Raw genomic sequence first — 115,343 nt, 5'->3', positions numbered from 1 at the left:
GCGCAGCCGCCGCCCTGGCCGCCGATCGTCCCCGCCCCGGGGCGGTCGGCCGCCGTACTGATCGGCACCGCCACCCAGGTCGTGCCCAGCACCCTGCCGCAACTCCCGCAGGCAGCGGCCAGCGTCACCGCGCTGGCCACCGAACTGACCGGCCCGTACGGCCTGTTCGATCCCAGTGGTGTCCACCCGCGGGTCGATCCGCCCACCCCCGCCGATGTGCTGCGGCTGTTGCCCTCCCCCGGCGGGGACCAGCTCGACCTGGTGCTCTTCTACTTCGCCGGCCACGGCGTACGGGCCCAGGGCGACCGGCTGTGCCTGGCGCTGCCCGGCTCGGTGGACGACGAGGACCGCGCGGAGCACACCTCGCTGCCGGTCACCGCCCTCTTCCAGGCACTGGCGTCCGTCCCGGCCCGGCACAAGGTCGTGGTCCTCGACTGCTGCTTCGCGGGCCGGGCCCTGGACGCGCCACACGCGGCCGACGTCCATGTGCTGACCGCCGCGGGCCGCTCGAAGAAGGCACGCACTCCGCAGGGATACGCCCAGACCGGCTTCACCGCCGCCTTGCTGGAGCTGCTGGCCGAGGGGGTCCCGGACGGTTCCGAGCACCTCGATCTGACCACCCTCTACCGTCACCTTGAGGTCGGCCTCCCCGCGGCCCGTCTCCCCAGGCCCCTGCAACGGGCCTTCGGCGACAGCGGCGACCTGGCCCTGTTCCGCAACCGCGCCCACGGCACGGCGGCCACCCGCCCCGGCCTGCTCGCCCGCGCCCGCTTCGCGGAGCGGCTTACGGCAACGGCCTCCTGGGGCGGCAACCGCCGACTGCGGCACGCGGCGGCCCGCTTCGCGGCAATCGCCTCCGACGCCGCAACCCATCTCGGCCCCACGGACCCCGACACCTTCCGCTACCGCCACGCCCATGCCTCCGCGATCGGCGCTGCGGGCGATCCGCTGCGCGCGTCCGCGCTGCTGCGCGAGGTGGTCGCCGACTGGGAGCCGACGGCCCCGCCGGACGACCCGGGTCTGGCGGCGGCCCGCGCGAGCCTGGAGGTCTGGCGGGCCCGGGCGGACGCCGCGGCCCCCGCCCCCGCGGTCGGCGAGGCGGGGGCGTAGGCCGTCCCTCGTCGTCCCCTGCCGGACGAGTCCCCCGGGAGGGCGTCTCAGGCGGCCGGTCGGAAGGCGAGCACCGTGGCATGGCCACCGAAGCCCAGGGAGTTGCTGAGGGCGAGGCGGATGGTCTGGCGGCGGGGGCGGCCGGTGACGAGGTCGAGGGCCGGGGCGCCGGGGTCGGGCTGCCGGAAGTTGGCGGTGGGCGGGACGAGTTGGTGTTTGACGGTCAGCGCGGTCAGTGCGGCCTCGATCGCACCGGCGGCGCCCATGGTGTGGCCCAGCACGCCCTTGGTCGAGGTCACCGAGGGCCCCGCGGCCCCGAAGAGTCGGGCCAGCGTCGCGGCTTCCGCACGGTCGTTGAGGGGGGTGCTGGTGCCGTGGGCGTTGATGTGGTCGATGTCCTGTGGGGTGGCGTCGGCGGAGCGCAGCGCCTCGTGGACGGCCAGCCGCAGACCCCGGCCCTCCGGGTCGGGGGCCACCGGGTGGTGGGCGTCGGCGGAGATGCCGTGGCCGACGAGGCGGGCCTGCACCGGGGCGCGGCGGGCTGCGGCGTCCGCGGCGCGCTCCAGCACCAGTACGCCCGCGCCCTCGCCGAGCACGAACCCGTCCCGATCGGCGTCGAAGGGGCGGGACGCGCGGTCGGGGGCGTCGTGGCGGCGGGAGAGCGCACCCATGCGGGCGAAGGCGGCGGCGCACAGCGGCGTGACCATGGCGTCGGCGCCGCCGGCCACGGCGATGTCGCAGGCACCGGCGGACAGCAGCAGCGCGGCCAGCGCCACCGCGGAGGCGCCCGACGCGCAGGCCGTCGCGGTGTGCAGGACCGGGCCCCGGGCGCTGAGCGCGATGGCCAGCTGCCCGGCGGCCATGTTGGGCAGGAAGGCGGGGAGGGTGAGGGGCGAGACGGCCCGGGGGCCGGCGTCGCCGAGTTTGCGGAGTTGCTCCTCGTAGGTGCCCACGCCGCCGGCCGCGGAACCCAGGACGATCGCGACGCGGGCGGCGTTCCATGCGGCCGGGTCCAGCCCGGCCGCGGTGACCGCCTCGTGGGCGGCGGCCAGCGCGAACTGGGTGCAGCGGTCGTACTGCCAGGGCCGGGCGCCGGGCACCTGGGTGCGCGGGTCGAAGCCGGGGACGCGGCAGGAGAACCCGACCGGCAGACCGGCCAGTTGCGGGTCCGGCGCCGCGGTCCCGTGGCCGGCGCAGACCCCGTCCCAGGTCGCCGCGGTGCCGGAACCGGCCGGGGTGACCAGGCCGATTCCGGTGACCGCGAGACCCGCGTCGTTGGCGGGGGTGCTCACCGCGGGGCTCCTCCCCGGTCGGCGGGGGCACCGTCGGTGGACAGCTGGGTCGTCACGGCCTGTGCCACCTGTTCCAGGGTCTGTTCCGCGGCGGAGTCGTCCTCGTCCAGCGGGACGCCCCAGTGTTCCTGGAGGGTGACGTAGAGCTCGACGACGGCGAGCGAGTCGAGTTCCAGGGCGGCCAGGGTGATGTCGGGGCGGATCTCCTTGGCGTCCACCTCGAACTTGTCGGTGAGGATGGTCACGAGGTGGTCGTAGACAGGGTCCATGAGGGGTTCCTCCGGTGTGCGGGTCGGGTCGTGGCGCTGGTCGTGCGGGGTTCCGGGAGGCGGGCGAGGGGGTGGGCGGCGGGCCAGGTCAGGGCCGCGGAGGCCCAGGTGAGTCCGCCGCCGAAGGCGGTCAGGAGGGTGGGCGTGCCGGGGCGGATCCGGTGCTGGGCGGCGGTGTCGGCGAGGGCCAGCGGGATGGACGCGGCGGCGGTGTTGCCGATGTCGCGGAGGTTGCCGTAGCGGTGGCGGGACGGGATGCCGACCCGGTCGGCGACCGAGTCGAGGATCCGCTGGTTGGCCTGGTGGCCGATGAACGCCCCGACCGCGGAGGGCGGCCAGCCGGTCTTGGCCAGGACGGCGAGCGAGGACTCGGACATCCGGCGCACCGCCTGCCCGTACACCTCCCGGCCGCGCATCCGGAAGTAGTGGTCCTCGCGGCACAACCGTCGTGCCGGGTCGGGCAGTCGCGCGCCGCCGGCGGCGATCGCGATGAGGTCGCTGCCGGCGCCGTCGGAGCCCCAGTCGGTGGCGGCGACGGCGCCCGGCTCGGCGCGGTCCCCGGCGCGCAGCAGCACCGCGCCGGCGCCGTCGCCGAAGATGACCGCGGTGTCCCGGTCCAGTGGGTCGATGATGCGGGAGTAGGTCTCCGCGCCGATCACCAGGGGCCGGCTGCAGACACCGGTGCGGATCAGTGCGGTGGCGACGATGAGGCCGTAGAGGAAGCCGGAGCACACCGCGGCCAGGTCGAAGGCGGGCACCGTGCCCAGGCCCAGCCGCTGGGCGACCTCCGGTGCGGTCGCCGGGCAGCGTCGGTCCGGTGTGGTGGTGGCGACCAGTACCAGGTCGGCGCGGGCCTGCGCGGATTCCTGGGCGGCCCGGCCCGCGGCCACCGCGAGGTCGCCGGTGCTGGTGTCGTCCTCGGCCTCCCGGCGCCGGGCGATGCCGGTGCGGGAACGGATCCACTCGTCGCTGGTGTCCAGGACGCCGCGGCGCCGGACGTCCTCGTTGGTCAGCACCCGCGGTGGCAGGCAGCTGCCGATGCCGTCGAGCACGGCTGTGGGGCTCACCCTAGTCATGGCGGTAGTCCTCGATTCGCGGAGTCAGGAGGTGAAGGGGGAGGGCGGTTTGGAGATGCCGGCCAGCCCGCCGTCGGGCACCGAGACCCCGCCGTCGAGCACCAGCGCCTGCCCGGTGAGGTAGGACGCGGCGGGGGAGGCGAGGAACAGCGCGGCGCGGGCGATCTCGTCCGGCTCCGCCCAGCGGCCCAACGGGACGTGCGCCATCAGCCACTCCGACAGCGGCTCCAGGGAGTAGGCGAAGGACGTCATGTCGGTGCGGGTCCAGCCCGGGCACAGGGCGTTGACCCGGATGCCCTCGCGTGCCCAGCCGACCGCCAGGCTGCGGGCCAGCGCGATCTGCGCCGCCTTGGACGCGCCGTACGCCTCCATCCGGGGGGTGCCGGCGACCCCGGCCAGCGAGGACATCAGCACCAGGCTGGCCCGGGACGAGGCGGTCAGGTGCCGGTGGGCCCGCCGGCACAGCGCGGCGGTGGCGTTGAGGTTGACCGCCAGGACGTGGTCCCAGTCGACCTGCGCGGAGTCCTGGAGGGGGACCAGGGTGGGCGTGCCGTCGTCCTGGGCGGGCAGCACGCCCGCGTTGTGGATGACGACGTCGAGTCCGCCCAGTGCGTTCGCCGCGGCGTCCACCACGGCCTCCGCGGTGCCCGGTTCGGCGAGGTCGCCGGGGACCAGCACCGCGGTGCGCCCCTCGTCCTCCACCAGCGCGGCGGTCTCCTTGAGGGCGGCCTGGTTCCGTGCGGACAGCGCCAGATCGGCGCCGGCCCGGGCGAGCGTCACGGCGGTGGCCCTGCCGATGCCCCGGGAGGCGCCGGTGACCAGGGCGCGTGCGCCGTCGAGTCGGAACGGGTCGTGGGGCGTGGCGGTCATGAGGAACTCCTTTGCAGCGTGGATACGTTGGAGGGGGAAGAAGAGGGTGCGCAGGCGCGGGCGGTGCGGAGCGGCGCGATGCGGATGGCGGGCGCGCCGGTCCAGGTCAGCAGGGCGCTGCCCCAGGTCACGCCGGCGCCGAAGACGGCCAGCAGGATCCGGCCGCCGGGCGGCAGCAGCCCGCGGGCGGCGGCGCTGGCCAGGGCGTACGGGGCGCTGGCGGCGCCGATGTTGCCGACCTCGTCACCGACGATGACCAGGCGCTCGGGCGGGATGCCGATCCGGTCGCCGAGGTTGCGCAGCAGCAGCGGGTTGGGCTGGTGGGTGATGAACGCGTCGATGTCCTGGAGCCGCAGGTCGTTGCCGGCCAGGCTCTCGCGGACGAGCCGGGGGAAGATCTCGACGATGAAGTCCCGTACCGCCCGGCCGTCCATGTGGATGTGGTGCCGGTGTTCGCCGAGCGTGGTGGGGCTGGCGGGGAGGCGGCTGCCGCCGCCGGGGATCAGGACGTGGTGCGCGCCGGTGCCGTCGGAGCCGAGGCGGAAGTCACTGAATCCGGCACCGTGCGGTACGGGCCCCAGGACCGCGGCGGCCGCCCCGTCGGCGAAGAGCACCGCGGTGCCCCGGTCGGTGGGATCCAGGAACTTGGAGTACGCCTCGACGCCGACCACCGCCGCGTAGCGCGCGCCGCCGTTGCCGCGCAGCCAGTCGTGCGCCACTCGGGCCGCGAACAGCCAGCCGGCGCAGGCCGCGCTGACGTCGAGTGCCACGGCGTGCCGGGCGCCGGTCAGGGCCTGGATGCGGCAGGCGGTGGAGGGACCCAGCTCGTCGGGGGTGGAGGTGGCGGCGATCAACACGTCGAGCTGGTCGATGTCGATGCCGGCGGCGGCCACCGCGGCGCGCACCGCGGCCGCGGCCAGGTCGGAGGCGGCCTCGTCGGCGTCGGCGACGTGCCGGGTGTGCACTCCGGTGCGCTGGGCGATCCACTCCGGGGTGACGCCGGCCGCGGCGGCGATGTCGTGGTTGCTGCGGGTGCCGCGCGGGAGGTAGGTGCCCATGCCGAGGATGCCGATGGGCGGCGCGGGGGAGGAGTGCGGACTCATGACGGCCTTTCCGGTCACCGGTCGAGGAAGTCGTACAGGGCGGCGGCGTAGTCGTCGGCGCCCAAGGGGGCCGGGGCCGCGCCGGGCGGTGCGCCCATCGCCTCCCACAGCAGCGGGAGATGGGGCAGCAGGCGGTCGCACAGGCCGTCGATCACCGTGGGGAGCGCCCGGACGGTGCCGGGGGCGAGGGTGCCCGCGGCGAGCAGGCCGCCGGCCAGGCGGCGCGCCTCGACGGCCCCGTAGAGCGCTGCCAACGGGCTTAGCACCGCGCGGAGTTCGGGGTCGTGGACGGCTTCGACGGCGGCGGCCAGGGCGTCCGCGATCAGCCGGGAGCCGTATGCCTCGCCGAGTCGGTGCGCGGCGTCCAGCAGCGGGTTCCACAGTTCCAGTCCGGTCCGTCCGGCCCGGACGCCGTGTTGGAGGGCGCGGTGGAGCTCGTCCCGCAGCAGGCTCTCCTGGGCCCGGGCGACCGCCGGCCACCAGCCGGGATGGTCGGCGGGGACGTCGGCCCGCGGGAAGCTGCCGCCCGCCCCGGCACCGCGCTCCTGGACGAGGGACCGGCCGGCGTCCAGCAGGATCAGGTGGCTGTCGCCGCCCGCGGTGTCGAAGGCGTGCGCGAAGCCGTGGTAGCCGTCGAGCAGGTTGGGGCGCAGGAAGCCGGCGAGCCCGCAGCGGTGCTGGCACTCGGCGGCCACCCGTGCGGCGCCGCGCACCGTGACCGCCTTGAGCACCGCCAGCGGCCGATCGACGGCGGTCCACGGGGAGAAGGTCATCCCGTTCGCGCGGTGCACCGCCGCGTGGCGGACGGTGCGCGACCGGGCCCAGATCTCCCGCGCGGTCCGCCCGGCGCAGGTCAGGGCGAACGACTCGGCGAGCGCCCCGAGCAGCGCGTGCTGCTGGTTGCGGAGTTCCAGCACGCTCGCGCCGGGGGCCAGTCGGCCGTGGGCCCTGCGGTGCGCGGAGAACCGCAGCGCCGATACGGAACACTGGCGGGCCATGGTCGCGACCGCAGAGGGCAGGGTGGCCCACAGGATCCGGCCCACCGAAAGGGTCCGCTGGAGCCGCGCGTCCGGGCCGCCGAGCGGGTCGTGGAAGGCGCCGTCCGCGTCGATGTGCGCCCGGTCGCGCAGCCACTGGGCGTATGGGACCCGGACACCGTCGAAGCGCACCAGCGCGTAGTCCAGCGGCAGGGACGGCGCTTCGAGGCTGCGGGAGAGGGCCACGCCCGGCCGCGGGCCGTCGGCGTCGGTGAGGTCCACGACGAACGAGAACACCCCACGGTCGATGCCGTCGACCACGGTGCGGGCGCACACCACGGCGGTCTGCGGCACCCCAAAACCCCCGACGCCGGAGAACTTGGCCGCGCCGGCCACCGGCGTGTCGAGCACGAACTCCCGTGAGTCGGGGTCGAGTCGGGCGGTGGTCCGGGTGCCCAGATGGCTGCTGGCGTCCCCGATCTCGGTCACCAGGAAGACGCCTTTGGCGCGGCCGGTGGTCAGGTTCCGCCAGGGGCGGCCGAGCGCCGCCGGGTCGTCGGTGAGCGTGACGACGGAACCCAGGCAGAGCACGTAGTGGTTGACGACGGCCATGTACAGCGGCGGGTCCACGAGCGCCGCGCATTCGCTGAGCACCGCGAGTTGTTCGGGGTTGCGGAACAGCTCGCCGACCGGCGGCAGGTTGTCCGCGAGCAGCCGCAGTCGCCGGTGCACCTGGTGGGTGCGGTCCTCGGGAGCGTCGGCGGACTGCTCGCGGTCGGCCGCCAGGGCGGTCAGCAGACGGCTGCGCAGGGTGTAGGGGCGGGAACCGTGGACGATCTCGGCCAGTTCACCGAGCGGTTGCGTGCGTGTGGTCATCGTCGGTGCTCCAGAGGGCGGCGAGGGCGGTGTCCGGCCGGCGGTCGGCCGGGGCGCCGGGCCGCGGCCAGGGGAAGGCGGGATCGGCGAGCGGCGCGTGGGCGTAGGCGGCGTCGGGCGGCAGGGCCTGTTGGATGCTGCGGGTCAGTGCCTGGCCGGTGCCCGCCTCGAAGAACAGGGCGTGGCCGGCGGTGCTGATCCGGCGGAGCACCGGTGGCAGGCGGAAGGGACGGACCAGACAGTCGGCCAGGCCGCGGCGGAGATCGTCCTGGGGGCCGTAGGGGCCGCCGTGCACGGCGGAGTGCACGGGAATCCGGGCCGGGCGTGGGGCGAGGCGGCCGATCGCGGCGGCGAAGGCGTCCGCGGGACCGGTGAGGGACGGGTGGTGGGAGGAGAACGGCAGTCGGAGGCGGGCGGCCGGGACGCCCTGCCCGGCGGCCGTCTCCTCCAGCGCCCGCAGGTCCGGCAGCGGGCCGCTGACGATGGTCTCCTCGGGGCTGTTGACGCAGGCCAGGGCGAGGGCGGGGGAACCGGTCCGGCGCAGCAGGGCTTCCGTGCCGGCCTCTCCGGCGCCGACCAGCGTCATCCCGCCGGCGCAGCGGGCCAGTTGACGGGCCAGCAGACAGGCGATCCGGGCGCCCTCGGGAACCTCGAACACACCGGCCGCGGTGAGGGCGGCGATTTCCCCGAAACTCACTCCGAGCACCTGGTCGGGCACCAGGCCGGTGGCGCACAGCGCGCGGTGCACCGCCACCGAGGAGCAGAACAGCGCGAGTTGGGGGGTGCCGACACTTCCGGCGGCGAGTTCACGGCCGGTGGGCGGCGCATCGCTCAGCAATGCGTTGGCCAGTGGCCCGATATCGAATTCCTCGCCGACTTCCTCGGCTTCTTCGAATACCTCGCGCACCGCTTTTCGTACGGTTGTGTGAGTGCGTAGTGCTCGAACCAGCGGACTTACCGCGAAGTCGCCCTGCCCGGGAAAGACATGGACGACCCGGGGCAGTGTCGAGTGTTTTTTTCCATGGGTGGTCGCGGTGACGTCACGCATTTCCACATCCCGTTTCCGTTCGTTTCCGGTCGGTGTTATGTCATTCAACAACCCTCTCCGGACCCGTGGTCCACGTTTCGGGTCCGGGTCTGTTGAAAGGGGTGAACGCGCAGGCGGCGCGGCGTCTCAGGAGTGCTGAGAGGGTGACGTCACGGCGAACGCACGGTGCAACACCGCGGTCGCCACCGGGAGATTCCGGAAGGGCGTGAGCAGCTGACGCAGCCGGCCCGCGGCGAGATCCGCGGCCCCGGACCGCAGATGGACATAGTGGTCCAGGAACGAATTCCAGGACGCACAGGCCTCTTCCACATGACCGAGACCCATGAGTATTTCCGCGTGCTGGGCAAAACTCAGCGCCATGCCCCGGTGGTCCTGGTCGGACCGGCGGGCCAGCGAGTTGGCCAGGGCGGCGCGCGCGGCCGGCAGGTCGCCCGTGTACCGGAGGACCTCGGCGGTCTGGAATTCCAACGAGCCAGATGAATATGCCGTGAAGGGTTCCGCCGCGCCGGCACCCTCGCCCCGGGCCAGCGCGTTCTCGGCCCGGCCGAGCGACTCCCGCGCGGCCCGGTGCCGCCCGCAGGCCGCCTGCGCCACGGCGAGTTGGGACAGCAGGAACGCCCGGGCCGGACCGTCCGACGCCCGGGTGGCGGCCGCCGCCTCGGCCGTGGACAGGGCGATCCGCCGGTGCCCCAACGCGAGCCCCTGGGCGCTCAGCCCGCGCAGGACGACGGCGCGCGCCGTGGCGTCCCCGGACTCGTCGGCGAGCCGCAGAGCGGTGGAGAAGTGGCGCTGGGCGAGCCCGTGCACGGACGCGTCCTGATACATCCGGGCGAGCAGGAACGACAGCCGGGACGCCTCCACCAGCAGCCCGCGGCGCTGATCGTGGCCCTCCCGCTCGCGCAGCAGCGGAGCGATGTCGTCCGCGAGGTACGCGGCCAGCGCCGAGCGCGCCCGCCGCCCGCCGTGCGCGTCGAAGGAGGCGGAGTAGAAGCGCACCGCGAGCCGGACCACCCCGAGGTCGTCCCCGGCGTCCTGCTCCCCGCGCGGCACCGGGGGCTTCGGCGCCCGGCCCGCCGACCCGGCCGCGACCTTCGCCAACTCCGCTTCCCGGTACGGCAGCATCCGGGCCGAGGCCCGGCGGGCGGGGTCGTTCTCCATGCTGCACAGCTCGGTGAGGGCGGTGCTGATCGGGATGCTGGAAAGGGGGAGCCGCCCGCCCGCCGGTGCGGACGGCTCCCCGACGAGCCCCGCCGCGGCGGGGGAGACCGAGCGGCCCAGCCGACGGGTCAGTGCCTCGGCGATCAACTCCGGCACCGGTGGCGCCGGGCGGGTCCCGCTGAGCCAGTGCGCGACGGCCGTGCGGTCGTAATTCAGGTCGAGGTCTATTTCCGCGGCGAGGGCATTGACCGTGCGCGCCAGCGCCGCCTGCGTCCAGCGGGCCTCTGCCAGCAGGGCCCGCAAGTTCTGATTGCGGCGGCGTGACGGCGACACCTACGACTCCCGGCGCGGTGGTTCGGGTTCCGGACCGGTAGCCCCACCCGCATCATTCCGCGTCAATTCCACGGTTGCGCCGGGGTCGCGCGGACGAGGGCAACCGGAGAAACGGAAGGGACGAAAGAAGTTCATGGGGAGTGATGTCCGTACCTGGTCGTGCCGTTGTGCCTGATTGGATTCCTACCCACGGCGGGCGGGGCCCTCGGGGGTGTCCGCGTAATTCTTTCGGGGCAGTCTTCCCGTGGCCGGAAAGGCGCCTCGCGGACCATCGAGCCGTAGCCAACAACCGTCCACCAACGGAACCATGAATCGAGCCGGGGCGGAACGCCTGATCGCGGTGGGAAGCGTGAACGTGTTGAAAGGCCCGCGATCCCGGCCTACTCCCGAGCCGGAAAGCCCGACCAGTGAGCGAGGCACACAGATCATGACGCCCCCGCGCCGCCCCAACCGTATGCTCGCGGCACTGTTGGCCGAGGCCGACTGGACCGCCAGGGACCTCGCCCGCGCCGTCAACGCCCTCGGCAGCGCCCAAGGTCTCCGGCTGCGCTACGACCGCACGTCGGTGGCCCGTTGGCTGGGCGGGGCACGCCCCCGCCCCCCGGTCGGACACCTGATCGGCCAGGCGCTGAGCCGCCGCCTCGGCCGCCGACTGACGCCCCGGGACGCCGGATTCCCCGACCCCGACCTCACCGGTGGCGCGCTCAGTTCCGCGCTGCACGGCGGCGACCCCGTCCACCGGCTGGCCGCCCTCTGCCGCGCCGAGGCGGACCCCGCCCGCAGGGCCGAGCTGGCCCGCGCCGTCCTCTCCGCCCCGCCACCCGTCGTCGCCGGCTGGGGGCGCCGACCCGTGGCCCTGCCCCCGGCCGACCCGCGCGCGCCTCAGGCATCCGCCGCGGCCCCCGTACGGCTGGAGGTCGTGGCGGCCCGCAGCGTCCTGCTGGGGGAGCGGCACGGCGGCGCCCACGGCCGGTCCGCGCTGGCGGGGTATCTGGCCACGGAAGTGGTGCCGCTGCTCACCGCCCCGGCGCATCAGGCGGTCCGGCACGCCCTCCTCAGCGGCGCCGCCCACCTGACCCTCCTCCTGGCCGGCCGCACCTCGGAGACGGGCCACCCCGCCCTCGCCCAGCACTACTACGACATCGCCCTCGAACTCGCCCGCGCCGCCGGTGACCTGGGCTCCTACGCGATCGTGCTGCGCTGCCTGAGCGTGCAGGCGCATCAGTTCGGCGACCACCACCAGGCCCTCGCGCTCGGCGAGGCCGCCACCGAGATAGCCGGGTCGGCGGTACCCAGCGCCGTCCGTGCCTACCTCTACGCCGGGCGCGCCGTCGTCCGGGCCGGCGCCGGCGAGAGCCGTGCCGCGGCCGCCGACCTGCTCGCCGCGGAGCAGCACCTGGCGCGCGCCACCGGCCCCGAGGGCCCCTTCACCAGCTACCCGGAGACCGCGCTGCGCTACCAGCGCGCCGAGGTCCTCTCATGTCTCGGCGACCACAAGTCCGCCCTGACCGAACTGGAGAACTCCCTCGCCAGTCGGCCGGCCGACCACCACAAGGCCCGCACCCTGCTGCACGCCCAGCTCGCGCACACCCTGATCGCCCTGCACGACGTCGACGCGGCCGTGGACCACTCCTTCCAGGCCCTGCGCCACCACCGGCAGCTCGCCGCGGGGTCCGTGCACGGCACCCTGCCGCGGCTGGCCCACCGCCTCGCGCCCTACCAGCGCAACCCCCACGTCAAGGCATTCCGGGAACGTCTGCGCACGACGGCCCGATGAGGCCCGCACCGGCGTCCTCGCTCCCCGGGCCGCGCCGTCGCACGTCCGCCGAGCGGCGTTCCTCCCCTTCGGCCTCCGCAGGCACCGCGGATAAGCGGCCCAGCAACACCATCGCCATGTCCACAGGATCGGTCACAAGGCAATAAGGGGCAAGAGAGCCCGTATTTCGAATCCGGCGCGCCCACCCGGTCGCACTGTTCACCCGGAAGCACGCAACCCACCCGCCCCACCGGACCACGCCCCGGTCGCCGCCCCGGCCGTCCGGAACTCCGCCCCGGCGCAGGTAAATTAGACATTGCGGGCGTCCTCAGACAGCAGCCACGCCTGACCGAGGTCGGCGTAGAAGTCGGCGACCTCGAAAAGCCGTTGAACGCCCGTGATGTGGAAGACGTGCTCGCCGCCGACGCCCGTCGTGGGCCGGGCCCAGACATCACGCCCCAGTGCGGCGAAGGCATCGAGCACGTCCGCACGGCTCGGAGCGTCCAGGGCGAGGGTCGGGGCGTGCGGGATGCCCGCCACCGCGAACCGTCGGACGGCGCGCCGCTTGTCGGTGGCGGCCCGCCAGGCAGCGATGTCCGCCCCGCCGACGGTGGCGGTGTCGGTCGTGCGCAGCACGCTTGTTCCGCCCCGGTCGTCCGCGGTCGCGGTCGGCAGCGGCGCCGCGGGACGCGCGTCAGCGCTCCGCGGCGCCGAGGGTGGCGAACAGGCCGCGGGCCTCCGTGCCGTCGGCCGACTGCCAGACACCGGTGAGGGAACCCAGGCACTGCGGGACGGTGTCCGCACGGCCGGTGGCGCCCTCCTGGGCCAGCGGTTCCAGCACGCGCCCGATGTGCAGGGCGAGGGTGGCGGGAGCGTGCCCCGGCCGCCCGTCGGCCGCCGCCTCCGTGATGGTGTCCAGGGTGAGGTCGGTGCCGTCCGGCCCGCTGACGACGGTCGCCGCGCCCACCATCCGCAACGAACCGATCGCGGCTGCCTCGGCGCCCTCACCGAGGTGGTGGTGGACCGACTCGTCCCGGGCATCGGAGGCGTCCTGTGCCTGCGGTTCGGCGCGCCCCTGGAAGAGGGCGAGCAACTCGGTGGCGAGCACGGGGTCGTGGGCCCCGTCGTAGATCCAGCGACGGCCCAGTATGCCGTGCTCCAGGGTGCCGACGAGGCCCTGCTCGGCACCGTCGAGCGGTGCCCCGCGGTAGGTGAGCGGGACGAAGTACGAGACCGGCGCGTCACCGGACCGGTCGGTGACCACCAGGCACTCGATTCCCACCTCGCCCTGCGGATCGTCCAGCCGGAAGCCGCCCACTCGGGCCAGCTGCGGCTCCCGGCCGGTGCCGCGGTACCAGGGCCGGCTCGGGAGCCAGGTGGTGAGCAGCTCCAATTTGGTGGGTCTGAGGGTGGTGTTGTGTATGACAGCCATGCCCCCTTTTACCATCCTCCGTCAGCGGCCGTGCCGGGGGCCGATGCGGCGAGGCGGTGCTGGTCAGGCGGTCCCGCGGGCCTGTCCCAGGCTGTCGCGACAGCACCGCACGAAGTCCTGCACGACCGCGTTGGTGTCGTCCGCCGGCGCCCAGGCGACGGCCACCCGACTGGGACTGACACCGGTGACCGGGCGGTAGGTGACGCCGGGACGGGCGTAGAAACGGGACGCGGACTCCGGAGCGAGCGCGATGCCGTAGCCGTTGGCGATCGCGCTGAGCCAGTCGTCCGGCTGGTCGGTGACCGCGCCGACGCGGACCGGGCGGCCCTCGCGTTCGTCGGCGGCCAGCCAGTGGTTCCGCCAGTCGCCCGTCTCCGCCGGAGCGGCCACGAACGGCTCGTCCCAGAGTTCCCGGAACGGGATGACCTCGCGGGAGGCCAGGGGGTGCGCGTCGGCGAGCGCCACCCAGCGCGGCTCGGTGAGCAGCGGCACGAGGTGCACCGCGTCCTGGCCGGGGAACGGCAGCCGCACCAGGGCGACATCGACCTCCGCGTCGGCCAGCCCGGCGGACGGGTTGGACCAAGCGGCCTGCCGCATCTCCGCGCGCCAGCCCGGCCGGCGTCGCGCGAAGTCCGCGACGATGCGCGGCGTCGCCTCGTTGGCGCCACTGGCCACGAAACCGACCCGCAGCACGCGCTGCGCCCGGCTCGCCGCGGCCTTGGCCTCCCGCAGCGTCCGCTCCCAGTCGGCCAGCAGCGCGGGCACCCGCTCGGCCAGGGCGCGCCCCGCCGCCGTCAAGGCCATACCGGTCCGGGACCGGGTGAACAGGAGCACCCCGAGCTGCGTCTCCAACTGCTTGATCTGCTTGGTCAGCGCCGGCTGGGACACGAACAGGCGCTGTGCGGCATGGGTCAGGCTGCCGTCCTCCGCCACGGCGACGAAGTAACGCAACAGCCGGGTGTCGACATCCATGCCGTCAGGTTATAGCCGCAGGTATTGGACGTCGGGCGACGGCACGACGAGCCTGGTCACCGGGCCCGGCGGCGCCGCGTGGCCGTGACCGGCCGGCGGACCTGCCGCCTCGGGGGCTCGGAACGGTATCGGAAAGGGAGGCGTCGGCTCATGGACATGGCCTACGTGATCATCACCGTCATCACGATCGCGGCGAACGCGGGGATCGCGGTCGCGGACCTGGCGAGGGCCGAGTTCGTGCTCGCCAACTCCGCCGCGGTCGGGGTGCCGCGGTCCTGGCTCCCGTGGCTCGGCGCACTCAAGGGCGCCGGAGCGGTGGGCCTCCTGCTGGGGCTCCTGGGAGTGGGGCCGCTCGGCACGGCCGCCGCCGGGGGACTGGTCCTCTTCTTCGTCGGCGCGGTCGTCGCACACGTCCGGACACGGGCCTACGCGACCTTGGCCGGGCCCGCCGGGTACCTGGGACTGGCCGTCGCCACCCTCGTCCTGGCGGTCCTGCGTTAGGGCCTGTCCGATGGGGCATGGCCGGGGCCGCGGCTCCTGGCACGTCAGGAGGAGATCGGTGTCGGGCCTTATCAGTAAGGCGAGTTGGGCGGAGGCGGGCTGCTACTTCTCCAGGAGCGTCAGCAGCAGGGTGACCACGACGACGCCGATGCCGAGGGGGTACGAGGACGGGCTCGACGCGGTACTGGGGCGATCGGTGGTGAAGTGGTGAGAGGCGCCCGCCGCGAACCGGATGTCAACCGGGCCGTTCGGAGGCTGGTCGTGGTCGCCTCCGCGATGGTCCCCGTCCTGCTGCCCAGGAGGCGGGGCCCGTGGCGTGTCCGGGGGATCACGGGGGCACCGGCGCCGTATGCGCCGGCCGCAGTCGCCGGCTCCGGCATGCGTGTGCCACCACAGGGGTTGCTCGTCTAGAGCGGCGGTGCGACGGGTGGCGCGGCCAACATTGGGGGATTGGCCGCGCCGCCCGCGCCCGTCGCAGGCAGGCATCCACCCGGTCCCTCCATGAGCGGGTGCCGCCGCCGCTACCGGTCGGCCGGGGTCGGAACCAGTCCGTCGGCCACCAGCCCGGCGAGCACCGCCTCGCCCAGTGCCTGGACGGCCGACTGCGGCCGGACCATCACCGTGATCTCCTTGATCCGGCCGTCCTGGGTCGCGTCCTCGTCGTGGTGCAGCAGGTCGATGCCGTGGATCTGCTTGCCGTTGACGGTGGCACGGAAGAGCAGCACGGAGGAGGGCGCCGTCGTGCCGTCCACGCTGGTCTGGGAACTGCCGGCGAAGTCGCCGACGTAGCGGAAGTCCTCGAAGGTGCGCAGCAGCACGGCGAACAGGCCCATTACCGCCGGCTTGCCTTCGAAGGGCCGGAACTTCACCGGGCTGTAGAGGCGGATGCCGTCGGTGAACAGCGCCTCCAGGGCTGCGAGATCGCGGTTCTCGACGGCGGTGCGGAAGCGTGCGGCGACTGTGGTCACGGTTGGTCCCCATTCCTGCTCGTCCTTCCGGCGCGTCGCGTGCGCGGCCGGCCCGCGCCCTGCACCGGATCCCTGACTACTCATAAAATTGAGTAGTCAGAAGCATGAGTACCATGTGGGCGCACCCCTGGGTAGAGGGGGGCACCGCGAGGGAGGGGCGGGCCGGCGTGCCTCGTCGCGGAATCCATCAAGTGGCCGCGTCACCCCCGCCGTTGAGGTGTGATGTGGATCGCGTCCGTTATGCCGGATTACCGGGTCTCCCCGCCCCGCCATGATGCCTGGGAACCAAGCAACCCAGGAACGGAGTCGGCACGTGTACGACAGTCAGAGAGTCGGTTCGTGGCGGGAACTCGGCAGCCATTTCGGTACCGCGGCGGTGCTGGCCGGGGGCGTGCTGATCGGCGCCGTCAACATCTATCTCGCCGCGAGCCTGTTGCCGACGGCGGTCGCAGACATCGGCGGTGAACGCCTCTACGCATGGAACGCGACCGTCTTCCTGACCGCCCAGGTCGTCGCGACCATGCTCGTGAGCCGAACCCTCTCCCGCTACGGCAATATCGGCTCCTACCTGATCGGATTCGGCGTCTTCGCCGTCGGGTCGGCGGTGTGCGCGGCCAGTCCGGCGATGCCCGTGCTGCTGGTCGGCCGCGGTGCGCAAGGACTGGGGGCGGGCCTGTTGACCGGTCTGGGGTTCGCCTTGATCTACTCGGCGCTGCCGCGTCATCTGTGGGTGCGGGGCAGCGCGCTGATCTCCGCCATGTTCGGCCTGGGCAACTTCGTCGGTCCGGCTCTGGGCGGGCTCTTCGCCCAGTTCGGCTCCTGGCGACCGGCGTTCGTCGTGCTGGCCGTCGCCTCGGGGGCGATGGCGGTGTTCGTCCCTCGTGTGCTGCCGCGGAGCGGCCGGGACGGGGTGGACCCGGCTGAAGTGCCGCTGAGTGCCTTGGTGTTGGTCGTGGGGGCCGCGGGCGCCGTGAGCGTCGCCGGAATCCTCGCGAACAAGGTCCTGATGGTGGCGTTCATCGCGTTGGCACTGATGCTGGTGATGGCGTTCGTGGTGACGGAGCGGCGGAGTCGGGTCCGAGTCCTGCCGCGTCAGACCTACCGGGCCGGATCCGCGTTGCGGTGGGTCTACCTGACCGTCGTGTTCCTCGCGGCCGGCGTCGCGGTGGAGACCTTCCTGCCGCTGTTCGGCCAGCGCATGGGCGGACTGCCGCCGGTCGCTGCCGGGTTCTTCGGGGCGGCGTTGTCACTGGGCTGGTCGGCGAGCCAGGTCGTCAGCTCCTCGGCGCGCCGGCAACGGACGGTCCGGCGGCTGCGGGTGGCGGGGCCCGCTCTCCTCGCGGCCGGCCTCGCCGCGCTCGCTCTCCTCCAACAGCGCGACGCGCCACTGCTCCTGGTCCTCGCATGGCTGCCCGTGCTTCTCCTCGCCGGCACGGGGATCGGCCTGGCCATGCCCCACCTGTCCGTTGCCGCGATGAGCAGCACACCGGACAAGGCGGAGGGGGAGAAGGCCGCCGCGGCCATCGCGACCGTGCTGACGATGGCGACGGCGTTCGGCGCGGCGGTCGCCGGCCTCCTGGTCAACCTGGGCGGCCCGACGATGCTCACCTCCGCGCGCTGCCTGCTGCTCGGTTTCGCCGCCCTCTCCGCCCTCGGAGTGGTCACCGCGCTGCGCGCCGACCACCTTGCCCGACTGACGGAGCGGCGGCGTGAGTCGGGAGCCGAGGCGGGGGACCACGAGCGGCGCAGGTGACGGACAATGCCGGGATGACCCGACCCAGAATCCGTGTCGCCGCCTACGTGATCAGACATCGCGCCGGTCCCGAACTCCTGGTGTTCGACCACATCGGGAAGCCGGAGGCCGGCACCCAGGTCCCGGCGGGCGGAGTCGAACCAGGCGAAGGGCGAGAGGCGGCGGTGCTGCGAGAGGTTGCCGAGGAGACCGGTCTGCGATCGGCCACCGTGGTCCGGCAGATCGCCGTGGAGGACAAGCCCCACCCCGACACGGGCGCGCCACGACGAACCAGCTTCCTCCACCTCCGGGCGCCCGCAGACACTCCCGATGCGTGGGAGCACCGCGTCCACGGCGACGGCGACGACGTCGGCCTCGCCTTCGCCTGCCGGTTCCTCCCCCTTCCCCTGGAGCAACCGCTGGCCGACGCCCAGGACGCCTGGCTGGGCCGCATCGACCCGCGCTGGAGCACCGTCACCGGCGACGGCCGGTAGTCCGGTCGCCGAACACGGTCGCCGAACCTGGATGTCGAGTCCGCACGGCGAATGGAGCGGCCCGGCGGAGGGGGTTCGGGCCCGGGTGTCCGGGACGTACGCCGAGGTCGCGGTGGCCTCGGCGTACCGTCCGTCACGGCGAGGTCAGCGGTTCGCCCCGGTAGGCCCGGTGCAGCAGTTCGACGAAGGACGGCGCCGCGGGCAGCGGCACCGAGCCGATCCGGCGCACCGCCACTCCCGGCGTCCACGAGTTCATCACCACGGCCCCGGCCAACCCCGGCAGCTCATCGAGGGTGATCTCCCGGTCGCGCTGCGGGACCCCGAGGCGGTCCAGTTGGCGGCGGACGATGCCCATCGTCGTTCCGCCCAACACCGCGGCCTCGGGCCACACCACGGCTTCACCGTCCCAGAAGGCCAGGTTCCAGATCGTCCCCTCGCTGAGCCGTCCCCGCCGGTCCACGAAGACGGCGTCGTCGAAGCCCTCCGCGACGGCCCGGCGCAGGAAGTAGGTCTTGGCGACCTCGCCGACGTGCTTCACGGCCGGGAGGACCCGTTCGTGGGCGACGGGCGCCAGCGCGAGCGGACCCTCCGGTGCGGACGCCGGCGGTCGCGTCCGGACCAGCAGCTCGGGCGCCTCCTCGCCGCCGCCCCGGGTGAACTCGCCCGCCGGTGAGAAGACCGTGGCCGTTAGCGAGAGGTCGGCCGGCCCGGACTCCAGCGCGGAACGCAGCCAGGACCGCACCCGGTCGTCCGGCAACGCCCGGCCGAACAGCTCCATCGAGGCGGTGCGCAGTCGCTCCAGATGGAGATCCAGGCCCCGCACCCGGCCCCCGCGCACCTGCAGGGCGGTGAAGTGGGCATAGCCGGCGAACGCCAGCGGCGCCAGCTCCGCCGCGGTCGCCGTCCGGCCGTTGAGCTGAACGACGAAGCCCGTCACATCAGTTGACATCGCTAACCGCTCCCAGGTTCCGTTCCGACGTCGTGGTCACACCGACACCGTAGGATCTGACATCGATGTGAGATGCAAGTGCCGGTGACGGGGATCACGTGACGATGAAGATCGGGGATCTGGCGCGGGCCACCGGCGTCAGCCCACGCCTGCTGCGCTATTACGAGGAACAGGGGCTGCTCACCGCACACCGCGCGGGCAGCGGCGGCCACCGCCGGTACGCCGAGGACGCCCCGGCCGTGGTGGGGCACATCAGGTCCCTGCTCGCCGCCGGACTGACGACCCGCGTCATCCGCGAGCTGCTGCCCTGTGTCGTGGGGCCGGGCCCGGAGTTCGAACACTGCGCGGCCGGCACGCTGCGGGAGCAACTCCGCGGCCTGGAGGACAAGATCACCACCCTGCAGGACGCCCGGTCCGCGCTCAGCGGGATCCTCGCCACCACCGTGCCGTCGGAGGGCCACGAGGGATAGCGGGAACCCGCTCGGCACGGTCGGGTCGGCGCCTTCCCGCCCGGCCACCGGTGCTGGGCCGGGCGGGTGACCCGAGGGCGGCCTGCGGATGCGATCACCGGGGCGCCTGCTTAGCGTCGGGAGGGCCGCGCGTCTCACGTGTGGGGACATGGCCTGGGCGTACGGGCGCAAGAGGTGCGCCGGCACGCACGCGCGGGACGGACACCATCGTGATGAGGAGACGCGTCATGCCCGCTCGTACGCTCAAGGACAAGGTCGTCGTGGTCGGCGGGGCCTCCAGGAACCTCGGGGGCCTGATCAGCCGGCAGCTCGGTGAGCACGGCGCGAAGGTCGTGGTGCACTACAACAGCGACTCCTCCCGCTCCGACGCGGAGGAGACGGCCGCCGCGGTCAAGCGGGCGGGCGGGGACGCGGTGACGCACCAGGCGGACCTGACGCGGGTGGCCGGCGTCGAGGGGCTCTTCGACGCCGCGATCGACGCGTTCGGGCGGGTGGACGCCAGCGTGAACACCGCGGGCATGGTGATCAAGAAGCCGGTGACCGAGACCTCGGAGGCCGAGTACGACCGGATGTTCGCGGTGAACTCCAAGGCCGCGTACTTCATGATGCGCGAGGCCGCCAAGCGCATCGACCGCGACGGCTCGATCGTCACCGTGGTCACCTCGCTGCTGGCCGCCTACACCGGCCTGTACTCCGTCTACGCCGGCAGCAAGTCCCCGGTCGAGCACTTCACCCGCGCCCTGTCGAAGGAGCTCTTCGGCCGCAACATCAGCGTCAACAACATCGCCCCCGGGCCGATGGACACCTCGTTCTTCTACCCGGCGGAGACCGAAGAATCCGTCGCGTACCACAAGTCCTCGTCCATGAACGGCGAGTTGACCAGGATCGAGGACATCGCGCCCCATGTGATCTTCCTGCTCACCGAGGGCTGGTGGCTCAACGGGCAGACCCTCTTCGTCAACGGCGGGTACACCACCCGCTGACCTCGCCCCGCAGGCGGCCGAACCGGTGCCGCGGCGCCCGCCGGCCTGGTTGACTCCGTGCGTGACGACACGCGGGGAGGACCCGCGCGTGAGAGACCACGCGAGGAAGGCGAAGGCGCCGCATGCAACCCGATCCCCTGGCCCCGTTCCGCTGGTTGGAGGGCCACCGCGGCCCGCTGGGCGACATCTTCTGTGTGTCCTTCTGCCGCGGGCTCGACCCGGCCGAGCTGCTGCGCCGCTTCGGCGCTCCCGACACCCCGGCCCCGGAGTCGTGCGACCTCGACGAACTCCTCTCCCGGGTCGGGGAGTTCGTGGCCGAGACCCGCGGCGGGGACGGCGGCGGCCACGTCGGTGTCGTACGGGTCGGCGACTGGAGCATGGCGGTCGAGCCGTGGGGCTGGCGGGCGACGCTGAGCGACGTGGCGACCGCGCTGTCCGCCGGGGCGGAGTTCGTGGCCGTCAGCCGGCACGACTACGCCGAGGACGGCTTCGTCCACGCGGTGGACGGCGAGTTGGTCACCGCCTTCGCCCCGTACACGCCCGGCAGGCGGCACGGCAGCGCACCGGACCGGTGGACCGCCGCCATGGCGGAGGTCGGCCTGGATCCGCGACCGGACGGTCAGCGCCACGACCACCGGATCGCGGCCGCCTTCGCGCTGGCGGCAAAGGCCACCGGGGTGGCCTTCACCCCCGAGGTCCTGGCCGGGCCGCTGCTCGTCGGTGACCTGCGGGGGCCCGCCGCCTGACGGCGCCGCCCCCGACCGCGGTCGGGGGCGGCAGCCGCCCCCTCGTCGATCTCGTCCGGCCGTCACCGGTTCGAAGTGCATGCCATTGGCAGGTATTGCAAAGCGCAAAAAAACTACGTATAGCTCTCATCAAGCGTGCCGGGTGACTGGCCCGAGGGCTACGACGACGCCCCCCGGCCCCACACCCCGGCCTGGCGGGAGACGATCACCTCGGTGCCCGCCGCTGCGGTGGTCCGCGCGGCACGCGAGTTCGCGCACACGGCGGAGAAGACCCGCGGCCGCTGCATGATCGTCATGGGGGCCGGCACCAATCACTGATTCCACTCCGACACCATCTACCGGTCCTTCCTCACGCTGCTGCTGCTCACCGGCTGCCAGGGCGTGAACGGCGGTGGCTGGGCCCACTACGTGGGGCAGGGGAAGGTCCGCCCGTACTCCGGTTGGCAACAGGTCCAGTCCGCGGCCGACTGGGTGCGCCCGGCCCGCCAGATGGCCGGCACGCCCTACTGGTACCTGCACACCGACCAGTGGCGCTACGACGGCCAGGACGCCGGTGCGCTGGCCGCACCGACCGCCCGCGGGACGTTCGCCGGACAGCACACCGCCGATCTGGTGGCCCGCTCGATGCGACTGGGCTGGATGCCGTCCGCCCCCGCCTTCACCGCCAACCCGCTGAACCTCGGCCGGCGGGCGCACGGCTCGGGCCACAACCGGGCGAGTGGGCCGCCGCCGAACTCGCCGCGGGGCGCCTGGCGTTCGCCTGCGAGGACCCGGACGACCCGGCCAACTGGCCGCGGGTGCTCACCGTGTGGCGCGCCAACCTGATCGGTTCCTCCGCCAAGGGCAACGAGTTCTTCCTGCGGCACCTGCTGGGGGCGCACGACAACGCCCGTGCGGAACAGGCCCCGGACGGATGCCGGCCGCGGGACCTCGTCTGGCGAGACGATGTACCACACGGTCGCCCTCACCATGGGCCTCGCGGCCGTCTGCGGCCTGGCGATCCTGCTCTGGCGCCGGCTGCGGGTGCCGGCCGTCCGTCTGGCGACCAGCCGCAGCGACCGCCTGGTCCACCCGCTGCTGACGGTGGTCCTGCTGGCCGGACTCGCCGCCACCGCCTCGTCGGTGGCCAACCCCTACGACTACCGTCTCGGCGTCGCCGTCTGGTTCCGCAGTCTGTTCGCCCTCGACCCCGACGTCCCGGCGATGGTGCACGCCTTCACCGTTCCCGTCGGCTATCTGGTCCGGCCGTACATCGTCTACCGCTCGCAGGCCCGGGCCACGCCCTTCCGGCACCCCGCCGGCACCGTGTCCGACGGGAAGCGACCCGCTGCCGGGCAACGTCAGCGCGCACGGCAGCGGTGACGGGCGGGCGGCCCGACCGGATCCGCTCGCGTCATGCGAGCGGATCCTCGACGAGCGCGCCCGTCCGCATCGCAGGTGGACGGGTTCACCCCGAGTGTCGCCGCCAGCGCCGCCAGCTTGAGTGGCTGACAGCTCTCCAACACCATCAGCGCCCGCAGTTGCGCCTGCGTCATGGAGTCGTCGATCGACGCCAGGGCGCGCGTCGATACGGCGATCAACAGACGCGATGCCGCTATCACGGCGACCGTCAACTCCTCGGCCTCCGCATCGAGTCCAGCCGCATCGGCGGATGCGGAAGACGCGTGGGAAGGCACCGGAGAAGGCTCCGGCAACGCCGGTTCGTGTGAGGGCATGGGGACCGTTACACCGTCGGCACTCCCACCGTCACCCCCTCGGACCCCACCGGTACCACCTCGCCACGGCGGGGCACCTGCACCCCGTGCCGCCGCCGGCAGAAAGGGGCCGATCAGCCCTTGCCCGCGGCCCTGTCGAGGAGCGTGGCGAGGATCGGTCCCGGGTCGGTCCACAGCAGGGAGCCGCCCGCCCCCGGTACGACATGGCGGCGCGCTCCGGGGATCCGGGCGGCGAGACGGGCCCCGTGGTCGGGGGAGTGACTGGCGTCGTGTGCGCCGTACCAGAGGTCCACCGGGACGGTGATCCGATCGAGGGCGAACGGCCAGCGGCTCATGGCGAGTACGGCGTCGCGGGCGTATCCGGCGGCGGCTCCCTGGGCGAAGCCCTCGTCCAGGGCCCGGCGGTACGCGGCGTCGAACCCGGGGTCCTGGTACACGGCCAGGTCGCACGCCGGGCTGCTGCTCCGCACCAGGTGCGCCATCGCGTCCGCCGTGAAGCCGGCGAAGAACTCCTCGGCGCCCCTCGGGTCGGCGGCGGTGCGCTCGACGAGTTCCCGCACATGCGCCGGCACGGCCGCGGCGAACCCGGTCGCCGCGGGCTCGTCGGGCCGCCGGCCCACGTCGGCCGGTGCGCCCGATGCGGCCGCCGGGACGACGGCCGATGCGACATCGTCCGCCCCCGAGACGACGGCCACCGCGGCGACCACGTCCGCCTCCGCGCAGGCCAACGCGAACGGCGCGCCCTGCGAGTTGCCGACCACCGGTGGACGCCCCAGGCCGCGACGCGCGGCCAAGTGCCGGACGTCCGCGGCGAAATCGGCGAAGGTCCGCCCCGGGTGCGGGGTCGAGGCACCGAGTCCAGGGCGGTCCAGGGACACCATTCGCAGCCCCCGTGCGGCCACCACGTCCGGTCCGAAGCCGAGCCAACGGCTCGTCGCCGCTCCCGGACACAGCAGCACCGGAACACCGTCCTCGGGTCCCCACTCGGCCCAGCCCACCAACCGCCCATCGGGCAGCGGGGTTTCTCCGAGTCGGGCGGGAGCGGTCACATATCTGTTCATGATCGCCATCATGACGGCCGGCCGGTCGTCGCCGCACGCGAGTTCCGGCCGGCCCCCCGCGCCCCTCGGCCGGGGCGGTGGTCCGTCGGACCGTCAGTCGGTGCCGCGGTCGACGGAGTCCATGAAGTCCAGCATCCTGCGGTTGACCACCTGCGGATGGTCGATCTGCGGTCCGTGGCCGGTGCCGGAGACGATCTCCGCGCGCGCTCCCGCTATCAGCCGCGGGACGCGCTCCACCTGGCGCTTCGGGTGCACCAGGAGACTGCGCTTGCCGAGCACCAGATAGAGCGGGGTGCGGATGGTGGCCAGCTCGGCGTCGGAGAGGGGGAGCGGGGCCGGGCGACGGATGCGGAAGGCCCGGACGCCCTTCCTGATCATCGTGCGCAGCTCCGGCACGACGAGGACCGGCTGCTCCAACCAGGCCGCCAGGCGCGGACGCAGCGCCTTCGGGGCGGAGGTCGCGAAGAGGCTGACGAAGATCCAGGCGAAGAAGCGCAGCCCCACCTTCTCCAGGCCACCGGGGTCGAGCAACGTCACCGAGGCCAGCCGGCCGGCCCCGCGGTGTGCCTGGTTCAGGGCGAGCCAGCCGCCGTAGGAGGAGCCGACCAGGTGGACGCGGTCGAGGCCGAGCGCGGCGAGCGACTCGTCCAACCACTGTGCGGCGCGCTCGGGTTGGTGCATGGGCACGCGGTGCACGCTGCGTCCGGGGTCGCCCGGGGTGTCGAGCGCGTACACCGGGCGCTCGGCGCTGAGGCCGGGGGTGTTCGGGTACCACATGGCGGAGCAGGATCCCGAGCCGTGCACGAGGACGACGGGGGTGCGGGAGCGGGCGGCGGGGTCGGCCGGTTCGTACCGGTAGACGTGGGTGGTGCCGAAGGAGGTCTCGACCTCCTGCTCCGCGGTCGCGGGCACTCCCAGGGCGTAGAGCGCGTCGCACGCCGCGAAGTACTCCTCGCGCAGCGCGTCGCTGACATAGCGGCCGATGCCGGCCTGGGGACGGGCAGTGGTCTGGGACACGGCCACCTCCGGGGATCCGTTGTTCTCGGTCTTCGTGATACGAACGTACCACGAAGTTGGTACGGCTGTATCATCAAAATTGCCCGGCGTTGAGCGGGGCCCACACCGAAGCGACTGACGAGGGAAGACGCGACTGATGCCCAAGCGCGTGGACCATGACGAACGACGTACCGAGATCGCCGAGGCGCTCCTCCGGGTCGCGGGGCGACGCGGACTGCACGCCGTGGGGATGCGGGACGTGGCGGCCGAGGCGGGCGTGTCACTGCGGCTGGTGCAGTACTACTTCGAGACCAAGGAGAAGCTGCTGCTGCACGGACTGCGGCAGCTGACCGAGCGGTTCGGGGAACGCGTCGCGGCCCAGGTCAGGGCCGCGGGCGACCACCCGGGGCCGCGCACGGTGATCGAGGCGCTCCTGATGGCGTCCCTGCCCCTCGACGAGGAGAGCCGGGTCTTCCATCTCGTCTACACCTCGTACGCGGTGCTGTCCGTGACCGACCGGGCACTCGCCGAGCAGCCCTTCATCCGGGACCCCGAGGCCGCCGAGGAGCGGCTGACCGCACTCCTGGGGCTGGCCGAGGAAGCGGGCCTCACCCGCCCCGGGGTGGACGCCCGCATCGAGGCCGTCGGCCTGCTCGCGCTCTCCGCGGGGCTGGGCACCAGCATCCTGGTCGGCCAGCGCAGCGCGCGGACCGCCGCCGACGTCCTGGACCGCCATCTGGACCGGATCTTCCGGGACCGCGGGGGCAGTTCGCTGGCGGAGCGGATCGCGCAGTGACGCCGCCGGGGCGACGCTCGTTCCGGCCCGACCGGCCCGGCCCGACGTCCCCGCTCAACCTCCCTGCTCTTGCCCGGCGGTGGCGGAGGTGCTGCCTCCGTAGACGCACAGCCCGTAGATGGCCAGCACGTCCAGCGCGATGATCATCACCGACCACACCGGGTAGGCGGGGATGAAGAACATCTGGGCGAAGGCGTTCAGCCCCAGCACCGCCACACCGAACCAACGGGCGGCTTCCGAACGCTTGGTGAGCACGCCGACGGCCGCGGCCGCCTGCAGGATCGCCAGCGCGAGCATCAGCCAGCCAAATGCCTGCATGTCTCCCAGGACCAGTGAGACATTGCCCAGGAAGATATGGGAGTTGACGATCGCCGCGATGCCGTCGAGGCCGTTGAACAGGGCCAGCAACCCCAACATGACCCCGGCGAACATCACCAGGCCGTGGCGGTCCGCCGTCTGTGGTGCGGTCGTTCTCCCGCCGTAGCCCGGGTGCGGTGTTCCGGTGGGGTGACCTGCTGCTGATGCCATGGGAACCTCCGTGAGTGAAGGGCGGCGCGCCGCGTGATCCCGGGGCCGGCCGGCGGGCAACCACGGCATCGGCCGGGTCGCGTCGTCGAACTTCCGCGCCCCGCCGGGACTTCGGTCAAAAGCATCGCCGCACCACCGGCGACGGTGACCCGGCGTCCGATGTCGGTGACCCTCGGCGGATGCGGCTCGGCGGCCGGATGCGACCGCGGGCGGGCAGCCGTCCATTTCAGCGTGGCAGGGACGGTCCGGAGCCGCCAGGCGAGCCGCCCACGCGGCCCCGAGCGGACCGCGCGCCACGGCCCCTCACTGCTGCGGGTGCCGCCAGCGGGTGTCCAGCTCCGCCCACTCCTTCTCCCACTGGGCGTAGCGCCTGCGGTTCAGCAGACGGACACCGGCCTTCTCCGCGCCGTAGAGCAGCAGACCGGTGCCGGACGCGACGACGGTGCCCGCCACCACGCTCTCGGCCAGGGAGTCGGTCGGGGTGCCCGGGTCCCGCACCAGCTTCCCGCTCCGGTCCAGCCAGACCGTCGTGTGATCCCCGACGTGGACGCCGGTCGTCACGACCGTCTCGCCCGTCCGCACGCTGTGGTCCGGTGCCGTCCAGCGCACGGTCGTCTGCACCCGGCTGCCCGTGCCGGTACCGCTGTCGACGTTGACCCGGGCCGCGGGTTCCTTCGTCACCACCGCGGAGACCGGCTGCCAGTCGGCGCTCTGCCGATGGGCCGCCGCGTCCACCACACTGCCGGCCACCACCCCCGCGGTCGGGGCCGCCACGGCGATCAGCACGCCCGTGGCCAGGACCAGCCAGGATTGCGCTACGTCCGTACCCCGCCGGAGCGGGCCGTGCCGCCAGGGCGGACGGAGCTTCCCAAGAGGCATCACACACCCCCTTTGCCTGCACTTCGAGCGTCCCACACCTGGCCGCCCGACCCCACATCGCAGCGGTACCCACCCTGCGGAACCGGCCGGAAAAGCCGATCGTGGAAGGGGAGCGGAACCTGTCCGAGGAGCGCGGAACCGTAGGGAGCCGCCGTGATCACCGCAGTGTGCCTGCCCAGGCGCCATGCCACCCGCTCGGCGAAGCCGGGGCCGCCGCGCGAGCCGCCCAAGCCGTCGGCCCAGCCGAAGCCTCCGCTGTGGCGGCCGTGGTTGCTGCCGATCGTGCTGCTGGTGGTGTTCGTCCTCCTGCTCAGCCGGGCGCACAACCCCGCGGGCACCGCCCTCACCTACAGCGCGTTCCTCGGCAAGGTGGAAACCGGGCAGGTCAGGACCGTCGACATCGACGACAAGGGCAGCGTCAACGGCAAGCTCAAGGACGGCCGCGCATTCACCACCCGGATCCCCACCGCGCTCGGCAACACCGGGCTGGCCCAGCAGCTCCGCGCGAAGAACGTCGACGTCACCGCCTCCAGCAGCAGCGAAGGCGGCAGCTGGGTGGGGCTGCTGGCCGCGGTGCTCCTGCCGCTGCTCCTCCTCGGCGCGCTGTTCCTGTGGACCGGCCGCCAGGCCGCGCGCACCCTCACCGGCGGGCTCAGCGGCATCGGCCGCTCCCGGGCCAAGATCATCGAGGCCGAGCGCCCCACCACCCGCTTCGGCGACGTCGCCGGATACGAGGGCGTCAAGCAGGAGATCAGCGAGATCGTGGACTTCCTGCGCCACCCCGAGCGGTACGCGGTGGTCGGCGCCCAGGGGCCGCGCGGGGTGTTGATGGTCGGGCCGCCCGGCACCGGCAAGACGCTGATCGCCCGGGCCGTCGCCGGCGAGGCGGCGGTGCCGTTCCTGTCGGTGACCGGATCGGGGTTCGTGGAGATGTTCGTCGGCGTCGGCGCCTCCCGGGTCCGCGACCTCTTCGACGAGGCCCGCAAACGCGCGCCGTCGATCATCTTCATCGACGAGATCGACGCCGTCGGCAGCCGCCGCGGCGGCATCCGGCTGGGGGGCAACGACGAACGCGAGCAGACCCTCAACCAACTCCTGGCCGAGATGGACGGCTTCGACCAGAGCAGCGGCATCGTGGTACTCGCCGCCACCAACCGCCCCGAGGCCCTCGACCCGGCGCTGCTCCGGCCCGGCCGCTTCGACCGGCACGTCACCGTCCCGCTGCCCAACCAGGCCGAGCGGGCCGCGATCCTCGCCGTCCACGCCCGCGGCAAGAAACCGGGACCCGACGTCGACTGGGACGTCGTCGCCCGGGCCACCCCCGGCTTCTCCGGCGCCGACCTCGCCAACCTCCTCAACGAGGCCGCGATCCACGCCGTCCGCGCGGGCAACACCGTCATCTACGCCCAGGACCTCGACGACGCCCGGGACCGGGTCCTGCTCGGGCGCCGGGAGTCCTCCAACGCCCTGCTCCCCGAGGAGCGGCACGCCGTCGCCGTCCACGAGTCGGGCCACGCCCTCGTGGCCGCGCTGTGCGAACACGCCGACCCGGTCGCCAAGGTGACCATCCTGCCCTCCGGCCCCGTACTGGGCGCCACCGAACAACTCCCGGAAGCCGAGCGGCACCTCTACACCGAGGGCTACCTCAACGACCTGCTGGCCGTCCGCCTCGGCGGCCGGGCCGCCGAACTCGTGATCTTCGGCGAGGGCTCGACCGGCGCCGCCGACGACCTGGCCGGCGCCACCCAGATCGCCGGTCGCATGGTCCGCGACTTCGGACTCTCCCCGGCCCTCGGCCCGATCGGCTACGCCACCACCGGCACGCCGCACCGCTTCGGCGACGAAGCCCCCGGCGAGGCCCTGCACCGCCCCTACTCGGAGCAGACCCAGCGCCTGATCGACGAGGAGATCGCCCGCCTGGTCCGCGACGCGGAACAGCGCGCCACCACCCTGCTCCGCGACCACCGGGCGGCCCTGGAACGCCTCGCCGACCTGCTCACCACCCGCGAGACGGTCGACGGCGCGGTCGTCCACGACGTCCTGCGCCGACAGCCGGCGGCCTCCCCGGACCATCAGGAACCGGGGCCCGAAGCCGACCGGTTCTGACCCGGTCCCCCCTCCCGCCCCGGGGCGCCCTCCCGGCGTTCCCACCGTTCCGGCGTTCCCACCGTTCCGGCGTTCCCGCCGCTCCGGCCCCGCGGTCAGGGCGACGACGCGGGGGAGCACGCGTACCGCAGCAGCGCCCCGGCGCCGTCCCGCAGCCGCAGCCACCGCTCAGGCACCAGGACCAGTTCCGCGCCCGTCCCCACCAGAGCCCGGGCGAGGGCGGCGTCCGCACGCTCCCGGCGGACGGCGCGCACGCCGTACGACCGCAACTCGCCCTCCGTCAGCGCCAGATGCGCCGGCTCCGGCCCCACCCACAGCACCGGCGGCGCAGAGCGCCCGCGGTCGTTCAGGAAGAGCGTGCCGACCTGGCCGCGCTGCAGTGCCGCAACCGTGTCCGCCAGCCCCTCGGTGGCCGCCCCGCGGCGCGCCCGCTGAGCGAGGAGGGCCCCCACCAGTGCCTGGTCGTGCGCGGCCATCCGCCCCCGGAACAGCTGCTCCAACCACCCCTCCAGCAGGGCCCGGCCCGGCCGCGGCACGCCGCCCGCGTCGACCGTCGTGACACGGCCGCGCAGCCGTCCCGGCAGCCGGCGGGCCAGGATGCCGCGCGCCCAGGTGTCACCGGCGAGCACCAGCGTCTCGGCGCCGATCCGAAGCGCCTGCGCGGCCAGCAGGCGGCCGAGCCGTTCCGCTCCGCGCGGCCAGTCGGCGACCGGCACCCGTTCGTCGAGCCGTTCCCCGGGCGTGACCCTGGTCAGCGGCCACCGGCCCGCCTCGGCCTCGACGTGGACACGGCCCGCGGCCTCCAGCGTGTGGCGCCCCGTGTAGTGGACGTACAGGCTGACGATGCGGGCGACTATCACCCTGACCTGCGGATTCCGGGCTCGATTGGGGCTTGCGGGACGTCCAGGGATTTCTCAGGGACATTCGGTTGTGGATCTTGATCCGATGACGGCTCTTGATCGAACCACGAGTCCATCGCGGCAAGTCCCCGCTTGCCCGCACCGGGCATGAAGTGAGCGTAGTGCTTCAGTGTGGTCTGCGGCGACGCGTGCCCGAGCCACTCCGACACGCTCACGATCGACTCGCCCGCCTCAAGCTGGGTGCTTGCGTACGTGTGCCGAAGGACGTGGAACATGTCCGCGCGGGAGAGCTCGTAGATGGGGTCCCGACGGGTGCGGCCTCCGCACGTCCTGACCCTCTCGCCGATCTTCTTCAGGATTCCGGCCGCCGCGAGCGCGGGCCGCCAGCTCTGCTTGTTCCACCTCGCGTAGTTGATCCGATTGCCCTGAGAGGTGCTCAGGATCAGTCGGACGGTGATCGGTTTGCGCTGTCGTGCCTCCAGCTCGGTCGTCGGTGGCTCGGGATTGCGCCATGGGAGTGTGCAGGCGACCGAGGGGAAGTGACGCAGATGGTTCTGGACACGCTTGGCGAGGTTGGGGGAGACGGGAACGGTTCGCGTCTTGCCCCCCTTCGGCAGGCAGAAGTAGGGCCTCCCCTTGGAGTCCCACTGCAGCTGCCGGCGGATGTGCACGACGCCGGCATCGAAGTCGAAGTCCTCCTCGCCGAGACCGAAGGCTTCGCCTTGCCGCGGACCGAGACCCACTCCGAGGTCCACCGCGATGCGGTACCGCTCCTGAAGGCCTGCCCGGACGGCCTCCACGGTCGCCCTGGCCCACGCCTTGGCTTTCCTCTTCGCGGGTTTGGGTGCCTTGACCGTCCGGCGGGCCTTGCAGGGGTTCTTGACGAGGCGGCCGTCGTCGACGGCGGCTTCGAGGATGGTGGAGAGGTGGATCCAGATCACCTGGGCCGTGGACGCCTCGACACGCGTGAGCAGCTGGGCCTTCCAGGTACGCAGCGCCGCAGCGTCGATGTCCCGAAGCGCCGTCTCGCCCAGGAACGGGATGATGTGGTTCCAGATCTTGCTATGCATGGGGGCGGCGGTCGACGGTTCGTCTGACCGGCTCGGCCACCAGTGCTTCTCGACGTACTCGGTGAGGGGGATCGCCCCGTCGCGGGGATCGACGAACTCGCCACGCGTGGCGTCGGTCTGTGCATTCGCGAGCCACTGCTTGGCGTCCTCGCTCGTGTCGAACGAGCGATCCCGGACGCCCGGGATGCCCTTCACTCGATAGCGCTTGCCCTTGCCCCAGAGGGATGTCCGGTCCCGCTTACCGGTGTCTTTGTTGGGCTTCTTTTTGAGCCAGCGGTCTTCTATGTACCCTGCCAAGGGAATGTGCTCCTATGAACTCAACTGCATGTGCTCGTACGACATGGTGGAAGGGCGCACGCCAGGACTCCGAAAGGCTCCAGAAGATCGAGGCGTCGCCATCGGGCTTGTGGACGGCCTTCAAGGAGTACGTACTGTGCGCTTCATCGGGTTCTGGCTGAGGGGGTTGAGAGCAGCGTTGGAACGTGAATCCGCCTGCTCTTGCGACATGACCCACTCATCGAGCGCCGAAATCCGATACATGACGCGGCCTCCCATGCGGAAGCTCGGCGGGCCCTGCCGTCGGTGACGCCAGACGTATAGGGTGTTCGGTGAAATGCCAAGGTATTCGGCTGCCTTGGTCAGGTTCAAGAACGCTGCTTCACGGGTGCGCGCGATCTCCTCGTGCATCTCCGGTCTCCAGGGTGAGAAGGGTCGATGGACACCACTATCCGGAGAAGTCTCGGCTTGGTGAGACTGGGAAATTCTGGTAGCGCACGTACTGGGGGTCTTAAGGAGTGCTGATGTGTGATTGGTGCTCGCGGGCGTAGCAGTCCATGGCGCTCGATGGTCCTCTCATTGACCTGTGGTTTTGCCAGCACCCGTACGTTGACATGGTGTCCGAGCAGGTCTCCAGTCATGGGCGTCTGCCGTAGGCGAACTGCTGTGGGCCAGTACCCGGCGTAGAGGCCGACTCGTCCGCCCCCACCTGGGACTTCACCTCGGAACGGGCCTCTGGCCTGCATCGGAGGCTCTTTCCGACATTTCGCGCGCTTACCGCTTTGGGCAGCCGAAAGCCCCTCGAATGTCCCTCTGGCAGCGCTGAAAGTCCCTGAAAAATCCCAGAGGCGGGTGGTCATCGGAGGCGTCTGAGCAGTCGGTCCACGAGGACACCCATGCTGATGATGTAGTTGCGTGCCGCCCAAGGGGCTGCCTCTCTGGGACCGGGGCGGATAGGTCTGTCGGCGCCACCTCTGCCTGAGCGGAGCGGACCCCCACAGCGATATCGATCGTGCCGTCGCCGCCGGAACATCTCCGTACGCGGAGCGGACTAGGCACCCATCTCGAACGGGACGACCTGGATCGGAGTATCTCCGCGTACGCGGAGATGTCCCAGACCAAGAGAAAGGTCGACCTGATTTGAGCAGTTCCGCATGCATCCGGCGCTTTCTGCATAAGGGCTTGTCATGACTAGCGTGACCCACGTACCCCCGCCGCCGCTCCAGGGCTTTTGGGAGGAGCGCCGGATCTGCTTCCTCACGACAACACGCCCCAATGGGACTCCGCACCTCGTCCCCGTGGAGGTGACCTACGACCCGGCAACCCGCATTGCCCGCGTTATCAGCAGTGGCACGAGCAAGAAGGTCCGCAATATCCGCGCCGCCGGCCGAGGGGCCCGCGTCGCGGTCAGCCAGGCCGAGGGCCGACGTTGGTGCACCCTCGAAGGCACCGCGATTGTCAAAGATGATCCAGAGTCCGTAGCCGACGCCGAAGCGCGCTACGCCCAGCGGTACAAGACCCCGCGTCCCAATCCCGAGCGAGTCGTCATCGAGATCACCGTTACCCATGCCATGGGTACCGCCAAGCCTCCTGGCTGGTAACTCCGAGAGGTTGACGCCTACGTCAACAACGTGCAGGTGACCGCCGACGGCGCGGTGGCCACGGTTGACGAGCTGTTCCACCGGCGCTGGCTGGTGCTGTGCCAGGGCACGATGAATCTGGCGGCAGTCGAGGTGGCGGTCTCCGCCCGTGACCTGGACACCCGGGTAGTCCTGGATGCGGCCTACACGACAGCCCGGCGACTGAGCTGACCTTCCTGAAGGTCTCTGACGGGTGTGCCGCAGTCCGTAGGTTGAGGTCGAGCAGAAGTAACCGCTTTGTTGGGCAATCATCCCGGTGTGTCTTGATCACCTCGATCTGAGCAGCCTCCTGGCCGCCCGCTCCCGTACGGCCGGGTCTGTACTCAGCGTGGCGTCGGCGAGCAGATGGATCTGCCAGTACAGGCGGAGTCGACTTTCGGTGGTGGGCTCCTGCTGGCTCGTGAGGGCGAGTACGGGTGTGGGGTCGTCGAGGTCGAGGCGTACGGCGAGGCGGGCGAGGTCGGACCGCTGGTCGCCGAAGATGGCCAGCTCCCAGTCGATGAGCAGTCGGGAACCAGCGGGTTCACGCAGGAGGTGGCTCGGTTGCAAGTCGTGATGGAGCAGTACTGGCTGGATGAAGTTGTCACTGGCCTCGACTTCCTGGTGGAGGAGTCGAGCCGTGGAACGGAAGTTCGGGGCCGCTGCTGCGTACATGTGCAGGCGGTCGTGGAGGTAGTCGGTCCAGCTGTGGTGTTGTCGGGCGCCGGCGAGGCGGCCGAAGTGGGTGCCGCGGATGCGGTGGATGATGGCCAGCGGTTCGGCGAGTTCCGTCAGGAACCGATCGTTGGGCACAGGCTTTGCGTGAAGTGTGGTCTGTGCGGCCCATGGAGGGGTGCTGCTGCCGCTGGACGCGGCGAGCAGCTGCGGAGCTGGGGCACGGTATCTGGTCAGGAGGCGGAGAGCGGCTACTTCGTTGGCGGCGCGGCTCGGATCGCCGTAGTGCTTGAGGATGTACGGCGTCGGTCCGTCCACCGACCAGACGCGGTTGGCCTGGCCGGTGGTGATCTCGCGGGCGCTGGACGGGACGCGGCCGTCTATGCCGTCCGTGGCATTGTCAGGAGACATCGCCGAGGTAGGTGCCTGAGAGCGTGGGTGCCTCGGCGAGGGTGGTGATGGGCTGCCGGATGGCCTGCGGGAGCAGGCTGATGGCAGGGGTTTCGCCCAGCGGTACCCATTCCAGGCCGGTCTGCACTTCGTCCTGGGCGTGGCCGCCGAGTTGGCCGGGGTCACTGGTGGGGGTGCACAGGAAGATCGCTTCGATGCGGTGGGTGTTGGCTTCGCTTACAGGGTGGTCGTGGTTGGCACCGATGTATTCACGGAGCCACAGCAGTCGCTCGACGGTGACGGTCAGGCCGGTTTCCTCGTCGACTTCACGGCGGACAGCGTCGCCGAGACTCTCCCCGGGGCGTTGGCCGCCACCGGGGAGGAAGTAGCACTCCTGCTCCTCCCAGACGGCACGCATGAGGAGGACGTGGCCGTCGTGGAGGATGACGGCTTTGGCGGAGGTGCGGATTTCGGGGGTGCCGGACTCGGTCACGTTCTGGTCCAACTTTCTTGTCGGGATTGGGCGGTGCTTCAGCGTTCAGTCTTGCCGAAGGTGGTCGAGTGTCCGGTGATGTGGCGCAGGATCATTCGCCAGGGGCCGGCGAGGCGGATGAACGGTTGGCTGGGACTGCATGCGATCAGCCTCGCGCCCAGGGCGCGTGTAGGGCGTGGGACGGTAGCGATATGGCCGATCGTGGGGATGACCGTGGCATGGAGAGCAGGGACCAGCTTGATGAGTCGGGCGGTCAGGATGAGGCCGTGTAGCAGGACACCCGCGAGGGCGAGCGCGAAGCACAGAGGGCCGGACCAGCAGGCAGAGATGACCGCGGAAGCGATGAGCGGCGCGCCGGTGAGCCAGGCGACCTCGTCGGCCCATTCCCGGAGTACCAGGAGCACCTTGCCGATGGGGGAGAGGGTGCTCGGCAGGTGAGCGACGGCTTTCGCATGTCGGTCCGGCCGGGCTGACGTGAGGAAGGCGGTTGCGTCCTGGGAAGTGGTGTACGGGTTGGACCTGATCCGGGGGTTTGCTCCGGCGTCGGGATGAGGCCCGCATAGACGAACGGCCACCGGCTGATCTTCAAGACGACCAAGTCTTTGAAGGAGATCAGCACGATGACCGCACCTGACAGTGTGCCCCTGCATGCCCTCGCCGAAGACAACCTCGCCGCGGCGAGTCCCGATCTGCTGCGCGCGATGGTCAAGACGTTCGCCGACGCGCTCATGTCCGCGGAGGCCGATGCCGTCTGCAATGCCGAATACGGCCAGGTCAGCGACGAGCGAGTCAACCACCGCAACGGATATCGCCCGCGTGAGTGGGACACACGGGCGGGCACCGTCGACCTCGCCATCCCCAAGCTGCGCAGCGGGAGCTACTTTCCGCACTGGCTGCTGGAACGCAGGCGGCGTGCCGAGCAGGCCCTCATCAGCGTGGTTGCCACCGCCTACCTGCTGGGCGTCTCCACCCGCCGAGTGGAGAAGCTCGCCGAGTCCCTGGGTGTCACCCAGCTGTCGAAGTCCCAGGTCAGCGCGATGGCCAAGCACCTGGACGAGCAAGTCACCGCGTTCCGCAACCGCCCACTGGACGCCAGCCCCTATGCCTTCGTCTGGGTCGATGCCCTGACCCAGAAGGTCCGCGAGGGCGGCCGTATCGTCAACGTGCATGCGCTGATCGCGGTCGGCGTCAACGCCGACGGGCACCGCGAGATCCTCGGCCTGGACGTCGCCACCGCCGAGGACGGCGCCGGCTGGCTGGCCTTCCTGCGCTCACTGATCGCCCGCGGCCTGTCCGGCGTCCAACTGGTCATCTCCGACGCGCACATGGGCCTGGTCAACGCGATCGGCGCCACCCTGCCCGGCGCGAGCTGGCAGCGATGCCGTACTCACTACGCCCGAGCGTTGCTGAGCCAGGTGCCCAAGTCGGCCCAGCCGTGGGTGGCCACGCTGCTGCGGACCGTCTTCGAACAGCCCGACACCGACGCGGTCCAGGCACAGATGCGGCACGTGCTGGACGCCCTGGAAGCCAAGTTCCCCAAGGCGGCAGCCCACTTGGACGCCGCTCAGGGTGACGTGCTGGCGTTCACCGCGTTCCCGCGCGAGATCTGGCGGCAGATCTGGTCGAACAATCCGCAGGAACGGCTGAACAAGGAAATCCGTCGCCGCACCGATGTGGTCGGCATTTTCCCCGACCGCACCGCCCTGATCTGCCTGGTCGGCGCGGTCCTGGCCGAGCAGAACGACGAGTGGACCGAAGCCCGCCGCTACATGGGACTCGACCTGCTCGCCAAGGCCCGCCTTCACCCGATCGAGTCAGAAACCGACGAAACCGACCTGCCCACCGAACTCACCGCATAGCCTCAAAACGAGATCACCGAGTGGCCGTCGATACACCACTCCAGCGGACGTGACCCAGTACCGTCGCTTCAAACCCGGCGCGAGATTGTCCGGTGCCTCGTGGCCGGTTGCCGGGCCCTGGGGCGCCCGGACATCGATGAGGAATAGCCCGGAATTCCTCCGGGTCGCGTTACCGCGATGCGCTTTTGACGAGGAGTCATGCGCTGTGCGTTACGTGGGCCTGAGGGGCCGGATGGGAGCGAGGGCTGCGTGCCCTCTTCCGGCGAAGGGTATTCGCGTCCGGAACAGCCGGATCTCAACCGAAGATCCACTTGATCGCTTAGGCGAAGGCGAGCGGAGTCATCCGTGTCCGCCTTCTTTCTTCGCAAGTGGCGCACTTTTCCTGTCAAGGCGGAACTTTCGGGCTCTTTGGTGCAAGCGGTGCAATCGCCTTAAAAGGCCATGACGTCTTGGTGCTGGAACCGCTGGAGGGCGTGGTTGGTCAGGCTGGTTGCGATGTCGGAGAGTGTCGTGGGCATCTCGGAACTCTTTCTTTCTCGTGATCGCTGGGTGTCCGGTGGGTGATTCGGATGAAACGATCGCCCCCGACTCGCCCGCTGCGGGAAATCCGTAGAAGTCCGCAAGATTTCTGCGGGTCAGCCGCAGGAAATTGAAACTTTAACCGTCTGTTGCGGGAATTCCGTCGGTTGACAAGATTGGCCACTACATCGGAAGGTGAATGTATCCACTGGGGCGGTAAAGAAGCCGTGTTTTCCCCGTGCCCGAAAGGCTATGTAGAAGAGGGGGGTCCCGTGCGAGTGGTCCTGGCCGAGGATCATCCGACCGTACGAGCTGGAACCCGGGCGTTCCTGGAGCCTGAGGGCTTCATCGTGGTCGGGGAGGCCGCCTGCGAACGCGAGGCGTTGGAGATCGTTTCCGAGCAGCAGCCCGATGTGCTGATGCTGGACATGAGGCTGGAGTCGGGGCTGGCGCTCAAGGCCATTCCCCAATTCCTCGCCGCCGCACCGGAGATGGGAATTCTCGTGCAGAGCTGCTACGAGGACCGTGCCATCATCTGCGGGGCACTGGCCGCGGGTGCCGCGGGCTATCTGCTGAAGAGCAGTCCCGTGTCCGAACTGGTCCTGGCGGTAAGGACGGTGGCGTCGGGAGAACGGTACGTACAGCCCTCGCTCGGTGCCGGGCTGGCCCGTGCCCAGGGCCGGGAGCCGGAACTGCAACTGCGGGAGCGGCAGGTCCTGGGTCTGCTCGCCGAGGGGCACACCAACCGTGAGGTGGCCGCGCGGCTGACGGTCAGCGTCCGTACGGTGGAGAGCGTCAGGGCCGCTCTGCGCGCCCGGCTGGGCCTGGTCACCAGGGCCGACCTCGTCGCGTACGCCCGGCAGAACCGCTCCGCCGATGTGTAGCGGAACCGCCCGGCCGGCCACCGCGCAACAGTCGCTCGCCCTGGGCACACTCGGTGGCTTGTGCATTGCGGTGAGCCTGGTCAGCGTCGTGGGTTACACGGCCAACCTCCTCACCGACGGCCACTTGCCGCCAAGGTCGGTCTCGGCCCCGAGCGTCGCCGTGGCCACGGGCGTCCTCGCGCTGCTGACCTGCGGGCTGCGGCGGGCCCGCCGGCTGCTGATCATGATCTGCTGCGGTTTCACGGTCCTGAGCGTGGACCGGCTGGCGCACTCCGCACCGATGGACGACGCGGCCATGACGTTCCTGCTGGCGGCAGCCTTGTACGCCGTTCCGGCCTGGCCCGAGGTGAAGGTGGTCCTCAGCCGGGGACGCGCCAGTGCCATGGTGGAGCGGCAGGAGCACCATGCGGGCCTGCTCGCGGGCGAGTTGCACGACGAAGTCCTCCAGTTGCTGGCACTGACCCAGCGGCGGCTCGACGCGGCCCGCGCACTGGACGATCCCGGTGCGCTGCGTGCGGCGATGGAGGACGCGTCCCGCACCCTCGACGAACAGGCCGGCACGCTGCGCCGCATCATCGCCACCGTGAGCCCGGCAGCCGTCCAAGGGTTGGGGCTCGCCGAGTCGGTCACCTCCCTCGCCGGACAGGTCGCCGCCGAGAACGGGCTCGTGGTGGATGTGGACGTCCAGGGCGACCGGCCCCATGCGTGTACAGCGGACAGCGGCGTGGATCTTGCCGTCTACCGGGTCGCCCAGGAAGCGCTCACCAACGTGGTCAAGCACGCCGACGCCCGGCACATCACCCTTGCCCTCACATGCCGCGACGACGGCATAAGCCTCACCGTCACCGACGACGGACGCGGCCTTGGACCGAACCCGCCGAGAGGCACCGAGGGGTACGGCATGCAGGGCATGCGCTGGCGCTGCGAAGCGTACGGCGGCACATTCAGCGCCAGAACCGCCGGCGCCGCCGGCACGGTCGTCCGGGCCGTGTTCCCCCTGCGCAACTGCCGGAGAACCAGGGCGTCCTAGCCGGCCGGCCGCGCCGGCGCCGGCCTGCCCCTGGCCCGCACAGGCTGGCCAGGGGCAGGACCGATCCGGGGGGGGGACAACGCGAGACGGTATCGGGCATGGGTGCTGTCCGGAGCACGCGTGTCAGACTCCGCTTCTTCCCCGATTCCTCCGGGGCACCGCGGCACTACCGCGTGGACGGAGAGGGATCGCATCGTGGCCCGGCAGAACGCGAAGGTCGAGGTCATCCACCTACGCTCGGCGGGAGCGGACCTCGGCAGATGCTTCTTGCCCGCGTGCGCCCGCACGCCCGGCGGCGCCCGGATCGCCGGGCTCCTGGGCGGGCGGGAACAAGTCCCTGGACCACTTCGACACCATCCCGGGGATCGGGCGGCTCACTGCCGGGACCATGCCCCGCCGAAACCGGCGGGGCATGGTCCGCCGCACCACAGCCGGGCGCCCGGCGTCATGGGCCGAGGTCCCGGACAGCGGGCGGGATCAGGCCGAGCGGCGTCGGCGGCGCAGGTGAAGGACCGCCGCGCCCGACACCGCCAGGGCTGCAGCGCCGGAGGCGGCCGGGAGCCAGGAGTGGGAAGGTGCGGTGGAGGCTTGGTCCTCGGTGAGGGCGTAGCCGCCCGCGAGACCCTTGCGGTCGTAGGCCGAGCCGGGAAGCTTGTCGCCGTAGCGCTTGGCGACGAGTTGCTGGTACGCCGCGAGTGGGACGCGGGGCTTGCCTTGCAGGGCTGTCCGGGCTTCCTCGTTGAGCGGCTCGACAGAGTCGCTGCCGGTCAGCCGGTACCAACCGTGGATCTGCGGCTCCATGAAGGTCTGCGCCTGGTCCGTGCCACGCTCGGCGGCGCTGATGTCCGCGTCGCCGTCGCGGATGCCGGCCAGTTGCCAGGCATGGCCACCTTGCCCCGGGGCGAGCAGGACGGCGGCCTGACGGCCGTTGGCGGCCGAGACGCGGGAGGCGAGGTAGGACAGTCTCAGGGCCGCGCCGGCGGTGGCCTTGGTCTTGCCGGCGACGAACTCGGGCGACAGCTCGTAGAAGGGGACCGGCTTCTTGAGGTCGAAGCCGGGTGCGGCGGCAGGAGGCTGCGCGGGGCTGCGCGGGGCGCCGGCCGTGCCGCCGTCCGGGGCGCTGCGCTCGGCCGCAGCTGTCAGGAAGCGGGCGACGGTGTCGCGGAGCTGTCCGGAGCGCAGCACCTTCTGAGCGGCGGTGAAGTCGGTCGCCGCAGGGGTGGTGGGTCCGTCGGCGGCCTGCGCGGGAACGATTCCGCAGAGGGCGGCGACGGCAGCAGCGGCACACAGGGTGGCGGCGCGTCTGGTTGCATGGTGCACGATGGGTCGTTTCCTCTGGTCGTTCTAGCCGTGTATGCCGATGCGCGTGTGGGTCCACCGGAAGGAGTTGTTTCCGGAGTAGGTGGAGTAGTTCCACCAGGTGTAGGTCTTCGTGGTCGGCCAGGGGTCGCCGACCGCGATCATGTTGCTGGTGCTGTCGTAGCCGTAGATGACGTTCATGTGGCCGCCGCCGGAGTTCCAGCCGATACGGACGGCGAACGGGCGCCCGTTCGCGATCTCGGTCCGGGTCTCGCCGAAGGAAGCGTTGCGGTAGAGGTCGCTGCCACTGCTGGGGAAGCCCATGTTGCGGAGGCCGTTGGCCATGTCGCCGAGGGTGGCGGGGCGGTTGTTGCAGTCCAGCCGGTTGTTCTGGGCGGCCAGGCGGCAGAAGTCGTACTGGTTGTAGCGGGTGTAGCCCCAGAAGTTGGCTATGGTCAGGCCGGTGGCGTCCCAGCACCACTGGTCCTTGACCTGCTTCTGCATGCTGATGTCGAGGGCCTTCCGGCCGGTGGGCTTGTCGGTGGGCTGGGTGGAGGTGCAGACCGGCAGCCTCCCGGTGTTCTCCCGGATGAACGCGTCGGCGATGTAGTACGTGCCGGACCAGATCCAGCGGGAGTTGTTCTCGACGACGTCGCCGGTGGTACGGCAGGTCATCGGGATCTGGTCGCCGACCCGCGACTTTCCGGTGATGCCGGCCGAAAGTGACGGCTGGGAGCGCTGGTTGACGGTGCTGAAGTTGCCTCGCCCGCCGGTGATCGTGCCGGTGACGCTGGCCTGGGCCTGGGGGGAGATGCCCAGCAGAAGTCCGACGGACAGGACGGCGGCGCCCGCCGTGGCCAGAAGTGCCTTTTTGCGCCGTGACGTAGGGGCGTCGTGTGTGCGCGTTGACATGCGGGTTGATCTACGGAATCTGTGCATGGGGCTTCTTCTCTTGCCGATCAGTGAGGGCGGATACGGCCTCGCCGCAGCCAGAAGGCGGCGAGGCCGTTCCCGGTGAAGAACGCTCTTCGGGTACCGATCGGGCGGATCAGTACTGGATGGTGTGGTTGTAGAGGACGTTGCGGGCCTTCGCTCCGCTGTCCAGGCCGTACGCGGGCCGGTCGGTGAGGAAGTACTCACGGAAGGTGGACTGGCGCTCGCGGGACATCATGGTGTTGCTCCTCGTCCAGCCGCCGTCGACCTGGGACCACAGGTCGACCAGCGCGGTGGCGACCCGGGCCTCGCAGGCGTCGCCCCAGTCGATGCCGCGTGTGGTGCGGTCGTTGGCGAGGCTCATGGAGCTGCCGTTGCCCCACGTCATGACGGTGTCCTTGAAGGTGTGGAACGCCACGGCGTCGGCGAAGCCCTCGGTCCAGCCACAGGTGGTGGAGGAGGTGCGGTTGACGTAGTGGGGCGAGCAGTTGGTGACGTACGGCCACCATCCCTTGTAGAGCTTGCCCATGAGGGAGTGGCCGGCCTCGTGGACGGTGGTGTGGCCGGAGTCGGGGTCGCTGTCCGCGAGGTGGACCTTGTCGTCGCGGTTCGTCCAGTACGTACCGTCCCGGGAGCCCGGGTACCACTGGACGGTGATCGGGGAGCAGCGGCCGTCCCTCTCGTTGCTCGTCCAGCAGGTGCTGGTCGAACCCCGGTCCCACCAGAGCTTGTTGAGGGTGTCGAAGGCGTGCCAGGCACGGCTCTGGCCGCTGTTGGCGTAGACGGTGCCCAGGCTCTTGTTGCCCGAGACGTTGCTGAGGGCGTTCGAGGTGGTCGAGTAGTGGCGGTTGTATCCGTCGACGACCGACCACATGCTGCCGGCCCGGGTCTGGAACTCCGTCCAGACCCGGGAGGTGATGGAAGTGCTCGGCGTGTAGCAGAGCTTGAACGTGCCGTCTCCGTTGCCGGTCAGACCCGTGGCGAGCTTCTGCGTACTGCCGCCTGCGGTCGCCCTGCCCCAGAGGGTGACATTGGCGTTGCTGACCGGCAGGTCCCGGTCGGCCTTGCGGTTCCAGCTACCGTCCTCGGAGGACTGGAAGCGGTTGCGCAGAGTGCCGCTGACGCAGACCGGGGCGTAGGGCTTGCCGGGGGCGGCGGCCTGTGGGGGAATGCTCGGTGCGGCCGGGGCGGCGGCGCCCGGGCGTGCCGGGCGGTCGTGCGCCGTGGGCCCGCCGGCCGGAGTCGCGTCGGCCTTGGTCACGGACATGCCCTTGGCGGTGGAGCCCTTGGCCTTGCCGATGGTCAGTTCCACCGAGGTGTGACCGGCGCGGCGCGGATCGGGGCGGTCGATGTCGCTGATGTCCGCCTGGATCTGGGCGGGACCTGCGGCGACGGCCTTGACCTCGAGCTTGAGGGTGCGGGTACCCGGGGTGAGGGTCAGGGTCCGGCTGGTGCGCTGGCCGAAGAGGTCCGTCGTGGGAGTGGTGAGGGCGGGGTTCCGGTCGACGATCCGCAGGGCGGGCGGCAGTTGGAGGGAGAGGCCGGCGCGCTTGACGTCGGTCTGCGCCGTGACGGCCACGGTGAGGGTGGTCCGCTCCCCGATGGCGGGAAGGCGTTCCAGGGAGGCGGTGACGCCGAGACAGCTCGACGGCGCTTCGGATTTCACGTCCGCGGGGCGGACCGTGCAGCTGTCTGCCGGGGCGGGGGTGACCGCATAGGCGGACGGTAAGGCGATGGTGGCGATGCAGGCACCAATGCCGCCCGCTGCGACCAGCGCCGCGGGTCTCGGTATTCGTATTCGGAACATGGGTATGCCTTTCTGCGGCGTGCACGACGGGTCCGGTGCACGCCGATTCGAATCGTGGGGGGTGTGGGTGGGCGCTGCCGCGAATGTCAATCACTGGTAAACGGCAGTGCCTTGAGTGAAAACTCGCCGAGACTTTACGTCATGCGGATTGCGCATGTCACATTTGGCATAACAACTGCACGATGTGAAAGGCGAATAGACGCTATGTCACCTGCGATTTTGCGGTAAACCCGCAATAAATGAAGGACTTGGGGAGCGCGACCGGAACGCGTCGGCGCGACGGTCGGCCCGCCAGGATGGAAAAGCCGTTCAGTGACGTGACGGTTCCCCGGCGGGCCCCGCGCTCGCACAGCCACCCACACGGCAACCGGGTCTCATCTCCCCGGCGTTGCCGTGTGGGCTGAGCGTCGGTGTGTCAGTGGTGCCGGGGCTTGCTGCCGCCGGACTGGGCCTTGTCACCCGGTTTCGTGTCGTCCTGCGGAGTGCGCGGCTGGGGGATACGTATGGCTCCCTTGCCGTGTGCGAGTTGCACCTCGCGCTGCACCTTGGGCATCGGCAGGCGCATCGCGAGCGCCGGTACGCCGCCGATCTTCAGATACGGCATGACCCAGCCCTCCAGGTCGACTCCCGCGAACAGCTTCCAGTCCACGTCGGCCGCGGCCTTGCCCTCGGTCGACCCGCTGGCCCCGCCCTTGACCTCGGTGCGCACGTACGGCGCGGCGACGTCGCCCTTCACACCCACGCTGCCGTAGAGGCCGAGGTTCGCCTCGGTGCCGAACCGGACCTTCGCGTTGACCGCGGCCGAGGCGCTCGCCTTCAGCGTCGCGGGCGTGAAGTTGACCTTGGCCTCGGGCTGCCATCCTTCGCGCAGACCGAACGCGGAACCGAGGGCGAAGTCGCCCTTCACCGGGTCCTGTTGGACGTCCAGGCTCGCCTTGCCGTTGGCGTCGATCAGGACGTAGCAGGTGAGGTCGATGTTGACGGTGACCGGAAGTTCACCGATGTAGAAGGTCGGGTTGGCGTGCAGGACGACGAACGGCACCCGCACCGGCTTGCCGTTGGCCGTGGGGGCCGTCCGCCCCTTGAAGTGGAACCCCGAGGACCAGTCACCGCTCAGCCGCAGGCCGGCCCCCGACGGGCCGTCACCGGAACCGCGGCCGTAGTAGTTGAAGTCGACCTCGGGCGCGAGCTGGACGAAGCCCTTGAGCGACGCCTTGGTGGGGCTTTCCACCCCTGCCCCCTTCGCGTCCTTCTCCGTGTCGACCGTGGTGTCGACGTCGACGCGCAGGCTGCCGAAGGGCAGTTTGAGGCCCTCGGGTCCGGCGTGGACGTTGCCGCGCTTGGCCCAGGAGAACTTCACCCCCGGGACGAGCGAATCGGCCTTGAAGCCGGATGGGTCGACGGGCAGCTTGTTCTTGACCTTGACGTCGCCCAGCACCGTGGAGAGATCGACCGGGACGGTACGGACCTCGGTGCCCTTCGAGGTCTTCTTCTCCACCTGCGTGACCTTGGCCAGGACGCCCTTGGGCGCACCGGGCACGGGCTTGCTGGCGACGATGTCGCCCACGGCGACGGGCTTCTTCGCCGCAGGCGTCGCCGACGCCCCCGGCGTACCGGACGCGCTCGGGGTGGCCTGCGCGACGGGCTGGGAGATGACGGCGCGCCCGCTGTTCCGGTCGATGGAGTCGACCTTCACCGGCGACTTCTGCGCCCTGACGCCGCCGCCCGCCGGAATGGCCACCGCGCTGGGCTCGGCTCTCGTGGGGGAGGGTTCGTCGAGACTGAAGTCGATCTTGGGGCGAGGGCTGTTCTCTCTGGTGTTCGCCGCCTCGTCCGAGGCGTTGGTGGAGCCGCTTCCCCATGACGAGCAGCCGGCCAGGGCGAGTGAGAGAGAGGTGAGCAGCACTGGTGCCAGTGCCGCTCTTCTGCGGAGGTTGCGCATAGTGGATCCTCGTGGATTGTGGTGTGAGGGGTCTGTTGTCCCTGCAAGAGGGATAGCGGGAACATGTCAGGTCAGGGCATGGGCGGAGCCTCTCGTTCGGCAGGGCCGGCGGGTCACTTCACCCCCGCCGCCAGGGCTTCGAGGTGCACGGCCGCGGCCGTGGCGCCCCCCGCGGCGCGGAACGACGCGCGCACCCTCCCGGCCGCCTCGCGGCAGTCGGGCTCGCTGAGGACGGTGTCCAGCGCCGCGCCCAGGATTTCGGCAGTCGCCCGGTTGAACCGGACCCGTACGCCCGCCCCGGCGTCCGTCACCTGGGCGGCGACGGCGGGCTGGTCGTCCCGGATGGGTGCGACGACCAGAGGGAGGCCGTACCACAGCGCCTCGCACACGGTGTTGTGCCCGCCGTGGCAGATCACCGCGTCGCACCGTTCCAGCAGGGCCAGTTGGGGAACGCGTGGCCGGACCAGCACCCGGTCGGCGAACTCCGGCACCGTGCCCGTCGGGTCGACGATCACCGCCTGCGCCCGGTCCGGCCGTTTGCGCACCGCCTCGGCGCACGTGGCGAGGAAGCGGGGCGCCGCCTCGGCGTTGGCCGTGCCGAGGGTGATCAGCACGGTGGGCGTCCGGGGGTCGAGCCGGTGCCAGGGGAAGTCGTCCGCGGCTGGCCGGGCGGCGAGCGACGGGCCGACGAACCGGACCTGTTCGCCGGCGGACGGGACCGGCCCGGCCAGGGCCTCGGTGCTGAAGGCCAGCACCAGCCGGTCGGACAGCCGGGGGTCCGCGGTGCTCCAGGGGGCGCCGATCCGCCGCCGCAGCTCACCGATCAGCCCGGCGATCCAGGAGTCGACCTTCGGCAGGCCGGACAGCGAGGTGAAGCCCGCCGTGGTGGTCGCCGAGGTGGCCCACACCAGCCTCAGCCGCTCGGCCACGAGGCCGCCGGCGACGGCCTGCTGATCGGCCACCAGGACGTCCGGCCGGAACTCGCCGACGGCCGCCCGCACTCCGGGCGCCATGTGCTCGGCGAGCGGCCCGAGGAAGTGCTCCCACAGGAACTTCAGCGCTGCCGGCCCGCGGAGCGAGGGCGGCCGCAGCAGGGCGGGGTCGGCCAGGTCCGGGGAGGAACACCGGAACACGGTCGCACCGTCGCCCACCAGCGGTCCCACGACCTCCGGCAGACCGGCCCAGGCCACCTGATGCCCGCGCCGGACCAGCTCGGCGGCGACGCCGACCGTGGGGTTGACGTGCCCGGCCAAGGGGGGCACCACGAAGAGGAAGCGGCTCACCGGCTCACGTCCCCGACCGCCGGTACGGGCGTGTGCGCGCGGATCCACTCCAGGATCAGGTCACCGGTCAGCTCCGTGGCGCCGACCAGGACCCAGTGCTCCTGGTCCGGCACCACGACGGTGCGGCATCGCGGCAGCAGTGCCCGGAACCAGTCCGCCTGTGCGGCGAGTTCGGACTCGGCCCCGTAGAGGGCCAGCACCGGGCAGTCGACCGCGCGGATGGCGTCCTCGCCGAGCACCCGGCTGGCGGGGACGTCCCGCACCGTGGTGGTGGAGTGCAGCAGCCGGGCGGCCGACCGGATGCGCTTGGTCACGTGCTTGCCGTGCTTCTCGACGAGTTCCTCGAAGAGGCCGTCGCGGGCGAGCTCCTCCGCCCCGCGCGCGAGGTTGTCCGCCATCTTGCGGGACCAGGCGCCGGTGGCCGGCTCCGACTCGATCATCGAGACGCTGGCCACCCGGCCGGGGTGCCGCGCCGCGTGGCCGAACGCGATGGTGCCGCCGTAGGAGTTGCCCACCAGGTGCACGGGGCCCGCCGGGTCCAGCCGGTCGAGCAGGGCCTCCAGGTCGTCGAGGTGGTCCTCCAACCGGTAGCCGGCCGACGGCCGTTCGCTGAGGCCCTGCCCCCGCAGGTCGTACATGATCACGTCGATCCCGGCGGCGGCGAACCTGGGCGCCAGGGTGAAGTAGTAGCTGATGAGGCTGTCGATGAGCATCCCGTGGATGAGCACCACGGTGGGCGGCGGGGCCGTGCCGGTCGTCGTCCGCGCGGGCATCCGTTCCACGTGCACCGCAAGGCCGTTGACGTCGATCATGGCCATGGGTCACCGCTCCTCGGCGGCCCGCAGGCAGCCGGTGACGTGCTCGACGAGCTGTCCGACCGTCAGGTCGATGATCTCCTCCAGCCCGAGCCCGGCCAGGTACTCGGCGAAGTTCACCCGCTCCCCGTACCGCGCCTGGAGGTGGCCGCCGAGGGTGACCAGGTCGATGCTCTCCAGGTCCAGGTCGTCGTGGAACCGGGTGTCCATGGTGATCCCGGCGTCCACCACGCCCCCGTACTCGCCGAGGACGGCATGGAGCATGCCGCCCACCTCCTCGAACACAGCCTCCTCGGACACGGCCTCCTCGGACACGGCCTCGGAGGTCGCGGCGGTCGGCGCCGTCTGACTGCTGTTCATTGCTGACTCTCCTGTCGTTCGTCTTCCGGCCGGGCGTCCCCGGGGGCCGGACCCGTGGTCCACGCGACCACGTACTCCCTCTCCGGCAGGTCCTGCGGGTTGGTGACGGTGCGGCAGCGCACCGGGTACCTGCGGCCTCCCACGGCCACCACCAGGACGTCAGCCCGTGCCTCGGTCACGGCGAAGTCCTTCGGCCGTCCCCGCAGCCCGGTGCCCTCGGCCTTGGCCGCCGCCTCCTTCGCCGCCCAGAACCGGGTGAACCACAGCGGCTGCGGTTCACCGGTCCGGAAGCACAGCGCGACGAGGAGCTCGCGTTCGGCGGGGCCGAGGGCGGTGGCCAGGGTCCCCGGGGGCCGGTGGGCGACTTCCTCGACGTCGATGCCGACCGGCACCGGGAGCCCGTCGGTGTCGCGCGGCCGGACCAGGGCGACCGCGGCCTCGGCCCGGTGCGCCAGCGAGACGTCGAGGGCGGGAAGGACCCGGCCGTGCGCACCGGTCACCCGCGGCCGGCCGGACGCGTCGTTGTCCACCCGGATCTCGGCGGGGAAGACCGGCCCTTCGCCGTGCTGCCACAGCCACCGGCGGACCGCGTCCTTGGCCGCGATGCGGCCGAGCAGCCACTGACGGCGGCCGGACGGCGGGCGCCGCTCATGGTCCTCGCGCTCGGCGGTGCCGAGGTGCCGCCGCATCACGAGGTCGCGGGACGCGAGGTCGTGGCACCCGTCGAACAGGAGCACCCAGCCGCCCGGTTGCACCGTGGAGAGGGCGTGCTGCTCGGGGAACCGTTCCTGCGCCTTGGTGTCCGTGCGGCTGTCGAACCGGTGGTCCTGCCAGCCGTGGATTTCCGCCCAGACACGACCGTCCACGAGCAGCTGCACGTCCGCCCCCACCGTGGCGTCGGTGACCGAGACGATCCTGATGAGGCACTCGACCCGGGTGCCGGGCGACGGGTGCGGGCCGAAGAACAGGATGTGCCGCACGCGGACGGGGAACACCAGGGTCCGCTCGGTCAGGGTGGTGAGGATCCAGTAGCCGAGCAGCTGCCCCACGCTGTCGAGCAGGGCGCCCGGCGCGGACGGCGCGGTGAGCACGCCGCGCACATGCGCGTCGCCGACCGCCGTCAGCTCGGTGACGCCCTGGAACGCCGGGCCGTGGAACATCCAGCGGTCCCGGTACAGTTGCCCGGCCGTGATCCCGGGGGCCCGTTCCTCCTCGGGAGCCCACCGCCAGGGCCGGGGCGCGCCGCCGGGGTACCGGTCCGCGAGTTCCACCTCGCCGTGCGCGTACGCGCCGAACGTCACACCGGCCCGGCCGGTCCCGCACGACTCGACGGTCACGGGCACGTCGACGGCGGGGGCCGCGGCCACCCAGCGGTTCAGCCGCACCTCGTGCACCGCCACCGCGGTCGTCCCGGGCCGGGCCCGTTCGGCGTGCTCCATCATGTGGTGCACCACGGTCGTGGCCGGGACGACCGGCCACCGGTCGGCCTCGTCGGGCCAGTCGGGGCGCTGTGCGAAGAAGCAGTGGTCGCGCAGGTACGGCATGGTGTCCGTGGACACCCGCAGCAGGGTGCGGACCGTGGACGCCGCCGCGGCGCGGGACACCGCGACGGCCGTGTCGGCGGTGTCCTTCAGCAGGGCCCGAAGCTCGGCGTCCAGCGGGGAGCCGTCCGGGACGGGCGGCACCGCGCCGGAGTCCGTTCCCTGCCGGGCGGCGAGCGCCGAGCGCACCGCGGCCACCGTCTCCCGGTCCAGGGACACCAGCTTGCCGCCCAGGTCCAGCCGCGAGGGCGGCATCCGGCGGGCGTGGCCGCCACCGTCCACCGAGACCCCGGTGGACGGGGCGCCGCCGACCGTCCACAGCGCCGTGGCGACCCGGAGCAGCTGCGCCATCCCGTCCCGGTGCGGGGAGTTGGCCGACACCACGAGGTGGGGGAGGCCGCGCAGGATGTTCTCGACGAGCGAGCCCACCTGGCCCGTACCGGCCTGGACGAAGACCCGGAAGCCGGCCGCGTACATGGCCTCGATCAGCGGGCGGAAGCGGACGGGCTCCAGCAGGTGGCGCACGAAGAGCTCCCGTACCTCGTCCTCGGTGCCCGGGTACTCCGCGGCGATGGTCGCCGACCAAACGGGCACGGTCGGCCGGCGCAGCTCGAACAGGCCCGCGTAGTGCCGGATCTGGCCGAGGTAGGGGGCCAGCATCGGGGTGTGGAAGCCCGAGCGGAACGGCAGGACCTGCCCGATGACGCCGCGTTGCCGGAAGTGCCTTACCAGGTCCTTCACTTGGCCGGGCGGGCCGCAGACCATCGACTGCTCCGGAGCGTTGTCGTGCGACAGCACCACATCGGGACGGCCGGCGAGCACAGCGGTGACCTGCTCGGCCGGTGCGCCCAGCGCGGCGAAGGACAGCCCGGCCACCCGCACCTGGTCCGGGTCGAAGGAGCGGGTGAACTCGTCGACCGCGTCCCCGGCGTACAGCCCGGCGGTGGCCATGGCCGTCCACTCGCCGATGCTGTGGCCCGCGACGGCGTCGGGCACGATGTCCATCCGGCGCAGCGCGGCATCCAGCACCCGCCCCACCGCGATGACTGAGGCCCCGTGCCGTCCGACGTCCGCTACATCGGCCCCGGTCCCGCCGAACCCCGCGGGCAGCAGCGCCGAGAGCCCGAACCGTTCGACGACGTCGCCGATGCGGGGTCTGAACTCGGCCTCCAGGCCGGGGAAGACGAAGGCCAGCCGCCCGCCCGCAGAGCCGCCGAGCAGCGGCTCCGGGGAGAACCACACATCGCCGCGCCCGCGCCAGGGAGAGCCCTTGGCCACCGCTTTCCGGGCCAGGGCGAGGCGCTTGGCGTCCGGGGCGACGACGCCCAGCCGGGCGCGTCCGTCGGGGGAGGACCGTCGTGCGCGGACGGCGGCGTCCTCGGCGTCCAGCAGCGCGGTGAGCTCCTCCGGGGTGTCGGCGGCCAGCCGCAGCACCTGTTCCGGTTCGCGGACCTCCACCGCCGGACGGTCAGGGCCGGGGGAGGCTTCGAGCACCACATGGGCGTTGATGCCGCCGAAGCCGAAGGCGTTGACGCCCGCCCGCCGGGTCCGCCCGTCGCCGGTCTCCCAGTCCCGCGCCGCGGCGATCGTCCAGAAGCGGGTACGGGCCAGGGCCGGGTGCGGCTCCTCGCAGTGGAGGGTCGGCGGCAGTACGCCGTGGTGCACCGCGAGCGCGGCCTTGACGAGACCGGCCACGCCGGCGGCCGGCATGGTGTGCCCGATCATCGACTTCACCGACCCGAGCACGGGCCGGTCCTTGCCATCGGACGGGCCGAACACCTCGGCCAGGGTGGCCAGTTCGGCCGCGTCCCCCGAGGGGGTGGCGGTCCCGTGCGCCTCCAGCAGCCCGACCGACCCCGGTGCGGCGGGATCCAGCCCCGCCTCGCGCCAGGCCGCCCGTACCGCCTTCACTTGGCCCGAGGGGTCGGGGTTGACGAGGCTGCCGCTGCGGCCGTCGCTGGCCACGCCGGTGCCGCGGACGACGGCGTAGACGCGGTCGCCGTCGCGCAGCGCGTCACAGAGGCGCTTGAGCGCCACCACGCCGGTGCCCTCGCCGATCAACAGGCCGTCCGCGTCCCGGTGGAACGGGCGGATCCGCTGGCTCGGCGACATCGCGCGCAGCCGGGAGAACAGGGACCACAGTGTGATGTCGTGACAGTGGTGGACCCCGCCCGCCAGCACCAGATCGCAGCGGCCCGAGGCCAGTTCGCCGACCGCCTGGTCGACCGCGACCAGCGAGGACGCGCAGGCGGCGTCCACCGTGTACGCCGGGCCGCGCAGGTCGAGCCGGTTGGCTACCCGAGAGGCGGTCAGGTTGGGCACCAGGTTGATCGCCTGCTCGGGCTCGTCCGGTCCCAGCTGCCGCGTGTACGCCCTCCGGACCCGCTCCAGCAGGGCGTCGTCCAGCTCGGGCAGCAACTCCGCGAGGGTGCAGACAAGTTGGTTGGACGTCTGGACGGACTGGGCGCCCCGCGCCATCCCGGGGGACAGATAGCCGCCCCGGCCCAGAATCACCCCGATCCGGTCCCGGTCCGGCAGCCGTGCCTCGCCGCCCGCGTCGGCGATGGCCTCGGCGGCCACGTGCAGCGCGATGAGCTGTTCCGGCTCGGTGCCGGGTACCGAGTTGGGCATGATCCCGAACCGGGTCGCCTCCACCTCGGCCAGCTCGTCGACGAATCCGCCGCGACGGCAGTACACCCGGTCCGAGCGGCCGCCGGCGGCTGCCGGGTCGTAGAAGGAGGGGTCCCAGCGCCCGGACGGGACCTCGGTGATCGCGTCGGTTCCGGCCGTCAGATTGCGCCAGTACGTCGCGAGGTCCGGCGCGCCGGGGAAGAGGACCGCCATGCCGACGATGGCGACGGCGGGCCGGCCGGACGGCGTGTGATGCGTGCTCATTCTCACCAGCCCGTTGCGGTGTAGACCACGGCGTCGGCCGATTCCTCGCCCCAGGCGAGCTCGCGCAACAGGCACAGCGCCCCCTCCTCGGGGTCGATGAGTCCGACGCCGCGCCGCGCGTACTCCCGGGCGAGCTCGGGGGTCACCATGCCCGCGTGCTCCCCGTCCGGCGCCCAGGGCCCCCAGTGCACCGTCAGCGTGCGGGACGCGGACTTCTCCGCCCACCGGCCACCAAGGGACTGCAGGGCGTCGTTGGCGGCCGCGTAGTCCGCCTGGCCGCGGTTGCCGAGAACGGCCGCGACGCTGCCGAAGAACACGACGAACCGGGGAGTTCGCGGCAGCTCGTCCAGCGCCGCCAGCAGGGTGCGCGCGCCGTCGACCTTGGTGGTGTAGACCCGGCGGAAGGAGTCGGGGTCCTTCTCGGCCAGGACCCGGTCCTCGATGATCCCGGCCGCGTACACCACGCCGTCCAGCCGGCCGTGTTCGGCGTGGACGTCCGCCACCAGGCGGCGTACCGCCTCGGGGTCCCGGACGTCCACCGTGTGGTAGCGCACCGGGCTCCCCAGGTCCCGCAGCGTGCCGAGGGTGCGGCGGACCTCCCGCCGGGCCAGGATCTCCGAGACCTCCCGTTCGATCCCGGACGGGGAGCGTTCCCCCTGTTTCGAGAGGACGCCGTCGGCCAGGGCGGCCCGCAGCGCGGCCCGGTCCTGCGCCTGCCGGGTGGCCTCGCCCTCGGGGGCGTCCGGCAGGTTGGTCCGGCCGGCCAGTTCGATCCGGCAGCGGGAGGCCGTCGCCAGCGTCGCGGCGACCCGGGCGGAGATGCCCCGGGCCCCGCCGATCAGCAGTACCACCGAGTCCCGGTGCAGGCCGATGGCGGCCGCCTCGGCCGTACCGTCCCCGGCCGGGCCCGCGCCGCGGTCGCCCAGGGCGCCGAGGCCGGCGGCCGCGGTTTCGAGACCGGACCGGACGCCGTCCGGCGACCGCAGCACCACCGGGGCCGGCTCCTCGGCCGTCAACTCGCCCACCAGCGCGGCTGCCATCTCGGCGGCCGTCAGCTGCGGGGCCAGCTCGACGAACCGGGCGAGGGTGTCCGGGTACTCCCGCGCGACGGTCCGGAACATGCCCCGTAGCCCGTCCGCCCGTCCGCCGGTCCCGGCGTGGACGTGCGCGTCGGCGGCGGGCGCGGCCGCGAGCAGCCAGCGCGGCTCGCACCGCAGCGCGGCCTGGAACACCGGGAAGGACTCGGGCAGCAGCGGCCCGCCGCCGTCCTGGGACAACGCCTCCAGGTGCAACACCCCGTCCAGCGGGCCGTCCGCGTCCGTGAGCACGTGGTCCGACGGCAGGGCGACCGCCTCCGCGCCGCGGGCGCCCAGCAGGGCGGCCAGCGCGTCCGGCACCGGTCCGGCACCGCCCAGCAGGGCGAACCGTGTCCCCTCCAGTACCGCGAAGTCCCCGTCGGGGGAAGGGAGGCGGACGCTGCGCAGCACCAGCCTGCCGGGCGCCTCGCCGGTGGCGGCCGGACCGGGGTCCTCCGCAGGGGCGGGGGTCTGCTGCACGGGAGCCGTTCCCCCGCCGGGCAGCCGGTCCTCCAACAGTTCGGCGATGCCGGACGCTGTACGGGCCTTCGAGACCGCTTCCAGCTCCGCGTCGTCGAGCCGGGGCAGCTCGGTCCCGCCGGCGCCGAAGCCCAGGCGTGCGGCCAGCTCGCCGACGATCTCGACCCGCTTGATCGAGTCGATGCTCAGGTCGGCCTCCAGGTCGAGACCGGGCTCGATCATGTCAAGGGGATAGCCGGTGCGTTCGCTGATGATGTCCAGGACGGTCGCCAGTACGTCCGCCGGTGCCGTGGGTGCCGCCGCCGGGGACAGCACGGGAGCGGCGACGGGAGCGGGCTCCGGCGCGGCCGGCGGGAGCACACCCGGCCGGAGCGCGCCTGGTGGGAGCCCAGTCGGCACCGGCGTCGGCGCGACCGGCGGCACATCCGCCGCCCCGCCGAGATACGTCAGCAGCACGTCGCGCTGCGCCGCAACCAACTCCCGGCTGGTGCGCAGGAATTCATGGACCATCCGGTCACGGTCGTCCGCCGTGCCACCGTCCTGGGCCCTGATCACTGTCATCTCCTCCATCGGTATGCGTCGGGCGGGTGCGAGCGAGCCGGGCAGCAGTCCGCCGTCCCGGGTGCGTGTCAGGTGCCCGTTGACGATCCAGCCGGGTGCCGCGGGGCAGGTCCCGGGTACGGCTTCGACGCTGTCGCGTCCGTGGTGTGTCCAGCCGGTGCGGACGGGGACGCCGGCGACGGCGAGCCGGGCGAGCAGGCCCAGGAAGCCGCGCAGCCCGGTGCCTTCGGGCCCCTCGCACCCCGCCGCGGTGTGCGGACGGTCGCCGAGGATCCGGCCCACCAGGCCCGTCAGCACCGAACCCGGCCCGGCCTCCACGAAGATCCGGACGCCGGCCTCGTACATCTGCTCGATCTGCTGCGCGAAGCGCACGGGGGAACCGATCTGGGCCGCCAACTCGGCCCGTATCCCGTCTGGATGATCGGGATGGACGGCGGCCGTCCGGTTCGCCCACACCGGTATCTCCGGTGCGGTCACGTGCCGGGTGGTGAGAACCTCGGCGAACCGCTCACCGGCCGGAGCCACCAGGGGACTGTGGAAGGCGCACGCCACCGGCACGGTCTTGGCGCCCAGGCCCCGCTCGCGCAGTCGGCACACCGCCGCCCCGACCTCTTCGACGGAACCGGAAATCACGGTCTGCCGCGGTGCGTTGTGGTTCGCGACCACCACCCGTCCGGCCAGCCCGGCCGCCCGCAGCTCCTCGGCGACGTCCTGGTGTCCGGCCGCCACGGCGGCCATGGTCCCCGGCTCCGCGCCGGCGGCGGCCAGGATCGCCTCCGCGCGCGCCGCGCTCAGCTCCAGCAGCGTCTCCGGGTCGAACGCCCCGGCCGCGCACAGCGCGACCAGTTCGCCGTAGCTGTGCCCGGCCACCGTCGCGGGCCGGACGTCGGCCCGGCCCAGCAGCTCGGACACGGTCAGCCCCATGATGCCCAGTGCGGGCTGGGCGGTCCTGGTGTCGGTGACCCGGGCGCGCCGTGCTTCCTCGGCGGCGGGGTCGAAGGCGGTCGGCGGGAAGATGACGTCCGCCCACTCGCGGCCGGTCCGCAGATACCGCTGGACCTCCGGGAAGGCGATGAACAACTCGGCGAGCATGTCCGGGCGTTGACTGCCCTGGCCGGGGAAGAGGAACGCCACCTCGCCATCCGAGCTGTCCGACCTATCCGGCCCGTCCGTCCCCGCACCGTAGACCCCCGTCCGGGGATCGTGCTCGCCCTCCCGGGCCCGCCCCAGCAGCCCGGGCAACTCGTCCAGGTCACGGGCCACGACCGCCGTCCAGGCCCGCTTCCCGGACGCGTCGGCGCGCCGGGCGGCGCTCAGCGCCAGGTCGCGCAGCCGCCAGGAACGGCCCTGCCGGTCGTTCTCGGCGATCAGCTCCAGCAGTCGGCCGATCTCCCGGGCGGCCTCCGCCTGGTCGGCGCCGTGGAAGACGAACAGCTCCGCCGGCCAGGCGTCGAGCCCGTGCCGGGGCGGAGGCCCCGCCTCGTGCCCGCGCAGCACCACGTGGAAATTGGTGCCGCCGAAGCCGAACGCGCTGACCCCGGCGACCCGCTCACCGGGCGCGGCCGCCCACGGGCGGGCGACGGTGTGGAAGGCGAACGGGCTGCTCTCCGCCTCCCAGGCCGGGTTGGGCCGGGTCAGCTGCGCCGTGGGCGGCCTGACCCCGGTGTGCAGGGCCAGGGCCGTCTTGATCAGGCCGGCCAGACCGGCCGCGCACTTGGTGTGCCCGATCTGGGACTTCACCGAGCCGAGCGCGCATCCGCCCGGCGCCGCCCCGGCCTCAGTGAACACCTCGGTGAGTGTGGTGAGTTCGGTACGGTCGCCGACCACCGTCCCGGTGCCGTGCGCCTCCAGCAGGCCGACCTCGGCCGGGGAGATCCCGGCGTGCCGGTAGGCCCGTTCCAGCGCCGCCCGCTGGCCCTCTGGGCGGGGTGCCGTCAGTCCCAGGGACTTGCCGTCGCTCGAACTTCCGACGCCCTTGACGACCGCGTAGACGCGGTCGCCGTCCCGCTCCGCGTCCGCCAGCCGCTTGAGGACGACGCAGGCGACGCCCTCGCCGAGCGCGATACCGTCCGCCGCGCTGTCGAAGGTGCGGGAGCGGCCGGTCGGCGACAGCGCGTGCACCGAGGAGAACAGCACATAGTCGTTGATCCCGTTGTGCAGGTCCGCGCCCCCGCACAGGACGAGGTCGCTGGTGCCGGCGGACAGTTCCTTGCACGCCACGTCCACCGCGGCCAGCGAGGAGGCGCAGGCCGCGTCCACGGTGAAGTTCGCACCGCCCAGGTCGAGCCGGTTGGCGATCCGCCCGGCGATGACGTTGGCCAGCATGCCCGGGAACGAGTCCTCGGTCAGCCGCGGGAGTTGCTCGTCCAGCCCGGGCGGCAGTTCCCCCGCGTAGGCGGGGAGCACCGTGCGCACGGTGGTGGCGTTCGACAGGTCGCTGCCCGCCTCGGCCCCGAACACGACCGAGGCCCTGGAGCGGTCGAAGGGGCGCTCCTCGTAGCCGGCGTCGCGCAGCGCCCGCCGCGCGGCCTCCAGCGCGAGCAGCTGCACCGGCTCGATGCTGCCGAGCGAGGACGGCGGGATGCCGTAGCGCAGCGGGTCGAAGGGGATGTCCGGCAGGAAGCCGCCCCACTTCGACGCCGTGCGGGCGCCGTCCGCATCGGGCGCGTAGTGCAGCTCCGGGTCCCAGCGTTCCGGTGGCACCTCGCCGACCGCGTCGGTGCCCGCGACCACGTTCGCCCAGTAGACGGCCAGGTCCGGCGCGCCGGAGAACATGCAGGCCATGCCGACCACGGCGATGTCGAGCGGGGCCGGGACACGCTCCGAGGCGTCCTGATAGAACCCCTCGCGCAGCCGCCGGGCACGCGCGGCGAAGAAGCCGGCGGCCTCCGCGCTGACGGCGGCGTGCAGTTCGGGGACGGTGGTGGCCGCGGACCGCAGCACGGCCACCTGGCCGGCCATGAACATGCCCTCGGCCAGCTGCCGGGGCTCGTCCACCTCCGTGAGCGACTCACCGGTCCGCTCCACGCCCTTGCTGGCGATCCTCAGCCGCCCGATGTTGAGCTTTTCCAGCCGCTCCCACGCCTGCCGCTCCGGGACGCCCCGCTCCCGCAACTCCTCCTTGGCACCGCGGAATTCGTCCGTGAACGGGCTGCTCACGCAGCGCGTGACATGCCCGGGTGCGGTCTCCAGCAGTTCGGTCCGCCGTGCCGCCAGGACCTGCCGCTGGAACGACGGCCGTACGGCACCCCGGTCCACCGCCTCCTCGGTGAACAGGTACGCGGTGCCCATGAGCAGCCCGACGGCCACTCCGCGGGCGGTCAGCGGCGCGGCGAGCGCGGCCACCATCGCGGCCGACCGTTTGTCGTGCACGCCGCCGGCGAAGAACACCCGCAGCTCTGCGGGGTCCGCGCCCGCGACCGTGTCCAGGAACTCCTCCAGCACCTCGGCCTGTGCCTCCCACAGTGCGAAGCTGCTCCGCGGTCCGACATGGCCGCCGCACTCCGAGCCCTCGAAGACGAACTTGCGCGCGCCCGCGTCCAGGAACTGCCGGAGCAGCCCGGGCGAGGGCACATGCAGGAATGCGTCGACGCCTGCTGCCTCCAGCTCGGCCGCCTGCGCGGGCCGACCGCCCGCGATGACGGCGCAGGAGGGCCTGATCTTCCGGACGAGCTCCAGCTGCGCCGTCTTGACCTGCGCTGGTGCGAAGCCGAGGATGCCCACGCCCCAGGGGCGTCCGCCCAGTTCGTCGCGGGTCTGCTCCAGCAGGGTCCGGGTCTCCACCGGCCCGGCGAGGGCCAGCGCGAGGAACGGCAGCCCGCCGTGGCCGGCGACGGTGGCGGCGAACCCGGCTCGGTCGCTGACCCTGGTCATGGGCCCTTGGGCGATGGGCAGCGCAGTGCCCAGCGCGCGGCTCATCGGGGATCTGCGGAGCAGCGCGTCCGCGGCGTCGTCGTCGCGCACGGCCTCCCGGATGGCGGAGGTGACACCGCGGACGGCCGTGCCCACATCGCCCCAGCGCCGCGCGAACGAGGAGGCCAGGAAGCCGTCCTGGCCCACAGGGAGCAGCCGGGTCCGGGGATCGTCCGCGCCCAGCAGCCGGGCGACTTCGCCGGGCTCGTCCGGCAAGGGCGGTGCGTCCGGTCCCCGGCGGCGCAGCACCCGGTGGCCGGCGGCCACCACGGTCTCCGAGCCGTCCATGGCCCGGACGGCAGCCGCCACCTCCTCCGGGACGCCGGATTCGTCGAGCAGCGCCAGCTGGGTGTCCAGGACGACCCCTGCCGCACCGCCGACGACGGCGGCCGCGGCGGTGTGCGGCCCGATGCCCCCGCAGGCCCAGACCGGCAGGCCGAGCTCCGGGTCCGCCACCAGCTGTTGGAGGAGGACGAAGGTGCTCAGCTCGCCGACCCGTCCGCCAGCCTCGTTCCCCCGGGCGACGAGACCGTGCGCCCCGGCGCGTGCGGCTGCGAGGGCCTCCTCGTAGCCGGTGACCTCGGCCAGGACGCGGTGCCGGCCGGCAGCGAGGTCGCCCGGGGCCAACCCGGCGTCCGCGTCGAGCAGTACGGTGTGCACGCCCCCGTCGGCCGCCAGGTCGTCCGGCCCGAGTGCGCATCCCGCCCCGACGCGCACTCCGAAGGGGCCCGGCACCCATTGCCGCACCAGTTGGAGGGCCGCGCGGGCCGCGCGGCGCCGACCCCTTCCGAGATCGAGCACGCCCAGACCGCCGGCCCGGCAGACCGCCGCAACCAGACGTGGATCGGGTTCGCCGAACGGGCTGACGCCCAGGATTGTTTCTGTGGACACGGGCACTCCGGGAGGCAAGAGGGTCGTTCGGGAGCACCGGGAACGCGAGGGAGCGCCGGGCGTCCCAGGACCGGAGGGACGCCGCGATCGGTGCCGGTGAGATGAGTCGAGAGGTGTGCGACGGTCAGCAGTCGTCACGGAGAGAAAGCGGCCCAACTTCCCCGGTGGGCCTGGCTGGATCATTGCACGACGGAATGCGAATGGAATAGTCCGTTCAGCGCTGTCCGGTGAATGGCGTACATCACATTCGCGATCGGGCCAGTATTGGTTGCGGGAAATCCGCAAGGGGATTGCGGTAAGCCCGCAACGGGTGCGGAATTACCGCAGAATTAGTCCGTACCAGCCGCGGCGACAGGATCAACCCTGTTGGAAACGTTGGTAATTGACTCTCCGTCAGTTCCGAGTTGAATTCCGTTCGGAAATTTCTCCGGATCCGGGGTTGTCATTCCGGATCTTTCTGCGAGGATTCCTGCTGTCCGGCTCGAAAAGGGCCGGATGGAGAAAGGAGTCCTGTGAAATCACTGACGCTCAGATCTGCTGCCGGTATGGTCGCCTCCCTGGCAGTGTCGGCCGCGCTGGTGCCGACGTCCACAGCGGGGGCTGCGGCCCGGCCCGGGGGCATGGACAGGGCGACGGCCGAATCCTTCGGCCGTATCGCGGGTGTCGTGCTCACCGGCCGTACGGCGGCGATCGTCGACGGGGAGGCGCAGGGGCACAGCACCCCGCCGCCCACGAAGAAGGTGCGCCTTTCCTCCGCGATGGTGCGTTCGGAGAAGTCCGTCGTGGCCTCGCTGCACCAGCGCAAGAAGAAGCTCAAGGCCCTGGGCGAGGCGTACTCCGCCGGCGACACCCGGGTCGCGGTGGACCGGACCGGCGTCGACGGCAAGAAGGCCACGGTGCGGGTGACCGAGACCACGCAGCTGACCTACAAGAAGATCCGGGGTGACGAGCCGGGCACCACCGGCTTCCAGGCCCACCACGAGCTGAGCTTCGCCGCCGCCGGCAACGGGGCGTGGGAGCTGACGGGCATCAAGGCTCTGGACGAGATGCCGCCGGTCAACGCACCCGCACCGACGGCGCCCAAGGTGAAGGCCGCAGCGGGCGCGGGCGACATGCCGAACGCACCCGAGGCGAGTGCCTGGCCGTTCCCCAAGCGGCTGCCGAAGGACACGAAGACCGGCCTCGACTACAAGGCGATGGCCGACTACGCCGAGAAGTACTGGAAGAACTACAACCCGGCCTACCGGTCGTACCCCCTGGGGGCCGGCGGGGACTGCACGAACTTCGTCAGCCAGGCGTTGAAGGCGGGCGGTTGGAACCACGCCCCCGGCAAGGCCGGTGACTACACGAAGTGGTGGTACGGGTCCGACACCCAGTCGGATTCCTGGACCGGCGTCAACGAGTGGTCCTGGTTCGCGCAGAACTCGAATCGGGTGAAGCCGCTGAAGTACGCCTACCAGATGGAGGTCGGGGACGTCCTCCAGGCGGACTTCGACCGTGACGGGTCCAAGGACCACACGATGCTGGTGACTTACCGCGACGCTCTCGGCACCCCGTATCTGACGTACCACTCCTTCGACACCTACCGGCGATCGCTGCTGAGCCTCTCGGTGATGCTGCCGTTCACCAAGTGGTACGCGTACCGCACCTGATGCGTACGGTGGGCGGCGTGGTGGTCCTGGTGACCGGGACCGCCCTCATGCTCGGGCTGCTGTCGGGCTGCGGATCCGGTGGGGGCGGGGCCAGGAAGAGGGGCGCCTTCCCTCCCTCCGCCCGTCCCTCGTCCGCCCCTCCGTCCGTTTCGCCGACACCCGCCCCGTCCGGGGCGAAGACGGTGAACCCGGAGGAGAAGTGGGACGGAAAGGTGCGGATCCTGGGTGACGGTTCGACGTCCTCCACCGGCCCGCAGCCGCACCAGCCCAAGCCGGTGAAGCTCAAACCGGGCGAGAAACCACCGCAGTTCCTGGTGTTCTCCTGGGACGGCGCCCTCCAGGGCGACGACGAGCAGTTCTCGCACTTCCGTGAGGTCGCCAAGGAGAACAACGCGCAGATGACGTTCTTCCTCACCGGGACCTATCTGCTGCCCAAGTCAATGGCGTCGAAATACCGACCACCGCAGCACAAACGCGGCGAAATGGCGATCTCGTACGCCACCGACCAGCACATCAGGGACACCCTGGAACAGCTGCGCGGCGCCTGGCTGGAGGGCGATGAGATCGGCACGCACTTCAACGGGCACTTCTGCGGCGCCAAGGGAGGCGGCGACTGGAGCGTCGCCGAGTGGAAGAGCGAGATCGAGCAGTCCTACTCCTTCGTCGAGAACTGGAAGACCAATACCGGATACAAGGACCTTCCCCCACTGCCCTTCGACTACCGGAAGGAGCTGGCCGGCGGCCGGGCTCCCTGCCTGGAGGGCCAGAAGAACCTGCTGAAGGCCGCCGAGTCCTTCGGCTGGCGCTATGACGCCAGTTCGCCGGGCGACTTCCAGATCTGGCCGTCCAAAAACGACGGCATCTGGAACTTCCCGCTGCAGCTCGTCCCTTACCCCGGGATCGAGCGGCAGGTCCTCTCCATGGACTTCAACTTCCTCTACAACCAGTCCGGCGAGCGCACCCAAGGCGATCCGGTCGAGTACGAGCAGTGGCGCAAGCTGACCAGGGACAGCTATCTCAACGGCTTCGAACGCGTCTACAACGGCAGCCGCGCGCCGCTGTTCATCGGCAACCACTTCGAGGACTGGAACGGCGGCATCTATATGAAGGCCGTTGAGGACGTCGTGGAATCGGTGTGCAAACGCGACGGCGTGCGCTGCGTGACCTTCAAGCAGCTCGCCGACTTGCTGGACGTCCAGGACCCCCAAGTCCTGGCGAAGATGCGCCAGTTGGACCCGGCACAGTCCCCGGACTGGAAGTCCCTGGTCAAGTAACTCCTCTCCCCCCCTGCCCAACCCCACCACCCTGTGAGGTACCCCCATGCCCCCGCACAAGAGACCGTTCCCGCACAAGAGATCGTTCCGCGCCCTCGCCTGCACCGTCTCGGCGCTGGCCCTGGCCGTGACGGCAGGCACCGCCTCCGCGTCCGCGGCCCCGGCCCCGGCCGACGCAAAGACCGGAAAGGCCGGCAAGACCGTCACCAGCGGCTGGAACAACTGGTCCTGCAAGCCGTCCGCCGCCCATCCCAACCCTGTGATCCTCGCCCACGGCACCTGGGAGAACCGGTGGGACAACTGGTTCGTCCTGGCGCCTTATCTGGTCAAGCGGGGCTACTGCGTCTACTCCCTCGACTACGGCCAGCTGCCCTACACACCGGGGATCGGCGGCCAGGCGCCGATCCCCAAGTCGGCCGGGGAGCTGTCCGCCTACGTGGACAAGGTCCTTGAGTCCACGGGCGCGCAGAAGGTGGACATCGTCGGTCACTCGCAAGGCGGTGGCGTGCTGCCGCGCTACTACCTCGACTTCCTGGACGGCGCCGCCAAGGTGGACAAGCTCGTGGGCATAGCCCCGTCCAACCACGGCACGACCGCCTCGGGACTGGGCACCCTCGCGCGCATGATCCCCGGTGTGAGCAAGGGGCTGTCCCTCGTCGCCCCCGGCGTGGAGGACCAGATCACCGGTTCCGAGTTCATGAAGAAGCTCAACTCCAAGCCTGACACCGTGCCGGGCGTGAAGTACACGGTCCTCGCGACCCAGTACGACGAGGTGGTCACCCCGTACAAGACGCAGTTCCTGTCGGGCCCGAACGTGCGCAACGTCGAGCTCCAGAACCTGTGCAAGTGGGACATCTCCGAGCATGTCGCCATCGGCACGATCGACCGCGTCGCCTTCCACGAGGTGGCCAACGCGCTCGACCCGGCGCACGCGACCCCCACCACCTGCGCCTCCGCCGTCAGCTGACCTCGTCGGCCGGCACAAGCCGATACCCTCCCCCCCGTAAGGAAGCTCCATGTCCGTACGCACAAGAACGCTCCGCGTCCTCGCCGGTGCCGTCTCGGCGCTGGCGCTGGCCCTGTCCTTCGGCTCAGCCTCCGCGTCCGCTGCCCCGGCCGACGCGAAGACCGGAAAGACCGAGAAAACCGCCAAGTCCGAGACGACCGTCACCAGCGGCTGGAACAACTGGTCCTGCAAGCCGTCCGCCGCCCATCCCCAGCCCGTCGTCCTGATGCACGGCACCTTCGGCAACTCCTGGGACAACTGGCTCGTGCTGGCTCCGTACCTGGTTAAGCGAGGCTACTGCGTCTACTCGCTGGACTACGGGCAGAAGGCCGGGGTGCCGCTCGTCAACGGCCTCGGGCCGATCGAGAAGTCAGCCCAGCAGCTGTCCGCGTTCGTGGACAAGGTCCGGAAGTCGACCGGTGCCGAGAAGGTGGACCTGGTCGGCCACTCCCAGGGCGGCGGCCCGCTGCCGCGCTACTACCTCAACTTCCTGGACGGCGCCGCCAAGGTCGGCAAACTCGTGGGCATCGCCCCCGACAACCACGGCACCACCGTCTCGGGGATGTCCCGCCTCGTGGACACCGTCCCCGGCGCACGCAAGGTCTTCTCCCTCACCCTGCCCGGAGTGGAGGACCAGCTGATGGGTTCGGAGTTCCTCAAGAAGCTGAACTCCAAGCCCGACACCGTGCCGGGGGTGACGTACACGGTCATCTCGACCAAGTACGACGAGATCGCCACACCGTACACGTCCCAGTTCCTGTCCGGCCCGGACGTCCGTAACGTCGTCCTCCAGGACCTGTGCAAGCTCGACATCTCCGAGCACGCCGCGATCGGCACGATCGACCGCGTCGCCTTCCACGAGGTGGCCAACGCGCTCGACCCGGCGCACGCCACCCCCACCACCTGCAAGTCCGCCGTCAGCTGACGCCCCCCGTACCGGCCCGGCCGCCGTCCCCCCACGGCGGCCGGGCCCCTGCCCTGTTGCCGGACGGTCCAGTGATGATTCGCCCCCGCCTGTACGAACTCCGGCCCCGGACGCGGGAAGTCCCGCCCGTCGGGTCACGATTCCGCCCCGCCTATCCCCGCCCGGGCCGGACGGGATTCAGACGCTGGGTACCGTCGTGGCGCCAGACGCTGGGGTTGCTCGGCTCCGCCGTCACCATCATGGCCGGACTCCTGGCCATCACGTACATACGCACCGAGATACCCGCCGACCTCAACGCCTTCGCCACCCAACAGGCCAACGTCTACTACTGGGCCGACGGCAGTGAGATGGCCCGCACCGGCGAGGTCGACCGGCAGGACGCGCCGCTGGACCAGGTGCCCGAGAAGGTCCGCTGGGCGACGCTGGCCGCGGAGAACGAGACGTTCTACTCCGACAGCGGGGTCTCTCCCAGCGGCATGGTCCGCGCGGTCTCCAGGATGGTCACCGGGGGCGACACCCAGGGCGGTTCGACCATCACCCAGCAGTACGTGAAGAACGCCTACCTCAACCAGGAACAGACCTTCACCCGCAAGCTCACCGAGATGATCATCGCGATCAAGCTCGACAACAAGATGAGCAAGGACGAGATCCTTGAGCAGTACCTCAACACCAGCTGGTACGGGCGCGGTACCTACGGCATCCAGCGGGCCGCCCACGCCTACTACGGAAAGGACGTCTCGCAGCTGAACGTGAGCGAGGGCGCTTTCCTGGCATCCTTGCTCAAGGGGGCCGCGCTCTACGACCCGACGGCCGGCGCCGAGAACCACAAGCGCGCCGTGGAGCGCTGGAGTTGGGTCCTGGACCGGATGGTGGCCATCGGCAAGCTCTCCCGGCAGGAGCGCGCGCAGTACACGCACTTCCCCGAGACGATCGCCCCACCCAAAGTCACCGGGCTGACCGGCCAGACCGGCTACCTCGTCGAGACGGCCCGCGCCTATCTGCTGGCCCACTCCCACGTCTCCGAGCGGGACTTCGCGCTCGGCGGCTACCAGATCCGCACCACCTTCGAGAAGAAGCGGATGGCAGCGCTCACCCGGGCGGCCGAGCAGGCACGGGACGGTCTGGCCCCGGACCGGCGCGCGGCCGACCGCGATGTGCGCATCGGGGCCGCGTCGGTGACCACCGACGGACGCCTCGTCGCCCTGTACGGCGGGCCGGACTACCTCAAACAAGGCTTCAACGACGCCAATTCGTCCGTCGTGCCGGCGGGCAGCGCCTTCACCCCCTTCGTCTACGCGGCTGCCTTGCGCGACGGGGTGCAACGCGAGCGCGGCAAACCCCGCACACCCGTGACCCCGGCGACGCTCTACGACGGCGACAACAAGGTCTCGCTGCAAACCCCGGAGGGCCCCTACTGGGACCGGTCGGGGAAGATCGTCAGAGCGGTCAACGACGGCGACAGGTCCTGGGGGAAGATCTCACTCCGGGACGCGGTCGCCCAGTCGGTCAACACCCCCATGATGCAGCTGGGCATGGACGTGGGGCTGGACCAGGTCGGCAAGGTGGGCGTGCAGGCAGGTTTGCTGGAGAGCAGCCTCGGAGAAAGACTGCCGTCGTTCTCGCTCGGCACCTCCACGCCCAGCGCCATCCGCATGGCCGACGCCTACGCCACGTTCGCCGCCAAGGGCCGGCACACCGAGCCGTACTCGGTCGCCGGAATCCGGCGCAACGGCGACGACGTGCCCGTGGAGAGGCCGGAGCCCGAACAGGCCCTGCCGCCGCACGTGGCGGGTGCCGTGGACGACGCGCTGCGCGAGGCGGTCCGCGCCGGCACGGCGAAGCCGGCGCAGGCCGCCGGGCCCGGCACGGCCGGCAAGACCGGCACCGCGCAGGACAACAGGTCTGCGTGGTACGTCGGTTACCGCGACTCCCTGTCGACCGCGGTCTCGCTCGCCCGTATCGACCCCAGGACGCAGGAGCTGCTCCCATTGGACGGCATCGGCGGAACACCCAGTCGTACGGCGGGCAGTTCGCTGCCGATCGAGCTGTGGAATCGCTACATGGCCGCAGCATAGGAGACCGGCCAAGCTGCATAGTTGAGAACTTTTCGGTACCTGTGCGCGGCTCGCCGACGACAGCGAGAACGACGAGGGCGGTGAAGAGGCGATGCTGCAGGCCCCTGCATGACCCTGTGTCCGCTGGCCCGGAGAATTGTGCAGCTCACCGGGGGCAAGACCCGACGCGAAATCGCCCAGTGCCTTGACCGCTCCGCTGCGCGGAAGGTCTTCTGCCTGATCCGGCCCGCACGGCCATGCATGCCGAGGCTCCCCTGACGTGGTCACTGATCACCATCATGCCCCGGCGGCCGGCCTGGGCGGTCGGCCCTGCCCCGGCGCCTCCTGGCCACGGCGCGGCCCACGAAGGTCGTCCCCAGCTTGTAGAGCGCGCCCGACACGATCATGGCTCCCACGTACAGGGCCACTCGCCCGTACCCATGCGGCCTGGGGTCGAGGAAATAATACGGGTACCAGTTGACGGCGAGGCCGCGGACCTCGGTGTAGACGACGTACAGCAGGGGGAGGAGGGGGACCAGCAGCCGGGCCCGGCGTGTGGGCCGTTGCTTGACGGGGTCGATGAGCCGGTCCAGCACCATGACGACCGGCATGATCCGGTGGTGCACTGTGTTGACCCGGGCCGACATCCCCAGCAGGGTGTGTGACAGCAGCAGGTTGTAGACGATGCCGGTGATGACCATGTAGGTGGTCGCGGCGACGCGCAACAGGTCGTAGATGCGGGAGTCGCGCCCGGTCCACGGCCAGGCCCCGGCCAGCAGGACGACCGTGGCGAGCAGGTTGCTGAGGAAGGTGAAATAGCTGACCTGGTCGGCGACCGTCTTCCCTTGCTGGAGCGCCAGGGACACGGACTCTCCCAGTATGGCGAGGTCGAGGAGGCCGAACACCCACCGGTATCCCCCGACAAACGCACGTTTGGCCATGGGCGTCAATGTAGGAAGACCGAGCCCCGTCACCCCTCAGCCGTGGCCGGAGGGCGCTGTCTGTCAGCCGTTCGCATGGCTCAGCGCGTCGTGTGTCGGCTTCCGCGCCGTCCGCGCTCGTGGCGGACCGGGGCCTGCCGTCTCCAGGCCACCGGGCAGGGACGGGTCCGCGCGGCGCGCGGCCTTGGCCACCGTGGCGGGCAGCCGCTTCTCCGCGTTCGTGCGGACTTCGAAAGACCTGCCGGGCCGGCACCGAGAGGCCCGGCAGCAGAACCCGTTTCCGCCGCAGCCCCCCGACCGCGTGGTTGAACAGCGCCACCGGCCCCTCGTCAAGCTCAAGGAACTACGAGCCAGGGACGCCAAAGAACGCACCCAGCCAGGGCGAACGTCGAGGGCCTGGCCAGGGTCGTCCACCAGCTGACGGGTGGTTCTCCTGCTGCCGTAACTGCTCCGGCCAGGGGAGACCCGCCCCGCAGCGGGGTGTCACCGCGAGGCAGTGGCAGTGGCTCCCCGTCTCGTACATCTGGCGGCACTCTGGTTCTGCACGAGATCTTCTCGCCCGACAGTGTGGACTTCTTCGTGCTGTTCTCCTCCATCAGCGCTGCGGCGCCGTGAAGGCGGCGTATCGAGTCCCTGCGTGATGGCAAACCGCTGCCCGGCAACCTGCCGGCGATCGTCGAGGCTCTGCAGCAGGCATACGAGCAGGCGGCGAAGGAAGGCGGCGCCGACCCGGCCGACGCCATGGCCCGCGCCCAGGCCAAGTTGACCGCCACCGGCCTGCGCTCCGACAAGGACCTCGCCCCACTGGTGCGCAAGGGCGCCCTTGCCGTGGTGGGCGCCTACTGCTCGCTCGACACCGGCAAGGTCGGAGTCCTGACGGGCACCCCTTCCTGAACCGATCGCACGAGAGGGCCCTTGAGGAGGCATTCGTATATCGGGTGTGCTTGTCAGCGGTCCCCCGCACCCTTCGCTCCGTGGTGGCCTCTTGCGTCCTTGGCGCCGGCACGGTGCCGCGCCGGCGCCAACTCCGCCATATCCAGGGCTACTTCCATGCCCACCACGTTCGCTACACCCTCGAATGGCCAACCCAATAGTTCTGCCTCAATGTTTTCGTGTCAGCCTCCGCAGACGACTACCCCGAACGTAGTGAGTGGCTTCGGCGCAGTGCCCACCAGATCTGCAGGGCGGTGTGAGTGTCGCGCAAGGAGGCGCCGGTGAGGCTTTCGTAGCGGGTGAGGCGGTATCGGACCGTGTTTTCGTGGACGACCATGGCCTCGGCGGTGCGGCCGATGTGCATACCGCATTCGAGATAGCGGTCGACGGTGGCGAGCAGGGCGGAGGCCGCGCCACCCTCACCGATCGGAGCGAGGTAGCGCCGGACCATGGCGTCTCCGATGTCGGTGTCGGCCATGACGGCGGGCAGCAGCCCGAGGTCTTCGAGGCGGTGGGTGCCCGGTATGGCGAAGGCGTGGGCCGTTGTGACGGTCCGGGTAGCGGCCCGGATCGAGCTGGGAAGGCCGTCGAGGGGAACCTTGGGGCCGGCGCCGAGCACAGCGTTGGCGGGCACGTTGGGGATCCGGTCGCTCAGGCCGATCACTTCGTCGTCGACCAACGCGACGAGGCCGGCGGGTGGCCGGCAGGCGGGGTGACGGCTCAGGGCGGCTTCCAGGTCCAGAAGACCGCCATCGCCAAGGACGTGCGCTCGCAGAGCGTGGTAGGTGCGGTCGGGTTGCAGGCCGAACTGCTGGGCATCGATGCGGATTCGGGCCTCAGTGTTCTCGTCGAGCAGCAGACGGCGGAGGAACTCGGCTCTGCGGACCCCGTCGTGGCGGGCGAGTGTGGCCGTGGCTTCCTGGTGGCCTGTACTGAACGCCAGCGTTGCGGCATTGGTGGCGGCGAGCAGGTCACCCGTCAGATTCATCAGCTCGGCGTCCGGTACCCCGGTTTCGCGGCCCCGTACGACCGCCTGGGCGATGGCTTCCCGGACCGCGATCTGCCAGGCGCGCAGTACGGCATCCAGCGGCATGCCCTGCCTGGCCCGGAGCTCGCCGTAGTCCCGCAGGGCATCCAGCTCCTCGGCGCCGAGCGAACGCTGTTCGGCCAAGGCGTGGGCCACTTGGATGAGAGCGGCAGTCACGGACGGGGCCAGCGACGCCGAGCGTACGTGCCCGTACTCGGCGATCTCCGCACGGAAAAGGGAGAGGAAGCGCTCGGCCAGCTGGGGTGCGTGATCGGTGACGTAACGCAGCAATGCCTGGCGCCGGTCCTCTGACCCGACCTCGGCTTCCTCCACGCCCGGAACGCTATAGGGAGCCTCCTGCGACGGCAAGCAGATCTTGTAGGGATGCCCAAACAGTGCCCCCCCACCTCGAAGTGGTCGGGGCGGCAGCACACGGACCAGCTCGCAGGCAGGGAAGGAGCGGCCGGGGACGCCGCCCGGGCAGGCATGGTGAACGCCGAGCGTCCCTCTCGCGCCTTGGAGATTTCCATAAATCCGAGGGAGCCAAGTCTGGGGTCCCGAACGTATCGGCCGCGCCCCGCCGGTTTCGATACTGCAGGCATGTCACCCACTCCAGCCTCCGAGCTACGGACAGGCTCCGGCGACCCGCTCCTGCTCCTGCACCCGTTCGCCCTGTCCCACCATGTCTGGGAAGCGGTGGCCGAGCGTCTTGCGGACTCCTACGACGTCTACGCCCCCACGATGCTGGGCCACTGGGGCGGAACCACGCCCACCTCGGGGCGGAAGGTGAGCTTGGCCGCGCTCGCCGACGACATCGAGGCCAAGCTGGACGCGCTCGGCTGGCGGACCTGTCACGTCGTCGGGAACTCGCTCGGCGGCTGGGTCGCCCTGGAGCTGGAACGCAGGGGGCGGGCACGCAGCGTGACCGCACTGGCACCGGCCGGCGGCTGGCGGAACCTCTCCCGCACCGAGTTCCGCATCGGACTGACCTTCTTGGCCCTGCTGCCGTTCGTGGTGGCCGGGAATCTGCTGGGCGATCTCGCCGCGAAGCGCCGCTGGATCCAGCGTGCCGCCCTGAAGATCGTCAGCCATGAGACGGCGGCGGTGCCTCGCGAGACGGCGGCCAACTACGTACGTGCCACCACGCATTGCCGGGTCTACCTGTGGATGCTGTGGGCCGGCCTGCGCGACGGAGGGATCACCGGCCTCGACCGGGTCAGCGCACCCTCGACGCTGCTGCTCTGCCGCAAGGACGCACTGCTGCCCCATCCCTCCTTCTCCCGCATGTTCCTGGAGGAGCTGCCGGGGCACACCACCCGCGAGTGGATACCGGACGTGGGGCACGCCCCGATGCTCGAACGGCCCGACCTCGTCGCCGAAGTACTGCGCCGGACACTCGCTCGGCACCAGGGCGAGATCCGCCACCGGAAGGGAACCACCTCGTGAAGGCCGGTACGCGAAACGTCGTCCGTGGCACGCACGTCCGCCCGGCCGCGGCCGGCGACCTGGTCGCCGGCCTGCGCGTTCTCAGGAGTGCGGGCGTGATCGGCGGCACGCGGCCGGACCGTCTGCTGCGCTCCCTCGGCCGGATCCGCCGGTACGGCTTCTCCGCCGGTGGTGCGCTTGCCTCAGCCGCGGTGAAAACGCCGGACCGCATCGCCGTCGTCGATGACGAGGGCTCCTTCACCTACCGGCGGTTGGACGAGGACGCGGCCGCGCTCGCCGCGTATCTGTGGAACACCGGCAGCCGTGAAGGCACGCGGATCGGCGTGCTGATGCGCAATCACCGCGGCTACCACCTCGTCAGTGGTGCCGTCGCCCGCATCGGTGCCGATCTGGTCCTCCTCAACACCGAGGCGTCCGCACACCAACTCGCGGACGTGGTCGCCGAACAGGGACTCACTTTGCTGATCGCCGACGGCGAGTTCCTCGAACGGCTGGGTGAGATCAAGGACGCGCCCCCGGTGCTGCAGGCGTGGACGACCCCGGACCACCGCCCCCAGGGACTCGCCCGCACCGGCGGCTCTGGCGGCGACGGTGACTCACCAGGCCCCACGGGGCTCGCCAAGGCCATCGAACTGGGCTGCACCGGCGCGCCGTTGCCCGGCCGGCCACGGCGCGGACGGCTCATCTTCCTCACGTCGGGCACCACCGGCACCCCCAAGGGAGCCCAGCGTCCGGAGCCGAAGAACTGGATGCCCATCGCCGCCCTGCTCTCGCGTATTCCGTTCCGCGAGGGCGAGCGCATTCTCGTCGCGGCGCCGCTCTTCCACGGCTGGGGATGGGCCAACTACCAGATCGGCCTCTCCCTCGGCTCAACTCTCGTCCTACAGCGCCGGTTTCGGGCCGAGAACTCCCTCGAAGCCGCCCGCGAGAACCAGGCAGGTGCGATGGTGGTGGTGCCGACGATGCTGGCGCGCATGGTGGCGCTGCCCGACACCGACCGTCCCGACCTGCCGGCACTGCGCATCCTCGCCTCCAGCGGATCCGCCCTCACCACCTCCCTCGTACGGGAGACCCGCCGGCGCTTCGGTGACGTGCTCCACAACTTCTACGGCGCCACCGAGGTCGCCTGGGCCACCATCGCGCAGCCCCACGAAATGGCCGCGCACCCGGCGACCGCGGGACGGCCCCCACTCGGCACCACCTTGCTCCTGCTGGACGAGGCCGGACACCGCGTCCCCGACGGTGAAGTGGGGCGTGTCTTCGTCGGCAACTCCATGGTCTTCGAGGGCTACACCCGCCCGGGAGCGGACAAGGAGCGCCACGGCGATCTCGTCTGCACGGGCGACCTCGGCCACATCGGGCCCGAGGGGCTGCTGTTCATCGACGGCAGGACGGACGACATGATCGTCTCCGGCGGCGAGAACGTCTACCCCCGTGAGGTCGAGGACCTCCTCGCAGGCGAAGACGGGGTGGCCGAGGTGGCCGTGGTCGGCGCCGACGACCCGGAGTTCCGCAAGAGACTCGTGGCCTACATCGTCCGCACCGACGACGGCGCCGGGGCAGCCCTGACCCAGGAATCCGTGCAGAGCCTCGTCAGGTCCCACCTGGCCTGCTTCTGCGTCCCACGTGACGTCGTGTTCCTGCCCTGCCTGCCCCGCAACGCCATGGGAAAGGTCGTCCCCCGGCTCCTCCCGCCTCCTCAGCCCCAGGAGGCCGTGCCACCTGTGGACGCCGGCGCGCCGGCCGACGAATCCCGATGACAACGAGTCGCGATACAGCCAACAACGCCGCCCGCCAAGCCCCATGGACGGCTACCGCGTCCTGGCCTTCACGCACAACGTCGCCGGCCCGCAGACCGACCAGCTGACCGGCGAAGAAGAGGACGAGGGATGAGCCAACACGGCGGAATAATGGACGATCTTCACGCGGAGAGCGAGGAACTGGACGCGATCGTGGCGCCACTGGACGCCGAACGGTGGGCCACCCCCACACCCGCCGAGGGGTGGACAGTCGCCCATCAGATCGCCCACCTGGCATGGACCGACGCCTGGGCACAGCGGGCGGTGACCGACCCCGACCAGTTCCGCGGGCAGGCCCGTGCCGCCGCCGCCCGCGACGGGAACGCGGTCGAGGACGGTGCGGCCGAGGGGGCCCAACAGGCCCCGGAGGCACTGCTGCGCCACTGGCGCACCGGCCGTCAGGCCCTGCACCACACCCTGGCCACCACCCCCGCCGACGCCCGAGTGCCCTGGTTCGGCCCGCCCATGAAGATTCCCTCCATGGCGACCGCCCGCCTCATGGAGACCTGGGCCCACGGCCAGGACGTGGCCGATGCACTCGGCGTGCGCCGCCGGCCGACCACACGCCTGCGTCACATCGCCCACCTGGGCGTCCGCACGATGGGCTTCGCCTTCGCCCTGCACGGTCTGCCCACCCCGACGGTCCCCGTACGAGTGGAACTGCAAGCCCCGACCGGCGAACTGTGGTCCTGGGGCCCGCAGGACGCCTCGGACCGCGTCACCGGACCGGCCCTGCACTTCTGCCTGCTCGCCACCCAACGCCGCCACCGCGACGACCTCGCCCTGACCACCACCGGAGAAACAGCACGGCAGTGGCTGCCCATCGCGCAAGCCTTCGCCGGCCGCCCGGGGCCAGGACGGCCCAGGCGCGGCAGATCGGCATGACCAGTAGACCAGCCTTGGAACTGGTGGACTGCGCGGTCGCGGCAATGTCGCCTGGCAGGACCTGCCGAGGCCGGTCGGTGGCCCTCGGCCCGAGGCTCCGTGCTCGGCTTCGTTGGCATTGCCGAAGCCCTGCGCCGTGGGACGGCTCACTTTCGGCCCCGTCAGGGTGAGTTGATGCTGCGCCGACTCCGCTGCCCTAGTATCGCGTTCGAGCAGCCATCCCGTGCGGTACCACGTGCGAACCCAGGAGGTTCAACCGATGGGAACGGACGATCGTCTCTCGTTCTGCGCCTTGCCTCCGGTGGTCGTGTTCTGCGACACCGAGCGACCGTACCCATTGGCCTGCCTGGACGCCGAAGCACGCACCCGGGCCGAGCGGCTTGCCGCTGCCCTCACGTCCGTCGAGGCGTTCGGGTCGGTCGCGGCACGCACCGCAGCGCTGAGGGAGGCAACGCTCGCCGCGGCCGGGCTGGTCCGCGCGCTGCCGGCTGACGACGTCCTGGCCGGCAGTGACGAGCTGCCGGTCCGTTCGCCTGTGCAGGGCTACTTCGGGGTTCGCACGGCTGCTCTCACCGCCGGGCAGACGGCACGGCAGGCCGCGGAAGTCGTCTACCGGGGGATCGCGGATCTGTGTGAAGCCCCGCTCTGCGGAGGCGAGGGTGGCGGGAGCCGGGTGCGGGCGCGTGAGGTCACGGGCGGTTTGTGCGAGGCGCTGGGCGCCGGCGCGTAGGGGGCGACGGGCCTGCTCGGCCTGAACCATCCGTGCGTAGGCGGGCGCGCGCCGGGGGCGTGGGCAGACCTGGATCAAGGTGTGCAGGTGAGATGTGAGAGTGTGCAGGGCGTGAGTGAGACACCGACGCGCACCCTCCAGTACCGCTCTGACGGGCCAGAAGACGCCCCAGCCCTGGTTCTGGGGGCCGCACTGGGTACCACATGGCACAGGTAGGCGGAACCGTCTTCTGGCGTCCACGTGGTCTACATCGATGCCGTTCACGCAGGTGGGGCCATCGTGGTCCAGGTGTGTCGACGGTGTTGGTGATAGCGATGTGACACGTGATGGTCACTCTGGCAGGGGTGGGGTCTCGGTGTTCCTCGGCGGCGAGGTCCGCTCCTCGATCCTGTTGTGGTGTCTTCGAGTGCCTGTAGCGGGCGGCGCCGCCTGAACAAAGATGGCAGCTTCCGTGCCGTATAACGATCGGCCGGAGTCAGATCCGGGATGTGCCGAGGGCTGGGGTTGAGCATGCTCGGTGTTTCTGGGTGGGGATGCTCTGGCCGGCGGGAGGATGGGGGGTGCTGCCCCGGGTTCAGGGTCTGACTCATGACTTTCTGACCAAGGTATCCCGGTGTCACAGTGCCGGCCGTTGGCCGGGGATGGCGCGTTGTCGGTGCTGGGCCGACGGAGCGTGTCCCGATGGGAGCCTGCCGATTGTTGTGGCGTCCTCACGATTCCGACCGCCCGACGCGCTATCGGACTGGAAGGGGAGCAGGCATGTCCACATCGACCGTGTCCAGTACGCCGCCTGCTCCGCAGAACCGCCGTCGCCGTCCTGCGGGGGAGGTGGTTCTGGGGGTGGGCACGCACCGGGATGCCCATGTGGGTGCGGTCGTCGTCACACCCGGTACGGGGTTGCGACGCAGCCGTGTTGGGCGCTGGTATCAATGATCTTGCTGCCTGGATAGGGACGAACCCAGTCGAGGCTGTCGGGGATGCCCTTGGACGACACGACCTTGATGTCGGAGACGGTCCAGTAGTCCTCCGGCGGCAGCTTATCCACCTTGTCCGGACTCGTCTCCCCGACCTTCCACCCTTCAATGCACAGGGTGATGTCCGTGCTCGGCTCCTGCACGTCCGCGAGCAGCTTCGTTTCCTCATGACCATCGAAGCCGAGTACGTAGGTGTACTTCTTCGGCTCGCGCTCAACGAGAGTGATGTAGCTGCTCACTTCGTCACCCGGAGCGAAGCCGAACTTCTTCTCCGTGTGGTGATCACCGGTGAGGGTGTCAATGACGTAGGTCCACAGGAACCATCCACCGTCGGGCTGGAATCCGAGGACGGGCTGGAGCAGGTAGCTGGGGAAAAGCGCGGGCCAGACGAAAACTGTCTGGTGGTCGACCACCTTTGGGGTCGGCGGGACCTTGAACTTACACGTGAACTCGGTGACATAGCTCCCGGCCGGCAGATATCCGTTGTTACAGGTGTAGGGCTGCGGGTCCGGCAAGCCTCCGCGAAGGTGTGCCAGTGCCACGTTCGGGGGCATCGTCCGGTACTGATCCATGCTGAACTCCTGCTAGGTGGGGATATTGTGTTAATCCCTGGAAAGCGTGGAGGAATTCTTTATGATGCTCGGACCTCCTGGGGTTACGCAGGTGTACGGATGTGCTCGCGGCGCAGGGCTGATGCATAGAGCCTCTCCGGCCCGAGGTTGGGGCGGGGTTGGAGCGCGGGGCTGTACAGAGCAGTGAGCTCCTGGTAGACGGGTTGTCGACCAAGATCAACCATGTGCCGACACTTCCATCATGTCGATTCCTGACGGGCCGCCCAAGATGGACCGTATGAAAGTAGTCAGGGAGTAGGGATGAACGGACGATGGCAGATGCGGCTGTGCTCCCTACCCTCGGAGCTGGGCTACCGCATGTGCACCTGGACCATCGACATGCTCGACCGTGACGGGCCGGGGTGGCTGGACGGCGTCCCAGATTCGCGCGGCGATGAGGGACGCCCCGGCGGCGGACAATCGAGGCGGGGTGGTGCTCGGGCATCTCTTCAACCTTTACCCGGAGGTCCTGCCGGAATACGGGGGGTACTTCGCGGAACGTTCCGGCTCGGCTGAGTTGTTGAGGGCTATTCAACTTGTAGGGAGAAACCCAGTGGGATCCGGCTTCGAGGTCCATCTTGATCGTGGCCTGTCCGGAGACGGTGAGGTCACCGCCCACCGACAGTGCCTTCTACACGGTGAGCGTGTCGCCGACCGAGACCGCCTTCGCGGCGGTCAGGGCCTCGCTCACCGTGAGCGCGCCCTGGGCGGCGAGGCCCTTGGCCACACCCGCACCAGCCGCCTCGCCCGCCTCGACCTCACCCTCGCCGCCTGATCCCCACATTTGGCCAGCAGGATCCTCGGGCGGGACCACAAGGGCCCGGGATGACTACTCACTGGTCCAGGTACCAGTACCAGCGCGAGTTACCGCTGTCCACCCTCTTCAGCGAGACATCGCCGGACGCCTTGTTGTCCTCGTTCAGCCCTTCGTCCGAGTGGTAGCTATTCCTGATCCGGACCTTGGAGCCGCGGCGGAGGAAGGGTTGGCCGCCATCCGTGACACTTCCGCTGGTGGTGATGCCACCGCTGCCCGCGTTGACGCTCGTGCCTGTGATGGAACCGCCCGTGATGGCACCGCTCCCGGCGTTGACGCTCGTGCCTGTGATGGAACCGCCGGTGATCGTGCCGCTGCCCGCGCTCAGGCTGCTTCCTGTGATGGAACCGCCCGTGATGGCACCGCTCCCGGCGTTGACGCTCGTGCCTGTGATGGAACCGCCGGTGATCGTGCCGCTGCCCACGCTCAGGCTGCTTCCTGTGATCGCACCGCCAATGACCGTGACGTTGCCGTCGACCTCCAGCCCCGTCAGCTTCGGGTTCGTCACCGTCACCGTGGTCGTCAGGTAGCGCGTGGTCCCGCCCGTGACGTACGAGAGCTGGAAGGTCGTGTCGTGGTCGATCGTCGTGCTGTACGCGTGTTGTTTGCCGACCGGGTGCGCGCTGCCGCCGTGCGAGACCGTGTAGTCGAGCGTCGACGGGCCGTTCCACGTGAGGCGGAGCGAGGTGCCGGCCGTCACCTCCAGCTTGTCCGCCGTGAAGTCGGAGACCGCCATGGCCGGGATCTTCGGTGCCGGGAACTTCGTGAGTGCCAGCTTGGTGAAGCGCGGGTTGTCGGGCCACTGGCCCGTGTTCGTGGTGGCGAACTCACGGATCTCGATCCGGGCCGTGCCGGGCCGGGAGCTGATCTTCAGGTTCTTCAGGGTGATGACGAGGCCGGAGGCGTCGACCGCAACGCCCGTCTTCTTCTTGTCGTCACCCTTGGGCGTGGCCTGGAAGCGGGCGTACTCACCCGACGGCAGGAGGGTCTGCGCGCCGGGCTGGAGGCGCACCACGTCCCAGTCATCGGCCTGGCCGTCGCCCGCGTCGGCCTCGACCAGGCTCTGGGCGAGCTTGCCCTGCGGTAGGGAGAAGACGATCTCCCGGCAGTAGACGGTCTCGCCACCGCCGTTCGAGACCACGATGTGCAGGGCCGTGGCGGGGTCGTCGGTACCGGTCGTCGCGTACAACGGGAACGGTTCGCTGATGATGGCGTAGTCCAGCAGGGGCAGGGGGGCGTCCGGCTCGCTCACGGAGTCGGCTCCTTTCAGAATCGGGATCGGGTGCGGGTGCTTCGAAGTCACTTGGTGGTGAAGCCGCCGGACAGGCGCAGGAAGCCGGTGCGTACGATCGGGCCGTTCTCGTCCAGCCGGGCGGTCTGGTCGATCTGCACGACCGACTCGTGGTTCCACTGCGGTGCGGGGCCGGCGTCGGCGGGCGCTTCCGGGACGACCAGCTCGGCCCAGTCCCACGTGCCCTGCGGGGACGTGGGATGCGGTACGGCGAGGGCGTTGACGAAGCCGGACGACTCGTCGCCCACGCCCGCACCCACGTCCTTGGCCGGGACCTTCCGCGTCGTGGTCAGCACCGGGCTGAGCCGCAGCGCCACCCGCATCGCGGCCATGGCGGTCCGTGTGAAGCGGGTCGGGAGCTGAAGACCCGTCACGGGAAGGATGTCCGTGGTCGCGTGGACGGTGGCGAGCGGGTCGAGCAGCAGCGTGAGGTGCGTCCGGTCCGTCGAGTCCGCCCGCAGCTTGGGCCAGTTGGCATCGGAGATCCGCGCCACGTAGTCCGTGTGCGGGTGCGCGCCCGGCGTGGCCACCGAGTAGAACGTGCCGTAGTCGGCCTCGGAGAAGTAGCCGATCAGACCATCGCCTTTCTGCCCGGCGTTGCCGAGCCGGACGGGCCACCGGTAGTCGAGGTGGGCCATCTCGGGCGGCGCCGTCTTGCCCTGACGCGTGGCCCATGCCTCCTGCGTCTTCCAGTCCAGCGCGTACTGCCAGCCCCCGTCGGCGACGGGAAGGCCGTCCAGCTCGAAGCCGAGCCGGGCGCGGACCAGCGCGAGCGGACGCCCGAGCAGCGCGCCGAGCACCTCGTCGCCGTACGGGTTGCCCGGGTCGATGCCGGCGAGTGCGTGGTCGACGGTGGCCAGCAGGTCGGCGAAGGCGTCCGGCCCCTTCGCGGCCAGCTCGCGGGCGAACGCGTAGAGCTGCGGCCGGGCATCGCGCAGGGCGTCGATCGTGTTCACCTGGGAATCCGGCAGGGGCCCCCAGCCGACCATGGTCGTCACGGCGCCGCCCGCGCCCTCGCGGAGTTCGAGGCGCAGTTCGCCGAGCGGTTCGCCGGTCGGCGCGTAGCACAGCAGCGAACGGTCGACGTAGTTGGGGACGATCCACGCGCCTACGGGCGTGGTGTTCGCGGTGAGGTCGACCAGCCGTGTGTCGTCGTGCTCGGCGACGAAGTCGAACCGCAGCCGGGCGGCCTGGAGCAGGCGCGGCGGCAGCTGGACGAACCGCCCCGTGTCCGTGGGCTGGACGAACTTGCCGTGAGTGTGCAGGCTGTCGCCCACCTTGGGGACGAACGTGGGCGCGTCGCCGGGCAGCAGGACGTCGAGGCTCTGGCCGAACTCGTCGACGATGCTCAGCCTGTTCACCGCGAACTGCCCGGCCCGGATCTGGGTGAAGCCGGAGTCCTGCCAGCCCTTGAACGGCACGGGCAGCATGCCCGGGTTGGGCAGGTGGCGGAACGCGTCACCGATGAGCTCGCCGATCCTGCCGGGCGGGCTGACGCCGGGCGCGGGGTCGCGCAGGGCGAAGGCGTCGGTGAGCCGGTCCAGCCGCTGCGAGAGCAGGTCCAGGTCCTTGATCTGTGCTGCCGCTGTCGTGAGCGCCTCGGCCGTCGCGGCGTCGGGGTGGTCGGCGGCGTACTGTTCGAGCCCGCCGCTCGCAGTGTGCTGCGGCAGCGGTACGAGGAAGCGGCGCCCGGTCACCTCGATGGCGGTGGTGGCGGAGGAGCCGTTCGTCCACTGGTAGTGGCTGCCGTCGAACGTCCAGTTGGGACTGTTCGGGTTGCCGTAGGGCACCTGCCAGTGCTCGACCCGCCACTGGAACAGCAGCGGCTTCCACGGCTGCCGCCAGGGGGCGGGGGCGATGTCGGACCGGTACGACACCTTCGGGTCGAGCACGCACGCGAACTCGATCAGCAGGGCCGACGCGACCGACGGCAGCCCGCCAAGCTGGAGCGAGGTGAAGGGGTTCGCCCGCCCGTCATTGACGATCTGCGACGGCATGCGGCAGATGAGTGACCCGTCGCCTGTCAGCGGCTTGTACGCCGTGTGGCTCTTCGCGCCGGCCAACACCATCGTCGGGTCGGTGACCTGGTAGAAGGGCGGCAGGGTCTCCTTGCGTAGTTCGTAACCCTTGGGTAGCGGGTGGCCGCTGAGGCAGTCGGTGATGGCCTTGAGCTTCTTGTTCTTCAGGTCGTCCTGCGCGGCGGCCACGCGGGCGGCGAGGCCGTCCGCGTTCGCCGGGTCGATCTCGGCGTACAGCCGCTCACGGCGGTACTGCGGCGGGATGAGCGGCAGGCTGTGCATCCACCACAGCCCGTACAACCGCTCCTGCAACGCGGTCAGTTCACGCTCCGCGGCGTCGTACGCGCTCTGGTGGCCGTTGAGTTCCGCCAGCCACGCCTCGTGCTCGGGCGCCACGCCGGACCATGTGACCGACTTCGGGTCGCCGGAGACATTGCCCTTGTCGGCGGTGTCGGCGAGGCGCCACACATAGCCTCCCGGCACCTGCTGGAACCAGCCCTTGTGCAGGGCCTGGGCCGCGAGGACATCGCCGTCGGGCTCGTCGAGGGTGTTCAGCAGGCCCTTGCCGAGGGCGTGCAGGAGGGCGGGGTCGGTGGTGTGGTCGAGGGCGTTGCCGGAGTTGGCGGGCAGGGCCGCGCGGGCCTTGGCGACCAGTGCGGCGTGCGCCTCGTCCGCGCTGCTCCCGACGGCGATCCGGTCGCGGACGTCCGTCTTCTGCGGGCGGTCCGAGTCCGGGGCGCTGCCTTTGCGGTCCCACCGTACCTGGAGGGCCCGGCCGCAGTAGGTGGTGCTGTCGGGCGTCCAGGTGCCCGGCAGGTCGGCGACCGTCCAGCCGAGATCGGCCAGGACGGACGCGACCGTCGCGCCCGTGCCGTCCAGGCGGCGGCGCAGCTCCTCCTGGGCCGGGTCCGAGTACCAGCCCATGACCTGGTAGTTCACGACTCCGGAGTCGACGCCGTCCAGCGGGTCGTGCAGCGAGAAGACGTTCTCGTGGTACGGCTGGTAGATGTGGAAGGTCATGATGCCGGGACCGACCGCGGTGAGGAACAGCTCCTTGCGCGAGGCGTCCGTGGGCTCGCTCCACGTGCTGCTGCCGTTGATGCTCTGCTTCTTGCCGATCTGCGTCGTGATGATCGTCGAGCGGTACGGCGTGGTCGCCGGATCCCCGGCGTCGGGCCGCACCGGGTGCATGAAGCGCGACGTGCCGTCCTTGGGGTCGAGGAAGTCGCTCTCCACCACCCAGCCGGCGGTCAGGTCGTCCCTGCCCTGCACCTGCCGGACGACAAGCCAGCGGTTGGGCACGAGCGGGAACTCCGTACGCCCGCTCTCGGCCCGCGTGGCGCCCTGGCGCAGCGCGTCGGGCAGCTCCCAGCGCACGTAGACGCCGTCGTACTTCTTGTACTTGTCGTCCGTCTCGCCCTGCTGGGTGGCGTTCCACGGGTCCTCGTTGGTGAACGGGGCCACCTCGGGGCTGAGGCTGTGGCGCAGCAGGTTGAAGTTGGGGCGCCAGCGCCGGAATCCCTGGCCGTCGCGCTGGCGCAGGTCTTGGTTGACCACCAGGGCGTCCACGTTCACCGGGACGATGAGGGTGTCGTCGCGGTCAGCCATTGGGGTGGGCTCCTGTCGTGAAGGGGGTCTGCGCGGTGGAAACGGTGGTGAAGGTGCGGCGCTGCGCGGCGTTGATCATCTGGATGGCGAACTCGCTGGGCGTCAGCGGACGCTTCAGGTGCAGTGCGTCCTTCAGCCCGTCGGCGAGGCGCGTCACGCTCAGCACGGTGTCGGGGTCACCTGCGCCCGCAGCGCGCAGGTAGGAACGTAGCCCCGGCTGCGTCGGGAACTGCGCGCCGGTCTCCTGCCCGAGGGGCCTTGTGCTCTTCGGGTTGATCTCGCGCAGCCGGATGATGCCGTCGTTGATCGGGTCGTCGCTGCCGCCTTTCGCCGGCTCGTCGATGCCGAAGTGCACGCCCTGCTGCGGCTCGGCGAGCTCGACCCGGCCCGGCACGCCCTCGACGAGGACGAGCAGGACGTCGTCGGCGAGCGCCTCGCGGCGCAGTACCCGCAGGGCCGTTTCCCCTTCGGTGGTCCGGGGGTTCGTGTACGGGCGGACCTCCAGCGCGGGCCAGCCGCTGACCAGCTCCGAGCGCAGCAGCAGACCCGTGACCGGTGTGGCCTGCGGTGGCAGCGGGGCCACGCCCTTGGGCCCGAAGATCAGGTCGTCCGAGGTGAGGTCGAAGGTGTGGGCGAGCCCCACGCTCAGGGCGCCGTCGAGCAGGGTGGCGGTCCAGTTGGCGTCCACGTAGAAGAAACGCAGGCTCTCCGTGGGCAGCATCCGCGTGTCGGGGACGAGGTGCGCGAACGGCACGCCCGTCAGGTTCCGCAGGTCGAGCAGCCGGTTCCGGACGAGGGCGAGGTCGTCGTCGTGCGGGTCCACCAGTGGCTTGTCGTCCGCTGTGAACCGCGCGTGCAGCTCCACGTCGGCGCGCAGGCGCTCCAGGGTGAGCCCGGCGGTGGCGGGCAACTCGGTCGCGGCCGGTACGGGGGTGACGCCGGGGCGGCGTACGGAGGTGGCGACGGCCTGGGCGCGGGCCGGCGTGGTCAGGACCTCGCCGAGGTGGCCGGCGAGGCCGTTCGCCGCCAGGTGCTCGATACGGGCCCGGGCCCCGGTGGTCGCCGTCGCGCGGCTCCTCTTCTCCGCCGCTCGCTGCACCTTGCCGCGCAGGCGCAGCAGCGCCGCGCCGAACTGGTGGTCGGCGAGGGCGACGCCGCGGCCCGCGGTGAACGCGGTCGCGAGGCTCACGTCGAAGACGCCGTACTGGTCCAGGTGGATCAGCGCCTCCGCCGCGCAGCGGCGCCGTTCGCGGTCGGTCTCCGGCGTGACGTACTGGGCGGTGAGCGGCCCTCGGTACCAGCCGAAGGTGGAGCGCCCGGACTCGGTGCGGCACGAGATCGGCAGGTAGCCCTGGCCGAGCCGGTCGGCGACCTCCTGCTGGTCCTTTCCGGACAGCGGTCGGCCGGGCAGCGGCACGCGCAGCAGCAGCGCGGAGCCGTCCGTGCCCTCGGTGTCGACGAAGTGCTCGGTCAGCGCGGCGAATCCGGGGATGTGGTCGGGGATCGTCTCGAAGGCCCACGACCACAGGGAGATCAGCCGCAGCTTCTCGTCGGGTCCGTCGTACGTCTCCTTGGCGCCGTCGGGCAGGCGAGATTGCCAGCCTTCCAGGGAGACCAGGTGGGCGACGTAGCGGCCTCCCGCCGCGCGGGGCAGGCGGTTGCCGACGACGACCGCGTAGTCACCGACCTGGATCAGGTCGTCGCCCGGCGCGGCACGCTGGTGCTCCTCGTTGACCCGGCGCACATGGGTCAGGAGCGGCATTTCCACCTCGGTCGGGGCCAGCGCGTGGAAGACGGCGGCGGGCACCAGGACGGTGCGGCACACCTGCTTCTTGTCGTCGTCGGTGATGGGGTCCGTGGTCTGGTCGAACGGGGGCAGGACGACGCCGCTCTCGGAGCCGATCAGGTCGGCCACGGTCTTCGCGTCCGTCTGCCCGAGGCAGTGCGGGTCGGTGTCGGGCAGCTCGCCTTCGCCGAAGACGAGGAGGGCCAGCCACGGCACGCGCGTCTTCCCGTCCTTCGCCTTCGCCTCGCGCTCCCACGGCAGGGTCGCTCGGTCGAGCGTGACGTGCGGTAGCACGTCGTCGTACAGGCCGCTCGCGCCCGGCGTTGGGTACGCGCCGTGGATCCACTCCGGCTGCACGGTGAAGCGCGGCGCGCGGACCTCCACGTCCTGCGTCACCGGGGTGTCCAGGTAGTAGTCCGTGTCGACCCGGGCGCCGCCCTTGGTGAGGGACTGATGCGCGGTGAGCTTGTACCGCCCCGCGGTGAGCGTGGGCACCAGCGAGTCGACGAACTGCACGTTCAGCGACGGGTCGGGGTCCGGGGCGTACTCGGGGTGGCTCATGCCGCACCGCCTTCAGTGATTCGGGTGACGCTGGGGGCTGCCGGTGTGTCGGTGACGGTCGGCGGTACGGTGACGGCGAGGGCCACCGGGGCGTCCTTGAGAGGGACGGTGGCGGGGAGCAGGACCGGCTGGTCCGACGCGACGCCCACGACCTGGACCTGCTTGACCTTCTCCCGGACGACGTACAGCCGGTCACCCGCGGCGGACACCGCGAGCGCGGTCGGTCCCGCCCCCACCCACACGGGCTCCGCCGCTTCCCGCGGCAGGCCGTCCCCGGTGTCGAACACGGAGACCGTGCCGGTCACGGCGTTCGCCACGTACAGCCGCTTGCCGTCGGCGGAGGCGGCCAGGGCGCTCGGTCCGGTGCCGGTGCGCAGTGTGGCGACGATCCTCTTGGCGGCGACGTCGGTGACGGTCACTGTCGACTTGGCTGGGTTGAGCGAGTAGAGCCAGCGGCCCTTGGGGTCCACGGCGAGGCGGGTGGGGGAGGGACCGGCGGGCAGGTCGTCTCCCGGGCTGGTCGTGGGGTACTTCCCGTTGGTGACGTCCACCTGGGCCACGGTGTTCAGATCGGGCTTGGCGACGTACACGATCTGCGAGGAGTCGTCCCACCGAGCGGCGGGGACGACCTCGCCGATGGCCGCCTGGAGGCCGAAGTCGTGCTTCTTGGCGGGCACATCCGGCTGAAGGTCGAGCACGAGCATCTGCTGCGACTGCGTGGCGGTGACGTACGCCCACTTGTTGTCGGGCGAGAGCACCGCTCCCCGCGTCTGCTGGTATCCCCAGATGCGGTCGTGGAAGAGGGACTTGGTGTCACCCGGCGGGTTTGCCGAGATGTCGCGTACGTCGATGTTCTGGTCGTTGTCGACCGCGCACAGACGGTGGCCGTCCGGGCCGACGGCGAAGTGGAACGGCGCGGAGGCTCCCGACGCGAACTTCAGCGGAACGCCGGCGTACGGTGTCAGGCTCTGCGCGTCGACTGGCGTCACGGTCGCCCCCGCGCCCAGTACGTACAGCCGCTCGCTGGCGGTCGGCGGACCGGGGACCGGGGGCGCGGGCTTCGCCTCGATGTCGCCCGCGACCAGTCCGTCCGTGGCGGCGAGCCGCTCGTTGGTGCCGGGGCTCACGCCCAGGTAGTCCATGGCGGCGAAGAGCCGGTCGCGGGACTGGTCGGTCAGCGCGCCGGCCTGGCCGCCGGTGACGGCGGCCACGCTCGCGCGGACCTCCGGCATCGGCGCGGCCTCGGTGACAAGCTCGACGGTGGCCGGCTGCGCGGCCTCGGCCCGCGCCGGCGCGGACTCCACGGCGGTGACGGCCTGTACGACAGCCGGCCGCGTCAGCGGCAGCTTTCCGTTCGGCGTCCGGTCGTCGTGCGCGATCGTCCCGGCCTTGATGGGGCCGGGGGTGCTGCCCGGCGTGGGTTTCGGCAGATGTAGGTCGACGCCCGTCAGCTGGCCGTCCACGCGCTGCGCGCTGCCGGTGGTCAGCTTGCCGTCGTACTTGCCCCACAGCGCCGCGGGCAGGCTCGCCACGTTCTGAGTGGCGGCCCACTTGCTCAGGTCCTGGGAGCCGCCGTGGCCGGTGAGCGTGATCGTGAGCGCCGAGTCGAGGTGTTCGCCGCCGCCGCGGAGGGGACGGATGTTGACGTCCGTGCCGTCGATCGTGTGCTGCTGGTCGCCGAGGTGGAGCTTGCCGACCGGGACGGCCGTGCGCACCGCGAAGGAGAAGGCGCCGGTGCCGACCGTCCATAGTCCCGGCTCGTCCTTGGACTTCACCGGCGTCAGCCCGTCCATGGGCACCAGCCGGACGGCGTCCTTCGCTGCGGGCAGCTGCTTGACCACGTCGGTCCAGGGCGCGGCCTTGTCGCCGCTTGTGTTGTCGTCACCGAAGCCGATGGTGAAGGAGATGAACCAGAGGTGGACGGTGACCTTGCCGCCTGTCGGCGGGCCCCACAGGTGCAGGGACGCGCCGACCTCGACGCTGATCGTCTCGCGCACCAGCCACAGGTCGAGCACGTAACTGACGCCGATACTCACGTCGATCCCGGCGTCGAAGTGGAAAGGTGCCCACTCGATGAGGATGTTGGCGTGCGCCGTCAGCCAGGCGTGCAGGTCGCCGGCGCGGAAGTTCACGTCCAGCGCGCCACCGGCCATGATCGCGCCGGGGGTGAGCGCGAAGTACGAGCCACCGCTGATGGTCAGCTCCGAGGTGATCGGCCAGTTGAAGCCCAGCCGTGGCACCTGCGGGTAGTGGTCGGGCACCCGGTAGCCGGGGTAGTAGCCGCCCAGGGTGAGGACGAAGTCACCGGTGTGCGCGCCGGTGAGCCAGGTGTACAGCGCGAAGCCACCGGTCAGCACGCAGTCCTCGGACAGGAGGAACGAGCCGGGCGCGAGCTGCGCGGTCAGCTTCAGCACGCCCTCGCTGGCACGGTACTTGGCGGACAGGCCCAGCCGCACTTTCGCGTACGCGGGCAGGGACTGGTCCTTGGGGAACTGCGCCTCCGCCGTGCCGAGCACCGCGACGGCGAAGTCGTCGCCGACCTCCAGCACCAGCAGCGCCTGCCCGCTGACGAACTCGAAGACCTTGAATTCGAGGCCGGCCGCGAACCACAGCTGCCCGGAGGCGGGGCGTACCCAGGCGCCCTTCTGGCCCCCCATCAGTTTTTTCAGGACCACGAGCGGGTCGGTCTCGGGTGAGGTCATGTCCGCGAGGAACGGGAAGTCCAGCACCTGGTCGCCCTCGGGCAGTCGCAGGTCCGTGTTGAGGCCGAAACCGGCCATGATGCCGGTGATCTGCACGGGCGGCGGCCCGCCGAACTCGCCGTTCACCTTGCCGAAGAGGAACAGCGACGGCTGGTCGGGGTGCTGCTTCGTCCGCGCGTACGCGCCCAGCACCGTCAGTCCGAACTTCTCGGCCGTGACGGCCAGGGCACCTTCGATCAGGGTGCTGTACATGTCGTCCGGGGGCCGGTTGACCAGGGCGCCCTTGATCGCCAGCGGCGGGCGGGAGTAGCCGACGCTCAGCCCGTCAAGCCGGAACTGTGGCGACACAGGGGGGGACAGCGGGATCCCGATGCCCAGCCCGTCGACGCCGACGGTGAGTCCGGCCATGCCGAGGGAGGCGTCGAACAGCACCCACACGGTGTCGTCGGCGAAGCCCACGCCGACGCGGCTGAGGTTCAGGGGGCCGATGTCGCGCTGGACCTTGAGCCAGGCGACCAGGGGGAGGCCGGTAGGGGCGGCCGACGCGTCCTCGGTGACGTTCGCGGTGATGTTCTTGGCGGCGATCTCGGGGACGGGCGTGCCGTCCTGAGTGATCAGTCGTGGCCGAGCGGGAGCCTCGACGGCCCCGACGGGGGCCTTGGTCTTCTTGTGGTCGCCCCGGACGACGACCGAAGTGGTCTCCGAGTGTCCCGGCAGCTGGAGGTCGACCGTGAAGGCCAGCCCCTTGCTCAGACCGTCGGCGGGCAGCAGGGGCAGCGTCCCGTCGCTCGCCGCGAGGGCCTTGTTGAGCTCGGTGATCCGGTCGGCCTTCAGCTCGACGGGGGCGAGCAGCACACCCAGCCCGCGCACGCCGAGGTCCTGGCCTTGGGGAATCTGCCCCTGGAGCAACGGCAGGTCCGAAAGCTTGGCATCCAGCCCGACGCCGGCGCGCACGACCCAGGCGCGGGTGCCGCCCTTCGGCCGGTCCGAGACGACGACGAGCGAGCCCCCACCCTTCTCTTTCGCGGCGAGCACGATGGACTTGCGGGCGGACGCGTACCCGACCGTGAGGCCGGAGATGGCCAGATCGGCCAGGAACGCCGGCGGATCCGTCACGCCCAGCAATCCCGCGAGGTCGGCGAACGACACGCCCTTGGAGTCCTCGCAGGTCGCGCTGAACTCGGCGTGCTGGACGTCCTTGATATCGAACGTCAGGGTACGGACGGTGTCGTCCCCACCCCCCTGTGTGGGAACACCGAGGACCAGACGCGCCCTGTACTCCTGGTCGTACGTCTGGCTCCGGCCGGACTTGGACAGGGACACCTTGACGTCGAGGTCGGCATCGAGGTCGCCCAACGGGAAGTCGACGTCCACCTCGACGCGGAACCCGATGGAACCCTTGCCGTGGTCGTAGGCCAGCACGAGGCGCTTGAGGGCGATGTCCTTCAGAACGGGCGGCGGTGCCACACCGAAGAGCCCGAAGAGCGCCTCGGCGACGTGCCATTCCTCTCCGGCCTCGGGCTCGACGACGAACTCGTAACTGGTCTGTCCGGCTTCGAAGTCGAGGGCGCAGGTGATGAGGAGCGGGTCCCCGCCGCCGACGTCGAGCTTCGCCTGCGCGGAGAGCTCGCGGACGGCGGCGCCGTCCAGGAGGCGAATCGTGTAGGCGAGGAGGAGGTCCCGCAATCCGAGGGCACTGAGGACGGACATCACGGGGTGGTTCTTCAGCGCCAGACCGAACTGGACGCCGGTGACGGTGGCGTCGTCGGGGTTTCCTTCCTTGTCACTGAAGAACCAGAGGGAGAGTTTCGGGGTTTCGGTGGCGATGATTCCGGTGACGCAGAGATGGTCCGGGTCCGGAACCATCGTGGTGAGGGTGGTCCCCATGGTGAACCAGTCCGAAAGTGCGCCGGGGTTCACCGCGTTCTTGAGGGCGCCCCCGGCGCCGAGGGTGTCGGGGAGACCATCGGGTAGCAGCAGTCCGGGATTTGGAGGTGAAAGGGTCTTCAACCAGCCCTTGAGTTCGCCGACGGTCATCGCGGTCACCGCCACAACGCATTCCCTCCTGGCCGATGGGCCGCGCCGGGCACGGGCCGCCGTGAGTGTGTGGACGTGAAATTCCGGCGCACGCTATCAGCGGGGGATCCTGTCGCGGCGATGATCAGGCCAGGCGTGGGGAGAGGGGGCGCGGCGCTTTCGTTGGTTTCCACGATAGAATCCAGCTTTTGACTGTTCTGCCGGAGCATAGGGCGTATGCCCTGCTTGTTCCCCAAGGATCGATCAGGACTTGGGGTCAGTTCGACCCTGGAGGGTCGGAAGAGGGCCGAGTGACAGCTTCCGCAGGGTGACGGCGTCGCGACAGGGCGTCATCGAACAGCGTCCAAATCTGGTCGCTACGCACTGAGGCGGAGCTGGCGGCAAGGCCGTCACGTGCTACTTTCCCCGCTCCATGGACCGTTAGCGGAAGGCCGAGCATGCCGAAGATCAAGCCCCGCAAGCCGGATGCAGACGACAATCTTCGGCACGGCGGCTTCGCCACGAACACCTGCCCGAGGTGTCACTACGTCAGGAACAAGAAGGAAAAGGGGAAGCTGCTCCACGGCATTCCGGAACTGACCGACAGTGCGAAGCTGCGCAGCGTCGTGGGACAGATCAAAGACAACCTGATGCAGGACAAGAGCTTGGTCCGCGACCCGGAGGCCGTCTTCATGATGGGCGTACTCGAAGCGAGGATCAGCGGGGGCGAGTACTACCTCTACGCCTCCAGTGGACGCACTGCGGCGCCATGGATCCAGCCCAAGCACCTTGATGGGATCACCTACCACCCGGGGAAGTGGAAGCTGGCGGACCCGGCCATTCCCGCGAACAACAGGGGATGGCTCACCGTCCGCGGCGAGAAGGTGGACCTGGGCGCAGACATCCAGGGCGTCAGCCGGCCGTGCTCCGCCGTCAAGCTCCTGCTCGGACTGGGCGGAATGCACCTCGACTGGAAGTCCGTCGACTACCTGCGCATGAGCGAGATGGTCTACGTCGGCCCCAAGGCGGAGGACGCCAAACACATGCGGACGTGGCACGGACATGGCGCCACAAACTCCTGGACCGCCCACTCCTGCGACGCGTGCGAAGCCCGCATCCCGTACCTGATCTGCGACGTCCCTCCCAACTGGATCGAGACCCCCTGACCGGGAAGCCCCGGACGAAGGCATCCACCGCCGACAGTTCCCCCGCGACCCGTCCCGCGCTCCGCAGGTGGTTAGCGAACAGGACACGGATGCGCGTCCCCACCGTCACCATCCAGATGCGTTCCGGGGCGATGGCCCGACTTCCCCGGTGCTAACACGCCGCGTGAGCATCGGATAGACGCTCAACATCGTTCGTCCACGTTCCATCCGTGACGAGGATCGCTCGGAGCTTCTCGCTTCGTGCCTCTCCGGCGACTCCCTCCACCGCATTGCCCAACTCCTCGCCGCCCTCGGTCGAGGTCACCGCCCTCTACGCCGACCCAGCAGTCCTCACTCACCTGAAAACCGCTGCGGAACGGACGTTGCTCCCGTTCCCCACCGAAACCGGAACCACAACAGAGAAGAGCTCGGAAGAGAGGCAGCGGTAAGGCTCCATGGGAGCGCGCTGATCCCCTTCCGGCGGTCGGGGCGGTGGTGCGGGAGCGGGTGACGGCCAGGACCTCGGCGGCGAGGAGGCTGATCAGGCTCCAGGCATCCACGAGTTCCAGCAGGTGCCCTGGCCCTGGTCGAGGCCGGTGAGGCCCTTCGCGCTCTGAAAGTCCTCTTCGATCTTCCACCTGGTGCAGATGATATGGACGAGGCGGGCGAGGCTGACGGAGGTGGTGGAGTGCCATCGGTAGAAAGACAGTTCACGGGTGTAGCGGTGGCGGCGAACGACGAGGAAGGCGTGCCCGCCGGCCTCGCCGTCGGTGGGGGTGTCGTCGGGGCGGACCTCGAACAGTGCCCAGTCGTAGTGCCGGTCACCCTTCAGTCCGTGCCCGGTGCGCATCCGCATCCAGGACTTCGCCGGGACCTGGCGGGCGAGTCGGGTGGCGGTGAAGCGGCCCGCGGAGGTGGTGGCGGTGTGGTCGGCGTTGACGGCCAGGGCGTAGTCGAAGCCGAGCATCCGGGCGGTTCGTCGCAGTTCGAGGTTGCCATAGACCTCGTCGCCGGCGAACCAGCGAGCGTACCTGCCCAGTTCGCGGGCCCGGTTCAGCATGACGGCGGCGAGCTGGGGTTTGGTGGCGAAGCAGATGTGGGCACGTTGGGGTACTGAAGGGCCTATGCGGTTCGATTCCCTGCCATGTTTCGATAGCCGCGGTGATCCGGCTGTCGAAGCGCGCATGCCCTACCGAGGCCATGCCCGCGAACACTCGTGGGACGTGTTCGACCCGAAGGTGAAGGCGCTCCGCCGAAAGAGCCTTGCGGAGAACGCCGAATTGATCGCGTGGCTCAGCAGGAAACGGAACTAGCCTCGATCGTTCATGAGGGCCCATCAGGTTGCTGACGGCCCTCATGAACGTTCAAGGATAGGGAGTTGACGCCCAGCGTCTTTTGGCGTCCGCGTGGTCCAGGTCGGGAGCGTTTGGCCTGGTCAGGTCCTTGTGATGCAACTGCGTCGACCCTGTTGGTGACACGTACGTGACTGCTGTGACTGATGTGGACCCCTGCCGGCTCGTTCGACACTGTTGGCGAATCCGGGGGCTGAACGTGACGTCGGCCTTCACGACCCGTTGTGGTCTTGAAGGCCGACGTTGTGTTTGGGGAGGGTGTCGGTGTCGTTGCACGCCAGGAAGATCGATGGGGTTCCCGAGGAGACGGCCCGGGTGGCACGGGCTGCGTTCCCGAAGGGCAGCCTGGCGATGCGGATCCGTGAGGAGTTGGGCGAGCTGTTCTCGGACGCAGACTTCGCCGAGCTGTACCCGAACAGGGGGAAACCGGCATGGTCCCCGGGCCGGCTGGCGCTGGTGTCGGTCATGCAGTTCGCTGAGGGTCTCTCGGACCGGCAGGCCGCGGACGCGGTACGCGGACGGCTGGACTGGAAGTACCTGTTGGGGCTGGAGCTGGCCGATCCGGGCTTCGACCACTCAGTGCTCACCGAGTTCAGGGACCGGCTGATCGCGGGAGACGCAGGGATCCAGCTCCTGGACCGGGTCCTTGAGGCCGCCGCAGAACACGGCTTGCTCAAGGCTGGCGGCCGTGCGCGCACGGACTCCACGATCGTGCTGTCCGCCGCCCGCCAGATCAACGGACTGGTGCGGCTCGGTGAGACCCTGCGGGCCACGTTGAACAGCGTCGCCGCCCGCGAGCCGGAGTGGCTGGCCGGCTGGGTTCCGTCAGACTGGTTCGACCGGTACGCGATCCGGTTCGAAGACACCCGCCTGCCCAAGGGGAAGTCCAAGCAGACCGAGCTGATCGAGCAGATCGGCGCCGACGGGCTGGGCCTGCTGGCGGCCTTGCACGCACCGGACGCCCCTGCGTCCCTGAGTCTGCTTGACCAGGTCCAGACCCTGCGGCAGATGTGGATCCAGCAGTACTTCGTCGACGACGGGCACGTCCGTCGCCGGGACCTTAAGGACCGCCCTCCGGGCGCGGAGCGGCTGGTGACGCCTTACGACACCGACGCCCGGGGGAGCGTGAAGCGCGGCATCTTCTGGGACGGCTACAAGGTCCATCTCACCGAGCCCTGCGAACCGGACAGCCCGAACCTGATCACGCACGTCGCCACGACCGACTCCACCGTCCAGGACGTGCGCCTGGTCGCCCCGATCCACGCCCACCTCGCCGAGCGTGACCTCCTGCCCGACCGCCACCTGGTCGACGCGGGCTACGCGACAGCTCGGGAAGTGGTCGCCGCCCGCCAGGACCACAAGGTCGACTTGGTGGGCCCGATCCTCGCTTCCACCAGCTGGCAGACCAAGGACAACGAAGGCTTCTCCCAGGCCGACTTCACCATCGACTGGGACAACCGGCGGGTGACCTGCCCCAACGGCAAGACCACCAGCAACTGGCGGGCAGACCGCTCCCAGCAGGGGGCGGCCGTGGTCCGGGCACGGTTCCCGATGAGTGTCTGCCAGCCATGCTCGGACCGTGAGCAGTGCACCCGCGCCGGTGCGAAGTCCAGCATGGGTCGCCGGATCACTCTCCGTCCCCAGGCGGAGCAGGAAGTGATCCAACAGGCACGAGCCCAAGAAGACACCCAGGAGTGGAAGGAGCAGTACGCATACCGGGCCGGTGTCGAAGGCACCATCTCCCAGGGCGTCCGAGCCTTCGGCCTGCGGCGATGCCGGTATCACGGCTTGGCCAAAGCCCGGCTGCAACACCAGCTCACCGCCACCGCGATGAACTTCCACCGCTTCAACGCCTGGTGGACCGACATCCCACGAGCCCGCACCCGCACATCTCACCTCGCAGCCCTCCGGCCCGCCGAGTAGAGCTCAGCGGGCCGGATTCGCCAACAGTGTCGCTGGCTTCGGCGGGGGTTTCTGCGTTCGGGGGTGGCCCCGGTTCGTGGTGTTCGACGCGGTCTTGATGTGCTCTGGCACTGCTCGACGCGGCCGTCACCGTCGCCCGCCAGGACGGTCGGAGCACCGTCATCGGCCAGGTCGCGGCCGGATCCCCCCGGCGCCGTCTTCCTCACCGGCAGAGGCTTTCGCGCCGCACTGGCTCACCTCTACGCCCGGCTGCCGCCGACCTAGGCGGACCTCTCCGCCCTCACCGCCCTCGCCGGGACGTCCCACGCCGGCTACTGGCTGACGGCGTGGGAGCGGAAGGTGCCCCACGAACTCGCCGACACCTTCGTGGCGTCGCGCCGGGCTATGGGCGCCGTCGACTACGGCACGGTGGTCTGGGACCTCGATCGGGTACGGGCGGCGGCGACTACCATTTCCGCACGCGGCGAAATCCTCCACTCCGAGGCGGTCATCGACCGGTCCGACGGCGCCATCGCCGGCTTCACCGAACTGGTCGTCCCCGGTAGTGGGACAGGCGAAGCCCAGCACCACGGTGCCGTAGTGCTGCCCCAGCACCGCGGCCGCGGCCTCACCCGCTGGATGAAGGCCATCTCGATCCTCCATGCCCGCGAACGCCATCCCCACCTCGGCGGCCTGCTGACCGACACCGCCGACAACAACCCGCACGGCGCGTCAACGACGAGCTCGGCTACCTACCGACGCACACAGCCCACGAGTAAACCAGCTCTCCTTGTAGTCCAACCCTCCCGGTGGTGCTCGGCCCTCCGGCAGGAGGGAGAGTGACGAAAGCCCGGACTGTTGAACGGTCTGGGCCTTCTGCCGGCGGAGGATACGAGATTCGAACTCGTGCGGGGCTGCCCTGTCAGCGCTATCCGGTGGGCTTGGCTCAGGCTTCGTCTTCCATCGCGCTGTCGCAGTTACCGCAGACCCGGTCGGCGTACGCCTGCGGGTACCACGGTGAACCCGGGTGTTCCGAGGGCCGCCAGGAGGATGTCTCCATGGCGAAGGTGTCCTTGCCGCAGAAGGTCCGTGGGCCGGGGGAGGAAGGCGCTCCTGGAGCGCCGGGCGCTGCGTGCACTCGTCGGACCCGGGCCCCGGCCTCGCCGGGTCTGGTGTCGGTCGTGCTCGCCGGTTGGTCGAGCTCGTACACGACGATGATCTCCATGCGACGACCGTAATCTGCCGGTAGCCGCGCAGGCGGTAGCCAATCGCCGTGATCCGGTATCTGATGAGGATCCGGGCTTTAGCGTGGTGGGACGCCGGTGGCAGCGCCGAGGCTCGATGGTCTCGTGACCGGTGCCGGCGCTGCCTTCGGGAGGGGCCGTCGCCACACGGGCGGGAAGGGCTACCGGGGGCGTGCGTTCCCAGGGAATGAATGATGCGGGCGGTTCCGGGGAATGGCGCCCGCGCTGGCCTAACGGTGCCTCGTCGATCTTCCAGGACAAGGGGGGCCGTCGGATTGGTAGTGATCGTCCGGCGGTGGGTTGGGGTGTTTCTGAGGGGCGGCCGGTGACGGGCATGACAGGCCGTCTGGCCCTTGCAGGCCGGGCGGTCGAGTGGGGAGTGCGCCCATCAAGGGCGCGTGGGCCCCGAGATGGCTTGTGGTCTACCGGTGCCTGAGGAGTCTGGATAGCCCCGTTCACTGGGCTGAGCCCGCGCGCCTTGAGCAAGCTGGTGACCCAGCTGTGCAGGGAGGGTGCCGACGCTCCGCGCCGCGGACGGCCGTGGAGGCTGCCGCTGGTGGACCGTGTGCTGCTGGTCGCCGCGTACTGGCGGACCAACCTGACGTTGCGGCAACTGGCGCCACTGTTCGGTGTGTCGAAGTCCGCGGCCAGTCGCGTCATTGACCATCTTGGCCCGAAGCTCGCGCTCGAGCCGCGCAAGCGCTTCGCGAAGGACGCGGTGCTGATCGTGGACGGCACCCTGGTACCAACCCGCGACCGTAGCATTGCCGAGCAGTCCAAGAACTATCGATACTCCACCGCCCACCAGGTCGTCATCGACGCCGACACCCGTGTGGTCGTGGTAGTCGGCCGGCCCGTGCCCGGCAACCGTCATGACTCCCGTGGTTGGGAGGAGTCCGGCGCCAAGAACGCCATCGGTCACACCATGACCATTGCCGACGGCGGCTACCAGGGCACCGGACTCGTCATCCCGCACCGCCGCACCAAGGGCAAGGAACTCCCGGCTTGGAAGGAGGAACACAACCGCTCCCACGGGCGAGTTCGGGCGCGCATCGAGCACACCTTCGCCCGCATGAAGGGCTGGAAGATCCTCCGCGCCTGCCGCCTGAAAGGTGACGGCGTCCACCACGCCATGCTCGGCATTGCCCGCCTGTACAACCTTGCCCTCACCGGATAACGGAGCCGACCGCGCCCCAGTCACCCGCGTCCGCATCGCCTCAAGATCACCTACGGGACAACCTTTAGGCGCCGATGCAGTTAGCGACTTTGTCGCGGTAGATGCCAGCCACGCCGAGTGCGCATGCAAGGCATCCACCACCAGCGGTGAGGGCGGATGCAACGCCGCAGGCAATCCAGATTGCGTTGAATACCCAGTTCGGGACGCCTGCGTCATCGATGCATTTCTGGATATCGTCCCACCAGTCCGCAGGCTGGACGACCTGGCTGTCGACAATCGCGTCGCTGCGACCGATAACCGCCCCTTCTTTGGAGACAGCCTTATCGAGATTAAACTGCCCGTCCACCCACTGTTTGATGCGCCCGGACTGCTCATCGATCGGGATGAAGTGGGTTTCGACAGTGTGAACCGAAGAGTCGTGGCCGATCTGCGTCACCACGGCGCTCTGCTCGGCAAGGCCGCTGCCTTGGATATGCGCGATCACGATTTCACCAGCGGAGCCGGTCAGGACCCTGACGTTGTCGGACGACAAGTTGGCTCCACTGGGCAGGTGCAGTGGAATTGAGTTCTGAGTGATCTTGTCCCGCACAGTGGCGAGAGCTTGGTCTTTCGTGGACGACTCGGAGGGTGACGCCGTAAAGCCCTTCAGATATTTCAGGCCGTCTGTAAACCTTTGCCTTGGGTCAACGCCATTTTGGGGCGAGTTCAATGCAACCCCCTGTTGATTGGAATTGAGTACCGTTGAGTGATGCTGCTCCGCATCCTGAGGCGTCGTGAACAAGCACAAGGTTGATGTCGAGTGCTAGCTCTGGGGGAGCGTGACGCATCCCTCGGGCATGGAGCTGATGCGCGCACGGCGCGGCGGTATCGAACTACTTCTGTTGCTGATCTTGCTGCTGTCGCTCGCGTTCCGAGTATCTTATTTCGAGCACCAGCCACAAGATCATTGAGAGTCCCATCAATGCCCATCCGAGCACCGGGGGCCACCATGTCGGGTGGATTGCGTTGAGGAAAGCGAAAATCCACCCGGGCAGCGGGAAAAATATGTGCTTGAATCGATCTCGCCGTATTTTCAAGGCTCAACCCCGTTCGCTGCTGTGTCGACCAACAGTCCGCACGAACTCGCACGCTAAAGTGATGCCTTTAGCCGGTCAACCAAAGGCTGCCGCGGACCCGAAGGTGGCGTGATGGAGGTTGTTCAATTTGCAGACCATTGCGGCGGATGGCCGATGGGACTGGTGCCACCATTTGATGTCGCACAGCAAAAAACTTCCCCCTGCAGAGACGAAGCTACCAACCGTGGCGCCCCGCGATCAAGAATCGACGGCGTTAATTCGCCAAGTCGAATTTGCGCCAATAGGGGCTTTGCCCTGTCGACCGGCCGATTTAATCACCCTAAATATCCTTGATTACTGCATTTGCTGACAAATTTGACAGAACGCCAAGTTTGGTTTCCTCGGCGCCGCCGAGCAACTCATGCTCGCCCTGCGCGAGCATGCTCCACGACTGCTGTGGCGGGTATGTGCGCGGTACCGCAGTAGCTCGCGCTGCCCATGGGCAGCGCGAGCTACACACAACGATCCGCAGATTCTTGGTCTGTTGCTGGTGCTGCGTCCGTACTGGCGCTGACCCGCTGAAGCAGGGGCCGTGGTTTCCGCCGGGCGTGTGCTGGCCCGTGACTGGTCCGGATCTTGAGGTCAGCGCCGCTCTCCCGGCTCTCTCTGGGCCGCGAAATCGTGCCCATGGACCAGCCATTGGCCGCCTGTTGATCTAGATGATCAATTCCAAGGTGGCTGTGGTTAGTGGTCGTAGGTGGTCAGTGATCGAAGGACGGGTTGGCCGGTGTGGTCGTTGTGCCAGATCGCGGCGGTCAGCGTGAGGATGCGCTGCATGACGCGGGTGATCACGCCGGCCAGTGTGCGGCCTCGGTGCTGTTCGAGGTTGAGCTGGCCCTTGAAGGTCTTGTTGACCGACTCGATGACCTGCCGCAATGGCTTGAACAGTGAGGCCCCGGGCCGTTCGGGCTCGCCCTTGCGGGCTGGCCGCAGCAGCCGGATGTCCTGCTCGGCGATCTGGTGCTCGAAGTCGCGGCCGAAGTAGTTCTTGTCGCCGATCAGCGTTTGTCCGGGCCGGGCTGCGACGAGGTGCGATTCGGCGGTGAGCAGGTCGAGCAGGGTCTCGCGTTCGTCGGCCTTGGCTCCGGTCAGGGCGAAGGCGATCGGCAGGCCCTGCAGGGTGCACACCAGGTGCAGGCGCAGGCCCCAGAAGAAGCGGCTGTGGCTGGCGCAGTACCCGTACTCGGCCCATCCGGCCAGGTCGGAGCGTTTGACGGTCTCGCGGGAGCGTCCGCACTCCACCGGCGTGGAATCCACGATCCACACGTCGTCGCTCCGTACGGAGGTGTCGGTGGCCAGGAGCCGCGTCACCCGCCGCAGCAACTCGGCGGCCTTGCGCAGGCGCTTGTTGTAGCCGGGCTGCTTCGGCAGGTAGGGGAAGAGATGCCGCAGGTGGGAGCGGGCATGGCGAAGCCACTTGGCCTCGGAGGTGAAGCCCAACATCGCCTGCACCATGGCGAGCGTGACCAACTCGGCATCGGTCAGTCGCGGAGCGATCCCGACCACCGGACGCCAGGGCGCCAGATGCGGTGATGCCTTCAGCAGGTCGTCGGTCTTCACATAGAGTGCGGTGGCGAGGGAGTCCAACTCTGTCTTCACATACCGATGTTGGGCTCTCTTCCCTGGTGTGCGTAGCCGATCCCACGGAATTGATCATCTAGTGGCTTGTCTCGTGACCTTGGCCAGGTAGTCGAGGTGTGGTCGGCGGGAGGTTTTGCTAAACGGTCGACCAACGATCGTCCCTGCTCAGATAGCTTCCCGACATCCGCTGAATGTGACGGGCGGGCTGCTTCGGCCATGGTGGCAGCAGCCCGCTGGGAGGCATGTGATGAGTTCGATCAACGTCGTGGAGACAGCGGCCGCGCTGCCGGCTGCCTGGAGCTCCTGCTCCTTGGGGCAGGTGGGGACGGCCTGCGTGAAAGTCCTGCGTATGGACAGCAGACCGGTCCAGGAAGAGGCTCACGGGGTTGATGAGGTACTGCTGGTGCTCGACGGACGGCTGGAACTGCTGGTGGAGGGCGCCGAAGTCGCAATAGAGGCAGGCGAGATGTACCGGGTGCCGGCAGGCGCGCGACACGCTGTCCGCCCTGGCAGTCGCGGCACGTTGATGATCGTGGAGGAACCCGGGGCGTGAAGGCGCTCGGGCGGCCCTGGCCGGGTATTCGGTCCATGATCGGATCGGTGACTCGGGCGCGAAGTTCGTCTTCGGTTCCGCGTGGGCATTGTGCCAGCGGACGTAGGCGGCGATGGCCGCGAACTCGGCCTCGATCCAGTTCAGCCAGGAGCCGTAGGTCGGCAGGAAGACCAGCTCTACGTCGTTGTCGGCTGCCCAGTCGCGGACCTTGCGTGTGAGCAGACCGAGGAACTCCTGCCACCGCTTGCGGGGGCGGACGCGGTAGTACAGCTTGCCGGTGGCCAGATCGAGGGCGGCGAGCATGTGCCGTACGCCGCCGTAGCGGTTGTAGGTGGCTCGCAGCCTGCGCGGACGCCTCACCGGCCCCCATGCCTTGCCCTTGCGGGGCATCAGGTTCAGCGGCCCGAACTCGTCGACGCATATCACCCGTCCGTCAGCGGGCGGGGTGTCGTACAGCGCCAGGACGCGGTGCATCTTGGCGATGAACTCCGGGTCGGTGGACGCCTTCCACGTGGTGGTGGTCTTCCAGGAGACCTTGCCCTCGCGCAGGATCCGGCGCAGGGTCTCCCGGCTGATGGCCGTGATCACCTTGTACTTGATGAGGTGGTCGGCGAGCTTGCTCAGGCTCCAGGTGGAGAAGGCGGTGCTCTTCCAGTCGTAGGGGGACGTCCGGGCGATCAGGCAGATGCGCTCGCGCACCTGGTCACTGATCGTCCTGGGGCGTCCCCCGCTCCATTTTGGGTCCAGTACGTCCAGCCCCTGATCGGTGAAGGCGTGGATGACATCGCGGACGTAGCCCTCGCCGACCTGCATCAGCGTGGTGATGTCCTTGACCGTCTGGCCCTGGGCGGACATCAGCGCCACGATTGCCCGGCGGAGTTTTACCGGCTCCTTCGCGCTCCGGCTGATCCGCTGCAGCTTCCGGCCTTCCTCCATGCTCACCGGCCGGACGAACACACTCGGTCGACATCCCACGACCACCTCCAAGACCACCTCTTGGAGACAGTCTGCTGAACGGCGAGCAGCAGTGCCATTACCCGGCCAAGGCTCTGTGACGAGCCACTAGGCGGGCGCGGCCCCGGCCAGTCGACATCCGGGACGTGCGACGTCCGGCCGCACACCCTGCACACCGAGGCGGATGCCGACGAGCGGGCCGACCGGCTGATCACCGCGGAGTTGCAGCGTTCACGGGAGATCACAGTCTGCCCTCGCGAGCTCACCGAGGAGGGCCCTGCCTCGGCGTGAGCCCCGTTGGTGCGTTGGTCCAAGTCGGCGCCGCAGGTTCCCCCTCGCCCCCGGTCCTTCAGTTGTTCAGGCTGGTGTGGTTCCACCAGCCTTGCCTTCCGGCTCGGAAGTTCATCTCGTCGGCCGCACCGCTGGCCCCCGTGATCTGAGCCTTGTACACCTCACCTGTCGTCAGCGGGCTGGCAGCCACAACCCCGTGGGGGTCGTCGATGCCCAGGACAGTGATGGCCGGGACCTGGTCCATGACCGTCTGGCCGATGTCGAGCAGCTCGCCGAGCGGATCGGTGATGGTGATGACCTCATCCCAGTTGGGATGCTGCGCGAGCTGGTGCGCGAGGTGCGTCTCATCCCCCTGCCCGAAGAGCAGGTAGGTGAGGTTGTCCGGGTAGTCCAGCCCGCCGAGTTGGCGGAAGTGCCGTACGTCCTGCGGCGCGCAGTGAGCCTTGGTCGTCCTGCCGTCCAGCATCTTCTGGAAGTCCCGGTTGCCGTTCTCGTCGACGACGACCCGCTCCAGCTGGACGTCGAACGATGGCTTGTTGCCGTTGGGGATGTCGCTCAGTGGGAAGTGCTCCGGGGAGTACAGGGAGTAGAAGACCCTGCTGTCTTGGTTTTCCGCCAGGTCCTCCAGGTAAGCCGTACGCACCTCGTCGGCGAGGTGGATCGTCGCGATCATCTGGTAGGCGTGCGCCGGTTGGTGGTAGAGGGCCAGGTGGTAGGCGAAAACCGTTTCCTTGCCGATCAGCAGAAAACGGTGGTAGCCGTGCGGGTCATGCGCGTGGTGGCGGGGATCCTGTTGCGGGGTCATGGTGCGGCTCCATCCTGTGCGGAGTGGTTGCCGCCAGCCGTCGGGCCCAGAAGGGGCGGTGTGGCCAGCGGGTTTCCTGGGCGTAGACCGTGCGCAGGCCATGGCGGTAAGCGGTGTGCGCTGCCCGCACCTTGGCGGTGTAGTCCATCAAGGCTGTTTCATCACCGCGTAGTTGGGTGTCGATGGCCTGGCCGGCGCTCTTCCCGGTGTAGAGGGCGGTGATGATGCCTTGTGCGGAGAGCGGGTCGAAGGCGACAGCGGCGTCTCCGGCTGCGATCCAGCCGTCCCCGTACACCTGGTCCAGATGCGCGCTGTGCGCGGGTGCCCTGCGCAGCGTGGCTTCCGGTGGCGGGCTGTGTCGGCGGGCTCGTTGGGCCAGGTGCCGCACCGCCAACGTCCTTTGCATGAAGCGGGTTTGGGTGGTCAGGGCCGCGGCGGGAAGGTCGGCGTCGGTGAAGTAGGCGACCAGGCGTCGGCGCGACGGCAGGAGAGCGGTGTACCACCAGCCGTCCTCGTCGGATGCCACCAGCGAGGAACCGTCGGCCGCCTCGGTCCCAGCGGCGGGTGCCAGGGTCAGGTGGATGGCCGTCAGCCGGTCATGGGTCTTCCGCCGGGCGCCGCAGCGGGTGGCGATGGCGGCGCGGCGCCCGGTGGCATCGACGACCCACTCGCAGTGCACGGTACGGTCGTCACCGCGGCCGCGTAGGGTCAGGCTCCATCTACCGTTCCGGTGCCGGACGGGTCGGCGGACGGCAGTGTGCTCCGCGACCTCGGCTCCTGCCGCCCGGGCTGCCTCGCGCAGCTGCCGGTCGAACAGGCGCCGGTCGAGGTGCCAGCCGTGGCCGTGCGGGTCGTTGATGAAGTCCACCGCGTGAACCGCGGACGAGCCCCAGGACGACAGGTTGGCGTAGCAGGGCAGGTGTCCGGTGCCGAGCACTCTGTCAGCCGCACCGAGGTCATCCAGCAGCACCCGGCCGGCCGCCACCAGGGCCTCCCCGACCTTCGGTGGGCCGTTGTCGGCATCGGCCAGCAGCACCCGCCGCCCTGCTCTGGCGAGGGCGAGGGCGGCGGCGCAGCCGGCTGGTCCGCCGCCCGCCACTACGACGTCGTATGGACGGGCCGGGTTCATTGCGCGGTGCGGAACGGGTCGACCTTCTCGATGTAACCGGCGGAGATCTCCTCGCCCTTGTAGGGGGTCACCTGCTCGGCATGGGCGACGGCCCGGTCGATGACATGACGGGCTTCAGCCATCGGTGCCTGCGGATTGGCCTGTGGCACATGGAGGTTGACCAGGTTGCGGTCGGATGGTGCCCGGTCGAGCGGTGCCCCGGGCCGGGACTCGACCAGCATCCTCTCCGGGAACTTGCCATCGCCGACCGTGTAGTCGCGTACTTCGACGATCCCGAGCTTGGACCAGTCCGTGATCATCTGCTGGAGCTGATGCTCTTTCTCGCCCTTCAGGCCGCGCAGCCAGACCGCGCGATGCTCGAAGGCGGTTGCCCGTTCGAGGTCAGCGTCCGCGCGTGCCGTGCCGCTGGAGTCGGGCGCGGTGTTGACGATGGTGAAGTCATCCTCCGTGAGGACCTGGTTGGGTACTTGGGCGGGCCAGAAGGCCGGCAGGTAGGGGCTGTAACGCGGACCGAGGTCGGCCACGACCTCATAGCCCGAGCGGCAGCTGGCGGTGTCGGTCTGCCAGGGAACGGCCATCCAGCGGGTGAGGTCCCCAGGGCCCTGGCCGTACAGCGGGCCGCGCTTGGACAGCGCTTCGTCGGGAGTGAGGGACTCCCCGTAGTACGGCTCGGGTTCGGTTCCGCGGTGCAGGATCCGGAAGGGTTCCGCGTACATAGTGTCGTGGCGGATCGGCCAGGTGATCTCGCAGCCGGGGTGGAAGGCATCGGCGAGGCAGTACTCCAGTGCCGCACGGTCCAGCATGTTGGGCTGCTCGGCGACGCGGGCCTGGTCGACGTCGGCATGCCGGGCACGCCGGTTCACGGAGATGAAGCGGCCGTCGGCCCAGCGTTCCAGCTTCTCCTGCTGAGTGGGGGAGAGCACCATGTGCTGCAAATCGGATTGGGCGGGGACGGTCATCGCGTCGCCGTAGATCCACGGCCAGGGACGCGGAGAAGGCCCGTCCCGGTCGTAATCGCGCAGCGCGGTGTATACCTGGCGGCGCAGTTCCCTGTTGCGCTCTGAGTTGTCGGCGAGGCGAGCCAGCATTTCAGGGGCCAGGAAGAAGTGGGGTCCCTTCCAGCCGTATTGGGTGGCGAAACCCCGGTTGACCCACTGTAGTTCGCAGAATCGGCGCAGTATCGGCTCGATGTCGTCGGTGAATGAGATCTGCTGTGGACGCGGCAGCCAGCCGGCCCTGATGAAGACGTCCTCGAGCAGGTCGTAAAGGGTGCGGACGGTCTTCACGCCCGGCGCATAGTCCGGCGGACCGACGACGATCCAGGCCGGGTCCGCGGCCATCTCCCTGCCGCCGATGGTGACGGTGGCCGTCACCGGGCCGTCGGAGATGTCGTCGTACCAGGTGTCGTTGTTGGCGAAGGTGTCGACGGGCCTGTTCTCGTACGACGCCGATGCACCCCTGCCACCGAGGACCAGGAGCCGCCCGTCGCCCTGGGTGAAGATTTCACCGAGATAGACGGTCCGATCCATGATCTGTCCGGTGTCGAACTTCTCCGTTGCGGGGCGGGACGCGAGGACGGTTCGGGGGCCGGGGTCGATGACCAGCTTGTGCCGGTTCTCGTTCTTGACGTCAAAGTTCCGCAGGGCGTACTGCTCCGGCTTCAGCCGCCTGGCCTCGGGAATGTCGAGCGCCAGGTGGAACTGGTACCAGGCAGCCTTCTTGTTGGCCAGGTGCACCGTCCACGCGATCTCGGTGACGTCCTGGTCATCGAGTTTGAGTTCCCGGACGACCTGGCCGTTCTTGTCATAGCCGTATATCCGGAAACGTGCGGCCTGCCTCTTGATGGCTCCCACCGCATCCTTGTAGAACCCGGGGGGTTGGGGCTCTTGGTCGGGTGATTCCGGGCCGATGAAGTATCCGTCCTCACTGATGCTGTTCCCGACCCGGGCCACACCGATGGCGGGGTGAATCTTTACGCGCACAATTTCTTGATCCATAAACATCTCCTCCACCATTGGCTTCCGGAAGCCGGAAAATAGCGTTCTCCGCGTCGGTCTTCCATGGGGCGGTGCGAAATCCGGCCTGTTAACGCCCGGAGAGAGGGGCCGCACTGATCTAGGAGGGGCCGCCCTCGGAGAGAGAACCCCTGGTGGACGGGCGGCCGACCGGCGGCGTCGGGTAACGCACGTTCGTCGGTGACTTGTCCCGTTTGGCGTCGTCAGTCAGGTACCGCCGCTCGACGTGATCGGCACTGCCTCCAACGCGGCCGACATCCGGGCGAGTTGGAGGGACGCTTGAGCCGCGCTCAGCGATGTGAGCCGTTCTGCGGGCAGCATGGGGACGCCATGGCGCGAACGGGCTCGCGTCGGGCGGCAGCTGTCGCCCAGGAGGTTGACCGGCGACATCCGTTGACTGCTCGGCCCCGGCTGTTCACTGGCGACAGCCGGGGTCTCCGTACGGTCAGGCCAGGGGGATGGCGAGGTGGGCCGGGGTGTCGTCCGGGGATGTGACGGTGATGGTGCCGCCGGGCTTGTTGGCGTCGCCGTAGAAGGGGTCCTTGGTGTCCAGGACGAGCATCATCCGGTGTCCGGCCCGGACGGTGTAGCCGGTGGCTTGGAGCGGGATTTCGGCGTTGACCGGCTGGCCGGGCTCCGCGTCGAGGTTGGTGTACGGCGCGTGGGTGATGATGTTCGCCGTGCCGGTGTCGTCGACGTCGAAGAGGTAGGCCACGATCGTCGCCTTCGCGAAGCTCGCGGTATATGTCAGCTGGAGCCGGGGGATTCCGCGGAGCGTGGCCGCGGCGGTCATCGGGGCGCTCGTCCAGACGCCGGCGTCGGCTCGGCTGATTTCACCGGTCGGGTATTCCTTGGGGAACCCGGTCACCTCCGTGCCGCCGGTCTTCATGATGCCGTCGGCGACGGTGGCGGGGGTGTCGGCGCCGGCTTGGAAGGTCAGGTTCCAGCCGGTGACGGGCTTGTCCGTGAGCGTCCCGTCGTCCGTGCCCTCGGCCGCGCCGGTCAGGTACAGCGGCTCGCAGCGGCCGGTGAAGGCGTCCCAGGTATCGGCGTCGTCCAGGTAGTTGTTCCACATCAGCTGACCGGTCACCTGCCCCTTGGTGTCGATGCCGTTGTCGTCCTCCTTGAGGTGGTGGGCGAACCAGCGGTGTGCCTCCGCCCAGATCCGGTTGGGCAGCCCCAGCAGGCCGGAGATCTCGGGGCTGCCGTGGTCGCCGATGGACAGGGCCATGCGCTTGGGCTCGCGGAGCGCGTTGAACATCTTCAGCGTCTGGTTGGGCGGGAAGAGCGTCTCGTGCCAGGTGTGCGCGAAGTACACCGGGACGGGGTCGCAACGGTTGTTGAGTCGCTCCACGTAGGTGAGGGGGGAACGCTCGCGTGCCCATTCCAGGGTTTCGTTGGTGTTCTCGTCGGCCAGCACGTCGGCGAAGGCTTTTTCGGTGCGTTCGCTGAAGCGGGCGGTCTTTGGTGCGTTGCGCAGGGCGTTCACCGCGGCGATGTGGCGGGTGGAGTTCTCGTAGAACGCCTCGCGCAGGTCGCCCCAGGTGCTCATGGCGACGACCGCCGATACCCGTTCGTCGTGGGCGGCGACGAGCTGGCTGATGCCGGAGCCGTACGAGACGCCGAGGAAGCCGGCCTTGGTGAACTCTCCGCCTGACTGGTCGATGAGATAGGAGAGCGCCCGGCGGCCGTCGGCGATGTCCTCGCACCCCGCGACCTCGACCTTGCCCCCGGACAGGGCGAAGCCGCGCGCGGTGTAGGCGAGGACGTTGTAGCCCTCCTGGGCGAAGCCCGTGGCTTGGATCGCGTACATCAGCCAGCCGATGTCCCCCCACGGTGAGGGCATCACGATCAGTGGCCGGGGCTCGCCGGCGGGGTGCTTCCACAGCCCGGCGTCCAGCTCGACCCCGCCGTTGTCGTCCCCGGGCACCCTCACCCACCTGAACAGGCCCCGCGCGGCCTCGGCTGCCTCCGCCCGCCGGGGCGCCAGCCCATCGGTGTCGCCCGTCTCCAGCGCGGCGACGAACCGCTTCAGTAGCGCCTCGTCCAGGTCGGGGTAGAAGGTCACCGACCGGTCGTCCCGCGGTGGCACGTTCGCTGTGGTCATATCCGTTCCCATCTCGTGATCGCTGCGCGGCTCGGCCGCCGGACTCGTGTCCGGCAACCCCAGCATGGGTACGCGGATCCACGCGTACCCATGGATTCCGGCGTATGGCCCACACGTGGTGGGCACCGCCGGTCAGGCGAAGGCGGTGGCGAAGCGGGCGAGGGAGACCATTCCGCCCTTCTACGCGGCGGCGGCGCCCATTTCGGCCCAGCCGCCGACCTTTTCGGCCACGCTCTGGGTGAAGCCGATGGTGGTGGCGACGTTTTCCGCGGTGTCGTTGTCGGCTGCGCCGGCCAAGGAGACGACGGTGGGGATCTGGGTGGACAGGTCGAACGTTCCCTGGATCACCTTTCCGGCGACCACGCCCTTGGAGGCGCTCGCGCCGATGAACTGGGCGCCCTTGGCGCCGAGATACTTGGCGATGACCCCTGCCTCGGCCGCGGCGAGGAAGGCACGCCCGCCGCTGCGGACGGCCACGCTCGCTTTGCCGACCGAGCGGATGGCGAGGTTGCCGGCCCGCGCGGCCTTGCCGAGCGCGCCGACGACGGGCAGGGCGCCGATCACGTCCGCGCCCAGGCCGACGAGCGTGGCGGCATCCCAGTCGCCCTGGATGACCGCGTCCGCGGTGTTCAGGGCCAGGGCACCGACCGCCGTCACGGCGGCGACGGGCCTGGCCAGCGGGGTCAGCATCTCGTACATCGCCTGCTGCACCAGGGCGGCGTGGGCGATCTGCTCGTCGCTGGGGCGCGGTGTCAGGTGGGTGAGTTCGTCGACGAGCCTGTCGGTGTTCTCCTCCGGCGGTCAGGTCGATGTCCTGGAAAGCCTCGGGGACCGAGAAGCTGAGCGGCAGATCGATCGTGGCAGCGGGCACGGCGATACTCCTCTCGAACAATACGGATGAAGACGCCTGCGCCTCCTGGGCGGCCACGGACACCGCTGCCTCCGCCTGGACGGAGGCAGCGGGGACAGGAGAGTCCTACGGCCGGGTCACCTCGGTGGAGCGGAGGTTGCGCAGCTTGCCGTCACCGGCGTCGTGCTGGGACGGATAAAGAAGCTGCACGGCCGGTGTGCCGTGAGCGGGTGGTTGCGCCATGCCGATTAGTTGGGTTCGCGAAAACCGACAGATCCCAACGGCCCGTCGCTCGACGCGCCGGCGAACCGGATGACGGCCGTCCCATGACTGTGGCCGACGGACTCCGCCGAGGACCACACCACAGTGGTGCGGGCCAACCCACCGGAGCAGGGCGCAGACCAGGAGCGACCGGAGCACCGGAACGTGCCTTCGTGCGCCCCGCGTCAACAGCGAGCAACCAAGACGGCTGGTCAGTGGTTGGAATCGGTCACGTCGCCGAGGCCGGGTCGCTGTCCTGCCGAACCCGTTTCCCGGTGCTCCCTGGTCGGCCCCGGTGATCACGAAGGTGGGGGAGGAAGCGCCCATGCTCTGCGTCGAGCAGGCGAGCGAGGCGCGAACGGCCGCCGCCGAGGTGGTTCCGGCCAGAGCGGTACGCGAGTACTCAAGGGACCCGGCTGCTGCCGGCACGTCCAATGGCCTGGGTTTGTGACCGCTCTGCACTCGCGAAGTTGTGGGGCTAAAGGGATTTTCTGTTGTTTCTGGCACCAGTGCTTCACAGGCGCCGATGTCCAAAAGGTGACACCCAACCTGGACGCATACTTGCCGGGCATAGATGTCTGCACGCACGATTCGACGGTTGTCGTCGGAAGGGTTGCCGTGACGGAAGAAGTGAACCTCGTCTCCCCTGCCACTATGAAAGAAAAACGCAGTAAGGTCTCACGTCCCTTCAAGACGGTTCTGAGTAATCGGGATCCAGATAATCTTGAGAGGGAAGTGGAGGGTGGGGGAATCCCTCTGTCGCGTCATCATGTCATCGCCTTTCCCAGTCTGATTGAATTCTGGAACAAGGTGATCGAGAACGAGTACAACGATCCGTCGACGTCTCCTAGTCAGCTTAAAATGAAGCTCCAGGATGCGGTTTCCGCCATATTGGATAATTGTGGCCGATATCCGGACCTTGAATATGGAGTGGATTCCTTCAGGGGCTTCGTCGAGAAGTTCATTGTGTCGACGTATATTCACAATGCGACCGGACCTCTCGCTGATGAGAAGTATCGGGTGCTCAGGCTCTTTGCCTGGCTGCCGGCGAATCTCTTCGTCGGTCCTGCGCGTACTCACCGCATCGACGATCCGGGGGGCAGCTTCGAGGGGAACTGTAAGCCAGTTATCGGAGAGAGGGACTTTGCGTTCCGAAGGGTCGCCTTCAATCATCTGGACAGGTACCTCAAAAACCCCAAAGGGCTCCAGTTGGAAGGGGTAGACTTCATTGAAAAGTACATTGAGTTAATAGAGGGTGAAAGGGTCGAAATCTGGGCGCTCAGGGCAAAAGACTGGGAAAAGAGCACAAAGAAGCCCGGGAAGTACAAGCTGCTTGGTGCCCCGGAGCGTAAGCTGGTGGAAGAAATCGGCCGACAGGTATCGCGCTGGGCAGAAGACCGCGTGGAGATCGGCGGCAAGTCAATCGAACTGGATCTCTGGGACGAAGAAGACGGCTACCGTCGACTCCGCGGCAGCGCGACAGACATCGCGGTCGGCGAACTTGTCGAGTGGGTCGCCGAGCAGTGGGGAGTGGGTTCCGAGATTCCGGATGGATTGCGCGAACTCGTCATGCGCAACCTCACACTCGAGATCTTCACCGGTCCGGACAATATGGCCGACTGGGAGTTCACCATCGCCACGGAGACGAAGTTCGGTGACCTCACCACGGACCTTCTGATCTCCCTGCGCCGTCAGACATCGACCGTTGGTGGCCAGCAGAAGAGCGAGTTCACCATGTCGGCGGAGGCAGGGCTGAAACTCCTCATCGACGAAGAGGAGACCCGGATCTGGTTCGAGGGATCCTTCTCACGCGTCACCGGTCCTCAGAACGCATGGTCCCTGCGCGGCACATGGAAGGCCGACGAAAGAGGGCTGACCTTCGCAGACCTCGGCGCCGCTCTCGGCTGGTCCGATGCCGGGAAGCTGATGGAAGACCTTCCGTCAGTACTCCAGCCGGAACTGCGGGAAGTGACCCTCGCATACGACTCCCGGACCGGGCCCCTGCTCGCCGTGACGGTCGCTCCGTTGACCGTGGTGTTCGCCCCGGTCCGCGACACCACGGGCCTGATCTGGTGCGTCCAGGTCAAAGCCGCTGTGGACGCGGGGCTGGGGGATGTTCCGCTGCTCGGCGGGGCATTGCCGGAAGAGGCCGATCTACGGCTCGTCGCCCTGCGCGCGGTGTACGCATCGGCCATGGTCACGAAGCCCCTGCTAGAAACGCTGAACACCATGGTCAGGGCCGCTGATCTGCCGGTCTTCCCCGCCGTGGCTCCCGACGGAGGGCTCCCGCGAGGCGGGTTGCTGTGCCTCGACTGCACCGTCCCCGGCATGCCGGCCACCACCCTCACCACGTCCCTGGGCAAGCCGGCCGGCTCCCGCCCGCCTGCTGTGCGTGATCTTGGCGGCAGCGGCGACGGTGGTGCCGAGCGTAGGTTGACCCAGTTGACCGGCGGGCAGCACACCGCGTGCGCGGGTGCTGTACCCGAACCCGGGGCCCGCCTCGCCGCAGCCCGCCCCGGAGCTTGGGTGGACATCGATCGTGCCTTCGGGCCGCTGCATGTGCGCCGGATCGGGGCCACGTATGAGCAGGGCGTCGTCTGGCTCATGGCTGACGGGGCGCTGACCGCGTCCGGATTCACCCTGGCCGTGGACGGTCTCGGCCTGGGGGTGGACCTCGGTGGCGAAGGATTCCCTGTGGAGGCCCGTCTGTCCGGCCTCGGTGTCGAGTTCGAACGGCCGCCGCTGCGCGTCGGGGGCGCGCTGATCAACCGGCTGCCCCCGCCTCCCGGGTTCGAGATGATGGTCGGCGGCGCGCTCGTCGTACAGATGCCGACGGTGGGGGTGACTGCCGTAGGGGCGTATCAGCGGCGCTCGGACGGCATGCCGTCGCTGTTCGTCTTCGGTCGCGGCACGATGGCGCTCGGCGGGCCACCGCCGTTCCGGCTGCGGGGTGTGGCCGCCGGGTTCGGCTTCAACAGCTCGGTCAGGCTCCCGGCCGCCGACAGGGTGGCGGACTTCCCGCTGGTGTCCGGGCTGGGCGGGGGCCCGTCCGACGACCCGATGACGATGCTGAGCGAGCTGACGGACGGGCAGTGGGTGGTTCCGCGCCAGGGCGGCATTTGGCTCGCGGCCGGCCTGGACTTCTCCTCCTTCGAGTTGGTCCACGGGCGCTTGCTCCTCTTCCTTGAGGTCGGTGACGGGCTCACGCTCGGGCTGCTGGGCACGGCCCGTGGCGCGTTCCCGCCCACGGGAGAGGCACTGGCGCAGGTGCAGTTGCAGCTGCGGTTGGTGTACCGGTCGGCATATGGGGACTTCAGCGCGACGGCGCAGTTGTACGACTCCTACGTGATCGACCGTGATTGCGTACTCACCGGCGGATTCGCGTACACCATGTGGTTCTCACCCAGTACGCATGCGGGTGACTTCGCGCTGACGGCGGGCGGCTACCACCCGGAGTATCACGCGCCCCCGCACTACCCGCGGGTGCCCCGGCTCGGCTTTTCCTGGTCGCTGGGCGGGGTCAACATCACCGGCACCGCGTTCTTCGCCCTCACCCCGTCGGCGGTGATGGCGGGCGGCACCCTTGATGTGCGTTTCTCCGCGGGCCCGGTCAGTGCCTGGCTGACCGCGTACGCGAGGGTCCTGATCAGCTGGAAGCCGGTGTACTTCCGGGTGGGCATCGGGGTGACCGTCGGGGCGTCACTCAAGTTGGGGTTTGTCACTCTCAAGGGGGAATTGGGGGCGGATCTCGACCTGTGGGGGCCGCCCACGGGCGGAACGGTCACGGCGAAGCTGGTGTTCGTCACCGTCACGATCGGCTTCGGAAGGGATCCCGTCACCACCACGGAAAAGCTGAAGTGGAACGAATTCACCGAACTGCTCCCGCCGCCCGGGCAGACTCTGCGGATCTCGGCCGCGCACGGACTGCTCCCGGACGACCAGTCACAGCAAGGGCTGTCGGATGATCCGGACCGGCCATGGCAGGTCGACGCAGACGGGTTCTCCTTCATCGTGGAAACCGCGGTGCCCGCCTCCGAGGTCACCTTCCAGGACCGCGCCCCGGACACCGGGGAAAAACTCAATATCCGGCCGATGCATTGCACCGGCCTGGACAGCCCGTTGACCGTGCGGGTGGCCCGCAACGTCGCCGCGTACGGAGCCGCCGCCCGGTGGCAGCCGCTGGACGGCGACGGCTCCTGGCAGGAGACCGTGCTCTTCGGCAATGCCCCCACCTCGCTGTGGGGGTCACACGAAGTGTCGAACGAGGAACTGCTCGATCCTGACAAGCGGCTGATCGGGGGACGTACCGGGCTGAAGGTCACCGTGCCGCCGCCATTCTCCACCGGCGCCCCGATGCGTCCGATCGCCGCCGCCTCGCTCAAGTATGAAGACATGCGACCGAATGTCGAGGGACCGCTCGACCCCGACGCGCCGGCCGTCGGCGACGAGGCACGGACCGCGCCCGGCACCGGCGTGGGGCGGGTGGCGGACACCGTGGCGGTCCGGGGTGGCGAGCGAGGGCGGTTGCACCGAGCGCTGACCGACTTGCTGGCACCGGCGCGGCACGGGCCGCTGCCCGACGGGCCCCTGGACGCTTTCGCCAGGCATGTCTCCGAACAGGGGCTCAGGACGGATCCCCTGCTGCTGACTTCCGGTGCCAACGACCTCCAGGGGAGGGATGCCGATGTCACCCGGTGATGGGCGGACCCGCGCGTCCGGCTTAGAGATCCATTTGTCGGACGACTACGTGCCCGCTGTGCCGGCCGGTCAGTTCCGGATCGATGCCACGCAGACAATCTGCGGCGTCGAGGACGGAGGCCAACTCCTCTCAGCGGTACGCCTCTTCGAAGTGAAGGCGCCGCAGTTCCAGCTGCCTTACGGCACCGTGCACGCGGTCAGCCCGGCACCGGAGGCGGTGGGAGACCTCGGTCTCGCCCTGGCGCACGTCACGCTGGAAGGGCGCATCCTGCCGTGGCAGCGCACCATCGACCCCGGCGAGCTGGACACCGGGCCGATCGAGGCTCGCCCTCCGTGGCTCGCGCTGCTCGTCTTCGCTGCCGGTGAGCTTTCTGGTGACCCGCACGCGACAGGAGCCACCGACGCCATGACCGTCAGTGATCTGCTGTGGCCCGCCGGCCCGGCCGTCGGGGAGATCAGGCCGGCGATCCCGCGGAATCAAGTCCCAGAGAGCTCGGCGGCGGCGGAGTGCCGGACGCTCCGGGTGCCGGGCGCTGTGTTCGCCGCGGTCTGCCCGCGTGAGGACGAGTTGCGGCACCTCGCGCACGTGCGCACCGTATGTGAGCGCTCCTCCGAGGGATTCGGTGAGGAACCGGCGGAGGGCGACTTCTCGGTGCTGATCTCCGGGCGGCTGCCGGACCCCGCGGGCGGGCGGCATGTCGTCCACCTGGTGTCGCTGGAGGGGTGCCGCGATGCACTCGAGTACGCGGCGTCGGGCGGGACGGACGAGCGGGACGTACGGCTGGTGTCACTGCATCACTGGTCCTTCGAGTCGTTGGATGGCGGAGCCGGGTTCGTCCAGCGGGTGCACGACCTGCTGTTCGACGACGAGGCGGAGGGTGTCGCGCGCGACCTTCTGCTGCGGATCCCTGTCCCGGGCCCTGCCGGGGGAGCGGGCCCCGGGGAAGCCGGTACCGGGCCGGACGACGAGGCGCGGCAGCGGGCCGTCGACCGTCTCGCACAGGGCTGGGTGCCGTTGCCGTACCAGGTCGACTCGGGAGAGGAGACGTATTCCTGGTATCGGGGCCCCTTCGCGGCCGCCCCCGCCCAGAAGATGCCCGAACCGCCTGAAGGCGGTTGGATGACCACCGGCGGGCTGCTGGTGTACGACCCGGAGTGGGCGGTGTTCGACACCGGCTGGGCCGCGGCCTGGACGGTGGGCCGCGCCCTGGCGCTCGCCGACGACGACTTCGCCGCCCGGCTGGGCAGCTGGCGCGACCGGGCCCGACTCCGGGCGGCGGAACTGGTGCAACGCCTGGCCGCGGCGCCGGCGCAGTCCGACGCGGCGGCCTTGCTCGGGCCGCGGCCGCGTGCGCGGGCCTTGCGGGAGCGGGTCGAGGACGGGTCCGTCGAGCGGGTGATCCGCGCGCTGAGCGAGGCCAGGGCCGGACAGGAACCGCTGCGGTCGGGCGGAAGCCTTACCGCCGACCTGACACAGACCGGTGTTCCGCCACGCCAGGAGCCTCTGCACCGTGTGCTCGCCGAAGCACTGACGGGGCCCGGCACCGCCGCCGGCCCGCACGCCCAACGGCTCACCGCGCTGCGTACCGCCCTGCGCGAGGCACTCGCCGAGGACGGGGAACAACCGCTCGCCGACTGGTTCGCGAGACTCCGGCTGCTGCACGGCGTGCCGTTCGCCTACCTCGTACCGTCCGAGGCGATGCTGCCCCCGGAGTCGCTGCGGTTCTTCCACGTGGATGCCGGCTGGCTCGCCGCTCTGCAGGCCGGGGCCGAGAGCCTCGGCGCGAGCGGCGAGGCGGACCGGGCACTCGCCGCATTCGCCGGCCCCTGGCGGAGGTCATCCGCCGCGGCGGATGGCCCGTGCCGGCACGCGGGCATGCTGATCCGCTCCGCGCTCACCCGTGAATGCCCGGATCTGCGCATCCGGGCATGGCAGGGCAAGGAGGCCGTCGGGTTGCTGCGCCGGGACCTGCTGGAGGGCGACGTCCTCCTCGTTCTCTTCGACCGGGTACCGGACATGGTGGAGCTGTCCGAGCCGCCCGAAGGGCTTTCCTTCGGTGCCGACCCGCATCCGGTCGACGGAACGCCGGTACTCAACCTGCGCAGTCTCGGCGGCGAAGTTCCGCCGGGGGAGACGCTCGAGGGCGCGCACTTCCCGCAGGAACCGGGCGAGGAGGGCATCCTGGCATACCTGCGACCCGACCCGGACGGGCGGCGCGTCCTCGATCTGCGCCCGGCCGCGCCCGACGGGCTGCTCGGCGCACTCGCCACCCGGCTCCGTGAGGCAGGTGAGCTGCCCCACGGGCCACTGGCACCATCCCCCTTCGCACTCCAGCTCCTCAACGCTCCCTACCGGCAGTTGATCCTCACTCCTCCCCTCGACCGAACGCCTCCATCGGGAGCCGGCCATGAATGAGCCCACAGCCCTGCTGGTCCCCGTCCAAGTTGACGCACTCGTGGTCAACGACCAGGTACGGATCGGCGAGAACTTCCAGCGCTGGCAGCCCAATTACGCCCTGCTGCGCCACCGGCTCCCACCCGAGCCGCCGCCGTTCGCGGGCATCGACACCGAGTTCGCCGTACGGCCCGAACGCAGCGGCGTCTACCTCCAGTGGCAGCTCCCACAAGCACTCACCCATGGCCGGCAGGCGGACCCCGAGGCCGACATCACCTTCCCGCTCGTGCCCAACCGCTGGCTGGTGGTACGCACCCACGGTCCCTCCGCCGCCGGCACCCGCGAGCGAACCGCCTGGATCGTGGAAAGCGATCACCTCGACCCGGCCACCGGCACCAGCCCGTACGTCACCCGCGACGGGCGGATCACCCGCATCGGCCGCCGGATCGCCCTGGCGGACGGACCGTGGAACGAACCCGGAGCACCGGACGGCGGGCTGTTCCTGACCGTCGTCGGTCCCGGCCTGGCCACCTTCGCGGCCTACCAGCCGTACAACACCGACGTGTTCTCCCTGCACGACACGATGGGCGGCCTCGACGACGACAGGGAGCATTCCCTCTCCTACTTCGTCGCCGGCTGGTACAGCGACCTTGCCGCCGACCCGGTGACGGGACTGACCACCAAGCAGCTGAAGACCCTGCTGACCGCGTACGACTGGACCCTTGCCACAGGCCAGGACGGGCCCGCGAACCGCCTGTTGTGCCACGGCACGGTGCTGGGCCTGACCTGGCACCGCACCGGGCCGACACCGCCCTCGCCGCGTCCCGACATCGTCAACGCCGCAGTCGGCAACACCACCGCACACGCCACCGGAGCCTTACCGCAGGAAACCGAGCCGGGCGACGACGCACAGGGACCCTGGAGCGCGGCGGCGCTCCTCGGGGCGCTCCAGCACGGAATGCTGGACGAGGCGGAGAGCCCCTTCACACAGGCCCGACGTGCCTTCGCCGCATGGTTCACCCCCGCCCCCGCCGGCTACACCTGGACCCTGGAGGAGGACCCGGACGCCCCCCAAGGCTCCCGCCGCGCACGACGGGCAGCCCGCCGGTCCCTCACCGGCCTGCTCGACCGCCTCAACAGCGCCCAGGCAGCACACGACGCCGCGGCCCAGGACCTCGCAACCGCCCGGCGCAGGCTCTACGACCTGTGGTGGGCACAGGGCATGCCGGAAACACCGATGCTGCTGCCCGGAGGAAACCAACCGGACCCCCGCGCCTACCGGGAGCAGCTGAACCAGCGGCTTACCGCCGCCGAGCAGGAAGCCGCCGCCTGCGAGGAAGCCCTGAACCAAGCCCGCGACCGCATCCCGTGGGGGACGACCCCCGACGAACTGTCCTCGTCCATCCAGGAGTACCTCGGCGACGCCGCACCGGGATTCGTACTCAAACGGGTCCCGCTGCCCGACCTGCACCGGCCCAACGAGCCGGTGGTGATCCTGCGCGGCTCCCGGGCCGACCAGCAGCTCCGGTCCAAGGCCGACGAGGCCCTGCGCTGCCGGCGCCCCGCCGAGTTGGTCACCGGGGTGTACCTGGACACCGAGCGCACCCACCTGGCCGCCGCGCCTGCCTCCGCCGTCCCCGCCCCGCCGAACCTGCCGCGCAGCCCGGAGGAACTCCGCCCGCTCCTCGGAGAGTTCTTCCACCTGGACCCGGCCGGGGCGGCCGAGCTGGCCGCCGCCACAGGAGTGCCGGAGGAACTGGTGGAGGACCTGCGCGCGGCCATGGCAGCGCCGCAGCGACAGGCACGCGGAGTGGTGCCCGCGCACGGCACCGCCCCGTGGTCACAGCCGTGGTCGCCACTGTTCTTCCAATGGGAGGTGGACTACTACCCGATCGCCTTCGCGGAGCCCGGCTCGGCCCACGCCCCGGAGAACGCCAACTGGGTCTTCGACGGCTACCGCTACCGCTGGCCCTGCCGGCGCGGCGTCGGCGAAACGATCACACTGCGCGGCCGCCAGTTCCTCACCCCGACGCCCGCGCAGCAGCAGGAG

General features: G+C 70.3%; 84 protein-coding genes and 4 pseudogenes (2 of these 88 only partly in view). 36 read left to right on the top strand and 52 right to left on the bottom strand.

Translation table 11 applies throughout. From position 1 onward, the window contains the following. Positions 1–1,110, top strand: partial view of a caspase, EACC1-associated type gene (locus JNO44_RS03315; RefSeq protein ID WP_205361225.1) — the 3' portion only. It extends 24 nt beyond the left edge of the window; 1,110 of the gene's 1,134 nt are visible here — the last part of the coding sequence; its start codon lies off the left edge, out of view; it ends in the stop codon at positions 1,108–1,110. Positions 1,111–1,157: 47 nt separating this feature from the next. Here JNO44_RS03315 and JNO44_RS03310 read toward each other — a convergent pair whose 3' ends face one another. From JNO44_RS03310 to JNO44_RS03275, 8 genes are all read right to left on the bottom strand, one after another. Then, the gene (locus JNO44_RS03310; protein WP_205361223.1) at positions 1,158–2,402 is read right to left on the bottom strand and encodes a beta-ketoacyl-[acyl-carrier-protein] synthase family protein; all 1,245 of its coding nucleotides are present in this window, start codon (positions 2,400–2,402) and stop codon (positions 1,158–1,160) included. Then, complete coding sequence (locus JNO44_RS03305; RefSeq protein ID WP_205361221.1) at positions 2,399–2,671, bottom strand: acyl carrier protein; 273 nt, start codon at positions 2,669–2,671, stop codon at positions 2,399–2,401. Before JNO44_RS03305 ends, JNO44_RS03310 begins: the two co-directional genes overlap by 4 nt. Continuing rightward, a complete protein-coding gene (locus tag JNO44_RS03300) occupies positions 2,644–3,747 on the bottom strand; it encodes a beta-ketoacyl-ACP synthase III (RefSeq protein ID WP_205361217.1) in 1,104 nt (367 codons plus the stop codon). The genes JNO44_RS03305 and JNO44_RS03300 overlap by 28 nt, the downstream gene beginning before the upstream one ends. Before the next feature lie 24 nt (positions 3,748–3,771). After that, a complete protein-coding gene (locus JNO44_RS03295) occupies positions 3,772–4,617 on the bottom strand; it encodes an SDR family NAD(P)-dependent oxidoreductase (protein ID WP_205361215.1) in 846 nt (281 codons plus the stop codon). After that, the gene (locus tag JNO44_RS03290) at positions 4,614–5,720 is read right to left on the bottom strand and encodes a 3-oxoacyl-ACP synthase III family protein (protein WP_205361213.1); all 1,107 of its coding nucleotides are present in this window, start codon (positions 5,718–5,720) and stop codon (positions 4,614–4,616) included. The genes JNO44_RS03295 and JNO44_RS03290 overlap by 4 nt, the downstream gene beginning before the upstream one ends. A gap of 14 nt (positions 5,721–5,734) precedes the next feature. Continuing rightward, positions 5,735–7,573 (bottom strand): acyl-CoA dehydrogenase family protein, encoded by a 1,839-nt coding sequence (locus tag JNO44_RS03285; RefSeq protein WP_205361211.1) that lies wholly within the window; start codon positions 7,571–7,573, stop codon positions 5,735–5,737. Then, positions 7,545–8,480: an acyltransferase domain-containing protein gene (locus JNO44_RS03280; protein WP_240167391.1), complete on the bottom strand. Its 936-nt coding sequence runs from the start codon at positions 8,478–8,480 to the stop codon at positions 7,545–7,547. Before JNO44_RS03280 ends, JNO44_RS03285 begins: the two co-directional genes overlap by 29 nt. A gap of 267 nt (positions 8,481–8,747) precedes the next feature. Then, the gene (locus tag JNO44_RS03275; RefSeq protein ID WP_205361207.1) at positions 8,748–10,112 is read right to left on the bottom strand and encodes an NsdA family TPR-like regulatory protein; all 1,365 of its coding nucleotides are present in this window, start codon (positions 10,110–10,112) and stop codon (positions 8,748–8,750) included. A gap of 427 nt (positions 10,113–10,539) precedes the next feature. Between JNO44_RS03275 and JNO44_RS03270 the strand changes: the two genes are divergently transcribed. Continuing rightward, positions 10,540–11,889 (top strand): NsdA family TPR-like regulatory protein, encoded by a 1,350-nt coding sequence (locus tag JNO44_RS03270; protein ID WP_205361205.1) that lies wholly within the window; start codon positions 10,540–10,542, stop codon positions 11,887–11,889. 288 nt (positions 11,890–12,177) lie between these two features. On the opposite strand, the gene JNO44_RS03265 is transcribed toward JNO44_RS03270, so the two are convergent. From JNO44_RS03265 to JNO44_RS03255, 3 genes are all read right to left on the bottom strand, one after another. Next, positions 12,178–12,504 (bottom strand): ATP-grasp domain-containing protein, encoded by a 327-nt coding sequence (locus tag JNO44_RS03265; protein ID WP_205361203.1) that lies wholly within the window; start codon positions 12,502–12,504, stop codon positions 12,178–12,180. A gap of 58 nt (positions 12,505–12,562) precedes the next feature. Then, positions 12,563–13,300, bottom strand: a complete 738-nt coding sequence (locus JNO44_RS03260) for a maltokinase N-terminal cap-like domain-containing protein (protein ID WP_205361201.1) — start codon at positions 13,298–13,300, stop codon at positions 12,563–12,565. Positions 13,301–13,363: 63 nt separating this feature from the next. Beyond that, a complete protein-coding gene (locus JNO44_RS03255; protein WP_205361199.1) occupies positions 13,364–14,272 on the bottom strand; it encodes a LysR family transcriptional regulator in 909 nt (302 codons plus the stop codon). A 150-nt stretch (positions 14,273–14,422) separates the two neighbouring features. On the opposite strand from JNO44_RS03255, the gene JNO44_RS03250 reads away from it, so the two are divergent. Together JNO44_RS03250 and JNO44_RS03245 are read left to right on the top strand one after the other, a co-directional pair. Then, entirely contained in the window at positions 14,423–14,773 is a 351-nt protein-coding gene (locus JNO44_RS03250) for a DoxX family protein (RefSeq protein WP_205361197.1), read from the top strand. Between the two features lie 58 nt (positions 14,774–14,831). Then, complete coding sequence (locus JNO44_RS03245) at positions 14,832–14,984, top strand: hypothetical protein (protein ID WP_205361195.1); 153 nt, start codon at positions 14,832–14,834, stop codon at positions 14,982–14,984. A gap of 310 nt (positions 14,985–15,294) precedes the next feature. Here the strand turns inward: JNO44_RS03245 and JNO44_RS03240 are convergent, their stop codons facing one another. After that, on the bottom strand, positions 15,295–15,741 hold the full coding sequence (locus JNO44_RS03240) for a nuclear transport factor 2 family protein (protein WP_235092120.1): 447 nt from the start codon (positions 15,739–15,741) through the stop codon (positions 15,295–15,297). Positions 15,742–16,054: 313 nt separating this feature from the next. Between JNO44_RS03240 and JNO44_RS03235 the strand changes: the two genes are divergently transcribed. Beyond that, positions 16,055–17,494 (top strand): MFS transporter, encoded by a 1,440-nt coding sequence (locus tag JNO44_RS03235; RefSeq protein WP_240167390.1) that lies wholly within the window; start codon positions 16,055–16,057, stop codon positions 17,492–17,494. A gap of 14 nt (positions 17,495–17,508) precedes the next feature. Next, positions 17,509–17,967 (top strand): NUDIX hydrolase, encoded by a 459-nt coding sequence (locus tag JNO44_RS03230; protein WP_205361191.1) that lies wholly within the window; start codon positions 17,509–17,511, stop codon positions 17,965–17,967. Positions 17,968–18,100: 133 nt separating this feature from the next. On the opposite strand, the gene JNO44_RS03225 is transcribed toward JNO44_RS03230, so the two are convergent. After that, entirely contained in the window at positions 18,101–18,916 is an 816-nt protein-coding gene (locus tag JNO44_RS03225) for an aminotransferase class IV family protein (RefSeq protein ID WP_205361189.1), read from the bottom strand. 104 nt (positions 18,917–19,020) lie between these two features. On the opposite strand from JNO44_RS03225, the gene JNO44_RS03220 reads away from it, so the two are divergent. The 5 genes and pseudogenes from JNO44_RS03220 to JNO44_RS03200 all read left to right on the top strand — a co-directional run. Beyond that, positions 19,021–19,386, top strand: a complete 366-nt coding sequence (locus tag JNO44_RS03220; protein WP_205361187.1) for a MerR family transcriptional regulator — start codon at positions 19,021–19,023, stop codon at positions 19,384–19,386. Between the two features lie 227 nt (positions 19,387–19,613). After that, the gene (locus JNO44_RS03215) at positions 19,614–20,369 is read left to right on the top strand and encodes an SDR family oxidoreductase (protein WP_205361185.1); all 756 of its coding nucleotides are present in this window, start codon (positions 19,614–19,616) and stop codon (positions 20,367–20,369) included. Between the two features lie 122 nt (positions 20,370–20,491). Beyond that, positions 20,492–21,115 carry a DUF6461 domain-containing protein gene (locus JNO44_RS03210; protein ID WP_205361183.1) on the top strand — a complete coding sequence of 208 codons (624 nt, stop codon included), beginning with the start codon at positions 20,492–20,494 and terminating at the stop codon, positions 21,113–21,115. Positions 21,116–21,250: 135 nt separating this feature from the next. Then, a pseudogene (locus tag JNO44_RS03205) lies at positions 21,251–22,077 on the top strand (nitrate reductase subunit alpha); the annotation flags it as partial. Next, positions 22,055–22,477, top strand: a pseudogene (locus tag JNO44_RS03200) (respiratory nitrate reductase subunit gamma); the annotation flags it as partial. The pseudogenes JNO44_RS03205 and JNO44_RS03200, both read left to right, overlap by 23 nt. On the opposite strand, the gene JNO44_RS03195 reads toward JNO44_RS03200, so the two are convergent. From JNO44_RS03195 to JNO44_RS03185, 3 genes are all read right to left on the bottom strand, one after another. Beyond that, entirely contained in the window at positions 22,456–22,791 is a 336-nt protein-coding gene (locus JNO44_RS03195) for a hypothetical protein (protein ID WP_205361181.1), read from the bottom strand. The pseudogene JNO44_RS03200 and the gene JNO44_RS03195 sit on opposite strands and share 22 nt — an antisense overlap. A 152-nt stretch (positions 22,792–22,943) precedes the next feature. Continuing rightward, positions 22,944–23,891, bottom strand: coding sequence for an alpha/beta fold hydrolase (locus tag JNO44_RS03190; protein WP_205361179.1), 948 nt, complete (start codon positions 23,889–23,891; stop codon positions 22,944–22,946). Between the two features lie 93 nt (positions 23,892–23,984). Beyond that, positions 23,985–24,914 (bottom strand): alpha/beta fold hydrolase, encoded by a 930-nt coding sequence (locus JNO44_RS03185; RefSeq protein ID WP_205361172.1) that lies wholly within the window; start codon positions 24,912–24,914, stop codon positions 23,985–23,987. Positions 24,915–25,044: 130 nt separating this feature from the next. Here JNO44_RS03185 and JNO44_RS03180 point away from each other — a divergent pair, with 130 nt between their 5' ends. Continuing rightward, complete coding sequence (locus tag JNO44_RS03180) at positions 25,045–25,683, top strand: TetR/AcrR family transcriptional regulator (RefSeq protein ID WP_205361170.1); 639 nt, start codon at positions 25,045–25,047, stop codon at positions 25,681–25,683. Positions 25,684–25,737: 54 nt separating this feature from the next. On the opposite strand, the gene JNO44_RS03175 is transcribed toward JNO44_RS03180, so the two are convergent. After that, entirely contained in the window at positions 25,738–26,211 is a 474-nt protein-coding gene (locus JNO44_RS03175) for a DUF7144 family membrane protein (RefSeq protein WP_205361168.1), read from the bottom strand. A gap of 303 nt (positions 26,212–26,514) precedes the next feature. Beyond that, complete coding sequence (locus JNO44_RS03170) at positions 26,515–27,090, bottom strand: Rv1733c family protein (protein WP_205361167.1); 576 nt, start codon at positions 27,088–27,090, stop codon at positions 26,515–26,517. Between the two features lie 153 nt (positions 27,091–27,243). Here JNO44_RS03170 and ftsH point away from each other — a divergent pair, with 153 nt between their 5' ends. Next, complete coding sequence (gene ftsH / locus JNO44_RS03165) at positions 27,244–29,196, top strand: ATP-dependent zinc metalloprotease FtsH (protein ID WP_205361166.1); 1,953 nt, start codon at positions 27,244–27,246, stop codon at positions 29,194–29,196. A 95-nt stretch (positions 29,197–29,291) separates the two neighbouring features. On the opposite strand, the gene JNO44_RS03160 is transcribed toward ftsH, so the two are convergent. The 3 genes from JNO44_RS03160 to JNO44_RS03150 form a co-directional block, all read right to left on the bottom strand. Next, on the bottom strand, positions 29,292–30,056 hold the full coding sequence (locus JNO44_RS03160; RefSeq protein ID WP_205361160.1) for a baeRF2 domain-containing protein: 765 nt from the start codon (positions 30,054–30,056) through the stop codon (positions 29,292–29,294). Continuing rightward, a complete protein-coding gene (locus JNO44_RS03155) occupies positions 30,053–31,423 on the bottom strand; it encodes a tyrosine-type recombinase/integrase (RefSeq protein ID WP_205361158.1) in 1,371 nt (456 codons plus the stop codon). Before JNO44_RS03155 ends, JNO44_RS03160 begins: the two co-directional genes overlap by 4 nt. A 120-nt stretch (positions 31,424–31,543) precedes the next feature. Continuing rightward, positions 31,544–31,813, bottom strand: coding sequence for a helix-turn-helix transcriptional regulator (locus JNO44_RS03150; protein ID WP_205361156.1), 270 nt, complete (start codon positions 31,811–31,813; stop codon positions 31,544–31,546). 776 nt (positions 31,814–32,589) lie between these two features. On the opposite strand from JNO44_RS03150, the gene JNO44_RS03145 reads away from it, so the two are divergent. After that, the gene (locus JNO44_RS03145) at positions 32,590–33,003 is read left to right on the top strand and encodes a pyridoxamine 5'-phosphate oxidase family protein (protein ID WP_205361154.1); all 414 of its coding nucleotides are present in this window, start codon (positions 32,590–32,592) and stop codon (positions 33,001–33,003) included. 30 nt (positions 33,004–33,033) lie between these two features. Then, complete coding sequence (locus JNO44_RS03140) at positions 33,034–33,213, top strand: hypothetical protein (RefSeq protein ID WP_205361140.1); 180 nt, start codon at positions 33,034–33,036, stop codon at positions 33,211–33,213. Between the two features lie 96 nt (positions 33,214–33,309). Here the strand turns inward: JNO44_RS03140 and JNO44_RS03135 are convergent, their stop codons facing one another. From JNO44_RS03135 to JNO44_RS03125, 3 genes are read right to left on the bottom strand one after another with little or no spacing between them, the layout of a single operon-like run. Continuing rightward, complete coding sequence (locus JNO44_RS03135; protein WP_205361139.1) at positions 33,310–34,107, bottom strand: phosphotransferase family protein; 798 nt, start codon at positions 34,105–34,107, stop codon at positions 33,310–33,312. Then, entirely contained in the window at positions 34,097–34,579 is a 483-nt protein-coding gene (locus tag JNO44_RS03130) for an NUDIX domain-containing protein (protein ID WP_205361138.1), read from the bottom strand. The genes JNO44_RS03135 and JNO44_RS03130 overlap by 11 nt, the downstream gene beginning before the upstream one ends. A 38-nt stretch (positions 34,580–34,617) precedes the next feature. Next, on the bottom strand, positions 34,618–34,983 hold the full coding sequence (locus JNO44_RS03125) for a hypothetical protein (RefSeq protein ID WP_205361137.1): 366 nt from the start codon (positions 34,981–34,983) through the stop codon (positions 34,618–34,620). Positions 34,984–35,199: 216 nt separating this feature from the next. On the opposite strand from JNO44_RS03125, the gene JNO44_RS03120 reads away from it, so the two are divergent. From JNO44_RS03120 to JNO44_RS03110, 3 genes are all read left to right on the top strand, one after another. Beyond that, positions 35,200–36,438, top strand: coding sequence for an IS256 family transposase (locus JNO44_RS03120; protein WP_205361136.1), 1,239 nt, complete (start codon positions 35,200–35,202; stop codon positions 36,436–36,438). Positions 36,439–37,229: 791 nt separating this feature from the next. After that, a complete protein-coding gene (locus tag JNO44_RS03115; RefSeq protein WP_205361134.1) occupies positions 37,230–37,841 on the top strand; it encodes a response regulator in 612 nt (203 codons plus the stop codon). Positions 37,842–37,899: 58 nt separating this feature from the next. Next, complete coding sequence (locus JNO44_RS03110) at positions 37,900–38,871, top strand: sensor histidine kinase (RefSeq protein WP_205361132.1); 972 nt, start codon at positions 37,900–37,902, stop codon at positions 38,869–38,871. 477 nt (positions 38,872–39,348) lie between these two features. On the opposite strand, the gene JNO44_RS03105 is transcribed toward JNO44_RS03110, so the two are convergent. From JNO44_RS03105 to JNO44_RS03065, 9 genes are all read right to left on the bottom strand, one after another. Then, positions 39,349–40,191 carry a hypothetical protein gene (locus tag JNO44_RS03105; RefSeq protein WP_205361130.1) on the bottom strand — a complete coding sequence of 281 codons (843 nt, stop codon included), beginning with the start codon at positions 40,189–40,191 and terminating at the stop codon, positions 39,349–39,351. Positions 40,192–40,215: 24 nt separating this feature from the next. Beyond that, a complete protein-coding gene (locus JNO44_RS03100) occupies positions 40,216–41,082 on the bottom strand; it encodes a papain-like cysteine protease family protein (RefSeq protein ID WP_205361128.1) in 867 nt (288 codons plus the stop codon). A 136-nt stretch (positions 41,083–41,218) separates the two neighbouring features. Continuing rightward, positions 41,219–42,910 (bottom strand): mycolysin, encoded by a 1,692-nt coding sequence (locus JNO44_RS03095; protein WP_240167389.1) that lies wholly within the window; start codon positions 42,908–42,910, stop codon positions 41,219–41,221. Positions 42,911–43,325: 415 nt separating this feature from the next. Continuing rightward, complete coding sequence (locus JNO44_RS03090; protein WP_205361126.1) at positions 43,326–44,852, bottom strand: hypothetical protein; 1,527 nt, start codon at positions 44,850–44,852, stop codon at positions 43,326–43,328. Between the two features lie 113 nt (positions 44,853–44,965). Further along, positions 44,966–46,135 (bottom strand): glycosyltransferase, encoded by a 1,170-nt coding sequence (locus JNO44_RS03085; RefSeq protein ID WP_205361124.1) that lies wholly within the window; start codon positions 46,133–46,135, stop codon positions 44,966–44,968. Continuing rightward, entirely contained in the window at positions 46,132–46,953 is an 822-nt protein-coding gene (locus JNO44_RS03080) for an alpha/beta fold hydrolase (RefSeq protein ID WP_205361122.1), read from the bottom strand. The genes JNO44_RS03085 and JNO44_RS03080 overlap by 4 nt, the downstream gene beginning before the upstream one ends. A gap of 3 nt (positions 46,954–46,956) precedes the next feature. Then, positions 46,957–47,310, bottom strand: coding sequence for an acyl carrier protein (locus JNO44_RS03075; RefSeq protein WP_420882608.1), 354 nt, complete (start codon positions 47,308–47,310; stop codon positions 46,957–46,959). Next, on the bottom strand, positions 47,307–51,746 hold the full coding sequence (locus JNO44_RS03070) for a type I polyketide synthase (protein WP_205361113.1): 4,440 nt from the start codon (positions 51,744–51,746) through the stop codon (positions 47,307–47,309). The genes JNO44_RS03075 and JNO44_RS03070 overlap by 4 nt, the downstream gene beginning before the upstream one ends. Positions 51,747–51,748: 2 nt before the next feature. Next, a complete protein-coding gene (locus JNO44_RS03065; RefSeq protein ID WP_240167388.1) occupies positions 51,749–58,666 on the bottom strand; it encodes a type I polyketide synthase in 6,918 nt (2,305 codons plus the stop codon). 545 nt (positions 58,667–59,211) lie between these two features. On the opposite strand from JNO44_RS03065, the gene JNO44_RS03060 reads away from it, so the two are divergent. From JNO44_RS03060 to JNO44_RS03040, 5 genes are all read left to right on the top strand, one after another. Then, positions 59,212–60,318 (top strand): amidase domain-containing protein, encoded by a 1,107-nt coding sequence (locus JNO44_RS03060; RefSeq protein ID WP_205361103.1) that lies wholly within the window; start codon positions 59,212–59,214, stop codon positions 60,316–60,318. Continuing rightward, entirely contained in the window at positions 60,318–61,592 is a 1,275-nt protein-coding gene (locus JNO44_RS03055; protein ID WP_205369351.1) for a polysaccharide deacetylase family protein, read from the top strand. Before JNO44_RS03060 ends, JNO44_RS03055 begins: the two co-directional genes overlap by 1 nt. A 46-nt stretch (positions 61,593–61,638) precedes the next feature. Further along, positions 61,639–62,559, top strand: coding sequence for an esterase/lipase family protein (locus tag JNO44_RS03050; RefSeq protein ID WP_205361101.1), 921 nt, complete (start codon positions 61,639–61,641; stop codon positions 62,557–62,559). A gap of 49 nt (positions 62,560–62,608) precedes the next feature. Then, positions 62,609–63,523 (top strand): esterase/lipase family protein, encoded by a 915-nt coding sequence (locus JNO44_RS03045; RefSeq protein ID WP_205361099.1) that lies wholly within the window; start codon positions 62,609–62,611, stop codon positions 63,521–63,523. 74 nt (positions 63,524–63,597) lie between these two features. Further along, complete coding sequence (locus JNO44_RS03040) at positions 63,598–65,598, top strand: transglycosylase domain-containing protein (RefSeq protein ID WP_205361097.1); 2,001 nt, start codon at positions 63,598–63,600, stop codon at positions 65,596–65,598. Between the two features lie 263 nt (positions 65,599–65,861). On the opposite strand, the gene JNO44_RS03035 is transcribed toward JNO44_RS03040, so the two are convergent. Together JNO44_RS03035 and JNO44_RS45005 are read right to left on the bottom strand one after the other, a co-directional pair. Beyond that, a complete protein-coding gene (locus JNO44_RS03035) occupies positions 65,862–66,518 on the bottom strand; it encodes a Pr6Pr family membrane protein (protein WP_205361095.1) in 657 nt (218 codons plus the stop codon). 111 nt (positions 66,519–66,629) lie between these two features. Beyond that, positions 66,630–66,846: pseudogene (locus tag JNO44_RS45005) on the bottom strand (hypothetical protein); the annotation flags it as partial. A gap of 413 nt (positions 66,847–67,259) precedes the next feature. Here JNO44_RS45005 and JNO44_RS43020 point away from each other — a divergent pair. Then, entirely contained in the window at positions 67,260–67,412 is a 153-nt protein-coding gene (locus tag JNO44_RS43020) for a carbonic anhydrase (protein ID WP_240167387.1), read from the top strand. Positions 67,413–67,650: 238 nt separating this feature from the next. Here JNO44_RS43020 and JNO44_RS03020 read toward each other — a convergent pair whose 3' ends face one another. Continuing rightward, a complete protein-coding gene (locus JNO44_RS03020) occupies positions 67,651–68,811 on the bottom strand; it encodes a PucR family transcriptional regulator (protein WP_205361093.1) in 1,161 nt (386 codons plus the stop codon). A gap of 267 nt (positions 68,812–69,078) precedes the next feature. Between JNO44_RS03020 and JNO44_RS03015 the strand changes: the two genes are divergently transcribed. From JNO44_RS03015 to JNO44_RS03000, 4 genes are all read left to right on the top strand, one after another. Next, positions 69,079–69,924 (top strand): alpha/beta fold hydrolase, encoded by an 846-nt coding sequence (locus JNO44_RS03015; RefSeq protein ID WP_205361092.1) that lies wholly within the window; start codon positions 69,079–69,081, stop codon positions 69,922–69,924. Then, the gene (locus JNO44_RS03010) at positions 69,921–71,684 is read left to right on the top strand and encodes an AMP-binding protein (RefSeq protein WP_205361090.1); all 1,764 of its coding nucleotides are present in this window, start codon (positions 69,921–69,923) and stop codon (positions 71,682–71,684) included. Before JNO44_RS03015 ends, JNO44_RS03010 begins: the two co-directional genes overlap by 4 nt. 129 nt (positions 71,685–71,813) lie before the next feature. Beyond that, a complete protein-coding gene (locus JNO44_RS03005) occupies positions 71,814–72,608 on the top strand; it encodes a TIGR03084 family metal-binding protein (RefSeq protein ID WP_205361088.1) in 795 nt (264 codons plus the stop codon). A gap of 259 nt (positions 72,609–72,867) precedes the next feature. Next, a complete protein-coding gene (locus JNO44_RS03000; protein ID WP_205361086.1) occupies positions 72,868–73,338 on the top strand; it encodes a hypothetical protein in 471 nt (156 codons plus the stop codon). An 880-nt stretch (positions 73,339–74,218) separates the two neighbouring features. On the opposite strand, the gene JNO44_RS02995 is transcribed toward JNO44_RS03000, so the two are convergent. The 6 genes from JNO44_RS02995 to JNO44_RS02970 all read right to left on the bottom strand — a co-directional run bounded on the left by JNO44_RS02995 (position 74,219) and on the right by JNO44_RS02970 (position 87,755). After that, positions 74,219–74,884 (bottom strand): hypothetical protein, encoded by a 666-nt coding sequence (locus tag JNO44_RS02995; RefSeq protein ID WP_205361084.1) that lies wholly within the window; start codon positions 74,882–74,884, stop codon positions 74,219–74,221. 670 nt (positions 74,885–75,554) lie between these two features. After that, positions 75,555–75,707 (bottom strand): hypothetical protein, encoded by a 153-nt coding sequence (locus JNO44_RS02990; RefSeq protein ID WP_205361078.1) that lies wholly within the window; start codon positions 75,705–75,707, stop codon positions 75,555–75,557. Between the two features lie 49 nt (positions 75,708–75,756). Continuing rightward, the gene (locus JNO44_RS02985) at positions 75,757–76,989 is read right to left on the bottom strand and encodes a hypothetical protein (RefSeq protein ID WP_205361076.1); all 1,233 of its coding nucleotides are present in this window, start codon (positions 76,987–76,989) and stop codon (positions 75,757–75,759) included. A gap of 47 nt (positions 76,990–77,036) precedes the next feature. Beyond that, on the bottom strand, positions 77,037–80,654 hold the full coding sequence (locus tag JNO44_RS02980; RefSeq protein WP_205361074.1) for a hypothetical protein: 3,618 nt from the start codon (positions 80,652–80,654) through the stop codon (positions 77,037–77,039). Further along, complete coding sequence (locus tag JNO44_RS02975; protein WP_205361072.1) at positions 80,647–83,001, bottom strand: hypothetical protein; 2,355 nt, start codon at positions 82,999–83,001, stop codon at positions 80,647–80,649. Before JNO44_RS02975 ends, JNO44_RS02980 begins: the two co-directional genes overlap by 8 nt. Beyond that, complete coding sequence (locus JNO44_RS02970) at positions 82,998–87,755, bottom strand: YncE family protein (RefSeq protein ID WP_205361069.1); 4,758 nt, start codon at positions 87,753–87,755, stop codon at positions 82,998–83,000. The genes JNO44_RS02975 and JNO44_RS02970 overlap by 4 nt, the downstream gene beginning before the upstream one ends. A gap of 422 nt (positions 87,756–88,177) precedes the next feature. Here JNO44_RS02970 and JNO44_RS02965 point away from each other — a divergent pair, with 422 nt between their 5' ends. After that, positions 88,178–88,885, top strand: coding sequence for a hypothetical protein (locus JNO44_RS02965; protein WP_205361062.1), 708 nt, complete (start codon positions 88,178–88,180; stop codon positions 88,883–88,885). A gap of 520 nt (positions 88,886–89,405) precedes the next feature. Here the strand turns inward: JNO44_RS02965 and JNO44_RS02960 are convergent. After that, positions 89,406–89,924 carry a hypothetical protein gene (locus JNO44_RS02960; RefSeq protein WP_205361060.1) on the bottom strand — a complete coding sequence of 173 codons (519 nt, stop codon included), beginning with the start codon at positions 89,922–89,924 and terminating at the stop codon, positions 89,406–89,408. Between the two features lie 556 nt (positions 89,925–90,480). Here JNO44_RS02960 and JNO44_RS02955 point away from each other — a divergent pair. After that, positions 90,481–92,139: an IS1182 family transposase gene (locus JNO44_RS02955; protein WP_205361058.1), complete on the top strand. Its 1,659-nt coding sequence runs from the start codon at positions 90,481–90,483 to the stop codon at positions 92,137–92,139. A 339-nt stretch (positions 92,140–92,478) separates the two neighbouring features. Beyond that, entirely contained in the window at positions 92,479–92,961 is a 483-nt protein-coding gene (locus JNO44_RS43010) for a hypothetical protein (RefSeq protein ID WP_240167385.1), read from the top strand. Positions 92,962–93,064: 103 nt separating this feature from the next. Here JNO44_RS43010 and JNO44_RS02945 read toward each other — a convergent pair whose 3' ends face one another. Further along, positions 93,065–93,343 (bottom strand): hypothetical protein, encoded by a 279-nt coding sequence (locus JNO44_RS02945; protein ID WP_205361056.1) that lies wholly within the window; start codon positions 93,341–93,343, stop codon positions 93,065–93,067. Between the two features lie 464 nt (positions 93,344–93,807). On the opposite strand from JNO44_RS02945, the gene JNO44_RS02940 reads away from it, so the two are divergent. Further along, positions 93,808–94,539 carry a transposase gene (locus JNO44_RS02940; protein WP_205369349.1) on the top strand — a complete coding sequence of 244 codons (732 nt, stop codon included), beginning with the start codon at positions 93,808–93,810 and terminating at the stop codon, positions 94,537–94,539. Positions 94,540–94,603: 64 nt separating this feature from the next. Here the strand turns inward: JNO44_RS02940 and JNO44_RS02935 are convergent, their stop codons facing one another. Then, a complete protein-coding gene (locus JNO44_RS02935) occupies positions 94,604–95,071 on the bottom strand; it encodes a hypothetical protein (protein ID WP_205361054.1) in 468 nt (155 codons plus the stop codon). Positions 95,072–96,338: 1,267 nt separating this feature from the next. Then, complete coding sequence (locus tag JNO44_RS02930; protein WP_205361053.1) at positions 96,339–97,253, bottom strand: IS982 family transposase; 915 nt, start codon at positions 97,251–97,253, stop codon at positions 96,339–96,341. Positions 97,254–97,482: 229 nt separating this feature from the next. On the opposite strand from JNO44_RS02930, the gene JNO44_RS02925 reads away from it, so the two are divergent. Next, on the top strand, positions 97,483–97,788 hold the full coding sequence (locus tag JNO44_RS02925) for a cupin domain-containing protein (protein ID WP_205369348.1): 306 nt from the start codon (positions 97,483–97,485) through the stop codon (positions 97,786–97,788). Positions 97,789–98,013: 225 nt separating this feature from the next. Here JNO44_RS02925 and JNO44_RS43005 read toward each other — a convergent pair. From JNO44_RS43005 to JNO44_RS02900, 6 genes and pseudogenes are all read right to left on the bottom strand, one after another. Then, positions 98,014–98,724: pseudogene (locus JNO44_RS43005) on the bottom strand (IS630 family transposase); the annotation flags it as partial. A 367-nt stretch (positions 98,725–99,091) separates the two neighbouring features. Next, positions 99,092–99,838: a hypothetical protein gene (locus JNO44_RS02920; RefSeq protein WP_205361051.1), complete on the bottom strand. Its 747-nt coding sequence runs from the start codon at positions 99,836–99,838 to the stop codon at positions 99,092–99,094. Continuing rightward, complete coding sequence (locus JNO44_RS02915) at positions 99,801–100,967, bottom strand: FAD-dependent oxidoreductase (RefSeq protein WP_205361049.1); 1,167 nt, start codon at positions 100,965–100,967, stop codon at positions 99,801–99,803. Before JNO44_RS02915 ends, JNO44_RS02920 begins: the two co-directional genes overlap by 38 nt. Beyond that, positions 100,964–102,964 (bottom strand): LodA/GoxA family CTQ-dependent oxidase, encoded by a 2,001-nt coding sequence (locus JNO44_RS02910; RefSeq protein WP_205369347.1) that lies wholly within the window; start codon positions 102,962–102,964, stop codon positions 100,964–100,966. Before JNO44_RS02910 ends, JNO44_RS02915 begins: the two co-directional genes overlap by 4 nt. A gap of 463 nt (positions 102,965–103,427) precedes the next feature. Further along, positions 103,428–105,089, bottom strand: a complete 1,662-nt coding sequence (locus tag JNO44_RS02905; protein ID WP_205361048.1) for a CocE/NonD family hydrolase — start codon at positions 105,087–105,089, stop codon at positions 103,428–103,430. A 180-nt stretch (positions 105,090–105,269) separates the two neighbouring features. Continuing rightward, positions 105,270–105,800, bottom strand: a complete 531-nt coding sequence (locus JNO44_RS02900; protein WP_205361047.1) for a hypothetical protein — start codon at positions 105,798–105,800, stop codon at positions 105,270–105,272. A gap of 1,018 nt (positions 105,801–106,818) precedes the next feature. On the opposite strand from JNO44_RS02900, the gene JNO44_RS02895 reads away from it, so the two are divergent. The 3 genes in view from JNO44_RS02895 to JNO44_RS02885 are tightly spaced (at most 49 nt apart) and all read left to right on the top strand, a layout consistent with a single transcriptional unit that may run on beyond the window. Next, positions 106,819–110,898, top strand: a complete 4,080-nt coding sequence (locus tag JNO44_RS02895; RefSeq protein ID WP_205361046.1) for a DUF6603 domain-containing protein — start codon at positions 106,819–106,821, stop codon at positions 110,896–110,898. Between the two features lie 49 nt (positions 110,899–110,947). Beyond that, positions 110,948–113,314: a hypothetical protein gene (locus JNO44_RS02890; RefSeq protein ID WP_205361045.1), complete on the top strand. Its 2,367-nt coding sequence runs from the start codon at positions 110,948–110,950 to the stop codon at positions 113,312–113,314. Continuing rightward, positions 113,307–115,343: the 5' portion of a hypothetical protein gene (locus JNO44_RS02885; RefSeq protein ID WP_205361044.1), read on the top strand. It continues 1,617 nt past the right edge of the window; the window shows 2,037 of its 3,654 coding nt (coding positions 1–2,037); its start codon is at positions 113,307–113,309; its stop codon lies off the right edge, out of view. The genes JNO44_RS02890 and JNO44_RS02885 overlap by 8 nt, the downstream gene beginning before the upstream one ends.

Origin of the sequence: Streptomyces noursei, from assembly GCF_016917755.1 — a bacterium.
Taxonomy (GTDB): Bacteria; Actinomycetota; Actinomycetes; order Streptomycetales; family Streptomycetaceae; genus Streptomyces; species Streptomyces yunnanensis.
This window is presented reverse-complemented; position numbering and strand designations above follow the sequence as displayed.

Excerpts from the sequence above, each read along its gene's own strand:
- JNO44_RS02975 (WP_205361072.1), bottom strand. The coding sequence starts at position 83,001 with ATGAGCCACCCCGAGTACGCCCCGGACCCCGACCCGTCGCTGAACGTG.
- JNO44_RS03090 (WP_205361126.1), bottom strand. The coding sequence starts at position 44,852 with ATGCGCAACCTCCGCAGAAGAGCGGCACTGGCACCAGTGCTGCTCACC.
- JNO44_RS03250 (WP_205361197.1), top strand. The coding sequence starts at position 14,423 with ATGGACATGGCCTACGTGATCATCACCGTCATCACGATCGCGGCGAAC.
- JNO44_RS03255 (WP_205361199.1), bottom strand. The coding sequence starts at position 14,272 with ATGGATGTCGACACCCGGCTGTTGCGTTACTTCGTCGCCGTGGCGGAG.
- JNO44_RS03305 (WP_205361221.1), bottom strand. The coding sequence starts at position 2,671 with ATGGACCCTGTCTACGACCACCTCGTGACCATCCTCACCGACAAGTTC.
- JNO44_RS03145 (WP_205361154.1), top strand. The coding sequence starts at position 32,590 with ATGACTAGCGTGACCCACGTACCCCCGCCGCCGCTCCAGGGCTTTTGG.
- JNO44_RS03290 (WP_205361213.1), bottom strand. The coding sequence starts at position 5,720 with ATGAGTCCGCACTCCTCCCCCGCGCCGCCCATCGGCATCCTCGGCATG.
- JNO44_RS02990 (WP_205361078.1), bottom strand. The coding sequence starts at position 75,707 with ATGTGGGGATCAGGCGGCGAGGGTGAGGTCGAGGCGGGCGAGGCGGCT.
- JNO44_RS03035 (WP_205361095.1), bottom strand. The coding sequence starts at position 66,518 with ATGGCCAAACGTGCGTTTGTCGGGGGATACCGGTGGGTGTTCGGCCTC.
- JNO44_RS02910 (WP_205369347.1), bottom strand. The coding sequence starts at position 102,964 with ATGGATCAAGAAATTGTGCGCGTAAAGATTCACCCCGCCATCGGTGTG.
- JNO44_RS02945 (WP_205361056.1), bottom strand. The coding sequence starts at position 93,343 with ATGGAGATCATCGTCGTGTACGAGCTCGACCAACCGGCGAGCACGACC.
- JNO44_RS03300 (WP_205361217.1), bottom strand. The coding sequence starts at position 3,747 with ATGACTAGGGTGAGCCCCACAGCCGTGCTCGACGGCATCGGCAGCTGC.
- JNO44_RS03190 (WP_205361179.1), bottom strand. The coding sequence starts at position 23,891 with ATGAACAGATATGTGACCGCTCCCGCCCGACTCGGAGAAACCCCGCTG.
- JNO44_RS03220 (WP_205361187.1), top strand. The coding sequence starts at position 19,021 with ATGAAGATCGGGGATCTGGCGCGGGCCACCGGCGTCAGCCCACGCCTG.
- JNO44_RS03055 (WP_205369351.1), top strand. The coding sequence starts at position 60,318 with ATGCGTACGGTGGGCGGCGTGGTGGTCCTGGTGACCGGGACCGCCCTC.
- JNO44_RS02960 (WP_205361060.1), bottom strand. The coding sequence starts at position 89,924 with ATGCTGAACCGGGCCCGCGAACTGGGCAGGTACGCTCGCTGGTTCGCC.
- JNO44_RS02915 (WP_205361049.1), bottom strand. The coding sequence starts at position 100,967 with ATGAACCCGGCCCGTCCATACGACGTCGTAGTGGCGGGCGGCGGACCA.
- JNO44_RS03170 (WP_205361167.1), bottom strand. The coding sequence starts at position 27,090 with ATGCCTCTTGGGAAGCTCCGTCCGCCCTGGCGGCACGGCCCGCTCCGG.
- JNO44_RS03005 (WP_205361088.1), top strand. The coding sequence starts at position 71,814 with ATGAGCCAACACGGCGGAATAATGGACGATCTTCACGCGGAGAGCGAG.
- JNO44_RS03270 (WP_205361205.1), top strand. The coding sequence starts at position 10,540 with ATGACGCCCCCGCGCCGCCCCAACCGTATGCTCGCGGCACTGTTGGCC.
- JNO44_RS03260 (WP_205361201.1), bottom strand. The coding sequence starts at position 13,300 with ATGGCTGTCATACACAACACCACCCTCAGACCCACCAAATTGGAGCTG.
- JNO44_RS03080 (WP_205361122.1), bottom strand. The coding sequence starts at position 46,953 with ATGGCCATGATCGACGTCAACGGCCTTGCGGTGCACGTGGAACGGATG.
- JNO44_RS03150 (WP_205361156.1), bottom strand. The coding sequence starts at position 31,813 with ATGCACGAGGAGATCGCGCGCACCCGTGAAGCAGCGTTCTTGAACCTG.
- JNO44_RS03095 (WP_240167389.1), bottom strand. The coding sequence starts at position 42,910 with ATGTTCCGAATACGAATACCGAGACCCGCGGCGCTGGTCGCAGCGGGC.
- JNO44_RS03210 (WP_205361183.1), top strand. The coding sequence starts at position 20,492 with ATGCAACCCGATCCCCTGGCCCCGTTCCGCTGGTTGGAGGGCCACCGC.
- JNO44_RS03100 (WP_205361128.1), bottom strand. The coding sequence starts at position 41,082 with ATGTCAACGCGCACACACGACGCCCCTACGTCACGGCGCAAAAAGGCA.
- JNO44_RS03180 (WP_205361170.1), top strand. The coding sequence starts at position 25,045 with ATGCCCAAGCGCGTGGACCATGACGAACGACGTACCGAGATCGCCGAG.
- JNO44_RS03040 (WP_205361097.1), top strand. The coding sequence starts at position 63,598 with ATGATTCGCCCCCGCCTGTACGAACTCCGGCCCCGGACGCGGGAAGTC.
- JNO44_RS03075 (WP_420882608.1), bottom strand. The coding sequence starts at position 47,310 with ATGAACAGCAGTCAGACGGCGCCGACCGCCGCGACCTCCGAGGCCGTG.
- JNO44_RS03295 (WP_205361215.1), bottom strand. The coding sequence starts at position 4,617 with ATGACCGCCACGCCCCACGACCCGTTCCGACTCGACGGCGCACGCGCC.
- JNO44_RS03135 (WP_205361139.1), bottom strand. The coding sequence starts at position 34,107 with ATGTCTCCTGACAATGCCACGGACGGCATAGACGGCCGCGTCCCGTCC.
- JNO44_RS03060 (WP_205361103.1), top strand. The coding sequence starts at position 59,212 with ATGGTCGCCTCCCTGGCAGTGTCGGCCGCGCTGGTGCCGACGTCCACA.
- JNO44_RS03070 (WP_205361113.1), bottom strand. The coding sequence starts at position 51,746 with ATGAGCACGCATCACACGCCGTCCGGCCGGCCCGCCGTCGCCATCGTC.
- JNO44_RS02920 (WP_205361051.1), bottom strand. The coding sequence starts at position 99,838 with ATGACCCCGCAACAGGATCCCCGCCACCACGCGCATGACCCGCACGGC.
- JNO44_RS03000 (WP_205361086.1), top strand. The coding sequence starts at position 72,868 with ATGGGAACGGACGATCGTCTCTCGTTCTGCGCCTTGCCTCCGGTGGTC.
- JNO44_RS03015 (WP_205361092.1), top strand. The coding sequence starts at position 69,079 with ATGTCACCCACTCCAGCCTCCGAGCTACGGACAGGCTCCGGCGACCCG.
- JNO44_RS02965 (WP_205361062.1), top strand. The coding sequence starts at position 88,178 with ATGCCGAAGATCAAGCCCCGCAAGCCGGATGCAGACGACAATCTTCGG.
- JNO44_RS02980 (WP_205361074.1), bottom strand. The coding sequence starts at position 80,654 with ATGGCTGACCGCGACGACACCCTCATCGTCCCGGTGAACGTGGACGCC.
- JNO44_RS03225 (WP_205361189.1), bottom strand. The coding sequence starts at position 18,916 with ATGTCAACTGATGTGACGGGCTTCGTCGTTCAGCTCAACGGCCGGACG.
- JNO44_RS02925 (WP_205369348.1), top strand. The coding sequence starts at position 97,483 with ATGAGTTCGATCAACGTCGTGGAGACAGCGGCCGCGCTGCCGGCTGCC.
- JNO44_RS43020 (WP_240167387.1), top strand. The coding sequence starts at position 67,260 with ATGGCCCGCGCCCAGGCCAAGTTGACCGCCACCGGCCTGCGCTCCGAC.
- JNO44_RS03120 (WP_205361136.1), top strand. The coding sequence starts at position 35,200 with ATGACCGCACCTGACAGTGTGCCCCTGCATGCCCTCGCCGAAGACAAC.
- JNO44_RS03285 (WP_205361211.1), bottom strand. The coding sequence starts at position 7,573 with ATGACCACACGCACGCAACCGCTCGGTGAACTGGCCGAGATCGTCCAC.
- JNO44_RS03175 (WP_205361168.1), bottom strand. The coding sequence starts at position 26,211 with ATGGCATCAGCAGCAGGTCACCCCACCGGAACACCGCACCCGGGCTAC.
- JNO44_RS03050 (WP_205361101.1), top strand. The coding sequence starts at position 61,639 with ATGCCCCCGCACAAGAGACCGTTCCCGCACAAGAGATCGTTCCGCGCC.
- JNO44_RS03230 (WP_205361191.1), top strand. The coding sequence starts at position 17,509 with ATGACCCGACCCAGAATCCGTGTCGCCGCCTACGTGATCAGACATCGC.
- JNO44_RS02905 (WP_205361048.1), bottom strand. The coding sequence starts at position 105,089 with ATGACCACAGCGAACGTGCCACCGCGGGACGACCGGTCGGTGACCTTC.
- JNO44_RS02995 (WP_205361084.1), bottom strand. The coding sequence starts at position 74,884 with ATGGATCAGTACCGGACGATGCCCCCGAACGTGGCACTGGCACACCTT.
- JNO44_RS03215 (WP_205361185.1), top strand. The coding sequence starts at position 19,614 with ATGCCCGCTCGTACGCTCAAGGACAAGGTCGTCGTGGTCGGCGGGGCC.
- JNO44_RS03045 (WP_205361099.1), top strand. The coding sequence starts at position 62,609 with ATGTCCGTACGCACAAGAACGCTCCGCGTCCTCGCCGGTGCCGTCTCG.